Source organism: Mesorhizobium sp. LSHC420B00, from assembly GCF_000503055.1.
Taxonomy (GTDB): domain Bacteria; phylum Pseudomonadota; class Alphaproteobacteria; order Rhizobiales; family Rhizobiaceae; genus Mesorhizobium.
Genome location: NZ_AYVY01000001.1, coordinates 453,404 through 568,746, shown reverse-complemented (window position 1 = coordinate 568,746; position 115,343 = coordinate 453,404). Strand labels below are relative to the sequence as shown.

At 62.2% G+C, this 115,343-nt stretch carries 103 protein-coding genes and 3 pseudogenes (1 of these 106 cut by a window edge); 27 read left to right on the top strand and 79 right to left on the bottom strand.

Annotated features, from left to right (window positions below):
• Positions 1-229 precede the first annotated feature (229 nt).
• From X760_RS43430 to X760_RS43415, 4 genes are all read right to left on the bottom strand, one after another.
• Positions 230-877: a hypothetical protein gene (locus X760_RS43430; RefSeq protein WP_023716994.1), complete on the bottom strand. Its 648-nt coding sequence runs from the start codon at positions 875-877 to the stop codon at positions 230-232.
• 51 nt (positions 878-928) lie between these two features.
• A complete protein-coding gene (locus tag X760_RS43425; RefSeq protein ID WP_023716993.1) occupies positions 929-1,330 on the bottom strand; it encodes a cupin domain-containing protein in 402 nt (133 codons plus the stop codon).
• A 49-nt stretch (positions 1,331-1,379) separates the two neighbouring features.
• Positions 1,380-2,138, bottom strand: coding sequence for an SDR family oxidoreductase (locus tag X760_RS43420; protein WP_023716992.1), 759 nt, complete (start codon positions 2,136-2,138; stop codon positions 1,380-1,382).
• Between the two features lie 66 nt (positions 2,139-2,204).
• On the bottom strand, positions 2,205-2,996 hold the full coding sequence (locus X760_RS43415; protein WP_023716991.1) for an alpha/beta hydrolase: 792 nt from the start codon (positions 2,994-2,996) through the stop codon (positions 2,205-2,207).
• Positions 2,997-3,421: 425 nt separating this feature from the next.
• Between X760_RS43415 and X760_RS74265 the strand changes: the two genes are divergently transcribed.
• Positions 3,422-3,649: a DUF680 domain-containing protein gene (locus X760_RS74265; RefSeq protein ID WP_084642389.1), complete on the top strand. Its 228-nt coding sequence runs from the start codon at positions 3,422-3,424 to the stop codon at positions 3,647-3,649.
• Between the two features lie 431 nt (positions 3,650-4,080).
• Here the strand turns inward: X760_RS74265 and X760_RS43405 are convergent, their stop codons facing one another.
• From X760_RS43405 to X760_RS43315, 18 genes and pseudogenes are all read right to left on the bottom strand, one after another.
• Positions 4,081-4,830, bottom strand: a complete 750-nt coding sequence (locus X760_RS43405; protein ID WP_023716989.1) for a glucose 1-dehydrogenase — start codon at positions 4,828-4,830, stop codon at positions 4,081-4,083.
• 113 nt (positions 4,831-4,943) lie between these two features.
• Positions 4,944-5,306: a hypothetical protein gene (locus X760_RS43400; protein WP_023716988.1), complete on the bottom strand. Its 363-nt coding sequence runs from the start codon at positions 5,304-5,306 to the stop codon at positions 4,944-4,946.
• 49 nt (positions 5,307-5,355) lie between these two features.
• Positions 5,356-6,348, bottom strand: a complete 993-nt coding sequence (locus tag X760_RS43395; protein WP_245278495.1) for an alpha/beta hydrolase — start codon at positions 6,346-6,348, stop codon at positions 5,356-5,358.
• A gap of 323 nt (positions 6,349-6,671) precedes the next feature.
• The gene (locus X760_RS76130) at positions 6,672-6,827 is read right to left on the bottom strand and encodes a hypothetical protein (protein WP_023716985.1); all 156 of its coding nucleotides are present in this window, start codon (positions 6,825-6,827) and stop codon (positions 6,672-6,674) included.
• Positions 6,828-6,901: 74 nt separating this feature from the next.
• On the bottom strand, positions 6,902-7,585 hold the full coding sequence (locus X760_RS43385) for a response regulator transcription factor (RefSeq protein ID WP_023716984.1): 684 nt from the start codon (positions 7,583-7,585) through the stop codon (positions 6,902-6,904).
• Positions 7,575-7,964, bottom strand: coding sequence for a response regulator (locus tag X760_RS43380; protein ID WP_023716983.1), 390 nt, complete (start codon positions 7,962-7,964; stop codon positions 7,575-7,577). The genes X760_RS43385 and X760_RS43380 overlap by 11 nt, the downstream gene beginning before the upstream one ends.
• 2 nt (positions 7,965-7,966) lie before the next feature.
• On the bottom strand, positions 7,967-8,608 hold the full coding sequence (locus X760_RS43375) for a response regulator (RefSeq protein WP_023716982.1): 642 nt from the start codon (positions 8,606-8,608) through the stop codon (positions 7,967-7,969).
• Complete coding sequence (locus tag X760_RS43370) at positions 8,605-11,067, bottom strand: MASE1 domain-containing protein (RefSeq protein ID WP_051409594.1); 2,463 nt, start codon at positions 11,065-11,067, stop codon at positions 8,605-8,607. The genes X760_RS43375 and X760_RS43370 overlap by 4 nt, the downstream gene beginning before the upstream one ends.
• Before the next feature lie 404 nt (positions 11,068-11,471).
• A pseudogene (locus X760_RS43365) lies at positions 11,472-14,598 on the bottom strand (PAS domain-containing protein).
• A gap of 422 nt (positions 14,599-15,020) precedes the next feature.
• Positions 15,021-16,601 (bottom strand): MFS transporter, encoded by a 1,581-nt coding sequence (locus X760_RS43360; protein ID WP_051409563.1) that lies wholly within the window; start codon positions 16,599-16,601, stop codon positions 15,021-15,023.
• Complete coding sequence (locus X760_RS43355; RefSeq protein WP_023716979.1) at positions 16,598-17,692, bottom strand: HlyD family secretion protein; 1,095 nt, start codon at positions 17,690-17,692, stop codon at positions 16,598-16,600. The genes X760_RS43360 and X760_RS43355 overlap by 4 nt, the downstream gene beginning before the upstream one ends.
• Positions 17,693-18,199: 507 nt before the next feature.
• Positions 18,200-19,288: a sn-glycerol-3-phosphate ABC transporter ATP-binding protein UgpC gene (gene ugpC, locus X760_RS43345; protein ID WP_023716977.1), complete on the bottom strand. Its 1,089-nt coding sequence runs from the start codon at positions 19,286-19,288 to the stop codon at positions 18,200-18,202.
• 7 nt (positions 19,289-19,295) lie between these two features.
• A complete protein-coding gene (locus tag X760_RS43340) occupies positions 19,296-20,348 on the bottom strand; it encodes a carbohydrate ABC transporter permease (protein ID WP_023716976.1) in 1,053 nt (350 codons plus the stop codon).
• Positions 20,345-21,349 (bottom strand): sugar ABC transporter permease, encoded by a 1,005-nt coding sequence (locus X760_RS43335; RefSeq protein ID WP_031193374.1) that lies wholly within the window; start codon positions 21,347-21,349, stop codon positions 20,345-20,347. The genes X760_RS43340 and X760_RS43335 overlap by 4 nt, the downstream gene beginning before the upstream one ends.
• Positions 21,350-21,363: 14 nt before the next feature.
• Positions 21,364-22,632, bottom strand: a complete 1,269-nt coding sequence (locus tag X760_RS43330; protein ID WP_023716974.1) for an ABC transporter substrate-binding protein — start codon at positions 22,630-22,632, stop codon at positions 21,364-21,366.
• 87 nt (positions 22,633-22,719) lie between these two features.
• The gene (locus tag X760_RS43325) at positions 22,720-25,239 is read right to left on the bottom strand and encodes a hypothetical protein (RefSeq protein WP_023716973.1); all 2,520 of its coding nucleotides are present in this window, start codon (positions 25,237-25,239) and stop codon (positions 22,720-22,722) included.
• A complete protein-coding gene (gene kduI, locus X760_RS43320) occupies positions 25,236-26,069 on the bottom strand; it encodes a 5-dehydro-4-deoxy-D-glucuronate isomerase (RefSeq protein WP_051409560.1) in 834 nt (277 codons plus the stop codon). The genes X760_RS43325 and kduI overlap by 4 nt, the downstream gene beginning before the upstream one ends.
• On the bottom strand, positions 26,066-27,166 hold the full coding sequence (locus tag X760_RS43315) for a glycoside hydrolase family 88 protein (protein ID WP_023716971.1): 1,101 nt from the start codon (positions 27,164-27,166) through the stop codon (positions 26,066-26,068). Before X760_RS43315 ends, kduI begins: the two co-directional genes overlap by 4 nt.
• Before the next feature lie 109 nt (positions 27,167-27,275).
• Between X760_RS43315 and X760_RS43310 the strand changes: the two genes are divergently transcribed.
• Positions 27,276-28,343 (top strand): LacI family DNA-binding transcriptional regulator, encoded by a 1,068-nt coding sequence (locus X760_RS43310; protein WP_023716970.1) that lies wholly within the window; start codon positions 27,276-27,278, stop codon positions 28,341-28,343.
• Here the strand turns inward: X760_RS43310 and X760_RS43305 are convergent.
• Together X760_RS43305 and X760_RS43300 are read right to left on the bottom strand one after the other, a co-directional pair.
• A complete protein-coding gene (locus X760_RS43305; RefSeq protein ID WP_023716969.1) occupies positions 28,328-28,810 on the bottom strand; it encodes a flavin reductase family protein in 483 nt (160 codons plus the stop codon). The two genes, X760_RS43310 and X760_RS43305, sit on opposite strands and share 16 nt — an antisense overlap.
• Complete coding sequence (locus tag X760_RS43300; RefSeq protein ID WP_023716968.1) at positions 28,810-29,967, bottom strand: LLM class flavin-dependent oxidoreductase; 1,158 nt, start codon at positions 29,965-29,967, stop codon at positions 28,810-28,812. The genes X760_RS43305 and X760_RS43300 overlap by 1 nt, the downstream gene beginning before the upstream one ends.
• Positions 29,968-30,191: 224 nt before the next feature.
• Between X760_RS43300 and X760_RS43295 the strand changes: the two genes are divergently transcribed.
• Positions 30,192-30,848: a GntR family transcriptional regulator gene (locus X760_RS43295; RefSeq protein ID WP_245278494.1), complete on the top strand. Its 657-nt coding sequence runs from the start codon at positions 30,192-30,194 to the stop codon at positions 30,846-30,848.
• Positions 30,849-30,963: 115 nt separating this feature from the next.
• The gene (locus tag X760_RS43290) at positions 30,964-32,079 is read left to right on the top strand and encodes a Gfo/Idh/MocA family oxidoreductase (protein WP_023716966.1); all 1,116 of its coding nucleotides are present in this window, start codon (positions 30,964-30,966) and stop codon (positions 32,077-32,079) included.
• Positions 32,080-32,109: 30 nt separating this feature from the next.
• On the opposite strand, the gene ugpC (X760_RS43285) is transcribed toward X760_RS43290, so the two are convergent.
• The 13 genes from ugpC (X760_RS43285) to X760_RS43225 all read right to left on the bottom strand — a co-directional run bounded on the left by ugpC (X760_RS43285) (position 32,110) and on the right by X760_RS43225 (position 46,085).
• Positions 32,110-33,168, bottom strand: a complete 1,059-nt coding sequence (gene ugpC, locus X760_RS43285; protein WP_023716965.1) for a sn-glycerol-3-phosphate ABC transporter ATP-binding protein UgpC — start codon at positions 33,166-33,168, stop codon at positions 32,110-32,112.
• A gap of 39 nt (positions 33,169-33,207) precedes the next feature.
• Entirely contained in the window at positions 33,208-34,029 is an 822-nt protein-coding gene (locus X760_RS43280; protein WP_023674179.1) for a carbohydrate ABC transporter permease, read from the bottom strand.
• The gene (locus tag X760_RS43275) at positions 34,030-34,932 is read right to left on the bottom strand and encodes a sugar ABC transporter permease (RefSeq protein WP_245274609.1); all 903 of its coding nucleotides are present in this window, start codon (positions 34,930-34,932) and stop codon (positions 34,030-34,032) included.
• Between the two features lie 35 nt (positions 34,933-34,967).
• Positions 34,968-36,305, bottom strand: coding sequence for an extracellular solute-binding protein (locus X760_RS43270; RefSeq protein ID WP_023716964.1), 1,338 nt, complete (start codon positions 36,303-36,305; stop codon positions 34,968-34,970).
• A 61-nt stretch (positions 36,306-36,366) separates the two neighbouring features.
• Entirely contained in the window at positions 36,367-37,026 is a 660-nt protein-coding gene (locus X760_RS43265; RefSeq protein ID WP_023716963.1) for a GntR family transcriptional regulator, read from the bottom strand.
• A 39-nt stretch (positions 37,027-37,065) separates the two neighbouring features.
• Positions 37,066-37,950, bottom strand: coding sequence for a dihydrodipicolinate synthase family protein (locus tag X760_RS43260; protein WP_023716962.1), 885 nt, complete (start codon positions 37,948-37,950; stop codon positions 37,066-37,068).
• 202 nt (positions 37,951-38,152) lie between these two features.
• A complete protein-coding gene (locus X760_RS43255; protein ID WP_023716960.1) occupies positions 38,153-39,949 on the bottom strand; it encodes an ABC transporter ATP-binding protein in 1,797 nt (598 codons plus the stop codon).
• Positions 39,946-40,890: an acetamidase/formamidase family protein gene (locus X760_RS43250; RefSeq protein ID WP_023716959.1), complete on the bottom strand. Its 945-nt coding sequence runs from the start codon at positions 40,888-40,890 to the stop codon at positions 39,946-39,948. The genes X760_RS43255 and X760_RS43250 overlap by 4 nt, the downstream gene beginning before the upstream one ends.
• Positions 40,880-42,523 carry an ABC transporter substrate-binding protein gene (locus X760_RS43245; protein WP_023716958.1) on the bottom strand — a complete coding sequence of 548 codons (1,644 nt, stop codon included), beginning with the start codon at positions 42,521-42,523 and terminating at the stop codon, positions 40,880-40,882. The genes X760_RS43250 and X760_RS43245 overlap by 11 nt, the downstream gene beginning before the upstream one ends.
• A 32-nt stretch (positions 42,524-42,555) precedes the next feature.
• A complete protein-coding gene (locus X760_RS43240) occupies positions 42,556-43,476 on the bottom strand; it encodes an ABC transporter permease (protein ID WP_023716957.1) in 921 nt (306 codons plus the stop codon).
• Entirely contained in the window at positions 43,473-44,339 is an 867-nt protein-coding gene (locus X760_RS43235) for an ABC transporter permease (protein WP_198030455.1), read from the bottom strand. Before X760_RS43235 ends, X760_RS43240 begins: the two co-directional genes overlap by 4 nt.
• 19 nt (positions 44,340-44,358) lie before the next feature.
• A complete protein-coding gene (locus X760_RS43230; protein ID WP_023716955.1) occupies positions 44,359-44,961 on the bottom strand; it encodes an ANTAR domain-containing protein in 603 nt (200 codons plus the stop codon).
• On the bottom strand, positions 44,958-46,085 hold the full coding sequence (locus X760_RS43225; protein WP_023716954.1) for a transporter substrate-binding protein: 1,128 nt from the start codon (positions 46,083-46,085) through the stop codon (positions 44,958-44,960). The genes X760_RS43230 and X760_RS43225 overlap by 4 nt, the downstream gene beginning before the upstream one ends.
• A 591-nt stretch (positions 46,086-46,676) precedes the next feature.
• Between X760_RS43225 and X760_RS43220 the strand changes: the two genes are divergently transcribed.
• On the top strand, positions 46,677-47,792 hold the full coding sequence (locus X760_RS43220) for a hypothetical protein (protein ID WP_023716952.1): 1,116 nt from the start codon (positions 46,677-46,679) through the stop codon (positions 47,790-47,792).
• A 54-nt stretch (positions 47,793-47,846) separates the two neighbouring features.
• Here X760_RS43220 and nadE read toward each other — a convergent pair whose 3' ends face one another.
• From nadE to X760_RS43180, 8 genes are all read right to left on the bottom strand, one after another.
• Positions 47,847-48,854: an NAD(+) synthase gene (gene nadE / locus X760_RS43215; RefSeq protein ID WP_023716951.1), complete on the bottom strand. Its 1,008-nt coding sequence runs from the start codon at positions 48,852-48,854 to the stop codon at positions 47,847-47,849.
• Between the two features lie 71 nt (positions 48,855-48,925).
• A complete protein-coding gene (locus tag X760_RS43210) occupies positions 48,926-50,473 on the bottom strand; it encodes an AMP-binding protein (RefSeq protein WP_023716950.1) in 1,548 nt (515 codons plus the stop codon).
• A gap of 22 nt (positions 50,474-50,495) precedes the next feature.
• Positions 50,496-50,759 (bottom strand): acyl carrier protein, encoded by a 264-nt coding sequence (locus X760_RS43205; RefSeq protein ID WP_156948004.1) that lies wholly within the window; start codon positions 50,757-50,759, stop codon positions 50,496-50,498.
• A gap of 19 nt (positions 50,760-50,778) precedes the next feature.
• Complete coding sequence (asnB, locus tag X760_RS43200; protein ID WP_023716948.1) at positions 50,779-52,716, bottom strand: asparagine synthase (glutamine-hydrolyzing); 1,938 nt, start codon at positions 52,714-52,716, stop codon at positions 50,779-50,781.
• Positions 52,717-53,010: 294 nt separating this feature from the next.
• Positions 53,011-53,979 carry an NAD-dependent epimerase/dehydratase family protein gene (locus tag X760_RS43195; protein ID WP_023716947.1) on the bottom strand — a complete coding sequence of 323 codons (969 nt, stop codon included), beginning with the start codon at positions 53,977-53,979 and terminating at the stop codon, positions 53,011-53,013.
• 109 nt (positions 53,980-54,088) lie between these two features.
• Complete coding sequence (smc, locus tag X760_RS43190; protein WP_023716946.1) at positions 54,089-57,547, bottom strand: chromosome segregation protein SMC; 3,459 nt, start codon at positions 57,545-57,547, stop codon at positions 54,089-54,091.
• 117 nt (positions 57,548-57,664) lie between these two features.
• The gene (locus X760_RS43185) at positions 57,665-58,393 is read right to left on the bottom strand and encodes a DsbA family protein (RefSeq protein WP_023716945.1); all 729 of its coding nucleotides are present in this window, start codon (positions 58,391-58,393) and stop codon (positions 57,665-57,667) included.
• A gap of 129 nt (positions 58,394-58,522) precedes the next feature.
• Positions 58,523-59,023, bottom strand: a complete 501-nt coding sequence (locus X760_RS43180) for a DUF721 domain-containing protein (protein WP_023716944.1) — start codon at positions 59,021-59,023, stop codon at positions 58,523-58,525.
• Between the two features lie 56 nt (positions 59,024-59,079).
• On the opposite strand from X760_RS43180, the gene mutY reads away from it, so the two are divergent.
• Positions 59,080-60,192 carry an A/G-specific adenine glycosylase gene (gene mutY, locus X760_RS43175; RefSeq protein ID WP_023716943.1) on the top strand — a complete coding sequence of 371 codons (1,113 nt, stop codon included), beginning with the start codon at positions 59,080-59,082 and terminating at the stop codon, positions 60,190-60,192.
• A gap of 11 nt (positions 60,193-60,203) precedes the next feature.
• Positions 60,204-60,815 carry an HAD family phosphatase gene (locus X760_RS43170; protein WP_023716942.1) on the top strand — a complete coding sequence of 204 codons (612 nt, stop codon included), beginning with the start codon at positions 60,204-60,206 and terminating at the stop codon, positions 60,813-60,815.
• Positions 60,816-60,880: 65 nt separating this feature from the next.
• On the opposite strand, the gene X760_RS43165 is transcribed toward X760_RS43170, so the two are convergent.
• Positions 60,881-62,014 carry a site-specific DNA-methyltransferase gene (locus tag X760_RS43165; protein ID WP_023716941.1) on the bottom strand — a complete coding sequence of 378 codons (1,134 nt, stop codon included), beginning with the start codon at positions 62,012-62,014 and terminating at the stop codon, positions 60,881-60,883.
• 180 nt (positions 62,015-62,194) lie between these two features.
• Here X760_RS43165 and X760_RS43160 point away from each other — a divergent pair, with 180 nt between their 5' ends.
• Entirely contained in the window at positions 62,195-62,884 is a 690-nt protein-coding gene (locus X760_RS43160; RefSeq protein WP_023716940.1) for an HAD family phosphatase, read from the top strand.
• A 38-nt stretch (positions 62,885-62,922) separates the two neighbouring features.
• Here X760_RS43160 and X760_RS43155 read toward each other — a convergent pair whose 3' ends face one another.
• Positions 62,923-63,627 (bottom strand): hypothetical protein, encoded by a 705-nt coding sequence (locus X760_RS43155; RefSeq protein ID WP_023716939.1) that lies wholly within the window; start codon positions 63,625-63,627, stop codon positions 62,923-62,925.
• A 127-nt stretch (positions 63,628-63,754) separates the two neighbouring features.
• Between X760_RS43155 and thrC the strand changes: the two genes are divergently transcribed.
• The 4 genes from thrC to X760_RS43135 are packed head-to-tail and all read left to right on the top strand — an operon-like array spanning position 63,755 to position 69,962.
• Entirely contained in the window at positions 63,755-65,152 is a 1,398-nt protein-coding gene (gene thrC / locus X760_RS43150; protein ID WP_023716938.1) for a threonine synthase, read from the top strand.
• Between the two features lie 14 nt (positions 65,153-65,166).
• Positions 65,167-66,459: a pitrilysin family protein gene (locus X760_RS43145; RefSeq protein ID WP_023716937.1), complete on the top strand. Its 1,293-nt coding sequence runs from the start codon at positions 65,167-65,169 to the stop codon at positions 66,457-66,459.
• A gap of 15 nt (positions 66,460-66,474) precedes the next feature.
• The gene (locus tag X760_RS43140; RefSeq protein ID WP_023716936.1) at positions 66,475-67,071 is read left to right on the top strand and encodes a GNAT family protein; all 597 of its coding nucleotides are present in this window, start codon (positions 66,475-66,477) and stop codon (positions 67,069-67,071) included.
• Between the two features lie 2 nt (positions 67,072-67,073).
• Positions 67,074-69,962 carry an EAL domain-containing protein gene (locus X760_RS43135; RefSeq protein WP_023716935.1) on the top strand — a complete coding sequence of 963 codons (2,889 nt, stop codon included), beginning with the start codon at positions 67,074-67,076 and terminating at the stop codon, positions 69,960-69,962.
• Positions 69,963-69,985: 23 nt separating this feature from the next.
• Here X760_RS43135 and X760_RS43130 read toward each other — a convergent pair whose 3' ends face one another.
• On the bottom strand, positions 69,986-70,594 hold the full coding sequence (locus X760_RS43130; RefSeq protein ID WP_023716934.1) for a YqgE/AlgH family protein: 609 nt from the start codon (positions 70,592-70,594) through the stop codon (positions 69,986-69,988).
• Positions 70,595-70,741: 147 nt separating this feature from the next.
• Here X760_RS43130 and X760_RS43125 point away from each other — a divergent pair, with 147 nt between their 5' ends.
• The 3 genes from X760_RS43125 (at position 70,742) to X760_RS43115 (ending at position 72,758) form a co-directional block, all read left to right on the top strand.
• The gene (locus tag X760_RS43125; protein ID WP_023716933.1) at positions 70,742-71,548 is read left to right on the top strand and encodes a protein-disulfide reductase DsbD domain-containing protein; all 807 of its coding nucleotides are present in this window, start codon (positions 70,742-70,744) and stop codon (positions 71,546-71,548) included.
• 83 nt (positions 71,549-71,631) lie between these two features.
• Positions 71,632-72,132 carry a peroxiredoxin gene (locus X760_RS43120; RefSeq protein ID WP_023716932.1) on the top strand — a complete coding sequence of 167 codons (501 nt, stop codon included), beginning with the start codon at positions 71,632-71,634 and terminating at the stop codon, positions 72,130-72,132.
• A 146-nt stretch (positions 72,133-72,278) separates the two neighbouring features.
• Entirely contained in the window at positions 72,279-72,758 is a 480-nt protein-coding gene (locus X760_RS43115; RefSeq protein ID WP_023716931.1) for a DUF2938 domain-containing protein, read from the top strand.
• Positions 72,759-72,763: 5 nt separating this feature from the next.
• Here the strand turns inward: X760_RS43115 and X760_RS43110 are convergent, their stop codons facing one another.
• From X760_RS43110 to coxB, 12 genes are all read right to left on the bottom strand, one after another.
• Positions 72,764-73,357: a histidine phosphatase family protein gene (locus X760_RS43110; RefSeq protein ID WP_023716930.1), complete on the bottom strand. Its 594-nt coding sequence runs from the start codon at positions 73,355-73,357 to the stop codon at positions 72,764-72,766.
• Between the two features lie 42 nt (positions 73,358-73,399).
• Positions 73,400-73,927: a ribonuclease HI gene (gene rnhA, locus X760_RS43105; protein ID WP_023716929.1), complete on the bottom strand. Its 528-nt coding sequence runs from the start codon at positions 73,925-73,927 to the stop codon at positions 73,400-73,402.
• On the bottom strand, positions 73,924-74,886 hold the full coding sequence (locus X760_RS43100) for a homoserine kinase (protein ID WP_023716928.1): 963 nt from the start codon (positions 74,884-74,886) through the stop codon (positions 73,924-73,926). The genes rnhA and X760_RS43100 overlap by 4 nt, the downstream gene beginning before the upstream one ends.
• Before the next feature lie 5 nt (positions 74,887-74,891).
• Entirely contained in the window at positions 74,892-75,896 is a 1,005-nt protein-coding gene (gene ispH / locus X760_RS43095) for a 4-hydroxy-3-methylbut-2-enyl diphosphate reductase (protein WP_023716927.1), read from the bottom strand.
• A gap of 107 nt (positions 75,897-76,003) precedes the next feature.
• Complete coding sequence (locus X760_RS43090; RefSeq protein WP_023716926.1) at positions 76,004-76,759, bottom strand: SURF1 family protein; 756 nt, start codon at positions 76,757-76,759, stop codon at positions 76,004-76,006.
• Positions 76,756-77,142 (bottom strand): DUF983 domain-containing protein, encoded by a 387-nt coding sequence (locus tag X760_RS43085; protein ID WP_023716925.1) that lies wholly within the window; start codon positions 77,140-77,142, stop codon positions 76,756-76,758. Before X760_RS43085 ends, X760_RS43090 begins: the two co-directional genes overlap by 4 nt.
• A 111-nt stretch (positions 77,143-77,253) precedes the next feature.
• Positions 77,254-78,135, bottom strand: coding sequence for a cytochrome c oxidase subunit 3 (locus X760_RS43080; protein WP_023716924.1), 882 nt, complete (start codon positions 78,133-78,135; stop codon positions 77,254-77,256).
• A 1-nt stretch (position 78,136) separates the two neighbouring features.
• Entirely contained in the window at positions 78,137-78,769 is a 633-nt protein-coding gene (locus tag X760_RS43075; RefSeq protein ID WP_023716923.1) for a cytochrome c oxidase assembly protein, read from the bottom strand.
• A 7-nt stretch (positions 78,770-78,776) separates the two neighbouring features.
• The gene (locus X760_RS77100; RefSeq protein WP_198030457.1) at positions 78,777-78,938 is read right to left on the bottom strand and encodes a hypothetical protein; all 162 of its coding nucleotides are present in this window, start codon (positions 78,936-78,938) and stop codon (positions 78,777-78,779) included.
• A gap of 2 nt (positions 78,939-78,940) precedes the next feature.
• Positions 78,941-79,885 (bottom strand): heme o synthase, encoded by a 945-nt coding sequence (locus X760_RS43065; RefSeq protein ID WP_023716921.1) that lies wholly within the window; start codon positions 79,883-79,885, stop codon positions 78,941-78,943.
• A gap of 76 nt (positions 79,886-79,961) precedes the next feature.
• On the bottom strand, positions 79,962-81,614 hold the full coding sequence (gene ctaD / locus X760_RS43060; protein WP_023716920.1) for a cytochrome c oxidase subunit I: 1,653 nt from the start codon (positions 81,612-81,614) through the stop codon (positions 79,962-79,964).
• 38 nt (positions 81,615-81,652) lie between these two features.
• On the bottom strand, positions 81,653-82,531 hold the full coding sequence (gene coxB, locus X760_RS43055) for a cytochrome c oxidase subunit II (RefSeq protein WP_023716919.1): 879 nt from the start codon (positions 82,529-82,531) through the stop codon (positions 81,653-81,655).
• A gap of 371 nt (positions 82,532-82,902) precedes the next feature.
• Between coxB and X760_RS43050 the strand changes: the two genes are divergently transcribed.
• From X760_RS43050 to X760_RS43040, 3 genes are all read left to right on the top strand, one after another.
• The gene (locus X760_RS43050) at positions 82,903-83,427 is read left to right on the top strand and encodes an invasion associated locus B family protein (protein ID WP_023716918.1); all 525 of its coding nucleotides are present in this window, start codon (positions 82,903-82,905) and stop codon (positions 83,425-83,427) included.
• Between the two features lie 128 nt (positions 83,428-83,555).
• Positions 83,556-84,968: a metalloprotease TldD gene (gene tldD, locus X760_RS43045; protein ID WP_023716917.1), complete on the top strand. Its 1,413-nt coding sequence runs from the start codon at positions 83,556-83,558 to the stop codon at positions 84,966-84,968.
• 66 nt (positions 84,969-85,034) lie between these two features.
• Complete coding sequence (locus tag X760_RS43040) at positions 85,035-85,742, top strand: NAD-dependent deacylase (RefSeq protein WP_023716916.1); 708 nt, start codon at positions 85,035-85,037, stop codon at positions 85,740-85,742.
• 249 nt (positions 85,743-85,991) lie between these two features.
• Here the strand turns inward: X760_RS43040 and X760_RS43035 are convergent, their stop codons facing one another.
• The 4 genes from X760_RS43035 to X760_RS43020 all read right to left on the bottom strand — a co-directional run bounded on the left by X760_RS43035 (position 85,992) and on the right by X760_RS43020 (position 88,985).
• Positions 85,992-86,498 carry an RES domain-containing protein gene (locus X760_RS43035; RefSeq protein ID WP_023716915.1) on the bottom strand — a complete coding sequence of 169 codons (507 nt, stop codon included), beginning with the start codon at positions 86,496-86,498 and terminating at the stop codon, positions 85,992-85,994.
• Complete coding sequence (locus X760_RS43030; protein ID WP_023716914.1) at positions 86,491-86,862, bottom strand: antitoxin Xre/MbcA/ParS toxin-binding domain-containing protein; 372 nt, start codon at positions 86,860-86,862, stop codon at positions 86,491-86,493. The genes X760_RS43035 and X760_RS43030 overlap by 8 nt, the downstream gene beginning before the upstream one ends.
• Positions 86,863-86,937: 75 nt before the next feature.
• Positions 86,938-88,179: a class I SAM-dependent RNA methyltransferase gene (locus X760_RS43025; protein WP_023716913.1), complete on the bottom strand. Its 1,242-nt coding sequence runs from the start codon at positions 88,177-88,179 to the stop codon at positions 86,938-86,940.
• Positions 88,176-88,985 (bottom strand): TlyA family RNA methyltransferase, encoded by an 810-nt coding sequence (locus X760_RS43020; RefSeq protein ID WP_023716912.1) that lies wholly within the window; start codon positions 88,983-88,985, stop codon positions 88,176-88,178. The genes X760_RS43025 and X760_RS43020 overlap by 4 nt, the downstream gene beginning before the upstream one ends.
• A 174-nt stretch (positions 88,986-89,159) precedes the next feature.
• Here X760_RS43020 and X760_RS43015 point away from each other — a divergent pair.
• Positions 89,160-89,560: pseudogene (locus X760_RS43015) on the top strand (GFA family protein).
• Between the two features lie 3 nt (positions 89,561-89,563).
• On the opposite strand, the gene X760_RS43010 reads toward X760_RS43015, so the two are convergent.
• From X760_RS43010 to X760_RS42980, 7 genes are all read right to left on the bottom strand, one after another.
• Entirely contained in the window at positions 89,564-89,857 is a 294-nt protein-coding gene (locus tag X760_RS43010) for a hypothetical protein (protein ID WP_023716911.1), read from the bottom strand.
• Positions 89,858-90,063: 206 nt separating this feature from the next.
• Entirely contained in the window at positions 90,064-91,977 is a 1,914-nt protein-coding gene (gene dxs / locus X760_RS43005) for a 1-deoxy-D-xylulose-5-phosphate synthase (protein ID WP_023716910.1), read from the bottom strand.
• 81 nt (positions 91,978-92,058) lie between these two features.
• A complete protein-coding gene (locus X760_RS43000) occupies positions 92,059-92,979 on the bottom strand; it encodes a pirin family protein (protein ID WP_023716909.1) in 921 nt (306 codons plus the stop codon).
• A gap of 9 nt (positions 92,980-92,988) precedes the next feature.
• A complete protein-coding gene (locus X760_RS42995; RefSeq protein ID WP_023716908.1) occupies positions 92,989-93,255 on the bottom strand; it encodes a DUF2277 domain-containing protein in 267 nt (88 codons plus the stop codon).
• Positions 93,256-93,362: 107 nt separating this feature from the next.
• A complete protein-coding gene (locus tag X760_RS42990) occupies positions 93,363-93,614 on the bottom strand; it encodes an exodeoxyribonuclease VII small subunit (RefSeq protein WP_023716907.1) in 252 nt (83 codons plus the stop codon).
• A 3-nt stretch (positions 93,615-93,617) separates the two neighbouring features.
• Positions 93,618-94,544, bottom strand: coding sequence for a histone deacetylase family protein (locus tag X760_RS42985; RefSeq protein WP_023716906.1), 927 nt, complete (start codon positions 94,542-94,544; stop codon positions 93,618-93,620).
• Positions 94,545-94,675: 131 nt separating this feature from the next.
• Entirely contained in the window at positions 94,676-95,329 is a 654-nt protein-coding gene (locus X760_RS42980; RefSeq protein WP_023716905.1) for a TetR/AcrR family transcriptional regulator, read from the bottom strand.
• A gap of 118 nt (positions 95,330-95,447) precedes the next feature.
• On the opposite strand from X760_RS42980, the pseudogene X760_RS42975 reads away from it, so the two are divergent.
• Positions 95,448-96,682: pseudogene (locus tag X760_RS42975) on the top strand (MFS transporter).
• Positions 96,683-96,741: 59 nt separating this feature from the next.
• On the opposite strand, the gene ribB reads toward X760_RS42975, so the two are convergent.
• Together ribB and aroC are read right to left on the bottom strand one after the other, a co-directional pair.
• Positions 96,742-97,842: a 3,4-dihydroxy-2-butanone-4-phosphate synthase gene (gene ribB / locus X760_RS42970; protein ID WP_023716904.1), complete on the bottom strand. Its 1,101-nt coding sequence runs from the start codon at positions 97,840-97,842 to the stop codon at positions 96,742-96,744.
• A 98-nt stretch (positions 97,843-97,940) separates the two neighbouring features.
• The gene (gene aroC, locus X760_RS42965) at positions 97,941-99,023 is read right to left on the bottom strand and encodes a chorismate synthase (protein ID WP_023716903.1); all 1,083 of its coding nucleotides are present in this window, start codon (positions 99,021-99,023) and stop codon (positions 97,941-97,943) included.
• Positions 99,024-99,299: 276 nt separating this feature from the next.
• Between aroC and X760_RS42960 the strand changes: the two genes are divergently transcribed.
• Positions 99,300-99,563: a DUF1344 domain-containing protein gene (locus X760_RS42960; RefSeq protein ID WP_023716902.1), complete on the top strand. Its 264-nt coding sequence runs from the start codon at positions 99,300-99,302 to the stop codon at positions 99,561-99,563.
• Between the two features lie 86 nt (positions 99,564-99,649).
• On the opposite strand, the gene X760_RS42955 is transcribed toward X760_RS42960, so the two are convergent.
• Positions 99,650-101,317, bottom strand: coding sequence for a hypothetical protein (locus X760_RS42955; protein ID WP_156948000.1), 1,668 nt, complete (start codon positions 101,315-101,317; stop codon positions 99,650-99,652).
• Between the two features lie 214 nt (positions 101,318-101,531).
• Between X760_RS42955 and X760_RS42950 the strand changes: the two genes are divergently transcribed.
• On the top strand, positions 101,532-101,999 hold the full coding sequence (locus X760_RS42950) for a hypothetical protein (protein WP_031193363.1): 468 nt from the start codon (positions 101,532-101,534) through the stop codon (positions 101,997-101,999).
• 22 nt (positions 102,000-102,021) lie between these two features.
• On the opposite strand, the gene X760_RS42945 is transcribed toward X760_RS42950, so the two are convergent.
• The 3 genes from X760_RS42945 to X760_RS42930 form a co-directional block, all read right to left on the bottom strand.
• The gene (locus X760_RS42945) at positions 102,022-104,064 is read right to left on the bottom strand and encodes a BTAD domain-containing putative transcriptional regulator (protein ID WP_084642385.1); all 2,043 of its coding nucleotides are present in this window, start codon (positions 104,062-104,064) and stop codon (positions 102,022-102,024) included.
• Positions 104,065-104,088: 24 nt separating this feature from the next.
• On the bottom strand, positions 104,089-105,300 hold the full coding sequence (locus X760_RS74250) for a YcaO-like family protein (protein WP_198030448.1): 1,212 nt from the start codon (positions 105,298-105,300) through the stop codon (positions 104,089-104,091).
• Between the two features lie 169 nt (positions 105,301-105,469).
• Complete coding sequence (locus tag X760_RS42930) at positions 105,470-106,180, bottom strand: N-acetylmuramoyl-L-alanine amidase (RefSeq protein ID WP_023716896.1); 711 nt, start codon at positions 106,178-106,180, stop codon at positions 105,470-105,472.
• A 371-nt stretch (positions 106,181-106,551) separates the two neighbouring features.
• On the opposite strand from X760_RS42930, the gene X760_RS42925 reads away from it, so the two are divergent.
• Positions 106,552-107,454 (top strand): BTAD domain-containing putative transcriptional regulator, encoded by a 903-nt coding sequence (locus X760_RS42925; RefSeq protein WP_023716895.1) that lies wholly within the window; start codon positions 106,552-106,554, stop codon positions 107,452-107,454.
• A 76-nt stretch (positions 107,455-107,530) separates the two neighbouring features.
• On the opposite strand, the gene X760_RS42920 is transcribed toward X760_RS42925, so the two are convergent.
• Both X760_RS42920 and fabI read right to left on the bottom strand, forming a co-directional pair.
• On the bottom strand, positions 107,531-108,118 hold the full coding sequence (locus X760_RS42920) for a histidine phosphatase family protein (RefSeq protein ID WP_023716894.1): 588 nt from the start codon (positions 108,116-108,118) through the stop codon (positions 107,531-107,533).
• A 31-nt stretch (positions 108,119-108,149) separates the two neighbouring features.
• Complete coding sequence (gene fabI, locus X760_RS42915; protein ID WP_023716893.1) at positions 108,150-108,968, bottom strand: enoyl-ACP reductase FabI; 819 nt, start codon at positions 108,966-108,968, stop codon at positions 108,150-108,152.
• A gap of 650 nt (positions 108,969-109,618) precedes the next feature.
• On the opposite strand from fabI, the gene X760_RS42910 reads away from it, so the two are divergent.
• The 4 genes in view from X760_RS42910 to X760_RS42895 are tightly spaced (at most 53 nt apart) and all read left to right on the top strand, a layout consistent with a single transcriptional unit that may run on beyond the window.
• On the top strand, positions 109,619-112,645 hold the full coding sequence (locus X760_RS42910) for an adenylate/guanylate cyclase domain-containing protein (RefSeq protein ID WP_031193359.1): 3,027 nt from the start codon (positions 109,619-109,621) through the stop codon (positions 112,643-112,645).
• Positions 112,642-113,874, top strand: coding sequence for a YcaO-like family protein (locus tag X760_RS42905; RefSeq protein WP_023716891.1), 1,233 nt, complete (start codon positions 112,642-112,644; stop codon positions 113,872-113,874). Before X760_RS42910 ends, X760_RS42905 begins: the two co-directional genes overlap by 4 nt.
• Positions 113,875-113,876: 2 nt before the next feature.
• Entirely contained in the window at positions 113,877-114,665 is a 789-nt protein-coding gene (locus X760_RS42900) for a TfuA-like protein (RefSeq protein WP_023716890.1), read from the top strand.
• 53 nt (positions 114,666-114,718) lie between these two features.
• Positions 114,719-115,343, top strand: partial view of a hypothetical protein gene (locus tag X760_RS42895; RefSeq protein ID WP_023716889.1) — the 5' portion only. Its footprint extends 572 nt past the window's final position; only the first 625 of its 1,197 coding nucleotides appear in the window; the start codon lies at positions 114,719-114,721; its stop codon lies beyond the right edge, outside the window.

Genomic DNA, 115,343 nt, shown 5'->3' with positions numbered 1-115,343 from the left:
GGATGACCGGTGAGCCAAACTGTTGCTATCGTGCCGATGATATGTATTGCCATTCGATCGGTTTGGGGCGCCTAAACCGAAGTATAGGAAGCGGTGGAAATTGGCACCCTGAACGCTGCCCTCGGCAATTCGCTTTGCCGCAGGCATGCGACAGGTGCGCGGCGTTTGGGTCACTTGAAGGGCGAGGCTGAACCGACCGGTGTCGATAGAACCTGGATCGAAACTGCGCTCACTCTTCGAAGGGAGCGTTCATCACAAGATCAACTGCCGAAGTCGCCTTGTAGCCGGAAACAAAGCGCTCGCCGAAGTCCCGGGCAAAGTTGTCGTAGGTGGTTTCCGGCCTGACCTCGGCGATATGGCAAAAGCATCGGGCCATCCGTCGCTTCATTTGGAGGCGTGGAAACTCACCGATGATCTTTGCAATCTCGGCTGACGAAACGAGGCTGTATTGCAAGCCGACGACATCGAGGCAGATGCCAGCTGTGCAAAGCGCCACCTCAGCCTCCTTGTAGAGGCCGATCGACGGCGTCGAGTTGAGGGCGATGCTGTCCCAGATCAATTGGGCGCGCCGCTCGTCGAAGCCGCCTTCCCGAACGAAGGTGCGGGCAAGATCGGCGCCTTCCACTTCGAAACGGCGCGGCCCGGCGAAGTCCTCATTGAGCGTGACGTCATGCAACAGGGTTGCAACGGCAACAACCTCCGCGTCGTGCTGGATATTCTGAATCTGTCCGATCCGGGCCGCGAAAAGCCAGGATCGGACTACGTGGTTGAACAAGTAAGGTTCACATCGCTGGCGGGCATGTTCGATCGCCCGGCCAACAAGCGGTGTATCGGGGACCGAAATCCCCGCAAGTGTGCGGCTGGCGATCGAATTCATGTCACTGACCGTCCCTTCGCATACGCCCCGATGGTCCGGGGGGCCACGATTTCATTTCGCGTTCGTCGTCAGTTCCTTTTCGCTGGTGTCGACGACGAAAATAGCAAGCAGACGAGCGCCTTCCGTGTTGCTGGCGTTTTCGCTGACGGCATGACGGTCGCCCGGGAATTCCGAGAAACTCTCGCCGGCGCGATAAGTCTTCACCGGCCCATCGTTGACCTGGCTTCGGATCGTCCCCTCCAGGACCGTGGCATAGATGAACGCGGATTTGGGATGGGTATGGGCCGGCGACGTACCCCCCGGCGCGTACTCGACGAGCACGGCTTTCATGCTCTTGCCAGGCACGTTTGGAAGGGCCTGGTCGTAGACAAGCTTCACGCTGGCGGCGTCTTTGGCCATTGCTGCGGTGACGGAAGCGGCGGTGAGCGCGGCGCAGAGAAGTGTTTTGATCATGTCTGGTCTCCTTGTTGTAATGCGAATGGTGGGCCTATCCGATGATTGCTTACTTCGGTGGTGTGTATCGGCTGAGCCAATCATCGAAACGCACGGCGCCGATGCGCGCATTCTCGCCGGGCACCAGCGTTCGATCGTCGATTGCCACCTGGCCGTAGTAGAGCGCGCCGGGATCCGGGACGACTTTGCGCGGGTCGTTGGTGGCCTTCAGGAAGCGCTCGACAAGTTCGCTCATGCGAACGCGCTCCGGGCCGGCAATTTCGATCATGCCGTTCAACGGCGCGGCAAGCGCGACGTCCGCCATCGCATCGGCAACATTATCAGCCGCCATGGGTTGGAAGTAGGCCGGTGACATATGAATGGTATCTCCGACAGCGCCCGTGTTTGCGATGGCGGCGGTGAATTCGAAGAACTGCGTGGCGTGAACGATCGTGTAGGGAATTCCGGACTCCCTGATCAGCTTTTCCTGAAGCAACTTGCCGCGGAAATAGCCCATGCCCTGCAGCCGGTCGGTACCGACGACCGACAGCGCCACGTGATGACGGACACCGGCAGCCGTTTCGGCGGCAAAGAGATTACGCCCGGATGCCTCGAAGAACTCCAGGGCAACCTTTTCCTCGAACGACGGCGAGTTCGCGAGGTCGACGACGACCTGCGCACCGGAAAGCGCGGCGGCCAGACCCTCTCCCGTAACGGTGTTGACGCCCGAATTCGGCGACGCCGCAAGCACGTCGTGTCCTTTGTTTCGCAGTCTCTCCACGGTCTTTGAACCGATCAGCCCGGTTCCGCCTATGACGACGATCTTCATGTCTAGTCTCCTGGTGTTGCGTGTCTATTTTCGTTGCTCGATCGGATGCTGGGCGTTTCCGGCCTGCTACTGACTGACCGATGCAGCAGCATCCTCGATGAGTGACGTGACCTCGTCGGGATGCGAGACCATGAGCGCGTGGGACGCGCCCTCGATGACGACGGTCTTTACCGCGTGCGCACGCTTGGCCATGAAACTCATGACGGCTGCCGGGATGTTCCGGTCATCTGAGCCGTAGATCATGTAGGACGGCAGCGTCTTCCATGAGGCGACGCCCGAGGCTTCAGCCAGAGCTGCCTGCGCAACAGGGCGTTGAGTGGCAGCCATCAGCAAGGTCTGCTCTTCCGGAACGTCGGCGGCGAACTGGGCGCGGAACTTGGCCGGCTGGATGAAGAGGTCTTGTCCGCCGTCCGGCAACGCGACTGGAGCAAGCGCGCTACCCAAGGTGCTGCCGGGAAACATGCTGGACAATGTAAGGCTCGATTCGCCGGTATCCGGCGCGAATCCCGCCACGTAGACCAAGGCCTTCACATTGGGATTGCCATTGGCGGCCTCGGTGATGACAGGCCCGCCGTAGGAATGCCCCACCAGCACGACCGGCCCGGAAACCGACCGGACGATGGCTGAGACTGCTTTCGCATCGCTGGCAACGCTGCGGAGCGGATTGGCTGCGGCTATCGCTACATAACCGTCTTTGCTGAGTTTCGTGATGACTGCGTCCCAACTCGACGATTCCGCGAAGGCGCCGTGCACCAGTACGATCGTCGGCTTGGGCTGAGAATTCGCGGCCTGCGCCATCCCGCCGCCCGACGCGGCAAGCGCCGCAGTGAGCGCCAGGACTCGAGTTATGTTTCGCATTTGCTTTCTCCCGTGTGGCCTGTGGTGACCAATGCTCAGGAGAATGCGCCGACGTGGCCCGCCAGCCTATTGTGCGGAAGGGTCTGTCATACAATGCCAAGGTGCAGGGTAGGTCACCAGGGAGATCAGGTGCCCCGGAGCACGATTGAGGTATCTATGCCGGGTGTGCATTGTCGGCAGGCGCCGGAATAGACACTGAGGCGCGCGGCCAGAGAGCTGTCGATCCGTTGAGCATTGGTGAGCCGGCCGGATCGACACGGCGGCAAAGCCTTCTCTCGTCAACGACATAGTCCCTGGCCTTCGGCCTGCATCGCCCAATGCCTTCGTATGGGTCAAACAGCTGGACCGTCTGATCGTGTCGCTGCGTCACGGCATTTATATTTGCGTGGGTGAATACCATCCAAGCTACCAATGGAGTTACCAAAATGAAAATGACAGCCCTTGCTGCCGCCGCGCTTGTTATTACAGCAGGAAGCGCCATTGCCGGAAGCGACCACTATGGATCAAACGGAGCCCAGCAGCCTGCGACTGCGTCTGACAACGTGTATACATCCTCGATCAAAAAAATGAGCAACGATATCGGGGTGCCGAAAACCGTACGCAAGCCGATTGTTCCCAACGATGAATATGGCCAGGGCATCTGGGGTCACTGATCCCGACCTGCAGAAAATTGAACGGACCAGGGCGTGACCCTGGTCCTTCCGCCGTATCGGCAATACGGCTCCGTGGAGGTCCGTCTGTCGGCAAATCCACTGCCCGGCCGCCTCGTGCCCGGCCTGTCCGCGCCTGTCGAGATTGACCGAGGGAGCGCCCTCAGCGAGGACAAAGTCCGTTGAATGGCGCCTGACCGGGGCCTTCGCCGACAGCATTGCTCAGTGTGCCGATTTCTGTCTTGCGCGTTGATCCCTGCAATGCGACTGCAGCCGTTTACGTACCTCAATTTGCGTCCTGTCGACGAACGTTCTCGCCTCCGACCTATTTGGAGGGATTCGTGCGGCAGCTTCCCGGAAAATCGTCGTGAGGAAGACCGATTGCTCAGGCATTATTCGGCCGTCTATTGGCGCGACGACTTCGCAGTCGTGGCTCAGAGCACTGCCATCCCGCCGTCGACCCGCAGATTAATGCCCGTGACGAAACTGCTCGCGTCCGAGGCAAGGAACAGGGCGGCTTTTGCCAGCTCTTCCGGCTGCCCCATCCGGCCCAAGGGTATTGCCTCAGCCATCGCCTTTTCAAACAGCCCGCGCTGCTCAAACGGTATGCCTAGCTTATCGAGAATAGCCGTATCCACCGGACCTGGGCTAAGCACGTTGACCCGGATACCGCGAGACTTCAGTTCGATCGCCCAAGCGCGCGCAAAGGCATTTATGGCCGCCTTGGAGCCCGCGTAAACAGCATGACCGTCCAGAACCTTCTCGCTGGCCAGCGAGCCTGTGAGGATGATTGCGCCGCCGTTCCGCATGATCGGAATCAGCTTCTGGACGCCGAAGAAGACGCCTCGCGTGTTGACGGCAAATTGCGCATCATATTCTGCCTCGGAGACGTCGGCCGAGTGGGTGATGGTGTTTATGCCGGCGTTCGCCATATAGATGTCGAGCGCCCCGAACCTCTGGAGGATCTGCTGCGCCACCTCATCATGGTGCGCCACGTCGGCCACATTTCCCTGAATGCCCAGCGCGCCTGCCCCGATCTGCGCGATCGCTTCCTCGACCGCCTGCCGCCGGCGGCCGGTAATGACGACTTGCGCGCCCTCGGCGGCAAAGATTTTTGCAGCCGATAGTCCGATCCCGCTGTTTCCGCCGGTGACCACCGCGATCTTGCCTGAGAGTGCGCCCATGTCGTTCCTGCCTTCGAAAAATTGTGCCGGTGCTGCTGCGATAGTCGCAACCGCTGGCCAAGAAAATTTCACGCCGAATTGAGACCGCCAAAATGAGCGGCAATCGCAAACGGCTACCGATTGATAAACTCGCGGCGCTTAGCCAGTTTGACGTCTTGGAGAGCGCATTGGCCTTCAAGGCAGAACAAGCGCGCGGCGGCGACCCCCGACAGCGCGACGTAGTGTCGAACACCGGCGATCACCTCCGCGCTGCACAGGCGCGGTTGCCCGAATGGCAGCCGTGTCGCAGCACATGTTTCGCGCCTTTGCCAGCGCTCCAGCTCGATGGCGCAGTGGTTCGGTTCCACAATCCGGGACATGAGCCGGCAGAACCAGCATTCAGGCCACCGCTCGGCTATGCGAGCGCACAAGGTTTGACCTGGCGCGCCACCCGAAATGCGGTTCAGGGCGCGCGAAATATTGCCAAAGGTGGCCATCGGCGGCTCCAAGGAATTTCGGAAAACATGCGGTCGTGACTGAGGCTTGCTATCCTTTGATGAAGGCGAGCAGGTCAGCATTGACCTGATCCTGGTGCGTGGCCGTAATCCCGTGGGGCGCGCCGGGGTAATAGATATCCTTTGCGCCTTTGATCAGTCGGGCCGACTTGACTGCCGAGTCCTTGACGGGGACGATCTGATCGTCCTCGCCATGCAGGACCAAGGTTGGTACGTCGAACTTCTTGAGGTCCTCGGTAAAATCGGTCTCGGAAAACGCCTTGACGCTTTCGTACGCGTTCACGAGACCCGCCTGCATGCTCCAGAGCCAGAACTGATCCAGAATCCCCTGGGAAACCTTGGCGCCTGGCCTGTTCGCCCCATAAAACAACGGTGCGAGGTCCCGGTAGTACTGCGAACGATCCTTGACGAGGCCAGCCCTTATGCCGTCGAATACCTCGATCGGCAGGCCTTCCGGATTGGCCGGCGTCTTCACCATGATCGGCGGAACAGCGGCGATAAGAACAGCCTTGGCCACCCGCTTCGTCCCGTGCCGTCCGATATAGCGAGCGACCTCGCCTCCTCCGGTTGAATGTCCGACCAGCGTGGCGTCCCGGAGATCCAGCGCCTCGATCACGGCTGCAAGATCGTCCGCATAGCCATTCATGTCGTTGCCGGACGTGGCCTGGCTCGAGCGGCCATGGCCGCGCCGGTCATGCGCAACCACGCGAAAGCCGTTATGGGCAAGAAAGAGCATCTGGCCGTCCCAGGCGTCGGAATTCAGCGGCCAGCCGTGCGAGAAGGTTATAGCCGGGCCCTTGCCCCAGTCCTTGTAGTAGATTTCGGTGCCGTCCTTGGTCGTGATGGTGCTCATCGTCTTGGTTCCTTTGGTTGAGGGGAAGAGGGAAGGTTTTGTTTTCGGCTCACGGCCGAAGCAGCGCGGGGCAGTCCGGCGGCAACGGTGGCGATCAGGCCGGCCAACAAGACATCGCGACGAGATCCGCCGACGGAGAAAAGTCCGTCTTTGTTCATCATGTCCATCCATGTGCTTTGAACATCCTGCTCACCGTCACGACCGTCGAGTCGGCCCGTGCGGTCGCGTTCGGGGAGGAGCGAGCGAGGAGCGGTAGAAACGCGACGGTCGTGATGGCTTGCGAGGAACAGGATGCACCGATCCGGGCCGCGAACCTATTCTACGGAAGCATCTGTCATACGATGCCAAGGTGCAGGGCAGGCACGCCGAGTATTGGGGACGGGCCGAGGCAAGCTCTTATAGACATAAGTCAATTTAGGCTTGGGTAGCGCGCGGGACCGACGCGGCATGGCCGGCGTCAGTTGCTGTTGCATGAAATGTTGCGAGTTTGTCGGTCAGGCTGGCGCCGCAAAAGAGCGCCGCTCAGTGGTGGCGATGTTGGCGCGAGCCTTGCCGCAAAACACCCAATAGGAACCACCGATGTACATCAGGACCACCCGCAGCAGCAGCGTGCCGACGGGCAGGAAGGCCTGCGCGCGCTGAAGAAGCAATTTCCCACAGCCTGAAATGGCCGGGCGCGCTGGGCGATCCTATTGGATGGAGCATGGATCGGCTTGTGCCAATTCTAGACCTCGCGCATCGGCTCGGGCAGCGTTTCCCACGCCCGGATCAGCTCACCGATGGAAGCGGCTTCCATCTTGCGCATGACATTGCCACGGTGAAGCTTGACGGTCACTTCACTGATGCCGAGGTCGAAGGCGACCTGCTTGTTGAGGCGCCCGCGCGCCACTTCACGCAGAACCTCGCGCTCGCGCGGCGTCAGCGTCTCGACGCGCTCGATGTTGCGCTTGACGATCACCGCATCCGCCCGCCGCTTGGCGTCCACCGCAATGCCCGCGATCACGGCGTCAAGCAGCGTCTGATCCCGCACCGGCTTGGTGAGAAAGTCCACGGCGCCGGCCTTCATCGCCTGGACAGTCATCGGGATGTCGCCATGCCCGGTCAGGAAGATGATGGGTTTGGGGTTGCCGTTTTTCGCAAGATGGTGCTGCAGATCGAGACCGCTCGTCCCCGGCATGCGCACGTCGAGGATCAAGCAGCCGGGGCTCTCCAACACGTCGGCGTCAAGCAATTCACGGGTTGAGGTAAAGCACACCGGCAGGAAACCCGCCGACAGGATCAATTCAGAGAGCGCCTCCCGAACAGAGGCATCATCGTCGACGATAATGACCCGCGGCTGCTCGGCTTCAGCCCTTCGCTGCTGTGATGACGGTATCGATCTCGATAAGGGCAATTGGTCAACTCTCATGTTTAGCCTCCGTTTCTGGGTTGCGTAAAGCGTCGCCGATCGCCGCAAGCAGTGCCTGGCCATCGAATGGCTTGCGAAAAAGCCCGCCAATGCCCTTGGCGCGGTGCTGATCCACTATCTCGTGGCGGCCGGTGATCAGGAACACAGGCAGGTCCGGACGCGCCTTCTTGACCAGGTCACGAAGTTCAAAGCCGTCCATGCCGGGCATCCCGATGTCGGTGATAAGCATGTCCAATCCAGACAGGCCGCTGACCAGCAATGCCCCCGCCGACGAGAAGCTGCGTGCCACATAGCCGGCGGACTCCAAGAGGTCCTCCAGCGACTCGAGTAGTCTTGGGTCATCGTCGACAATCGCCACGACAGGCCTCCGCTTGCTCACCCTCAGCTCCCCCCTGCCCGGCGCGAGTGCGTGATCGGTATTCCCAATCGCTCGGCGATGCGCACGAGGTCGGCGAGCGACGCCGCGACCATCTTCTGCATGACGTTCCTTCTATGAATTTCCAGCGTAACTTCGCTGATCCCCAGTTCAGCGGCGGCCTGCTTGTTGAGCAAGCCGCTGACCACCAGCGGCAGCACCTCACGTTCGCGCGGCGTCAGCTCGAGATAACGTTGCTTCAACACGCCCAGCTCAGCGCGCTCCGATCGCTGTGCCCGATCCTGGGCAATCGCTGCATGGATTGCGGCCATGAGGTCTGCATCGCTGAAGGGCTTAGTCAGGAAATCTACGGCGCCGTGCTTGATCGCACGCACGGAGGACGGGATATCGCCATGTCCTGTCAGGAAAACGATCGGCGGATGATCGCCCTCGGCAATCTGCCGCTGCAGATCGAGGCCGTTAATATCCGGCAACTCGATATCGAGGATGAGGCAGGCAGGGACGTCCGGCTTGTCAGCGCGGATATAATCGCCCGCCGATCCGAACGCTACGGCACGCATGCCGTGCGCAGCCAGCAGCTCACTGAGCGCCTCCCGGATGCGTTCATCGTCATCTACGATGAAGACAATTTGGCCGTCCGTCGTCATGACGCCGCTTTCGCTTCAATCGGCAACGTGAAGATAAACGTCGCTCCACGTGGTTCGTTCTTCTCGACCCATAAACGCCCGCTGTGCGACTCGATGATCGAACGGCAGATCGCCAGTCCCATGCCCATCCCTTGCTCTTTCGTGGTAAAGAACGGTTCGAATATCCGGTCGGGAAACTCGACACCCCGGCCGTGATCGCTGACTTCGGTCTGGACAACATCCCCGATATGGCGCACGCGGATTTTGATAACTCCGTCGTCCGCACCAGAGTCCATCGCCTCCATGCCGTTGCGGATGAGATTGACCAGAACCTGCTGGATTTGGACGCGATCGAACGCGACTAGCGGAATGTCGCTTCCGATATCAACGCTGATGCGAACGCCCCGCCGCATCGCTTCCTCGGTCACGAGGTCGCGTGCCTCTGCGATGACACTGCTGAGCGTCGCATTGGTTCTCGTCTCCGTGGATTGCTTGAACAGCGCGCGAATGCGGCCGACGACGTCCGCCGCCGAGTTGGCGTCCCGGATAATGCGCTCGGCCGTAATCTTCGCGCGTTCGACGTTCGGCGGTGCTGCGGACAGCCAACGGTGGCATGCATGGGAGTTGGCGACGATCGCAGCCAGCGGCTGATTCACCTCGTGGGCGATCGAAGCCGAAAGCTCGGCGAGACTTGCAGCCTGAGTGGCTTGCGCGAGTTTGTCGGAGGCTTGTCGCAGCGCTTCCTGGGCGCGCACCTCTTCGTCGATGTCGAGGGAAACCCCGTACCATTGCACAACCGCTCCGTCTTCATCACGCCGCGGCTCGACCCTGCACTCCGCCCAGCGATAGCCATCTGTTTCGCGCCAGCGAAACCGCATTGCGGAACCGCCGCCTGTTTCGAAACAATTCAGCAACGTGCGCAGCACCTCGGGAGCATCTTCGGGATGAACCAGTTCTTGCAGCAATTCCTCGATGCGCGGCTCTCCGAGTGCTTCGAAGTCAGCGATCACGGAGCGGAAATGGTCCTGGTACCGCTTGTTGAAGTAGACCGGCCCGCCGGTCGGCACCGCGCTCCAGATGCGGACCGGCACAGCGTCGATCATCTGCTGAAGCTGCAATTCGCTCCGCCGCAGGGCCTCTTCAGCCTGCATTTGATCGTCTATGTCGTGACAGAGGCCGTACCACTGGACGATGCGGCCAGTGTGATCGCGCATCGGCTCCGCCCGGCTCGACATCCAGTGATAGACGCCATCGGCGCGGCGCAAGCGATACCTCATGGAGAAGCGCTCGCCGGTGGCGAGGCAGTGACTGAGCGTATCGCCGAATGCTGCTGCGTCGTCCGGATGGACGCCGGCCTTTATCATCGCCGCCAGCCGGCTGATGCCCGGTTTGTCCAAATCCGTTACGTCCAGGCCGAGAAAGTCGACCATGCGCTTGTTGAAAAAGGTCGGATCGCCATCGGGCCTCAGGCGCCAAACGTGGCTCGGAACCATGTCGACAAGCTGCGAGAGCTCCCGCTCCCGGTCGCCCAATGCCTCAAGGCTTTCACGCAAAGTGAGCACCGCCGCCTGATGCTGCCGGGATATGGCGGCCACGACGAGCGCCGAAAATGCCGAGATGGCCAGAAAAAGCTGCAGCATGATCTGGTTGTGCTTCTGGAACTCGGGATCGCCGGCAAATTGGCTGGCGCCGGATATCGTGAATACCGCCGTGATCAGAGCGAGGACGGTCAATGCTACGGCGGCGCCTCTGAACTCAAAGCGCACTGCGGCCCAAAGAAGAGGCGGCATGATGATGTAGGCGAAGGGCAGATAGCCGCTCAAGGAAAGGGCGGCGATACCAAGAAAGATCAGCCCCAGGACGCAAGCTTCCATCCACCGCGCTGCTGAGAGCTGCGCCTTGCCGCGCCAGTTCTGGAACACGACCAGCGCCAGCGGCGCTACGATCAGGACTCCCGTCGCGTCTCCGATCCACCACAGCGGCCAAGCCGTCGCAAAGGTTTGCGATTGTATGCCAAACCACGCAAGCGCCGCACTTCCCACCGTCGCGCTTGCAACTGGCGCAATTCCAGCGGCCAGTACGACGAATGCGAGAACGTCCCGCAACGTTTCCAGCCGAACTGGGCGCTTGCAGGTCTGGTTCACGAGCCATGCGCCGGCCACCGCTTCAAGAGCGTTGCCGGCAAAGATCAGGAAGGCCGCGGGCAGCGGAGTGTGGAACCACAAGAAGTTGCTGAACAGTTCGGCCAGACAGGCCCCCAGCACCCACCACGGCCAGCTATACCTGGAGGCGAAGACAAGCGTAGCGATGAACAGCCCGCTCGGAGGCCAGATGGAAATCCCTGTTCCAGGGATGATTGCGAGCGACTGGGCGAAGCCGCAGCCCAGGACATAGGCCGTAATAAAAAGCCCCAGATGCAAGAATTGGGGACGGTGCGACCAGACGCGCGATAACCTGCCTCTTTCAAGATCGCTGATCATGTTGCCGCGAATCAGGCCTGGTTCACTCGTCGCCAAAGATCGGCCACTTCCCTGCAATCCCGGTCCGGATCGGTCGAAGTCATGCTTTAACGCGCCCGTTGCGTTGGAATCGGTCTCGCCAAGTGAGTTGGGCGCTGTCATCATCGGGTGCCCCTGACGGACAAACAAACTCTGGAGATTGTCGGCGCTTCGTATAGCACTTGCTCTTGGTAGCTGGATCTGGGCTGACGGACTCACACCGTCACCCTAATCCCGCCACGCCCCAACCGCACCTCATGGAAATCCATGCATTGCGCGGGGGCAGCGACGCCCTTCACCGAAAGGAGAACAAACCAAGCGTTTGCTGAGCGCCGCCGGATACGTTCAGCATCGTCCAAGATGAGGACGATTGTCGTCGTCCGGCATCATTGCACAGCTTTCGCTTCAACCGGGAGAGTGAAGATGAATGTCGCTCCATGCGGCACACTGTTCTCCGCCCATAGGCGTCCGCCGTGAGACTCGACGATCGAACGGGAGATCGCCAGCCCCATGCCCATTCCCATTCCCTTTCGTCGTAAAGAACGGCTCGAATATCTTGTTGGGACGTTCGATACCCGGGCCGCGGTCGCTGACTTCGGTCTGGATCGTGTCCTCTATCCGGCGCACACGCAGCCCGAGAACCCTGTCCGTGGTGGAGTCCATCGCCTCCATGCCATTGCGAATGAGGTTGACCAGGACCTGCTGGATCTGGACGCGATCGAAGGCGACGAGCGGAAGATTGCTTTCGACATCGATGTCCATGCGAACGCGACGCCGTATGGCTTCCTCGGCCATGAGGTCACGCGCTTCGGCAATAACGCTGGGGATCGGTGTGCTGGTTCTCATTTCAAGCGAAGGTCTGAACAAGGCACGGATGCGGCTGATGACATCCGCCGCCGAGTTGGCATCGCGGATGATGCGCTCGGCCGTGATTTTCGCGCGCTCGACGTTCGGGGGCACGACGGACAGCCAACGGTGGCATGCGTTGGAGTTGGCGACGATGGCGGCCAACGGCTGGTTCACCTCATGAGCGATGGATGCGGAGAGTTCGGCAAGGCTCGCGGCCTGGCTCGCACGCGCAAGTCTCTCTTGTGCCAGTCGAAGCTCCTCTTGTGTCCGCACCTCATTTTCGATGTCGAGGCAGATAACGTTCCACTGCACGATGGCACCTTCAGCGTTGCGCATCGGCGCGGCGCGCGTCTCGACCCAGCGATATTCACCATCGAAGCGCCGCAGACGGTGCCGTCGCGCATACGGCTCGCCGGTGGACAAACAATGGGCATATCTCTCTTTAACACCTGTCAGGTCGTCGGGATGAACACCGGCGTCGAGTGTGCCGGCCAGCCGGGACTTTCCCGCTTCGTCCAATTCCTCAAGATTGTATCCGAGGAATTCGCGGAGCTGCTGGCTGCGATATATCGGTTCGCCATCCGGAGCGGCGCAATCGATCATTGCCGGCAGCGTTTCAACGAGCTGCCAGAGCGCACGTTCTCTCTCGCGCAGCGCCTCTTCGACGCGCAGCTGGTCGTCGATGTCGTGCGTAAGGCCGTACCATTGGACGATGCGTCCACCTTGGTCCCGCAGCGGCTCCGCGCGGCCCTCCATCCAGCGATAAACGCCGTCGGCACGCCGCAGGCGATACTTCATGAAGAAGCGCTCGCCGGTGGCGAAGCAGCTGTTGAGTGCTTCCCTCAGGCTGGCGGCATCGTCGGGATGGACGACGTTGGGAATGAAGGCCGCTAGCCGGCTCGTGTCCGGCTTTTCCGCGTCCGCTATGTCCAGGCCGAGAAAATCTATCAGGCGCCTGTTGAAAAAGGTCGGCTCGCCGTTCGAAGACAGCCGCCAGAGGTAGCTCGGAACCATGTTGACGAGCTGCGAGAGCTCTCGTTCGCGGTCGTGCAATGCGGCCTGCGTGGTCACCAGATCATGGATGTCGACGCTCACGCCGTACCACTGGAGGATGCTGCCATCTTCGTCGCGCAGCGGCTCGGCGCGAGTCTCGGTCCAGCGATAGCCGCCGTCGGCCCTCCGTTGGCGATATCTCTGAACGTAAGGCACGCCCGTTGCGAATGAATGGCGGATCGCCTGCCGTGCGGTGTCGATATCGTCTGGATGGATCACGCTCAGGGACGGCGAGCCGTCCGGGGCGGTGATGTCACCGAGCGTGGCCCCGGTTACGTCGGTGAACCGCTTGTTGACGTAGGATGGCCTTCCTTCCCGTGTCGTACTCCAGATCAAAGCGGGCACGGTGTCGATGAGCTGCTGAAGGCGCCGCTCACTTTTGCGCAACGCCGCCTGCGCGCGCACCTCATCGTCGATGTCGAGAGAAACCCCGTACCATTGCACGACCGTTCCGTCGTCATCGCGCCGCGGCTCCACCCTGCACTCAGCCCAGCGATAGGTGCCGTCTTTTTCGCGCCAGCGAAACCGCATCGCGGAGCCGCCGCCAGTTTCGAAACAATTCGATAACGTGCGCTGCACCTCGGGAGCATCTTCGGAATGAATAACCTCGTGCAGGAGCGTTTCGATGCCCGGCTCGCCGAGAGCATCAAAGTTCGCGATAACGGAGCGGAAATGGTCCTGGTATCGCTTGTTGAAGTAGACCGGCCCGCCGGTCGGCATCACGCTCCAGATGCGGACCGGCACGGCGTCGATCATGTGCTGCAATTGTCGCTCGCTTCGCCGCAACGCCTCTTCGGCGTGCATCTGATCGTCTATGTCGTGACAGAGGCCGTACCACTGGACGATGCGGCCGGCGTCATCGCGCATCGGCTCCGCCCGGCTCGACATCCAGCGATAGACGCCATCGGCACGGCGCAGGCGATAGCGCATGGCGAAGCTCGCACCGGTAGCGAAGCAACCACGGAGTGCATCGCCGAATGCTGCTGCATCGTCCGGATGGACGCCGGCCTGTATCATCGCCGCCAGCCGGCTCATGCCCGGTCTGTCCATATCCGTTACGTCCAGGCCGAGAAAATCGACCATGCGCTTATTGAAGAAAATCGGCTCGCCGTCCGGATCGAGCCGCCAGATGTGACTCGGTACCATGTCCACGAGCTGCGAGAGCTCCCGCTCGCGGTCGCGCAATGCTGACTCCGCCCGCTTCTGGTCCTCAATGTCTATTGTCGTGCCGTACCATTGAATGATGCGGCCCTGACTATCGCGAAAAGGTCGTCCTGAGCTTCGAAACCAGCGATAGACGCCATCGGCGCGCCGCAGACGATGCTCGGTGTCATAGTGATCGCCGGTTTCGAGGCAATGCCGCCATCTGGCGGCGACACGATCATAATCGTCGGGATGGACGGCTCGACGCCAGCCGAACTCATCGTCGTCTTCGGAGGTGTTGAGATCCTCATGCGTGTTGCCGAGGAACGCCACGGTGTTTGGGCTCACAAAGGTGAATCGTCCGGCGGCATCGGCTGCCCACGCGTGGCCGGGCATACTCTCGATGATTTGCAGCGCGAGCGTTGCTTCGGGGTCGATTTCGCCAAGTGAGTCGGACGCTGCTGTCATTGGCTTCTCCTGTCGGACAAAGAAAGCCTGGGGACGGTCAGCGCTTTATATAGCACTTGTTTTCAATATCTGGACAGGCGAACTCACCGCCTAAATCTAGTCCCGCGATGCCCCGGCTGCATCTCATGGAAATCCATGCATTGCGCGGAGATATCGCCGCTGCGGCGGCCCGGCCGCTACGGCGCGCCTAACGATCGCCTCGGGCAAGAAGCGACGCGGATCGACGCGTCAACACCACCACTGGGAAATACGAGCCGGACAGGTAAGACGCTCGGCTGCCTCTTCGTCGGCTGCAGAGTGAAACCGGAAAAACCTCTGCATTCGTCATCCCTGTCTCGTCCGGTTAACACGGCTCATGAGATAATCTGGAAGCCTCGCCCGACCAAAACATCTGTTCCAAAGTATAGGGCCTGGACGCGGTTTTAGTTCTGCGGAGCGGCTTGGCGGGCGAGCAATTGTTTGGCGACAATGAGACAGGGCGCAGCGACCGCGAACAGCAGGACGAGCGCGAAGAAAGCTTCGTCGAACGAGATCGTGGCGACCTGCTTCTCAAGCGCGCGCTGCAGCAGCGGCAGCGCGGCCTTGGTCGCCGCGGCGCTGTCGATACTATTCGCCAGAACGTTCGCAGTGGCTCTCAAGCGCTGGTCCACGGCTGGATCGCCATTGACGAGGTGGGACGTCAGTATCGTCCGGTTGTGGACATTCTGGTGATCAATATACGTTTGCAAGAGGGCTGTGCCGGTCAGACCGCCCGCCTGCTTGCCGAAGTTGAACAGCCCGATGCCGAACGGCAGCGTATCAGGGGCAAGGCCCTGCAGTGTAATCAGCGTCAGTGCCACGAACAGAAGGCCGAGGCCGAATCCCCGCAGCAGCAGAGCAAGGGTCAGGTCCGGTGATCCGCTACCGCTCGTCGAAGCGGACAGCAGCCACATGGCGCCTGCGAAGAGCAGAATGCCAAACGGAGCAAGCGTGATCGGGCGCATCCCGGTCTTTTGGATGACGAAGCCGGACAACAAAAGTCCAAGCGCGAGCATGGCTCCGCTTGGCAGCAGAAGCACTCCCGCGCCCGTGGCGGTAAAATCGAGCACGTTGAGGGCAAAAGCCGGAATGAGATAGGCGCTGCCTGAAAGGGCAGAGCCGGCGACGAAGCTGACGAGAAGACCAAAGCGAAAGTCCGGATTGCCAAGGGGCGAGATGGCCAGCAGTGAGCCTTCTGAACGAAGGCGGGTCTCCCAGACGGCCAGAAGGCCGGCGGCCGTCATACCAGTTGCGGCAAGGAAGGTGATGTCGGTGTCGTCGAACCAGTTGAACCTGCTGCCTTGCAGCAAGACGTAGGTCAAAAGCGCGGCGCTGATGCCGAGCAACAATATCTCGACGGCAGGAAACCTAGTTTTCCGCCAAAAGGTCCGATCGCCGTCCGCCGCCAACAGGACAAGGGAGACGATGCCGAGCGGAATGATGCTCAGGAATATCCACTCCCAGGTAAGATGGTCGACAAGCCAGCCCTGCAGGGCCGGCGTGACGGTCGTCGGAGCCATGACGGCGCCTACGGCAAAAACTGCCTGAACGACCGGCTGATGCCGATGCGGGAAGCGAAAGAACAGCAGCGTCTGGCCGGCGACGAGAATTGTGCCGCCGGCCAGCCCCTGGACAATGCGGCAGATGCAAATCCAGGTGAGGTCCACCGACAACGTCAAGGCCGCGGATGCCAGCAGAAGGGCGACAACCCCCGCGCGGAGGCAGGCGGTCGGCCTGGCTGCCGTTACAAGAAGCGGAGCGACAAGGAACGCCGTCAGCTTCGCCGCGATGAAAACCACGTCGACCATCGCCAGCTCGTCCGACGTTGCGTAGGTGTCGCCAAGCATGTCGATCCGGCCGATGGACAGTGCGGTGGATGCGACCGCGTCCATGAAGGCGGCCAGCACGACGCCGATTGCTATCAAGGAAGCGCGCAGGGTGCCGGGATGGCGCTGCACAGCCGCCGTTTCGGCGAGGTGCATCATTGCGCTGAGCGCCCGTTCGCGGTCCCGCCTGTCTGCATTTCCTGCGCTACGGCCGGAGCATCCCCGGCGCCGACGGTGATGGCAACGCGAGCCGAGAGTCCCGGAACCAGGCGGCCGGGCAACGGATTGCGCGTCATCCTGATCTTGACCGGCACGCGTTGGACGACGCGGATGAAGTTGCCGGTGGCATTGTCCGGCGGCAGCAGGCTGAAGGCTGCGCCGCTGCCAGGAGCGAAGCTGTCGACAAGGCCGTCGATTTCAAGATCTGGATATTCATCAACCATGACGCGGACCCGTTGGCCGATCTCAACCTGCTTCAGCTGCGTTTCCTTGAAGTTTGCGACGATCCAGACATCGTTAACCGGAACGATGTCCAGGGCTGCCGTCCCTGGGGTGACATAGCGGCCGACCCGGATCTGGCGATTGCCGACGATGCCGTCGACCGGGGCCCTCACGACGGTGTTGGCCAGGTCTAGCATTGCCAGGTCGAGCGCTGCCTGTGCCTGCGACAGGGCTGCCTGCGCGCCGGACAATTGTGCATCCAGGACGCCGAGCTTCAACTTCTGAGCCAACAGATTGGCCTCTGCGCCGTCCAGCGATGCCCTTGCCTTGTCATGGCCGGCCTGCGCATCCTGCAGCTTCTGATCGCTTGCGGTTCCGTTCTTCTGCAGCGTGACGTAGCGGCTTAAGTTGGCGCGGGCGAATTGCAGGTCGGCTGCGGCAGATTGCTTCTGCGCCTCGGCCTGCGCGATCAATGCGTCCTGCAGTTCACGGGTCGCCTTGATGTTGGCGATTTCCGCCTGCCGGGCGGCGACGTTGGCTTTCGCCTGCTCCGCCTTGGCCTTGTAGTCGCTGTCGTCGATGCGAAACAGGACAGCACCCTTTGACACACTGGCATTGTCGTCTATGTCGACTTCGACGACGTAACCGGCGAGCTTCGGAGCGATGCTGGTAATGTCTCCGCGGAGATAGGCGTTATCGGTCGTTTCCTCGAACCGGCCCCTTGTAAACCACTGCCAGCTCCAAATAGCTGCCATTGGCAGCACCATAAGGGCAACGAGGGCGATCGCGATCTTGCGGGGTTGGCTCATGATTGCCTCGACCCCAAGTCGACGCGCTCACTATCGAAGGAGATCTCCGCCTGCCGAAGAGCGAGCCGTTCGGCAAGGCTGCAAACCCACGGTGCGCAATAGAGTCTCACGAGAACGTCTCCGTCGAGCTGCGGCTCTGCAACAAGGCAGAACTGAAGAACGATCGCGGATTTCACGGCCTCGCCGCTATCATGCGGACGAACATCCCATTTGCCCTGATCGGTAGTTCGTACTGAACCTCAGCACAGGTCGTATTGTCAGTCGGCCGGATTCAGGCGCGCGAACGTGGCGGCGCGGATCTCCGTATTGCCGAAGACCGTCCACGAGAAAATCCACTTTGAAGTAAATTCCGGACATCCCGTGGCAGCAATGATCGCAGAGAGCGCCCTCTTGAAGAGTTTGGTTGTCTTAACGTTCACCTATTTTGTATTTTGACAAGCGCGCAACACGCGTTCGCTGTGCGGCAGTTGCGACAGTTCATGAAACAACCCGCTATCTTGCCTCCGGCTAACGCGGTGCGACACGCAGCCCGGCGGCATCGAAGAGATGCATGCGCTCCGGCGGCAGAGCGAGGTTGATCGGCGGCCCTTGCGATTCAACGCCCTGCTGCTTGAGAACGGCGATAAGTTTGCTGTCGCCGGCAATGGTGGCGTGGACAACGGTTTCCGGTCCCAGCGCCTCGGCCAGCGTTATCCGCGCTTCCACCGATCCCTTGCTGCCATCCGAAAGTTGGATGTCGTGTGGTCGGATGCCAAGCGTCGCGTCGTCTCCCGGTTTCAGCGCGACCCCGTCGGCGGCGACCGAGGCCGACAGCCCGCCCGGACCTTCGACACGCACCTCGGCGCCGCTTGCCGAACGCACCTTCACCGGCAGCAGGTTCATCCGCGGCGCGCCGATGAAGCCGGCGACGAACAGGTTGGCCGGCGCGTTGTAGAGATCGAGCGGCCGGCCGACCTGTTCGATCCGCCCCGAGCGCATGACCACGATGCGGTCCGCCAGCGTCATCGCCTCGATCTGGTCATGGGTGACGTAGATCATCGTGGTTGCCAGCCGCCGGTGCAGGCCCGCCAGTTCAGCGCGCATGGTGATGCGCAGTTCGGCATCGAGGTTGGACAGCGGTTCGTCGAGTAGAAAGGCGGTCGGATTGCGCACCACCGCACGGCCGATCGCCACGCGCTGCTTCTGGCCGCCCGACAATTGACCGGGCCGGCGGTCTAGATAGGAAGCAATTTCCAGCATGCGCGTCGCTTCCGTGATCCGCGCGTCGATCTCGGCTTTCGGCATACGGATGTTTTCGAGCCCGAAGGCGAGGTTCTGGCGCACGCTCATGTGCGGGTAGAGCGCGTAAGACTGGAACACCATCGCCAGACCGCGCTGCGCGGCCGAAACGTTGGTGACGTCGACCCCGTCGATCTCAATCTTGCCGTCGGTCGGCCGATCGAGCCCGGCAATCAGCCGCAGCAGCGTGGACTTGCCGCAACCCGACGGGCCGACGAGGACTAGCATCTCGCCGTCCCCGACGTCGAGGTTGATGCCGTGCAAGATCTTCATCTTGCCGTAAGCGCGATCGATGTTGGTCAGCGTTATCCGTCCCATGACATCCTCACTTCAGTCCGGTGCCGGCAATGCCGGAAGTGATGTAACGCTGCAGGAAGACGAAGACGAGGACGACGGGGATCATCGTCACCACGGTCATCGCCAGGATGTAGTGCCACTGCACGTTTAGCTGGCCGGCATAGGTGTTGAGGCCGACCTGGAGTGTGTAGAGTTCCTTGCGCGACAGCACCACCAGCGGCCACAGAAAGTCGTTCCAGCGCCAGACGACCGAGAAGATCGCCAGCACGGCGAGCGCCGGTGCTGCAAGCGGCAATACGATGCGCCAGTAGATCTGCCATTCGGAAGCGTTGTCCATGCGCGCCGCATCGAGCAGCTCGTCCGGGATGGTCAGCATATATTGGCGCAGCAGGAAGACGCCGGTCGGCGTCGCCACGGTCGGCAAGATCACGCCCCACAGCGAATCGAGCAGTCCGACGGCGCCCACCACCGAATAGAGCGGCACCAGGATGACCGACAGCGGCACCATCAGCGTACCGACGATCACAAGCATCGTCAGATCGCGGCCGCGGAACTTGTATTTCGACAAGGCGAAGGCGGCCATCGAATTGGTGAGCAGCGTGATCAGCGTCGCCATTGCCGTCACAAAGACCGAATTGCGCAGATAGCGCAGGAAGTCGAAATGGACGAAGGGCTCGGTGTAGTTCTCCGTTGCGAAGCCGATTTCGCGCACCGGCTGCCGGTCGGCGATGTTGACCTTGACGATATCGTTCGGCGCCTGCGGGTCCACCATTTGCGCCATGATGCCGATGCGCCGCACCTCGGCCAGCACCTTGGTCGAACCATCCGGAAGCTTCACCCTGTAGAGGGCCAGCGGCTTATCGTAGCCTTCGACCCTCGCCTGTTGGCTGACATAAGGCATTATGGTCGGCGGGAACTCGGCGAGCTGTGCCGGTGTCTTGAATGACGAACCCACCAGCCAAACGGCCGGACCGAACATGATGACAACGCCGCCGAGCAGCCACAGCCAGCTCACGATATCCGTCCAGTGCCAGCCGCGACCGCCGCGCCGGCGGGTCAGGAATGTCATGACGCTGCTCATTCGCGGGCTCCTTTCCGCTCACCCCGGCGTCCGACCTGCAGCTGAACTAAGGTGAGCACGACCAGCACCAACCCCATCAAGATCGAAGCCGCCGAAGCCAGCCCCGGATTGCGCAGCAGGGAGGCGAAGCCGATCTCATAGATGTACTGCGTGATATAGAGGGTCGAGGTTCCCGGCCCTCCACCCGTCAGCACATAGACTTCGTCGAAGATCTGCACGGCGCGGATCAGCGTCAGCACGATGACGACAAGCAGGTTAGGCATCAGCAGCGGCAGCGTGATGCGCCAGAACACCCGCGCCGGCTTCGTGCCGTCCATCTCGGCCGCTTCGTAAAGGTCGCGCGGGATCGCCTGCAATCCGGCAAGCAGGATAAGCGTATAAAAGCCCATATGGGCCCAGACCGAAACGCTGACGGCGGCGGTGAAAGCCCAGAAGCGGTCGGTCAGCCAGTTGTGCGGCTCGCCGCCCAGATCATGGACGATCAGGTTCAGCAAGCCCTGGCGTTGCAGGATCCAGCGCCAGATCAGACCGGTGACGACGGGCGACAGCAGCACCGGAAAGAAGAACACCGCGCGCCAGAAGCTGCGCCCGACGATCTCACGGTTGAGGATCAGCGCTGTCGCCATCGACACGACCGTCATCAGCGCCACCTGCACGACGACGAACAGGCCGGTATTGTGCACGGCCTTCCAGAAGAGATCCTCGTGGCAAGTGGCAGTGTCCAGGTAGTTGCCGCAATCGAGCAGGCGCTGGTATTGCTCGAGCCCGACATAGGTTCGGTCCTGCAGGAAGTAGGCCGTTCCTGACGTGGCCGAATAGAAGAAGTTGATGATCATCGGCACCAGGACGAAAATGCCGAAGATCGCCATGTTTGGGGCCAGGAAGAACGCGGCCATGCCGCCGGTGCCCGTCGCGCGCTGCCAGAACTTCAGCGGCACGTTGACGATCGATGCCAGCCACACGACCGGCGCCGCGAGGGCGGCGCCAATCCATGCCTTCAGTGTCGCGGCGGCGGTCACTTCGCCTCGGCAACCTTGTCGGCGATATCCTGGTCGATCCTGCCCCAGGCATCGTCGAGGCTGAGCTCGCCGGCCATCACCTGGCTGACGCGCGTCACCAGCGCGGCGAAGTAAGCATTGGCCCACTTCCACGGCGGCAGCGCATCGGCCGCCGGCAGGGTTTCACCCGCCGCCTTGACGAATTTGTCGAGCGCCGGACCGACATTCTTGTCGGCCGAGACCCATTTCAGCCCGCCCTTGTCTACGACGCCCTTGTGCGCGGGCAGAAACAGCGTGCGCTCGCTGAACTCTTCCACCAAGTCTTCACGGGCCAGATAATCCATGACCTTGGCGACATCCTTGGGATTCTTCGTGTATTTGATGGCGACCAGCGCCGCGCCGCCTTTCACGCCCGAACAGCCTGTAGTACCGCAGGGCGAGCCGGTTGCCACCCAGTCGAAACTGTCGCCGATCTTGGTCGACAGATTGGCGACCTGCCAGCTGCCCGAATAGTAGAACGGGATCTGGGCGTTGATGAAGTCGTCGGCGGCCGCGCGGTAGGTCGAGCCTGCCGCCGACACCCAGGTATCCTTCAGCATCAGGCCCTTGGCGGTCCAGTCGACGAGCTTGCCGACGAACGCCTTGGTGCCGTCGTCCACTTTGGCCGGCATGCCATTGGGGCCGATATAGTTCGCTCCGAAGGAGACATTCGGACCCGAAATGCGGTGGCCGGAACGGTCGATGGCGAAGGCAGCCGGAAGCTGTTGGCTCTTCGCCACCTCGGCGGCGGCGTTGATCCAGTCGTCCCAGGTCGCCTTGTCGCCGGGCAGCGGCACGCCGGCCTGTTCGAACAACGTCTTGTTGGCGAAGCCGCCGGTGAGCGTGAGCTGGGTCATGAAACCCGGGATGGCGTTGGAGCCGTCGGGGCGCATCCAGTCCAGCGTGTCAGCGAAATTGTCCTCCCAATATTTCGGATCGGCCACCAGTGGCCTGAGATCGAGCCAGTGCTGGGCAAGCTCCTTGATGTTCGTGACGCGGGCGATGTCCGGGCCCTGGCCGGCTTCGAGCTGGATGGGCAGCTGCTCCTGGATCACCTTGTAGGCGACGTTGTCGAGCGTGACGTGGATGTCGGGATTGTCCTTCATGAAGCGGTTCAGAATGTCCTGAATGACATCGCCTTCGACACCGTCCGAATACCACATGATGCGCACGTCGCCGGCAAACGCGCTGGTCGATGCGAGCAGACTGACCGATAGCGCGGCCAGCAAAGTGCGGGACTTATTCATGCTTTCGTCTCCTCCTTTAGCGGGGCGGCGCCCCGATAGTTCAAGCCGCTACGCCCTCTCCTCTTGAGCGTCGCAGCCGATTCCTCCCTACTCTCTGTGCTTCATGCGCACCGCCTCACCGCGCACGGTCCAGTTGGCCGGATCGAGTGTACGTCCCTCGGCCACGATCCTTGCGTCGGCGAGGAAATGCACCGTGCCGTACTCCGGATCCTCGACGATCAACTCGCCGTCGGGACCCGACCGCACCGACAGGCCGGCAAAGGCGCCCGCCCAGGCGTCGAGCGCCGGCAGATTGGCATCCCTGTCACCGAGGCGAACGATCCATGTCGTCCTGCGTCCCGCCGCCCGCAACTCGTTGCCGGCCGTCGGGCCGGCCTCTACCTGCGTGAGCGGAACATCCGTCTTCAGCATGACGAAGGCGTGGCCGGATTGCGCGAACGCCCGATCGCCACCCACTCGCACGGCATCGAAGGCACGTGCGGGGAACCAGGCGTGCGTGAAGTCGGGCTGTTCATCCGAGCAGGAGAAGCTGACGATGGCGAGGTCGCGGTATTGGTGAAGCCGGGGCAACGTGCCTGAGCCACCCCAATATGATGGTCTGCCATATCCCGACTGCAGCACTTCGCCGGGGTGGTTGATCCAGATCTGCGCATCCGGATTCTTGCCCAGCCGGGCGTGAATGACGGTCTCCTGATAACCCCATTGATTCCAGCGATAGCCAGCGGCGCTGCCCATCGCATGGCCGCGCGTCTTGTAGTGGTAGAGCCGCGCGAAGCGGTCTTGTCCCTGCGCGAAAGTCCATTCCCACGCCGTATCGTCGGTGAGGGAAGCAATTGCTGCCAACCCGTCCGGAACGCTCAAATCGTGATCCCGCAGGCACAATGCCAGCTGCGGCAGCGCGTGAAAGCGCATGCCGTAATTGCCCTTGCCCCAAAGCATGCGGCAGATGCCGGACAATTCCAGGGAACGCGCGGCGCGCAGCGTGTGCTCGTAGGAGCGGCCCTGCGCCCCGGTGAGGATGCCGCGATGCGCCGAGCGGGCGACGATTTCAAGCAGGCGTATGACTGCGTTGCCGGCACGTTCGGCGATGTCCTTGTCCGGGGCCAGCGCGTAGAGCGCGCACAGGCCCTTGAGGTCGATCGGAAAATAGGGCGCCGAGTTGAACTCGGCCATCTCCCATGCCTCGAAATGATCGAGCCAGGCGCGTACCCGCGCGGCTCCCACCGCGGACTGTTCGCGGCCAAGGCGGCCCGACCGCACGAACCGCACATCAGGCAACAGGCTCCCAGCAATATAGGCGGCGGTGTGGAAGAGCAGCGCGTGGTTCTCGGAGAAGTACCACTGCACATCATTGCCGGGCTCGTCCATCCAGTAGCGATAGCCGAGGATGGCGTTGTCGATGCGCGCGCGCAGGCTCACTTCCAGCCGATCGCCATAGGCCTTGCGGCACCACAGCAGCGGCACCAGGATGAAGTCGGCGCAATCGTGACAATCCTCGATCGCCGGCAGCGTGCCGGAGATCATGGCGTCGGTCTCGGCGCCCTGCTGCCCGATCGCCAGGCGCGCCAGCGCGCGCACCGTATCGGCCTCGGCGTGATCGGCGACCTCGCGCAAAGCCTCATCTATACGCGCGGTAAGCGTTTCCGGCGCATCGCCCTGACGGTGCGCGTGGCATATCTCGACGCCGAAGACACGCGATACGGCATGGTCTGCGACCCTCAGCGACACCTTGAAATGGCGAAAGTCGGCCGGCAGCTGCTCGGTATCGGCGATCGGCAGCCGCGTCTGGCCCGTTGGCAGATCGAAGGCGAAGCGCACCGGCGTCTCGATCGACATGAAATCGCCTTCGATCTCGATCTCGACTTGCGCGTCGCGCGGCAGGGCCACGCCGGTGACGAGCGCCACCTCGCCGCCGTCATAGGCGGGACGGTCGAAATGCATGTCGTCGAGGGCTGCTTCCATCGCATCGGCAACGCCGCTCTCGACTTCGATCGGCAGTGCGACCGAAGCAGCCGGACCGGATAGATAATCGAGCTGGAAATAGTAGCGGGCGTCGCGCTCGGCGAGATCGTCGAACCATATGCGAATGTCGTTGCGGCCGACCCTCAGCACGATCTTGAAGTGCTCGGCACTTTCCAGATTGCGGCCGTAGGGCGCCATCCAGCCGGCTTCCTCGCCATTGGCAAAGAGTATGGCGCCGCCGCATGTACGCAGCCGTACCATCACCTCGCCACTCGAGGCCGCCTCGATGGTGGTCTCGGCCCAGGTCCCAAGCACCGTCGGCCGGAACCAGAAGCCCGACAGGTCGATGCGTGGCGAGGCGAAGGGCAACCAGATGCGCTCAGCGCCGAATTCGGCGTTGACCTGTGGTCGCTTGCCGCGTCGTTCCGCTGCGAACTGCGTGCGGCACGGATATTCATGGGGAATGAAATTCTTGTGCTTGGTAAGGAAGAAGAAGGGATCCATCTCGCCTTGCATGGGCTGGTCGGCCACGTCGTAGCGTTGCTCGGCGATAGACCCGAGCCGCCAATAGACGATTGGCTGCCCCGCCACGAGCGGCCGGCGCAGCGTAAAGTCCGTCCGAACGCTTTGCGCGGCCTCGCTCATCGCAAATCCTTCACGGGTACTGGATCGACATCGGTGTAGGCCTGGTTCTCGCCGGTCATGCCCCAGACGAAAGCATAGGGGCCGGTGCCGGCACCCATATGGATAGACCAGGCGGGCGACAGGACAACGTCACCGTCCGCAACCATCAGGTGGCGCGTCTTGTCAGGCCGGCCCATCAGATGGACCACACGGTCGGCCTCGGCGAGGTCGAAGTAGCAATAAGCTTCCATGCGCCGCTCATGCAGATGCGGCGGCATGGTATTCCACACACTGCCCGGCGCGAGGTCGGTGATCCCCATCAGCAAGAGGCAGGACGGGGCCACTTCGGGATGGATGTACATGCGCAGCGTGCGCCTGTTCGCGCGAGCCTCCTCGCCGAGCACAAGCGGCTTGGCTTCGCTGTTGACGATGAGACGGTGCGCAATAGCGGCGCCGGCCGGCACCGAGTTCATATAGAAGCGTGCCGGCCTCTCCGGATCGTCGCTCTCCAGCGTCACCTCGCGCGCTCCGCGTCCGATATAGACGATGTCGCGGTTAGCCACGGGAAAGCGCCTGCCGTCCACCGCGACGGCGCCATTGCCGCCGAGATTGGCGATGCCCATCTCGCGCGCGTCAAAGAAGAGCGGCGTGCCGACTTCGGCCCCGTTGCCGAATGTCAGCGGGTTGGCCAGCGGCACCGCGCCACCGACGATCATGCGGTCGACATGGGTGTAGACGAATTCGATCGCGCCGGGCCGGAACAAGCCGTCGACCAGGAACTCGGCCCTCAGCCGGTCCGTGTCCATGCCGGCAATATCGCCCGGCGACACGCCATAGAGCGTCCGCATCATGCCGCGTCCACCTTCGACTGCAGATGCCGGGTCCCTTCGGTCAAGCACAGAATGGCCAGCGCCTGTCCGTAGCCCGTCGGATGGATGGGTATATCGCGATAGAACTGCAGGTCGGCGCCCATGCGTGTGCCATAAGACACGTTCGCCACCACACCTTTGTCATCGATGTTGGCCACCACGGCTTCCAAGGCGCGGAGGCCGGCGGCACGGCACTCTGTCGAGCCGATTCCGAGCCGCGCGGCCTTCATCAACCCGTAGCCGAAGCCGGCCGTGGCGGAAATCTCCTCGTAAGACGTCGGGTCGTCGAGCAGAGTGTGCCATGCGCCCGAACCTGCCTGCACCTCGAGCAGGGCGTTGATCTGCGTCTCCAGCACGCCGAGCAGATAGGCCCGGACCGAGGGTGCAATTTCGGCGAACTCCACCAGGTCGAGGATACCGACCGTGATCCAGGCATTGCCTCTCGCCCAAAGCGCGCGGGCGAAATTGTGCCGTCCCGCGAACGTCCAGCCGTGGAACCACAGCCCTGATGCCGGGTCGGCGAGATAACGGGCGTGGACCAGGAATTGCCGTTCTGCTTCCTCGACGAAGCGACGCTGGCCGGCAGCCTGGCCATACGATGCGAGGAACAGTGCTACCATGAACAGCGTGTCGTCCCACAATTCGTCGTCGTTGACCCGGTCCGAAACATCATGCTGGAAACCGCCTTCGGGCGTCCGTGGCAAGACGGTGGCTACCTGCTCGGCCCATTCGCGCAGGACCGGCTCGAAACGCGGCTGGCGGCGGCGCCGCCACAATTCACTTAGCGCCAGCAGAGGCGCGGTGGTGTTGACGTTCATCGCCGGGAGACCGGCAGCGATGCGTCGGTCGTACCAGGTCTCGATCGTCTGCAGCAGCCGATCGTCACCGGTCTGCGCCCACAGCCGAACCAGCCCGTAGAGCCCGACGCCCTGCGGCCATTCCCAGCTGTCGAAGCTGACATAGTCGCCCGGCGTGCCGTCGAGATTCGGCTCATGGAACCGCCCGTCATGACGCAAGCCGGTCATGCCGGCCACGAGGCTGGCAAGCACGTAATTCAAGCGTTCGGCCGATAGCGGCATCACTCCTCCGTTTCTCCCGCTTCATCAGAACTGTTTCACAGGCATTTTTCTTGCGCAATCTGAAAATTTTTTGCATTAGTCGGATGAATTTGCCGGAGGTGACGGAGCGATGAATATCCAAGGCAAGCGCGGCCGCCCCAGCCGCCGCATTCGACTTGAAGAGATCGCGGCGCGTTGCGGCGTGTCGGTCAGCACCGCCTCCCGTGCGCTAAGCGGTGTCGGCGGGGTGAGGGACGAGCTTCGCACCAGGATCATCGAAACGGCGAAGTCGATGAACTATGCCATTCCCGCCTCGGTTGCCGGCCGCAAGGTCATCCTGGCCGCAAGCAGCGTGGCAATGGTGGACAGTGCCCGCAATCAGTTCACCTACCATGTCCTTGACGGGCTCAACGAGCGCGCCCGGTTGCTGGGCGTCGAACTGGTGACCCGGCCGGTTTCGGCGCCCGAGGACGAAATCGCGCTGCTGCGTGAATCCGAGCACGACGACAGCGTCGCCGGCTGCCTGTTTCTGACGCTGGACGACGATGACGTGCTGACGCTGACAGCCGGCTTCGCCAAGCCGATCGTGCTCGTCAACGGCGACGATCCCTCGATGCGCCATTCGAGCGTGACGCCCTGCAATCGCTCTGCCGCCATGCTTGCCGCGCAGCATCTGATCGGCCTCGGCCACCGCCGCATCCTGTTCCTGATGCGGCGTGGGCGGCGCACGATCGAGCGGCGCTACGAAGGTTGGCGCGACGCGCTGATCACGGCCGGCATTGTCGGCTTCGACGACTTCGTGGTCGAGGTGCAGGACTGGCTGCCGGAACTTGCGAGCAGGGCCGTGACCGAGCGCATCGCGGCCCGCGGCCTCGATTTCACCGCCGTGCTGACGGCCGGCGACAGCCTGGCGTTTGGTGCCATCGCCGGCGTCCAGGAGGCCGGATATTCGGTGCCTGGCGATGTGTCCGTGGTCGGCATGGACGACTTGCCGCTCGCTGCCTTCTGCAACCCGCCGCTGACGGCGATGCACATTCCCATGCGCGAGATCGGATCGGCGGCGCTTAGCCTGCTGCTCGACGACATGGCCCATTCGGGGTCGCCGCCGCGTCGCGTCGAACTTGCCTGCAATCTCGTGGTGCGCCAGTCGACGGCACCAGCCCGGAGCGGCGCCGGCGATCATCAGCTGGCCTCTTGAGCGCGCGACTTGCCGCCAGCAAAGAGCAACGGCAACCCCTCTTGCGTCTCCAGTTCAAGGACACGTCCAAGCAGGATCATATGGTCGCCAGCCGGAAAGCGGTCGGCGACGCTGCATTCGAACCGCGCCAGCGCGCGCGGCAGCAATGGCACGCCGTGCTCGCTCCATGACAGGTCAAGATCGGCAAAGTCCGTCCCCGACTTCGAAAAACGCCAGCACAGATCGATTTGATCTTCCGCCAGCACGTGAATGGCGTAGTGCGCGGAATTGGCGAAGGCTTCGAACCGGCGCGAGTGGCGGCCGATAGACCAGAGCACCAGCGGCGGGTCGAGCGACACGGATGAGAAGCTGTTGGCGGTGATTGCGACCGGGCCGTCGGCCGTGCCGGTGGTGACGACCGTGACGCCGGTGGCGAAACGCCCGAAGGCATTGCGCAAAAGGCCTGGATCGCACACGACATGCTCCATCAGCGGCGCTCCCCCGTTCCCAGTGGTGTCGCCGGGATCCGTTCGGGCACCCGGCCATAGGCGTGCGGGAGCGAGCATGTCTTGAGCTGGGGCAGGACCTTGGTGCCGAAATGACGCGCCTCGTCGAGATGGGGGTAGCCGGAAAAAATGAAGGCGCGGATCCCCATCTTCATATACGCCTCGATTTCCGACAGAACCTGATCGGTCGAGCCCACCAGCGCCGCGCCGCAGCCAGAGCGCGCCCGCCCGACCCCCGTCCACAGATGCGGCTCGACATAGCCTTCGGCATCGGCGATCTGGCGGTTCCTGGCCTGGTGCGATACGCCGAGCGATCGGGCGTCGAGCGCGCGCTCGCGGATCGCCCTGCCCTGCTCGTCGTCCAGCCTCGAAACCAGCTCCCGGGCATATTCCTTTGCCTCTGCCTCGGTATCGCGCACGATCATGTGGACGCGCAGGCCGTAGTCGAGCGTCCGCCCATGACGCTCGGCGCGCTCGTGGACTGCTCTCATGCGGCCGGCAAGCTCCTCCTTGGTTTCCGGCCACATCAGGTAGACGTCGCACTGTTCGGCGCAAAGCTCGAGCGCGTCGGGCGAATAACCGCCGAAATAGAGCAGCGGGCCGCCATTCTGCTGATAGGGCTTCGCCGGCGCCGTCGAGAGCCCTTTGTAGCGATAGACCTCGCCCTCGAAATCGATGCTGTCCCTGGTCCAGGCCTGGCGCAGGATCTGCACCACCTCGCGGGAACGCTGATAGCGGTAGGCGCTGTCGGCTGTCTCGCCCGGAAAGTCCGACGAAATGACGTTCACCGTCAGCCGGCCTTCCAGCATGTGGTCCAGCGTCGCAATCGTGCGCGCCAGCATGATCGGCTGCATCTCGCCGCAGCGCACAGCGGCAAGCAGATTGATCTTCGACGTGATCGGCGCGCAGCCGGCAACGAAGCTCAGCGTGTCCTGGCCGACCTGATAGGACGACGGACACAAGATGTTGCGGAAACCGAGTGCCTCGGACGTCTTCACGATCTCGGAGCAATGCGCCCAGCCCGAGCGCAGTGCGCCGTCCGGCACGCCGAGATATCGATAGTCGTCCGAGCAGAGTGCGGCGAACCACGAGACTTCGGCAGCATCGAGATCCGGCGAGGTGATTGGGACGATGCTCATTGCCACTCTTCAGAAAAGACGTCCGGGCCACTCAATGACGTCCGGAGCTGCGAATAGGGCTTGCGTAGCATTCGTTTCTGTGTAGATCAATACTGTATCAATTTTGGAGCCAAACCCGAAACCGAGATGCGATTGGAACACCGATGCATTTGACAAGGGCGGACCCAGGCCACCGATCCAGCCAGATGCGCGGGCCCTTGCCTGTGCACTTGCAGACCAGCGAAATGCTGATCCGCGAAATCGCGGCCGGACGGCTGCCCGACGGGGCGCGGCTGCCGCCCGAGCGCGAGATGGCCGCGAGCCTCGGGATTGCCGTCGGCACGCTCAGGCGCGCGCTGGCAGATTTGACCGAAAAGGGCCTTCTCGATCGCATCCAGGGCTCGGGTAACTATGTGCGAGCGCGCGGCGACTTGCTCGGGATCTATGCCTTCTTTCGCCTGGAGCGCATCGGCGGTGGCGGCCTGCCGAGCGCCGACGTGCTGTCCGTCGAGCGGCTGCCCAAGCCCGCCGACCTGCCGCAATTCGGCAGCGCCGGCGAAGCCCACCGTATACGCCGGCTGCGGCGGCTCGACGGCGAGCCGGCCGCGGTCGAGGAGATCTGGCTCGACGTCAGCCGCGCCGAGCGGCTCAAGCGCGAGGACCTGTCGGAATCCCTCTATCTCCACTACCGGCTCGCGCTCGGCTTTACGATCGTTCGGGCCGAAGACCATGTTGCCGTCGCACCCGCGCCGGACTGGGTCCCGCTCGAGTTCAGGCCACCGCCGGGGACGGTCGTGGGTTTCATTGAACGTATCGCCTGGGCTGGCGACGGCGCCAGCGCGGAATATTCCCGCAGCTGGTTCGATCCGGGCGCGGCGCGCTACGTCACGCGTTTCAGATAGGCCGGAGGAAGTCGCAGCGTGACCAGATCATCGATCAGATCGGAAGAGCACACGTCTNGATCCGGGCGCGGCGCGCTACGTCACGCGTTTCAGATAGGCCGGAGGAAGTCGCAGCGTGACCAGATCATCGATCGGCTACGGCATCATCGGCTGCGGCATGATGGGCCGCGAGCACATCCGCAACATCGCTCTGTTGCCCGACGCGCATGTGGCCGCGATCTTCGAGCCGGACCCCGGCATGTTGGCGGCGTCGCTGGCGACGGCGTCGGGCGCGCGATCGGCGGCATCGATCGCCGAACTGCTGGCCATGGACGAGGTAGACTGCGTCTTGATTGCCAGCCCCAACCACCAGCACCTCGGTCAGATGGAGCAGATCGCCGCACTTCGACCACTGCCGGTGCTGGTGGAAAAGCCGCTCTTCACCGACGCCGGTGGCGAGGGGCGGATCGCGGCGCTGAAAGCTCGGCTTCCGCTCGTCTGGGTGGCCATGGAATACCGCTATATGCCGCCCGTCGCCGCATTCGTCGAGCAGGCCCGCCACGCCACCGGCGGCATCCGCATGCTGACGGTCCGCGAGCACCGCTTCCCGTTTCTGGCCAAGGTCGGCGACTGGAACCGCTTCAACCGCAACACCGGCGGCACATTCGTCGAGAAGTGCTGCCACTTCTTCGACCTGATGCGGCTGATCCTCGGATCCGACCCCGTCCGCGTGATGGCGAGCGCTGGACAGGCCGTAAACCATCTCGACGAACGCTACGGCGGTGAGAGGCCGGATATCCTTGACCATGGCTATGTGCTGGTTGATTTCGCGAGCGGTGCGCGCGCCATGCTGGAAGTCTGCATGTTCGCCGAGGGCAGCCGCTACCAGGAGGAACTCTGCGCTGTCGGCGGCGACGGAAAGATCGAATGTCTGGTGCCGGGTCCCGGTCGCTTCTGGCCGACCCACCTTGGCCCTGCGCCAGTGCCCCAGTTGATCGTCAGCCCGCGCAATCCGCCTGGACCACGCCTGCTGGAGATTCCCGTCGACCCCCGGCTGCTCGAGGCAGGCGACCATAACGGTTCGACCTATTTCGAGCATGTCCGCTTCACCGCTGCGGTGCGCGGACAAGGCAAAGTGGAAGTGACCTTGCAAGACGGCTGGTGGGCCGTCGTCATGGGTCTCGCCGCCCAGAGATCGGCCCGCGAAGGCCGCGCCATCGAACTTGCCGTTGAATTCGCGTTGCCGACCTGAGGCCGACCACGCATTCACCAGACCATAGGGTCAGATGCGCCGACCGGTTGCTGCGTCGAACAGATGCGCACATGCGCGGTCGATCTCGATCCGCACCCCTTCGCCTTGCTTGAGCGCAAGCCGCTCTCGGAAGAGGCAGGAGATTTCTTCACCGGAGCAGTCGACCCTGGCGAAGATTTCGGAGCCAGTCGCCTCGAGAAGAGTGACCGTGCCCGGCATGCCCTGCCCGGTTGCCCGGATATGTTCCGGGCGAATGCCGTAGACGAGTTCACGTCCTGCGGCATCCGCCGGCTGGGTGCCTTCCGGCAACGGCAGGATCAACCCGCCGGCGCTGCGGAACACGCCCTCCTCGATGCGGCCGGCGATGAAGTTCATCGCGGGCGAGCCGATGAAACCGGCAACGAAGAGATTGGCGGGATGGTCGTAGAGGTCAAGCGGCGCGCCGATCTGCTCGACCAGGCCGTCATGCAGCACGACGATCTTGTCGGCCATGGTCATGGCCTCGATCTGGTCGTGCGTGACATAGATCGTCGTGGTACCCAGCCGCTGGTGCAGGGCCTTGATCTCGCCGCGCATCTGGACGCGCAACTTGGCGTCGAGGTTGGAGAGCGGCTCGTCGAACAGAAAAACCTGCGGGTCGCGTACGATCGCGCGGCCCATGGCGACGCGCTGGCGTTGGCCGCCGGAAAGCTGGCGCGGATAGCGGTCAAGCAGCTTTTCCAGGCCAAGAATGCCGGCTGCCTTCCGGACCCGGCCAGCGGTGTCGGCCGGGTCGGCTTTCTTGATCTTCAGGGCAAAGCCCATATTGTCGGCCACAGTCATATGCGGATAGAGCGCATAGTTCTGGAACACCATCGCGATGTTCCGGTCTCGCGCCCGCAGATTGTTGACCATGCGCTCGCCGATTGCGATCCTCCCGCCCGAGATCGTTTCAAGTCCGGCAATCATGCGCAGCAGCGTCGACTTTCCGCATCCCGACGGGCCGACCAGGATGACGAACTCGCCGTCGGCGATATCGACACTGACGTCGTGAATAATCTTGGTGGCCCCGAAGGCCTTCTGCACGTTGTTGATCGTTACCGATGCCATTGGATCTTTCCTGGAAAAAAAGTGATGTCCGGACGCGCCTCAGCCGCCCTTGACGGCGCCGGCGGTCAACCCCGCGACGATCTGCCTTTGCGCGAACATGGTCAGGATCAGCACCGGCAGCGTCACCACCAGCGCCGCCGCGGCGAGCGGCCCCCAGCTGACCTGCTCGTAGGACAGCATGTTGTAGACGGCGACCGGCAATGTGCGCGTCTCCCGGCTGGCGAGCACCACGCCGAAGACGAAATTGTTCCACGAGAAGATCACGGACAGGATGAAGGCGACGACGATGCCCGGCTTGGCGATGGGCAGGGCAACCAGCCGGAAAACCTGCCAGGAGCTGGCGCCGTCGATATTGGCTGCCTCTTCCAGTTCCATCGGCGTGGTCTCGAAATAGCCGATCATCACCCAGACCACGATCGGCACCGTCACCACCAGGTGGATGATGATCTGCGGCCAGAGCGTGCCGAGAATCCCGATCCATTGGAACAGCAGAAACAGCGGGATGAGATAGGATAGCCCAGGCGTCATGCGGGCGATCATGATGACGACGGCGGATCGCTCGGCCTTGAGCCGCGCGATGCCATAGCCGGCCGGTACGCCGATCAGCAGCGCCAGCAAGGTCGCCGTGCCGGTCACCAGAACCGAATTCCAGAGATAGAGCAGGAAATTGTTCTCCTCGAACACCTTTACATAGTTCGACCAGGCGAAACGTTCGGGGATCAGGATCGGCGGATAGGCACCGTTGTCGATTTCGAACTTCAGCGACAGCGAGATCATCCAGAGGAAGAACAGGATCGCCGGCGAGACGAAAACCAGGGCAGCGAAAAACAGACCGATCTGGTTGAGCAGCCGTGAACTCATCTATTTGCCCTCCGTATCGATCCACTGCGAGCGTTGGCGCAGCATCAGCAGGACAAAAGACAGGGCCACGATGACAATGAAGAACACCACGGCCATGGCCGAACCGTAACCGATATCGTAGTAGGAGAAGGCGGTGTTGTAGAGATAGATGTTGATGGTTTCCGAGGCCGTGCCCGGCCCGCCCTGGGTCATCGCGTAGATGATGTCGAAGCTCTTCAGCGCATCGATGGTGCGGATGATGACCGCGATCATCAGGAACGGTGCGATCATCGGCAAAGTGAGATAGCGGAATTGCTGCCAGGCATTGGCGCCGTCGATCTCGGCGCTTTCGAAGGGCTCGCGCGGCACCGAAGCCAGCCCACCCAGCACAATCAGCATGACCAGCGGCGTCCACTGCCAGGTCTCGACCGCAACCAGCGACGGGATGACCGTGTTGGCATTGAATATCCATTCCTGAGCCGGGATGCCGACCAGCGACAGCAAGTAGTTGAGTACGCCGAGCTGAGGATGGAACATCATGGTCCAAACCAGTGCCACAGCAACGGGCGTCGCCATCATCGGCATGACGAAGACGCCGCGCAGCAGACCGCGCAGCGGAAACCTGGCGTCGAAGATCAGGGCGGCCAGGGTGCCCAGGAGCATCGGCGCTGCAACCGAGAGGAAGGTGTAGGTCAACGTATGAACAAGGGATTCCCAGAAACGTGGGTCGCTTGCCAGGCGGAGGTAGTTTTCCATCCCGGCAAAGCTCCGCGACTGGCCGAGCGTCCAGCGGTTGACGCTCATCCACAGCGTGAAAGCCCAAGGAAAAACGATGACGGCGCCAACGACGACGAGTGCGGGGACAACGAAAGGCCAGTAGTTGGGAGCCAGCCGGATCGTCTGGCTCCCGTCGATAACCGGCATCGTCACCCCGGTCTGTTCTGGGGTGGTGGCCGACATCAGCCCTGCTCGCTCCTGTCGAGAACCGGCTGGAACTGCTCGGTGGCCTTCTTCAGCTCGGCGGCGGGATCGGCGCCGGCAATCATGTTGGTCAGCGCCACGCCATAGATGTCGCGGAATTCGGTGACGGGAATGATGACCGGCAGCGCCAGCCGGCTGATATTGCCTGAGCCGATCACGGCATCAAGCCAGCTTGCCGGCATAGTGACGCCTTCGCGCACCTTGGGATCCTCCAGCACGGATTTGCGGAACGGAACGCCGGCGCCGGCCTGCAACAGCCTCGCGCCCATGGCTGGCGATACCGCCCACTGGCAGAACAGATAGGCGGCCTCCTTCTTCTCGCTGGCGGCGGTAACGCCAATCCCGTCGCCAAAGGTGCCCGAGGCATGCGCCTTGGGACCCTTGGGCATGACGCCGTAGCCGACCTTGCCGACCACCCTCGATTTTTCCGGGTTTTCCATCGGCGGGGCAAAACCCACGCCGTCGAGCCACATGCCGATCTTGCCTTGCAGGAAGGCAGACTGTGCTTCGGCCCAATTGAACCCGGTGACGCCCGGAGGGGCGGACTTGGTCATCAATCTTTGATAGAGCGCGGCAGCCTCGATCGCCTCGGGAGCCTCGGTGCGCAGCTTGCCCTTGTCGTCGAGCGGCGTCATGTCGTAGCCGAGCATCAGCGATGTCCACACCGGCGTATTTGCGTTCTTGAGCCCGCGGGCGACGAAGCCGTATGTATTGGTCGACGGGTCGGTCAGCGCTTCGGCGGCGGCCACCAGTTGCTCGAAGGTCTCGGGGTATTTGAGGCCCTTGGCCTCGAACAGCTCCTTGTTCCAATAGAGTATCCAGTAGTCCACCGAGAAGGGTAGCGAGCGCAGCACGCCCTGGCCGTCCTTGGCAAACAGCATGCCGGCCTCGGCGAAGTCGCTTTCGACCAACCCCGGGTCGGTGAGCGACGGGTCGGCGAGGTAGCCGGCGATGTCAGCCAGCCAGCCACCTTTCTCGAACTGGCGCTTTTGCACGTGGTAGCTCAGATGCACGACGTCGAAGCTGGGCTTGCCCGAGCTCAATTCGATCACCGTCTTCTGGCGCTGCTGCTGCTCGGGCGTGGCCTCGGCATTGACCTTGATGCCGGTCAGTTCCTCGAACTCGGCGAGATATTTCAGGATGGTGTCGCTGCGCGGGCTTTTCACCAGATTGACGTCAAGCGTCGTCCCCGCAAAGCGTTTCCAGTCGACGCCTGCGGCAAAGCTAGGGCGGAGCCCCACAAGGCCGGCGGCGGTGAGCGCCGCGGTTCCGGCAAGGAGTTGCCTCCTGGTTGGGTTGAACAGATTGGACGACATTTCTTCCTCCCGGTTGCTGTCGTTGTGGATGCGCCGCGAACCGCGGCGCGGCTATATTTCCTCAGATCTGGAGCGCCAGCCGGCGCGCATTGTCGATATGCAGACTGATCGCTTCAACCGCCTTTTGCGAATTGCGGCTCTCCATGGCTTCGATGACCGCCAAATGTTCGCGCATCACCGGCACCACGCGACCGTCGATGCGGAAACGCTCCTGGTGGATCAGCCGGATTTTCACCGAGTTGACCAGATAGGCCTTGGCGATGATCTCGTTGCCCAGCGCATTGATAAAGGTATCGTGCATGGCCCAGTCGATGGTCTGGGCCTTGGCTTCCATTTCCGGCGTCGGCGCCTGCCCCAGAGCTTGAGCCAGCATCTCCTCGTGTTCGCGCCGCATGCGGGCAAGTTCGGCATCTGAAGCGCTGGCCGTGAATAGCGCCACCGCCTCGCGTTCCATGAATAGCCGAAACTGAAAGGCCTCGCGGATCAGATTGATGTCGATGTGCGCGATTTGCATGCCGCGCTGCGGGATGGTGGTCAGCAATCCCTCGGCCTCGAGACGCGGGACGATCTCGCGAATAGCGCCCAGCGGCAGCCCGGTGAAAGCGACCAGTTCGCGCTGTGACACGAACTGCCCCGGCCGCAGATCACGGGCCAGCAAATGCCGCGTGAAGCTGGCATAGGCTTTCTCCCGGAGAGTGATCGGTTCGCTGCCGTCTTCCACTTCAGCTCGCTTCCTTGTCGGCCAGCCCGGCCTTGTCGGTCAGGCCGCCTCTGTCGCAAACAGCCTGTCGTAGGCCGCGGCAAGCTGCCGCCGTCCTTGTGGGCCGATCGCCTCCAGGGGCGGGCGGACCGCCAGCCAGCGCTCGTCGCCGGTCGTGCGCGCGACCATGACCTTCACCGCCGGTGTGACCGGGTATTTGAGCAATTCGAGCACGAAGTCCTCGACGCGTGGGTCGTCGCGGCCGTCTTCGACCATTGCGAGGATTTCGCCGGTAACAAAATTAGCCATGCCGGAAATCGCACCCTGTCCGCCGCGGCGCACGCTTCTCGCCAGATGCCGTTCGTCGCCGATCAGGATCACCAGATCGCCATGCGCTTCAAGCAGCGCCTCACTGTAGCTCCAGTCCCCGCCGGAATCCTTCACCCCGGCCACCACAGCGGGAAAGGCGGCGCGCAACCGGCCGATCAGCCCAAGCGGGAGCGGCACCATGGTGACAGAGGGGATGTTATAGAGGAGCACATCACGCGCCAGCGGGCCGAGTGCGGCGAAGACGGCGGAAAACCATCCGAACAGCCCGTTCTCGCCGACATTCTTGAAGTAGCTCGGCGGAGCGAGCAGAATGTTGCGAACGCCGCGCTGCAAAGCGTGCCGAGCCTGATCGGCGGCATCTTCGATTGCATCGACCAGCACGCCGGCGACGAGCTGATGTGCCGGTATACCGGCCGCCAACATGGCTTCGGTGACGATCCGCCGCTCGTCGGTGCCCACCGAGGCTCCTTCCCCGGTGGTGCCGAACAGCGTCGCGCTGCTGCAGCCGGCGCCAAGGCAGGCTCGGGCGTGCGCGATCATCGGCGCGAGCGCTATCTGCCCCGACGGGTCGAAGGGTGTGGCTAAGGCAACCGAAAGACCAAAGCGGGAAGCCAATGCGATCTCCGTTGAAATCAATGTGCACGTAGCGTTAGCACGCTAACATGTCAGATGTAAACTGGCGATCTTGCCAACTCGGCATCGCCGATTGGCGCTGCCGCGGCAGCGCCATCACCGATCACATCCTGCCGCCCGAGCATCACATATGCTGCTGTCCCCGAGCGTCTGCGGATTGGCTGGACGAGGCGGCCTAAGCTGATCAAGTGGCGACGAGGTGGCCGTCGCCAACATCTTCAAGCTTGAGTTTCCGGGGCTCGTCACCGATGCGCCGCACAGCGCTTGGAATTTCGCTGTCCAAACGGGCGAACCGGGCGCGGCGCCGGCCTGGATCGGGAACCGGAACGGCTTCGATCAGCCGCTTTGTGTAAGGATGGCGCGGGTTGGAGAAGATCTGGTCGCGGGTGCCCATCTCGACGATCTGCCCCAGATACATTACCGCCACGCGATCGGAGATGTTCTCTACCACCGCCATGTCGTGCGAGATGAAGAGATATGCGACGCCGAATTCGCGCTGCAGTTCCTTCAGCAATCTTAACACGCGCGCCTGCACCGACACATCGAGAGCAGAGACGCTCTCGTCGGCAATGATCAGCTTTGGTCGCAGCGCCAGCGCCCGTGCAACGCAGATTCGCTGGCGCTGCCCGCCGGAGAATTCGTGGGGATAGCGCTCCATCTGGTCAGCGGAGAGGCCGACGCGTTCGAACAGTGCGGCGATCTGGGCGTGCCGTTGCTCTTTGTCGCCGAGGCCGTGGATCAGCAGAGGCTCGGCGACGAGATCGCCTACTCGCATGCGCGGGTCGAGGGATGCGAAGGGATCCTGAAAGATCATCTGCACATTGCGGCGTACAGCCTTGCGCTCCTTGCGGCTGAGCGCCGACAAGTCGTGGCTGCCGATTGAAATGCTGCCGGTGTAGGGCACCAGCCCGGCGATCGCCTTGGCCGTCGTCGACTTGCCGCAGCCCGATTCGCCGACCAGCGACAGCGTTTCGTGCGGCGCGATCGAGAAACTGACGCCCTCGACTGCGTGCACCCTGCGGTCAACGCGACCGAAGAAGCCGCCGCGCAGGTCGAAGCGGACGTGAAGATCGCTGACGGATACAAGCTCGGCCGGCATGTGGGCGGCGTCTTGTCGGTCTTCGGCCGGCCGTCCACCGCCGATGCGTGGCACGGCGGCCAGAAGCTCGCGCGTATAATCTGCCTGCGGGCGGGTGAAGATGTCGGTCGCGCTGCCCTGCTCGACCATCCGGCCATCGCGCATGATGATAACGCGGTCCGCCATCTCGGCGACGACACCCATGTCGTGCGTGATCAGGATAACGCTGGTGCCGTGCTCGCGCTGCAGGTCACGCAGCAACTCCAGCACCTCGCCCTGAACGGTGACGTCGAGGGCGGTCGTCGGTTCATCGGCGATCAGCACATCCGGGTTCAGGGCCAGAGCCATGGCAATCATCACACGCTGGCGCATGCCGCCTGAGAGTTCGTGCGGATAGTGCTCGAGCCGCCGTTCGGCATCCGGAATTCGGACTGCCTTCAGCGCCTCGAGCGCCCTCAGCCGCGAGTTGGAGCGCGACAGCGAGGCGTGTGCCTCGATCGCCTCCGTGAGCTGCCGGCCGATGGAAAGAACCGGATTGAGCGATGTCATCGGTTCCTGAAAGATCATGGCAATGCGGTCGCCGCGGATGCGGCGCATACCACTCTCGCTAAGAGCCGCGAGATCCTGATCGCCGAGCCGGATGGAGCCTGATCTGATGCGTGCCGCCGGCTGCGGCAGCAAGCCCATGATGGCCAGCGCCGTCATCGACTTGCCGGAACCGGACTCGCCGGCGATGCAAAGCGTTTCGCCGCGCATCAGGTCGAATGTCAGGTCGGAAACGACGTCGCGGTCGCCCTCTTCGCCGCGCACGGCGACGCTCAGACCTGAGACGCTGAGTACCGGCCTGACAGAGCCACTCTCCGCGGCGGCCTGCCCGGATCGTTTGATGTCCTCCACCTTCATTCAAAGACGCAGCGGGGGAAGTAGAAAGAAACCACCCAGTTGGGCATGTCGACGATCTCGCTGATGCGCAGGTCGCCGCAAACCGACACGAGCATATAGGCGTCTACCGGATCCATGCGGTAGCGGCCGGAGAGCAGGTCGATCATCTGCGAGACGGCGCTCCTGGCGCCGTCCATCAGATCCGGCCCGATACCGGTTGTCACCTCATAGCCCTTGGCGTCGAGATGTCGCGACACCGGACCGGGCGTCGTGAAACGCGGCGTCCGCAGCCGGGCATCCTTGACCAGATCGAGCGTCAGCACGGCGTCCATGGGGCTCTCGATCGCCGTGCCGCAGACCTCGCCGTCGCCTTGCGCGGCGTGCGTGTCACCGACCGAGAACAACGCTCCCGCGACCTCTACGGGCAGGTAGAGCACCGTGCCGGCAGCGAGATCACGGATGTCCATATTGCCGCCCACGCGCCGCGGCGGGACCACCGAATGCAGACCCGGCTCAGCCGGGGCATTGCCGATGGTGCCGGCGAAGGGCTTGAGCGGCACCCGGCCGCTCTTGCCGAACAGCGCGGGTTCGAGCGAGGCGGCGTCGTACTTCCAGATATTCAGTGCCGGTTGAGTGAAGTCATCCGCCAACAGACCGAATCCCGGGATATTCGCTGTCCAACCGAAGCCGGACGGCTTGAACGCCTCGATGGTGATTTTCAGGGCATCGCCCGGCTCTGCCCCGTCGACATAGATTGGCCCAGTGACCGGGTTCACCTTGGCAAAATCGAGCAAAGCAACGTCGTCAACGGTGCTCTCCATCGTCAGCTGCCCGCCGGACGAGTCCAGGCACTGGAACTCGATCGTCGACCCTGGCGCCACCCGTTCGGCCGGGACAAAGGAATTGTCCCAGCCGAAATGATGGTGGCGCCCGTGGATGGTGTAGTCGCAGTTATTGCACATCGGTCACATACACATTGTCGTAGTTGATCGGGATGTGGACCGGGTCGACATAGAGGTTGTCCGCGCCACCCATGCGGGTTGATTTCATGGTGAAACGCTGCTCGTTGAACACCGGTGCCCAGGGCGCGTCTTCCATGATCTTGCCGTAGATCTCGCTCCACATCTTGGCGCGTTCGCCAGCCTTGGCCGGGTCGACGATGGAGTCGGCTTCGGCCGCCTTGGCGTCGAGCTCCTTGTTGCAATACCACGACCAGTTCCAGCCGCCCGGGACGGCACCAGCGCAGCCAAGGATCGGGCCGTAGAAGTTCGACGGATCGGGGAAGTCGGCGATCCAGGCCATGCCGCCGGACCAGATCATCGGCGCACCGGCCTTGTCGCCGCCGGCGGCGATGACGTTGGCCTGGGCGAGCGACTGGATGCTGGCCTTAATGCCGACCGCCGCCAGATCCTGCTGGATGGCCTGCGCGATACGCGGGTTGGGATCGGTATTCATGGCAAACAGCTGCGTGTCAAAACCACCGGGATGCCCCGCCTCGGCAAGCAAGGCCTTGGCCTTGGCTACGTCATAGGAATAGCCCTTGAATTCTTTGTCGTAGCCAGGCATCGACGGCGGCAATGGCTGATTGGCCGGCACCGCACGGTTGTTGATCAGTTGGACGATGCGGTCCTTGTTGATCGCCATGTTGACCGCCTGCCGCACCTTCACATTGTCGAACGGCGCCATGGTGGTATTCATGGTGATATAGCCGGTGTGCAACTGGCCGCCCTCGACGACACGGGCCTTCTGCTCGGGATCGGCCATCACCTCCTGGAATTTCGCTGGCGGAATGCCGTCGCCGGGAACGTCGATCTCGCCTTTCTGCAGCCGCAGCAGCGCCACTATCGGCTCCTGGCCGATCTCAAAGGTGATCTTGTCGAGATGCGGCAGGTCCTTGTGCCAGTAGTCCGGGTTGCGCTCGAAGACCACGCGCTGGCCGAGCGTCCATTCGGCGAGCTTGAAGGCGCCGGTTCCGACCGGGTGCTTGCCGAAGTCCGCGCCGTATTTTTCGACCTCTTCCTTCGGCACGACGTGCGAGAAGTTGATCGCCATGACATGCAGGAAGGTGGCGTCGGGCCGGGTCAGCTCGAACTTGATCGTGTAGGGATCGCCGACGGTTATGCCGGCCAGGCTTTCCGCCTTGCCGGCAGCGACATCGTCATAGCCTTTGATCGACCCGAAGAAGCCGGCACCAGGGCTCTGTGTCTTTGGATTGGTGACCCGGTCGAGAGAATATTTCACGTCGTCGGCGGTCATCTCGCGGCCATTGTGGAACTTCACTCCTTGGCGCAGCTTGAAGGTGAAGGTCTTGCCGTCGGGCGCAATCTCGTAGCTCTCGGCAAGGTCGGGCCGCAGGTTGGTGGTGCCCGGCTCGTAGTCCATCAGCCCGTCGAACAGGCTCTTGATCATCGACCAGTTCTGCCAGTCATAGCCGATGGCCGGATCGAGCGTAGCGACGTCGTCCTTGTAGGTGATGGTGATCGCGCCGCCCTGCTTGGCATTCGGATCGACGGCGTCTTCGGCGCGTACGCTCGTCATGCCAAGCACCAGCGCAAGCGCCGATGCCGCCACGGTCGATATCAGATATTTTCTCATGTCATGTTCCCTTTCTCTGGTGTTCTTGGTTTTCATCTGAGCTTGATGCGTGGATCGATGAACGGTGCGACAGTGTCGGCCAGGAGATTGCCGAGCACGATGGCAAAGGCCGAAACCAGGGTGACCCCCATGATGATCGGAATGTCGATGCGCTGAATGGCCTGCCAGGCTAGCTGGCCGATGCCTGGCCAGCCGAACACGCTTTCGACAACCACGATGCCGCCCATGAAGATGCCGATGTCGATGCCGATCATGGCAATGACCGGCAGGATGGCGTTGGGCAGCGCGTGCCGGAAGATAATGGCGCTGCGTGCAAGACCCTTGGCACGCGCGGTACGCACGTAATCCTGGCGCAGCACGTCGATCATCGACGAGCGCATCATGCGGGCGTACCAGCCGGCGCCGAGAATTCCCATGGTCAGCGATGGCAGCACCAGATGGCGCCAGGCGCCGTAACCGCCGATCGGGAACCAGCCGAGCCGCACCGCGAATACATAAAGCAGCAGCAGGCCCACGACGAATTGCGGCGCCGAAACACCGACGAAGGAGGCGACCATCAGCGACTGGTCGGTGGCGGTGCCACGCTTGACGGCGGCGATGAGGCCCATCGTCAGCCCGATCACGACTTCGCAAGCAATGGCGCCGACCATCAGCAGCAGGCTTGCCGGCAGACGCGAGACGATAAGCTCCGTGACCTCCGAGCGCTGAATGTAGGAGCGCCCCAGATCGCCGCTGAGCAGGCTGATCAGATAGTGCCAATACTGGACGACAAAGGGCTGGTCGAGGCCGAGCTGCCGGCGGATGTTCTCGACCGTCTCGGGCGTGGCGCTGCGGCCGGCGATCTGGCGGACGGGATCGGCGGGCAGCAGATAGAGCAGCGCAAAGGTGATCAGAGAGACGCCGAGCAAGATGAGCACGGCCTGGACAACGCGGCGGCCGAGATAGGCGATCATGCCCGCCCCCTTTGCGTCGGATCGAGGATGTCGCGCAGCGCATCGCCGACCAGGTTAAAGGCCAACGCCAGCGCCAGGATCGCCGCACCCGGAAAGAAAACCAGCCAGGGCGCTGCCTGGAAATAGGTCTGGTTTTCGAAGATGATGTTGCCCCAGGAAGCAGTCGGCGGTTGCACGCCGATACCGAGATAGCTGAGCGTCGCTTCCAGAAGCACAGTGGTCGAGATGCCGAGCGTGCCCCAGACGATGATCGTCGGCAAAAGGTGCGGCAGGATATGACGAAACAGGATGCGTGGGGCGCTTGCGCCGATGGTGCGCTCGGCATCGATGAACTCGCGCTCGGCGAGCGAACTTGTCTCGGTGTAGATGACGCGGGCGGTCTGCACCCAGTTCACCAATGCGATCACCATAGCGACGATCCACAGGCTCGGCTGGAGCACCGCCGCCAGGCAGATGGCGAGCAGCAGCGCCGGGAAAGCCATCATCAAATCGGTGAAGCGCATAAGCGCGCTGCCGATCCAGCCGCGGAAATAGCCGGCCGTGATGCCGACCAGCGTGCCGATCAGAAGCGCCACGCCATTGGCGACGATGCCGATGATCAGCGACGTGCGCGCGCCGAAGAGAAGACGGGTCAGCAGGTCGCGGCCAAGCAGGTCGGTGCCTAGCCAGAATTGGGCTCCCGGCGGCAGTGGCGCGCCTTCAAGCGTGAGCCCGTCAAACATCTGCTCGTTCGGATCGTAGCCTGTCAGCCACGGTGCAAGAATGGCGCCGGCCAAGACAAGGGCAATAATCCAGAGGCCGAGCAATGCGAGAGGCCGTTTTAGCAGACGTCGCCAGACGCCGGCGCGAGGCTTGGCTGGCATACGCCCGGCGGCTGAAAGCTCAGGCGCGATCGGATTGGTCATCGTCGCCTTCTTCTTGTGTCATCGCCACGATCCTGCGCGCGGCGTCCTCGACGCTGATTTGCCAGCTCATCGCCAGCGAGCGGAGCTGCGCATAGGCACGGCCGTCCTCGGCGCCCTTCGACAAGACCTCCACCGCGCGTACGATGGTCTGGCGCTCCGCGACCCGCTGACGAAGCGAGGCGATCTCGCTGGCCAGAAGCTTGCGCGCCTCGAAACTCTGCCTTGCGATCAAAAGCGCGCTATAGACGCCGGCGTTGCCGACCGGTTTCAGCAATTGGGCATCGGCCTTGTGCGACAGTGCCCATTCGACACGCCCCGGCGCCTCGGAGCCGATCAGCGCTATCAGCGGCATCGGTGCCTCGCCCGGCTTCCACGGAAATTGCTCGTCAAAGCCGAGGTCTACGTCGAAGAAAACGAAGTCCGCCGCCAAGGCTTCGGCCGGCAGTTCCGGCCAGAAGCCAATCGCCTCAAGGCCGATGGCCGACAATTGCCTTGTGATCGCCTGCACGGTCGGATGTGGACGATGCAGGACAAAAGCCCTGGCGCCTCCAAGGTTCGGGATACGCGCCATCTTGCTCACGACACCACCCGCAGGCGTGGCCGCCCGAACGTCTCCGTCCGGTCATAGCGGGAAAGGTAGGGATCGGGTGCCACGCCCTTCGTCAGCGTGACCGTTTTGAACGATGTCCCATCGATACGTCCGATCTGCACCGGCAAGGTAGCGTGCTGGGTTTGCGGATCGATGGCGATGTCGCCCAGCGGTGTTCGAAATGATGTTCCGGCAAAGACCTTGGGCAGGTCCGTCCATTGTGCACCGGGGTTGCGGGTGAGGATCTCGGCGAGCGTGCGCACCGAGGCATAAGCCGCCGCCTCGAAGGATGAGGCAGGCATGACGGAAGACACTGAAGCCGCTCCGCGATCCGCCCCCGAGGTGTCGTGAAAATAGGGCCCAACGGAAAGATGACCATCCCCTGCCCCGTTGAGCGCCGGCAATTCGCATTCCGTGAGATTGCAGGACAGGATCGGGCAACGCTCCGGCCTGAAATGCGGGTCGCGCCGGCCAAGCTCGGCATAGGCGGCGATAAACGCATAGGAAGAAGGGCCGATGAGATTGTTCAGAATGAAATCAGGTCTCGTCGCCTGTACCTCCGCGATCAGCCTCGCAACATCGACCTCGCCAAGCGGCAGATAGCGTTCGCCCAGCACCTTGCCGCCGGCGTCCGCAATCAGGTCGCGCGCCACACGGTTGGTCTCCCAACCCCAGATGTAGTTGGAACCGAGCAGGAAGCCGTCGGCGCCGAAACGAGGCACGACATAGGCAAGTAGCGGTACGAGATGCTGATTGGGGCAGGCGTGGGTGTAGACGACATGCTCATTGGCTTCGAAGCCCTCGTACGGGCAGGCATACCACAGCGTGCCGCCTGCCCTTTCCAGGATTGGAATGACCTCCTTGCGGCTCCACGAGGTGACGCAGCCAATGATGTGACGCGCGCCGCTGTTGGCGAGAATGTCCGCGCAGCCGCTTGCATACCGATCGATGTTGCCCTGCGGGTCGCGCTCGACCGGGATGAATTCGAAGGGGACAACGGGATCGGCGTTGACGTCGGCGATGGCGTTCATCGCGCCCGCACGGCAGGATTCGGACACCAGCCGGTAGTTGCCGGACCGCGAATAGAGAATGCCGATCTCGATATGCCGTTTCAAGCAAAGCCTCAAAATGACAATGCCCCGCAGCCACCGCCGCAAGGCNGAATGCCGATCTCGATATGCCGTTTCAAGCAAAGCCTCAAAATGACAATGCCCCGCAGCCACCGCCGCAAGGCGAGGCATACGAGGCATTCTTGCCGCCCGGCGGCCAGAGCCGGTATTTGTCTCACCGTATTACGCCCGCGCCCCCAGTCAAGAGCCGCCACACGAAACTTTGGCCAGCCGAAACGGTTCGACGCGGAGCACGCAACTCATGCCGCTGGTCGTGTAGAGTCCGCCGGGAACCAAAATTACTGATGTCCAGGTATGAGGCCGGACAACCTGGTTCGCTACCATTCAAAGCAACGACTTTAATATCGGTTTACCTGAATCTGCTAGCAGCAATGACGCCGGTTTTCGTCGGTCAAGCAAAGGGTCCACCTTGCCGCAGCAATTCAGCACTCCGTTCAGTCACCGGGGCGACCGCAACTGGTCGAGGTTGCACGGCTTCATGGGCGTCGAGTTGGAACTCGCGTCCGATGTTCTCGTGCCTCGTGTCGCCTTGGCCCGGAAGCTCGGCGGACGGGACTTCGGTGCCGGGAGCCGGGCTTGAGCATCATTCGCGCCTTGCAAGGCGCCGACCTCCCGGCAGTCGCGGACATGTTTCAGCGCGTGCTGCTGAAGGAAGGGACGAAAGCGCCGGCCTCTCTCGTCGAATACATGAGACGGTTTTATCTGGATGCGCCCGGTTGCGGCGGCGACCTCCGGTCGCTTGTCCATGTCAACGACGCCGGTCGCGTCTCCGGATTTGTCGGTGTCCACGTGCTGCCGATGACGTTCAACGGCCGACAACTACGCGCCGCCATCTGTAGCTCGCTCATGGTCAAGGACCATGAGCACGATCCGCTGGCCGGCGCTCGCTTGCTGAAAGCATACCTTGATGGTCCGCAGGACATCTCCTTCAGCGAGACGGCCAACGATATCTCCGTGAAATTGTGGACCCGGCTGCGCGGCGCGGTCCTGCCGCAATACAGCCTTGACTGGGTCCGCGTGATGCGCCCCGCGGCCTTCATGCTCAGCCTTTCCGCCAATCGCCTGACGCTTGCCCGAATGCTCAATCCGTTGGCGCGTGCCGTCGACCGATTTTATTGCAGGAGGATGACGCCCAGCGAACGACGCTGGTCAGGTGTGGCGGTGGAAGGGGCAGGCCACGGAGCATTTCGGATATCCGAAATCGACAGCCACACATTTGCCAAGCTCATCGAGCCGTTTACCGCTCAATTCGCCCTGCGCCCGGATTGGACGGAAGGCCAACTCGACCACATCCTGACCGATGCGGCACAGAAGCCGGATTTAGGCGAGCTTGTCTTCGGTTGCGTGACATCGCCAGTCGGCAACAATGTCGGCGCTTTCGCCTATTACGCACGGAAGTATCAAATTGGTCGCGTGCTGCAGATCCTCGCCCTCCCCGGCCAGGCGGGCTCGGTGATAGACTGCCTTATCGATCATGCCGCCGCGCGCGGCGTCAGCGGCCTGCGCGGACGTGTTCAACCTGCACTTCTGGAGGCGATGCTTGGACGACGCATCGCTTTCCTGACCGTTGCCTCAACGGTGGTGCATTCACGTGATCCAGAGCTGTTGGACGCCATGAAGAACTCGCAAGTCTTCCTGAACGGTCTTGCGGGCGAGCAGTGGAGCCGGCTGATCGGGAGCCGTTTCAGCTAGAGTCGGGACACGTTCAAATCGAACCGCCCATCCGTGGCCCGGTTTCGAGGCGGTTCAGGTGCCGATTTCCTCGACTTCATCAACGAGTTGCGGACGCTGGTGCAGATAACGCGTCGCCTTGCGTTTGGCGATGATATCGGCCCAGACGCGTTCCACTTGTGAGGCGGCCAACCCCGCCGCCTGCCCCACCAGCTCAGCCGCCACGCCGTTGTTGAGGCCGTAAAGGCAAATATCCATACGGTCATAAGGAAGCGAGAAGTAGAACTCCTCCTGGGTCTGCGCCAGCGAGTAGGTATCGGTGGTCGGCGGCCGGTTCCGGATTTCCTCCGGAACACCGAGATGGGCCGCCAGCGCATAGACCTGCGTTTTATAGAGGTGCGCGATCGGCTTGACGTCCGCTGCGCCGTCACCGTTCTTCACGAAGAAACCCTGATCGTATTCCAGCCGGTTCGGCGTTCCAAGGACGGCGAAGTTCAAGCGGTCGGCGTGATAGTATTCGATCTGCTTGCGGGTGCGCTGTTTCATGTTGGTGGCGGCGACGATACCAAGATAGACAGGCAACGGCATTCTCAGTTTCGTCTGCTTGCCTTCCGGATCCTGCACCACCAGGGATGAGATATTGTAGCCCTTGCCCTCGAGGGCGTTCGCGATCACGATCTTCGAGGCCCAGCCTTCGGCGTATTCCGGGACCAATTCGCGGATAAAGGCGTCGCGACGCTGGTAGCAGCCCATCGCGCTCAGGGTCGGCCCGATATCCTCTACGATAGCCTCGACGCCAAACGTTTCGGCGACGAGGCGGCCGAGCCGCAGACTTTCGGGATCGGAATCGCTTTCCGGCATGAACAGGCAAAGCACATTCCGCGGTCCGACGGCTCGCGCGGCCAACGCGACCGACACGCTCGAATCGATCCCGCCCGAAAGACCGAGCACAAGGCCCCGCTTGCGAAACCCGCGCAACTGCTGGCGCAAAGCCATTACGACACGGTCCGTTTCGGCGGCCAGGTCGATCGCCAGAGCCTGCGCCAGAAAGGTCCGCGCGTCCTTGGCGGGGCGAACATTCATTGAGCGGCCTCCATTGTTTCTGCCGCAAGCCGACGACTGACCTTGCCGGTATCGGTCTTCGGCAGTNACATTCATTGAGCGGCCTCCATTGTTTCTGCCGCAAGCCGACGACTGACCTTGCCGGTATCGGTCTTCGGCAGTTCCCGGCGGAACTCGATGACCCTGGGGACCATAAAGTCCTCAAGGTGGCGTGCACAATGACGAATGATATCCTTTTCGCTAAGCGCCGGGTCAGACCGTACGATGAGTGCACCGATCGCATGCCCGAGCACGGGATCCGGCACACCGACAACCACTGCTTCCGCGATGCCCGGATGCGCGTGAAGCACGGCTTCCACTTCCTTGGGCGCGACTTTCTCGCCCCGCGACTTTATGATGTCGTCCTTGCGGCCGACGAAATAAAGAAAACCTTCCTCATCGGCCCGGAACAGATCGCCGGTGTAGAGAACCATCTCCCAAGGATTCGGACCTGGGCGAAGGGCTTGTGCCGTCGCAGCTTCGTTTCGCCAATAACCCTGCATGACGTGCGGCCCGCGAATGACCAACTCACCTGCTACGCCCGGCGGCACTCGTTGGCCGTAGTCGTCGACGACAAAGGCCTCGGTGTTCGGAATGGCTATCCCGACCGACCCCGGCCGGTGGTCGAGTTCCTCGGGTGGCAGATAGGTGCAGCGCTTGCATTCCGTCAGGCCATACATCGAATAGAGCCTGACATCGGGGAAAAGAAACCGCAGGCGTTCTATGTGAGCCGGCGGCAAGGCAGCCGCCGTGTTGGAAATATAGCGAAGGCTGGGCAGGAAGCCCGGCGCCAGGTCACGCATCTGCAGGATCATCGCTGCCATCGTGGGCACGAGCGGAAGACCGGTGACGCCTTCCTGGCGGATACGTTCAAAGACCGCCTGGGGAAAAGCGAAGGACTTCTCGAGCACGAGCGTGGCGCCGAGCCTGACAACCATCAGCAACTGATAGAGCCCGTAGTCGAAAGCCAGGGGCAGAACATTCAAGATGATGTCGTCCGGCGAATTGCGCAGATAGGTGGTGATTGAGTCGGCCGCCGCGTCGCAATTGCGGTGCGTCATCATCACGCCCTTGGGCCGGCCGGTCGAGCCCGAGGTGTAGATCAACATCGCAAGATCGACGTCAATGCCCCGGTGGTCAATCTCCCTGGCTTGGAACGTCAAGCAATCCGCCAGGGATGTGGCGCCTGCCGGGCATTGGTTATCCGCACCAAGGGTGGAAGCCACGAAGATGCCGGTCTTGCCGGAGGATCCGGACGCCTCGGCGACCAAGGGCATCAGTTTTGCTTGCGTAAGGATCGCAGCTGCGTCGCAATCGGCGATGATGTAGGCAAGCTTTTCGGCCTTGGTAGATGCGTTGATCGGACTGAAAGTCGCGCCTGCCTTAAGAACTGCGAAAATCGAAACCGCAGCCTCCCAGCAATTGTCCATGAAGATCAGGACGCGGTCGTCGCGCCTGACGCCATTCGTGAAAAGGGCGGCGGCCAGGCGGCTTGAGAGATCGTCCAGCTCTTCGTAACACAGCCTTTTGTGCTCGGTGATCAATGCCGTTTTGGCTGGATGGGCAGCGGCCTTGGCAGCCAGAAAATGTTCGATCCGCACGGACGCTCCTCGCCAATTGCGCCTACGCTGCCAGCGCTTCTGCTTTCGCCTTGATGAAGGCGGAGATACGGTCAATCGAATCCAGATTGGCCGGTACGATGTCGGTATCGACCATCGCGATGCCGAAATCATCCTCAATGAAAGCTACGAGTTCCAGCACGGCCGTCGAGTCGATGATGTCGTTCTCGATCAGTGATGCCGTGTCTGCAAGCTCGTAGGACGAGTCGCCGAACAGGAAGTTGTCGACGATAAAGGTTTTGACCTTGTCCTTGATTGTTACCATGATGTTTTCTTCCCTCGATTTCTCAGGCCGCTCGTGCTGTACCGACCTTTTGGCCGGTGAAAATCTTCTGCCACAGTTGGGTCGACAAAATGCCGACGAAGGCAGCATTGTCGCGGAACCCGGACGCTGGCTGCAAGCGGCATTTCTCGTGCAGGTTCGCCACCGCCTTGGCGTTGAATAGTCCTCCGGCGGCGATGCTCGCCTCGCTGAGCGAGTCGCGCACGTAGTCCAGTTCTCCGGCTCCAACGAAGGAGCGGGCTTCCGGCGCCCGGTAAGGCTGTTTGGTGCGCTCCCCGATGGCCGTCGGGAGCAAGTGCTTGGCAACTTTGCGCAGTATGTGTTTTTCCACCAGTCCCTTCAGCTTCATTTCCGGCGGAAGTCTTGCTGCAAACTCCACCAAACGATGATCGAGGAAGGGGAAACGCCCTTCAATACCGTGCGCCATGGCCATCCGGTCGCCCTGGCTCGAGAGGATGTAGCCCGGCAGGAGAAAGCGGGTTTCGAGATATTGCCCCTGATGCAGCGGATGCCACCGGGAAAACGCCTCAGGCAACCGGCTGGCCAGTTCCTCGGCTGCGTCATAGCCCTTCAATGTCGCGCGCAGGTCACCGGAAAAGAACATCTTCGCCGCTGATGTGGTCTTGAAACGCGGCCGATGCGAGAACAGCGGATCGTCCAGGGCAGCGCTGCCGGTGCCGAAGAACGCAGCCAGGTACTCCACGGACTGCTGTTGCAGCCCCGGCAGATAGGGATAAAGCTTGCGGAACAGCTGTGGCCTGCTGCGCGATGCCGGCTGTCGTCCGCAGAAACGGCGAACCCGCGCTTCCTTGAAGACATCATAGCCGGCAAAGACCTCGTCGGCGCCTTCGCCTGTCAGCACCACTTTCAAACCGGCCTGGCGAACGAGGCCGGACAGTTGATAGAGGGGGGCGGGGGCGGTGCGGATGATCGGCCGTTCGGCAAAGCGGATGACTTCGGGAAACACACCGGCGATATCGCCGGCACGGCAGGCGATGGTTCGATGATAGGTGCCAAGCGCCAACGCCATTTCGGTCTGAAAGGCGCTTTCGTCATGCTCGGCGCTGTCGAACGTCACGGAAAATGTCTGCAGCTTAAGAGGAGTCATGCCGGCCGCGATTGCCGAAACGAGGGATGAATCGAGCCCGCCCGAAAGGTAAGAACCGACCGGAACGTCGGCGCGCATGCGAAGCCTCACCGCGTCGGTCAAAAGGGCCTGCAGTTCTTCGGCCGCATCGTCCTCATTGCTAATTTTTGATGGCGCGTCGAGATACGGGTAGTCTAGGTGCCAATATGGTTTGACCGTGACTTGCCCCAGTGTCGCGATCATCACGCTTCCCGGCTCCAGCTCGTGGATGTTGCGGAAAGCCGTGCGTGGAGCGATCGGCGCCCACAGCGTAAAGATCTGGTCGAGTGCGATCTGATCGATTTCGGCCGAGACGCCGGGCACCTTCAGCAGGGCTTTTATCTCCGACGCAAAGTAGAGCACCCCGTCCCTGCTGGTGTAGAACAGCGGCCGAACACCCATGCGGTCTCTTGCAAGCACCATCCGCCGACGCCGATTATCCCATATCGCGAAGGCGAAATCACCGTTCAGGAGCGACAGGCAGTCCTCGCCCATCTCGTCATACAGCTGCAGGAGAACTTCTGTGTCGCTCGACGTGCGGAAGCGTCGGCCCTTGGCCAGCAGTCCTTCGCGCAATTCCACGTAATTGAAAATCTCGCCGTTGAACGCAATCGTCAAATTGCCGGTCTCGTCGGACATCGGTTGCTGGCCATCACCAATCCCGATCACCGACAGCCGCGCATGCCCAAGTCCAGCTTCGGGCGCTACGAATTTCCCTTGTTCATCCGGCCCGCGATGGGCGATCGCAGACGTCATGCGCGCAAGCAAAGCTTCCGCATCCCGGACTGAACCGAAATAGCCCCCGAATCCGCACATCTACACAGCTCATACTGAACAGCAAGCCACAGAACATAGCGTTCATAAGCGCCTCAAAGGTTAATCAGATACTTTTCAGCGAGCATGTGGTTAACAGGATGTTAGGACAGTATGATGCTTTTTGCAGTCCGACTTGTACCCACTCCAGGTCACGCTTGATGGTGAGCTACTGTCGCACGAGCACCATCGGCCAGGTTCTTCAAAGCTTCGCGCCGGATCAGTTGCGGTTTTGGGCCGAATGCCAGTGATACCGGTTCGCATCGAGATAGAAGACGTCACGGCGAGCAGTGCAAATTACTGCTTCGAGTACGGCCGGTACCAATCGACAAACTTCTTCAGCCCGTCCTCTATCGAAACGCTAGGCCTGAAGCCGAAATCCCGCTCCAGCGCGGTCATGTCGGCATAAGTCTTCTCGACGTCGCTCGCCTGCATCGGCTCGTTGTGGCGGATTGCCTTGACCTCGAGCAATCTTTCCAGAATGTCGATGAAGTCGCCCAGCCGCACCGGCCGGTTGTTGCCGACATTGTAAAGCCTGTTCGGCGGAACGTCCGTGGGGGGCTTGTCGAGCACAGCGACAACCGCCTTCACAACATCGTCTATGTAGGTGAAATCGCGCCACATTTCGCCATTGTTGAAGACCCGGATCGGCTTGCCCTCGAGCATCGCCTTGCTGAACATCCAATAGGCCATGTCAGGACGGCCCCACGGACCGTAGACCGTGAAAAACCGCAGGCCGGTCTGCGGTATGCCGAACAGATGGGCGTAGGTATGGCTCATCAACTCATCGGTTTTCTTGGTGGCGGCGTAAAGCGAAACGGGCTTGTCGACCTGATCGGCCTCGCTGAACGGCACGCTGCGGTTGCCACCATAGACCGAGCTCGACGAGGCATAGACCAGATGCTCGAATGCCGGTTCGGCGCGACAGAATTCGAGCACTTCGAGGTGGCCCATGACATTGGAACGGATATAGAGCCGTGGATTGTCGAGTGAGTGACGCACGCCGGCCTGCGCTGCGAGATGCACGATCCTGACGATGCCTTTCCCGGCCAAAGCGGCCGCAAGCGCGCCCTGTTCGGCAATATCGATCTGGTGGAACGAAAAATCCTTACGGGGCAGAAGGCGGGCAAGCCGCCCCTTTTTGAGCGCCAGGTCGTAATAGTCGTTCATGTTGTCGACGCCGACGACCGCTTCTCCCCGGTTGAGCAGATGGTGGCAAACATGACTGCCAATGAACCCCGCGGCTCCGGTGACAAGTATAGGCAACAAGCTTCTCCACGCGCACAGCCGGGCGGGTATCTGGAGAGGCAGATCCAGCCCATTTCGTCGTGCTATAGTCGAAAGCCGAGGTGGAGACCACCACTAAGCTGATGCTTCAGCTTGCCTCGCGCATGGCTTCGGCAGCCTGCAGGTCGACCGACACCAGTTGGCTAACGCCTTGCTCGGCCATGGTTACCCCGAACAGCCGGTCCATGCGCGCCATGGTGATCGGGTTGTGTGTGATGATGACGAAGCGCGTTTCGGTGGTTGCGGCCATTTCGTCCATCAGATTGCAGAAGCGTTCGACATTGTGGTCGTCGAGCGGGGCGTCGACTTCATCGAGCACGCAGATCGGCGCCGGGTTGGTCAGGAACACGGCGAAGATCAGCGACATCGCCGTCAATGCCTGCTCACCGCCGGACAGCAGCGTCATCGTCTGCGGTTTCTTGCCGGGCGGGCGCGCCAGGATCTCGAGCCCGGCTTCGAGCGGATCGTCGGACTCGATCAGTTGCAGCTCGGCGGTGCCGCCGCCGAACAAATGCGAAAACAGCCGCTGAAAATGGCCGTTGACCACCTCGAAGGCGGCGAGCAGCCGCTCGCGGCCTTCGCGGTTCAGGCTGTGGATCGCCTGCCGCAGCTTGCGGATCGCCTCGATGATGTCGTCGCGCTCGGAGACGATGGTCTCCAGCCGGTCCGATAGTTCCTTCTGCTCTTCCTCGGCGCGCAAATTGACGGCGCCCAACCGTTCGCGCTCAACCTTCAGCCGGTCGAGCTGACGCTCGATCTCGGCCATTTCGGGCATCGGGCTGTCGGGTTCGAGGCCAGTGTGGCGGATCACCAGATGCGGCGGCGTGTTCAGCGTTTCCTGGATGCGCGCCTCGACTTCCAGCCGACGCTCGTCGGCGGCGGTCAGCCGCTCTTCGGCGCGAACACGCGTTTCGCGCGCTTCGGCGAGCGACTGAATGGCAGCGGTCGCAGCCTTGTCCAGCTCGGACTGCCGGTTCTCCGCTTCCTGCAAGCGGTCACCTGCAGCTTTTCGCAGGCTTTCGGCCTCGGCGAGTTGCGACAGCAGGGCGCGCCGTTTGGCGTCGATCTCGTCGGGTGCGTCGGCCAGTTGCTCGCGCTCGGCCTCAGCCTCTGCCTTGCGTTCGCCGAGTGCCGCGATCTGCGTCGAGGCGTTTTCGGCGCGCTCCACCCAATTGCGCCGTTCCGCGCCGATCGCGTCGAGCCGGCGCGTACGTGCCTCGGCTTCTCGCCTCAGGCCCTCGTGAACGGCACGCGCATCGGCAAGGGCGGCGCGGTCGCGGGCGACGTTGGCCGCCGACTGCTCGAGCTGCAGTTGCAGATCGCCGAGATCGGGAGCGTCTTGCAGCAGCATTTCCGCCTCGACGAATGCTGCCGCCGTCTCCTCATGGCTGTCGACGATACGCGCGCGCGCCTCGTCAAGTGCTGCACGCCGGCTCGACAGTTCGCCGCCGGCTTTTTCGGCCTCAGCCAGCGTATTGCGGGCAGCATCCAGCCCATGCTGGGCGTCGCGCCCGGCCTGTCGGGCATTGCGTTCGGCCTCGCTCGCCTGGGCAAGCGCCTGTTCGGCCTGCGCAAGCGCCTGTTCGGCTTCGCGCAGGATGCGCGTGGCATGAACCGCTTCGGCATCGAGTTCGGCCAGCCGGTTTTTCTGCGCCAGCCGCTGCGCGGCGGCGGTCGGCGCATCGGCGCTGGCGGTGAAGCCATCCCAACGCCAGAGCGCGCCTTCGCGGCTGACCAATCGTTGACCGGGAGCAAGCAGCGTCTGCAACTTTCTTCCGTCGGCGGCATCGACAATGCCGATCTGGGCCAGCCGGCGGGCCAGTTGCGCCGGCGCGCGCACCACGCTAGCGAGGCTCTTTATGCGTTCCGGCAAAGCGACATCGCCGGGCTGGATTTCGCTCTGGCCCCAATGCACAGGCGCGCTACGATCAAGCGGCACGTCAAGATCTTCGCCAAGCGCGGCACCCAGCGCCGTCTCGTAGCCACGCTCGACGCTGATCTGCTCCAGCACCGAGGGAAACAAATCGCCGCTCGCGGCGTTCAGGATCTTGGCGAGCGTGCGGGCCTCGGTTTCGATCCGCGCCAGTTCGGCCTTTGCGTCCTGAACCGGTGGGCGGGCGGCACTTTCGCTTGCGCGTGCCTCGGCGACCGCCTGTTCCGTGGCAATCGCGGCTCGTTCGGCCCCTTCGAGCAGCGCCTGCGCCTGTTCGACCAGCAGCCGCTTCTCGGCGGGGTCGGGCAGGCCGGCGACCCTGGAGACGATCTCCGACAGTTCGCGGTCGACATCGGCAAGCTGGCGGGCAAAGCGGTCGCGGCGCTCAGCGGTATCGCGCAGCGTCCGTTCAATCTGGTTGCGCGAGGCGGCCGCCTCCGCCCGTTCGGCGGTCAGCGAGGCCAGCTTGGCCTCGCTCGAAGCAAGCGTCGATGCCGCCTGCTCGAAAGCCGCGCGGGTGCTGGCCTCGCGCTCGGCGGCGCCGGCGTTTTCGACATTGAGCGCGGCTTCTTCGGCGGCGAGGCGTTCGAGGATATCCGCATTGTCGCGGACCATGCGCTCCTCGCGGGCAAGGTCGCCATCGAGCTGTTGCAGTCGGCGGTCGAGCTCAGCCTGGCGGGCGCGGATGCGGCCTGCCTCTTCCTCGATCTGTGCCTTGGCGATCGACAGACGCTGGAAGGCGGCGGCGGCGGCGGCTTCCGCATCGCGCAGGTCCGGCAGCCGGTGGGCGTTGATACCTTGTTCCCTTGCGGCAGCCATCTGGGCGGCAGCACGGTCGCCGACCAGCGCGGTGGCAATCGCCAGCGCCGAACGCGCTTCGCCTTCCTGCGTCTTGGCCAGCGTCCAACGCAGATGCAGCAGCGTCGCTTCGGCCTTGCGGATGTCGGCCGACAGGTTCTTGAAGCGCGAGGCCTGGCGGGCCTGGCGTTTCAGGCTTTCGATCTGGCTTTCCAGCTCGCCGACGACGTCATCCAGCCGTTCGAGGTTCTGTTCGGCCGCCTTCAGCCGCAGCTCGGCTTCGTGGCGCCGTGTGTGCAGGCCGGAAATGCCGGCCGCCTCTTCCAGCAGTGCGCGGCGCGCCTGCGGCTTTGCCTGGATCAGCTCGCCGATGCGGCCCTGGCCAACCATCGAGGGCGAGCGGGCGCCGGTCGACTGGTCGGCGAACAGCAGCTGGACATCCTTGGCACGGGCTTCCTTGCCATTGATGCGGTAGAGCGAGCCGGCCTCGCGCTCGATGCGGCGCGAGACCTGCAACTCATCGGCGTCGTTGAAGGCAGACGGCGCAGTCCGGTCGCTATTGTCGAGGAACAGCGTGACTTCGGCGGTGTTGCGGGCCGGACGCGTTCCCGAGCCGGAAAAGATGACGTCGTCCATGCCGGACGCACGCATGTTCTTGTAAGAGCTTTCGCCCATAACCCAGCGTAGCGCCTCGACCAGGTTCGACTTGCCGCAGCCGTTCGGCCCGACGATGCCGGTCAGGCCGCGTTCGATGACGAACTCGCCGGGTTCGACGAAGGATTTGAAGCCGAGGAGGCGAAGGCGCGAGAACTTCATTCGCGCCGACCCATAGCCAAGTTTCGCAAAACTGTTCCGCGGTTTTGCAAGGAGAACCAGCGGCAAGACAAAGAAGTGCGCACGCCGAAGCGCAGCCGCTTCGGCGCTGCCGAAACGTCAGAGCAGAGGGTCGATGATGGCCGACATTTCCGCAATCGACATCGCCCCTTTGTAGGTCTTTCCGTTGATGAAAAAGGTCGGTGTGGAATCGACCTTGAATTCGTCGGCGCCGCGCTTCTGGACGGATCTCACATCGTCCAGAAGCTTCTGGTCCGTCAAGCAGGCCTCGAAGGACTCCTGTGTAAAACCGGCAAGCTTGGCGATTTGCAGCAGTGCGTCCTTGGTATTGTTCACACCAACCCAGTTCGCCTGCTGCCTGAACAGCACGTCGACCATCGGGAAATAGTTGTCCTTGGAGCAGCGCGCCAGCATGAAACCGGCCTCGGCGCTGGGGTCGAACGGAAATTCGCGCAGGATGTAACGGGCCTTGCCGGTGTCGATATATTTCGTCTTCAGCTCCGGAAAAGTGGTCTCGGCGAAATGCGCGCAATGCGGGCAGGTCATCGATGCATATTCAACGATGGTGACCTTTGCGTCGTCCTTGCCGAGCTGCATGTCGGGCAGCGCGCCGGGCTTCAACAAGGCTGCCATATCCACCGTGCCCTGAGCTTCAGGCGCTTTGGCGGCGGCTGGAGCGGCCGGCTTCGCAGGTTCCGCCGGAGCCGCAGGCTTCACATCCTGCGCCTCGGCTTTCTCGCCGGAATCGCTGCAGGCGGCAAGCAGCGCCACCGCTGGTATGGCGGCGAGCGACGACAAGAGATTTCTGCGGGACAAGGAACGGATCATACGAATCACCTGGCAATAGTTGGATTTTGCAATGCAAAGGCTACAAAAAGCGAGAGTTGGCGCGAATTAAGGCATTGCCACCCCTATTCCAATCGGCAAATTCGAGCATGCCATCACGATAGCGCGAGATTACGGCTTCCTTTGGCCTAGAATGGTGGCGCCAAGCCGCTCCAGCGAGGCGCGCAGCCCGTCGTCCTCGATCAAACCGACAGTGCCCGACAGCTTCGCCTTCTCGGCCACGGTCAGCGGCCGCAAAATGGGTTTCGGCTTTTCCTTGCCAGTCATTACCGGTTTCTGCACGATCCTGATCCGGCCGATCGCATTGAAGCCGAGAAACGCATTGACCCGGTTGATGATCTCGCCGGTCTCGTGCTGCAGATGCAGTGCCGCCACACCCTCGCAGGCAATCACCAGCACCGCCGGCTCGAACGGATCGTCCTCGTGCATGCGGCGTGGCCACTGGATCTTTTCCGGGCGCGAGCGGCCGGCAAGCCGCGGCCCGGCAATCTCTTCCCACGACTGAACCAGCCCGATCGACATGCCGGCCCGCTTGCGCAGCACCGGGTCGAGGATCTCGGTTGCGAGATCGCTCACCGGAACGGGATTGCCGAAGGGCCTTTTCCCTGCCATGTGCGTTCTCCAGTCACCAGCTTCAGCACCAGTGGATTAGGGCCGACCCTCGATCAATGGCACTGCACGACCAGACCCGCAAGGCCGTATCCGGAGACAATGGCGAGATCGCGTTCCGGCTGCTTGGCTGGTACGACGCGCATCACCGCGACCTGCCCTGGCGCGTTCCGCCGCGCCCGCTGGCAGGCGGCGCGCAGCCCGATCCCTATCTGGTCTGGCTTTCCGAGGTGATGCTGCAGCAAACCACGGTCGAGGCGGTAAAATCCTATTTCCGGGCGTTCGTGCAGAAGTGGCCAACTGTCGAGGCACTGGCGGCGGCACCGATCGAAGACGTCATGAAGGCCTGGGCCGGGCTCGGCTATTATTCTCGCGCCCGCAACCTCAAGGCTTGCGCCGATCTCGTCGCGCGGCTAGGCGGCCGCTTTCCGGACAGTGAGACCGGCTTGAAGGAACTGCCCGGTATCGGCGCCTATACGGCAGCGGCGATCGCGGCGATCGCCTTCGACCGACCAGCCGCGGTCGTCGACGGCAATGTCGAACGGGTCGTCTCACGGCTGTTTTCGATCGCCACGCCGCTGGGCGAAGCCAAGAGCGAGATACGCAGCCATGTCGAGCACATGGTTCCCGGGACAAGGCCCGGCGACTTCGCGCAGGCGATGATGGACTTGGGCGCGACGATCTGCACACCGCGCCGGCCCCGCTGCGTGCTTTGCCCCGTCAGGCAGGATTGCAGCGCCACAATCTCGGGCGATCCCGAGCGCTTTCCGGTCCGCCTGCCCAAGGCCGAGAAACCCTTGCGCCGCGGCGCCGCTTTCGTCGCCGTCAGGGGCGACGGCGCCGTGCTTTTGCGCAAGCGCGTCGAAAAAGGCCTGCTGGGCGGCATGACCGAAGTGCCGACGACCGGCTGGACCGCGCGCATCGACGGCGCCACAACGGAAGCGGCAGCCCCGTTCCCCGGCGACTGGCGGCAGGCCGGACGCATCGGCCATGTCTTTACCCATTTTGCGCTCGAACTCGACGTGTTCAAGGCGGAGACCGACAGCGCCGCCCCGCCCGGGCATTTCTGGTCGCTGGCCCATGAAATTTCCGGGGAAGCGCTGCCGAGCGTCATGAAAAAGGTAATCGAAGCGGCGATACCGGGCGCGACGAAGAAGCAGCGGCCGCATTGAAAGAGAGAAGAATGTCCGAAATCCGCCACATCGTTTTCGACATCGGCAAAGTGCTGATCCACTATGATCCGAACCTGCCCTTCAGCCGCTTGATCCCCGATCCAGACGAACGGAAATGGTTCTTCGACAATGTCTGCACGCATGATTGGAACATCGAGCAGGATCGCGGCCGGACCTGGGAAGAGGCAGAGACGCTCCTGATCGCCCAGTACCCGGATCACGAACAGAATATCCGCAATTTCCGCCGCCATTGGCACGAAATGGCACCGCATGCCTATAATGACAGCGTAGCCATCATGGAGCGCCTGATCGACACTGGCCATGACGTGACGCTGCTGACCAACTGGGCTGACGATACGTTCCGCGAAGCGCGCGACCGCTTTCCGTTCCTGGAGCGCCCGCGCGGCATCACCGTGTCAGCCGAGATCGGGCTAATCAAGCCGGATCGCGCCATCTATGATCACCACGTCACCGCGTTCGGCCTCGAACCGTCAGCCACGCTATTCATCGACGACAGCCAGAAAAATGTCGACGGCGCCAAGGCGGCCGGCTGGCAGTCGGTGCTGTTCACCGATGCAAAGACGCTCAGGGCGGACCTTGCGCGTCTTGGGATCAAGGTGTGATTTGAATCGCTTCCAGGGACTGGCTGAGCCTTCGCATTAACTGATCTGTCGCAACTCAGAAACCGTCAGGCCCCTGCCCGTTCCATGCCTAGCCGCGCAATGCGGCGAAGCTCGTCAATCGGGGTCAGGCCTCCGCTGCGCTCATAATGCCAGAAGGTCCATCCGTTGCAGGCGTCCAGCCCCTGTACCTCAGCGCCGATCTTGTGGATCGACCCGGCACTGTCGCCGATCGCCAGCGTGCCGTCGGCACGCACCTTGGCCGCCCAACGCTTCTTGGCGTCGTAGAGCGTAGCGCCGGGTGCCACCAGGCCATTGTCGAGCAGCGTGACGAAGGCAACGCGCGGCTCGGCGCGCTTGCCGGTCAGCACTGTCAAATTGGCGCCGTCCAGCGGCCGGACCGCATCGATGCGTTCCATGGCGGCATCGATATAGGCTTGCTCACGCTCGATGCCGACGAAGTGGCGGCCAAGCCGTTTGGCCACCGCACCGGTGGTTCCTGAACCGAAGAAGGGATCGAGCACGATGTCGCCGGGCCTGGTCGATGCCGTCATGACGCGGGCAAGCAACGCTTCCGGCTTCTGCGTCGGATGCAATTTGTCGCCATTGTCGTTCTTCAGGCGCTCGCCGCCGGTGCAGATCGGAAACAGCCAGTCGGAGCGCATCTGAATGTCGTCGTTCGATGCCTTCAGCGCCTCGTAGTTGAAGGTGTAACCTTTGCCCTTCTGGTCGCGCGATGCCCAGATCATCGTCTCATGCGCGTTCTGGAAGCGACGGCCACGGAAATTGGGCATTGGATTGGTCTTGCGCCAGACGACGTCATTGAGGATCCAGAAGCCCAGGTCCTGCATCTTGGCGCCGACCCTGAAAATATTGTGGTAGGAGCCGATGACCCAGATCGTGCCGTTGGGCTTCAACACGCGGCGCGCCGCCAGCAGCCAGGCGCGGGTGAAGGCGTCGTAGGCCTCAAAACTGTCGAACTGGTCCCAATGGTCGTCGACGGCATCGACCTTGGATTGGTCGGGCCGGTGCAGATCGCCATCGAGCTGCAGATTGTAAGGCGGATCGGCAAAGATCACGTCGATCGATTTTTCCGGCAGCCGTTCCAGCGCGGCGACGCAGTCGCCCTTCAGGATCGTATCCAGCCACTCGGATTGCTGGGGAGCATCGGAAAGCTCGTCGAGAAGACGCACGGCAGACATTATGACACCCAAGGCACGCGTTACTGTTTACTGTCCGTTATGGTTACCGATCAGCGTAAATATTCAGTGAAGCATACTGCCGAATTTGCGAAGCCCGGCCTGTTGGTGTATGCCGCGCCGCCTGAGCCGTTTGGACCAAAGGCCTCTTGGCATTCCCTTCATCCCGCTTTCCGGATCACCATGCCCCAGCCAGACCTTGTCATCTTCGATTGCGACGGCGTGCTCGTCGATTCCGAAATCATCGCCGCACGCATCGATGCCGAGCTTTTGACCTCGGCCGGCTATGAGATATCGGCGGAGGAGATTTCCGAGGTCTATGCCGGGCTGACTTTCAAGGACATCATGATGCGGGTCGAGGAAAAGTCCCGGATCCCGTTCCAGGCCTCCCTGATCGACAAGGAGGAACAGCTGGTCGATCGCCGGCTGCGCAGCGACGTGCGTGCCATCGACGGGGCGCACGAGGCTGTCGCCGCGGTAATGGTGCCGCGCTGCGTCTGTTCGAATTCGCGTTCGGAGCGGATCGAATTCATGCTGGAGAAGGTGCAGCTTTTGCCGTTCTTTGCCGGCCGTATCTTTTCGTCGCTGGAAACGCCGACCGGGAAAACCAAGCCGGCGCCGGACGTGTTCCGGTTCGCCGCGGAAAAGCTCAAGGCCGATCCTGCGAACACCTTCGTCATCGAGGATTCCGTGCATGGCGTCACCGGCGCCAAGACGGCGGGAATGCGCGTCATCGGCTTCACCGGCGCGGCGCACAGCTATCCCGGCCACGCCGATGCGCTGACCGAAGCCGGTGCCGAAACGGTCATCCGCCGCTGGGCGGAACTGAAAAGCGTGATCGCCGCGCTGTCGGAATGGTCGGCGGACGCCTGAGAGGCCGCCTCCAACCGCCGTGGCGCGAATGCACCGGCTCAGTTGGTCGCGGCGGCTTTCTTCTTCTTCGGCTTGTCCGACGCCCCTTTCGGAGCGCCCTCGTCATACCCGGCAAATGCCTGGTAGTCCCGCGCCGTCGGCTCCGGAACGACGACGTTGGAATCGGTGAAGACGAACTGCGTGGCACTCGAGGGATCGGTAACCTGGACCTGATAGGAGTGAAGCTGCGAATAGAGAACTTCGGTGCCGTGCATCACCGCGATACGGATCGGCATGGTGATGGTACCGGGGGCGAACATCGGACCAGGCACGACCTTGCCGGCAACGGCTATCTTCATCGACAAGGAGCCGTTGGCGCGGCTGCAGTCGCGGGTCACATCGGTGATCGAAGCCTGATAGATGATCTTGGCGGAATCGTCCGGCTGATCGACGCCTGCCGCGTCCGCTGGCGGCTGGGCGGCTTGGGCATCCTCGGCGGCAACATCGGTTTTTTTCTTCGGCTTCGGACCGCTCTTGGCGTAGATATTGAAGAAGGCGGTGCCGTCACGCAACGTCACTTTCGGGCAATAGGCCTGCAGCTGGCTGGAAAGCACCTTGGGGTCGGGTGGCGGTGGTGGCGTCGTATCCTTCTTGCCGAAGCCGAGAATGCTATTGTCGCTCGATTGGCAGCCTGCGGCAGCAAGCATAAAGCCGGTGAGCGCCAGACCCGCGACAAAACGACCGTTGAATGAATGAAACGCCATGAACTGCACTTCCCTCTCGCAAAGCCGGTGACGTATATCAACCGCGCGGCAAAAATGCGACTGAGCCAGCGCAGAAATCCACCACCTTACGGCGGGCGAAGATTCCCGCAGCAATGGAAACGTGACGATGCAATATGTGAGTACCCGCGGGGAAGCGCCCGCGCTTGGATTCTCCGACGCGGTGCTGGCCGGGCTGGCCCGCGACGGCGGGCTCTATCTGCCGAGCGCCTGGCCGCATTTTTCCGCAGCAGAGGTCCGCGCCATGCGCGGCCTTGCCTATCCCGATCTTGCAATCCGCGTGCTGTCGCCGTTCCTCGGTGGCGAGATCGCGGCGCCGGTGTTCGAACGGCTGGTGCGCGAAGCCTATGCGACCTTCCGCCATGAGGCCGTCTGCCCGCTGGTGCAGAGCGGGAAGAACAGCTTCGTGCTCGAGTTGTTCCACGGCCCGACGCTCGCGTTCAAGGACGTGGCGATGCAGCTTCTTGCGCGGCTGATGGACCATGTGCTGGCCGAGCGCGACCAGCGCGCCACCATTGTCGGCGCCACTTCCGGCGACACCGGAGGGGCCGCCATCGATGCCTTTGCCGGGCGCAACCGCACCGACATCTTCGTGCTTTTCCCGCACGGCCGCGTCTCGCCGGTGCAGCAGCGGCAGATGACGACGTCGACCGCCGCAAACGTCCAAGCATTGGCGATCGAAGGCAATTTCGACGACTGCCAAGGCCTGGTGAAGGACATGTTCAACGACCACGGTTTTCGCGACCGGGTGTCGCTATCCGGCGTCAATTCGATCAATTGGGCCCGCATCATGGCCCAGATCGTCTATTATTTCTCCTCCGCGCTGTCGCTTGGCGCGCCCGACAGGCCGGTTTCCTTCACGGTGCCGACCGGCAATTTCGGCGACATTTTCGCCGGCTACGCCGCCAAGAAGATGGGATTGCCGATCGAGCGGCTGATCATCGCCACGAACGACAACGATATTCTGGCGCGCACGCTGGCGACCGGCGAATACCGCATGAAAGGGGTCTTTTCGACCACGTCGCCCTCGATGGACATCCAGGTGTCTTCGAACTTCGAACGCTTGCTGTTCGAGGCGTCCGGCCGCGATGCCTCGACCGTGCGGCGCTACATGGACGGGCTCAAGCAGTCCGGCGCCTTCACCATCGAGGCCGGCGAAATCGCCAAGATCCGCTCCGAATTCGACGCCGGCCGCGCCACCATGGGCGAGGTCGCCGCCACAATCCGCACCACACTTGCGGCGAGTGGCTATCTGCTCGACCCGCATACCGCCGCAGCCGTGCATGTGGCCACTGGCAAAGCCGCCGGTGAGGTGCCAATGGTGGTGCTGGGCACTGCGCACCCGGCAAAGTTTCCGGCGGCCGTCGAAGCCGCCAGCGGCGTGTCGCCTGCCCTCCCCGCATGGCTGGGCGGGTTGATGAGCGCCGAGGAAAAATACACGGTACTTCCATCCGACCTGAAAATGGTGGAAGATTATGTCGGCCGCCACACGCGGGCGGCGCGTTAGGGAGTAATTGCCATATGGGTGTTGAGGTAAGCCGTCTGTCGAACGGCCTGACAGTCGCCACCGAAACCCTTCCAAGCCTCGAATCTGTTGCCCTTGGTGCCTGGGTCAAGTCGGGCGCACGCAACGAGCGTGACGAAGAGCACGGAATGGCGCATTTGCTCGAGCACATGGCTTTCAAGGGCACCAGGCGGCGAAGCGCCTTCGAGATCGCCTCGGAGATCGAGGACGTCGGCGGCGAGATCAATGCCGCGACCAGCGTCGAGACGACCTCCTATTATGCAAGGGTTCTGAGCGACGATGTGCCGCTGGCGGTCGATATCCTTTCCGACATCCTGCAGGACTCCGAATTCGATCCGCAGGAGCTGGAGCGCGAACAGCATGTGATTCTGCAGGAGATCGGCGCCGCGCACGATACGCCCGACGATGTCGTTTTCGATCACTTTACCGAGACCGCCTTCCGCCACCAGACCATCGGCCGCTCGATTCTCGGCACGCCGGAAACCGTCAAATCCTTCACTTCGAAGCAACTGCACGACTTCATCGAACGGCAATACGGCGCCGAGAACATGGTGATGGTGGCAGCCGGCGACATCAAGCACGACGATTTCGTGCGCGAGGTCGAAAAGCGTCTCGGCGGCTTCCGCGGCAAGGCCGACGGCACCATCCCGCAATATGCGCAATATGTCGGCGGCGATTTTCGCGAAGACCGCGACCTGATGGACGCCCAGATCGTGCTGGGTTTCGAGGGCCGTGCCTATCACGTCCGCGATTTCTATGCCTCTCAGGTCCTGTCGATGATCCTCGGCGGCGGCATGTCGTCGCGGCTTTTCCAGGAAGTCCGCGAAAAACGCGGCCTGTGCTATTCGGTCTATGCCTTCCATTGGGGTTTTTCCGACACCGGCGTCTTCGGGGTCCATGCGGCAACCGGACAAAGCGATATCGCCGAGCTGGTGCCTGTGATCATCGACGAGCTGCAAAAGGCCGGCGAAAACATCCTGCAGGAGGAGCTCGACCGGGCGCGTGCCCAATACCGCGCCGGGCTGATCATGTCGGCCGAGAGCCCGGCCAGCCGCGCCTCGCAGATCGCCAGGCAGTTGCTTCTGTTCGGCAGGCCGATCGCCAAGGAAGAGCTGATGGAGCGGCTGTCGGCGCTGACGGTCAAGCGGCTGACGGATCTGTCGTCGCGGCTTTTTTCGACGAAGCCGACGCTTACAGCCGTCGGGCCGGTGGGTACGCTCGCGCCCTATGAAGCGATCCTCGATTCGCTTTCGGGCTCGCAGACCACTGCCCGTAAGCTTGCCGTCTAAGCTTATTCGAGCGTCGTGTTCGCGCTCCCTTTCTTTCGCCGCGACCTGCCGGCACTGAAGGGCGACCTTGTCACGCTGCGTGTGCCGCTGACCAACGACTATCGCGAGTGGTCGGTGCTGCGCGGCGAAAGCCGCGCCTTCCTTGAGCCGTGGGAGCCGCGATGGACCCCTGACGAGCTCGACCGCACCGCATGGCGGCATCGTATCGGCCGCTACCGCGAGGACTATGCGCAGGGGACGGCGATCGCCTTCTTCATCTTCGAGAAAAGCAGCGGCAAGCTTGCCGGCGGTATCACCCTCGGCAATATCCGCCACGGGGTCGCCCAAAGCGGCCATATCGGCTACTGGATCGGCGAGCGCTTCAGCGGACGCGGGCTGATGACCGATGCCGTCAAGGTGGTGACGCGTTTCGCCTTCGAAACGCTGCGGTTGCACCGGATCGAAGCTGCCTGTATCCCCGATAACGCCCGGTCGATCCGCGTGCTTGAAAAAGCCGGATTCCGGCGCGAAGGACTGCTACGATCCTATCTCAGGATCAACGGCATCTGGCAGGACCATTACCTATACGCCCGAATCGCGGACGATCCGCCGGGCGTTGGAACAAAGGGCTGATTTTGACGAATTTTCTGCGGAACGGGTCGCTGCTTGCCCTTATGCTGGCGGCAATCGTCACGCTCTGCGCGGCATCCTCGGCGTTTGCGGTCGAACCGATCAAGATTGCCCGCGACGACGTGGCGCTCGACCTTTCGGGTGCCGTTGAAATCTACCGCAACCAGGGCGAGAATTTCCAAGTCTCAACGGCACCCGGCCCGGACGGCATCGTGCGGCGAATCGAGGTCGAGGCCAATGACGCGCGCTCGACCGGCGACTGGGCGGTGTTCGCGCTCGCCAATACCACCGATCAGCAGCTCGACAGGCTGATTGTCGCACCGCATTTCCGGCTGGTGAATTCCGGCCTGTTCTGGCCGGATCTCGGCTCGACCCGTATCGCCGCGATCACGCCCAGCGAAGGCTTTGCGCTCGACCGCCAGACCAGCCCCGACGCCGACGTGTTCCGGGTGACGCTGAACCCCGGAACGGTGATTACCTTCATCGCCGAGCTCGCCTCGCCCAAGCTGCCGCAGGTCTATCTGTGGGACCCCGAATCCTACAAGGACTCGGTCAATTCCTACACGCTGTTTCGTGGCATCGTCATCGGCATCGCCGGCCTGCTGGCGCTGTTCCTGACCATTCTTTTCGTCGTCAAGGGGACCTCGATGTTCCCGGCGACGGCGGCCCTAGCCTGGGCGGTGCTTGCCTATATCTGCGTCGATTTCGGCTTTCTCAACAAGATCATAGAAATATCCCCGGGCAATGAGCAGATGTGGCGCGCCGGAACGGAGGTGGCGCTTGCGGCGACCTTCGTGGTGTTCCTGTTTGCCTATCTCAACCTCAACCGATGGCACGGCCATTTCAGCTACGGCGCACTGGTCTGGATCCTCGGGCTGGTGCTGATCGCCGGCGTTGCCATCGTCGATCCGGCGGTTGCCGCCGGCATTGCCAGGCTGTCCTTCGCAGCCACCGCGCTGACCGGGCTCGGCCTGATCATCTTCCTCGGTATACGCGGTTACGACCGCGCCATCATGCTGGTGCCCAGTTGGGTGATGGTTCTGCTGTGGCTATGCGGATCGTGGATGGCAATCACCGGCATGCTGGACAACGATATCGCCCAGCCGGCGCTGGGCGGTGGGCTGATCCTCATCATCCTGCTGATCGGCTTCACCGTGATGCAGCACGCTTTTGCCGGCGGCGCCCTGCATCAGGGCCTGTTCTCCGACCTCGAGCGGCAGGCGTTGGCGGTTGCCGGATCGGGCGATACCGTGTGGGACTGGGACGTGCTGCGCGACCGTGTCGTCACTCGTCCCGACGTCAGCATTCAGCTCGGCCTTGCGCCCAACAGCCTCGGCGGCCCTGCCCGCAACTGGCTGCCGGTGCTGCATGCCGACGACCGCGACACGTTTCGTACGACACTCGACGTGGTGCTCGAGCACCGGCGCGGCCGGGTGTCGCAAAACTTCCGCCTGCGCGGCGCCGACGGGCACTATCACTGGTTTTCGCTGCGCGCCCGGCCGGTGATCGGCTCGGACGGCGAGGTCATCCGCTGCGTCGGCACCATGGTCGACGTGACGGAGCAGAAAAAGTCCGAGGAACGGCTGCTGCATGACGCCGTACATGACAATCTGACCGGCCTGCCCAACCGCGAGCTGTTCATGAACCGGCTGGAGGCGATCATCTCGATCGCCCGCACCGAAGAGAAGGTGCGCCCGACCGTCTTCGTCATCGACATCGACCGCTTCAAGCAGGTCAATGACGGGCTCGGCATCTCGGCCGGCGACACCATCCTTTTGACCATCGCGCGGCGGCTGCACCGGCTGCTCAAGCCGAAGGATTCGCTGTCGCGATTTGCCGGCGACCAGTTCGCGCTGATGCTTTTGTCGGAGCAGGATCCGGCTCGCATCGCGGCCATTGCCGATGCCATCAAGCACGCCATCAACAACCCGATCACCTTCGCCAAGCGCGAGATCGTGCTGACCGCCTCGATCGGGCTGATCACCTGGACCTCCACGCAGACCTCGGCTGAGGACATGGTCAAGGACGCCGAGCTTGCCATGCATCAAGCCAAGCGCTTCGGCGGCGACAGGATCGAGCCGTTCCGGCCAGCCTTCCGCACCGTCGGCACCGACCGGCTGCAGTTCGAGTCCGATCTGCGCCGCGCTATCGAACGACGCGAATTCACGCTTGCCTACCAGCCAATCGTGCGGCTGGAGGACGGCAGCGTTGCCGGCTTCGAAGCGCTGCTGCGCTGGGACCATCCGCGTCGCGGCATGATTCCGCCGGCGGATTTCATCCCGGTCGCCGAAAACTGCGGCCTGATCGTGCAGCTTGGCCTGTTTGCCATGCAACAGGCTGCCGAAGACCTAGCAGGATGGCAAAAGCAGATCGGCGATGCGCCGCTGTCGGTCTCGGTCAATCTGTCCAGCCGTCAGCTCATCCGCCGCGACCTGGTCAGCGACGTCCGCTCGGTGATCGCGCGGGCCAATCTGAAACCGCGCTGCTTCCGGCTCGAACTCACCGAATCGCTGGTGATGGACAATCCCGAGCAGACCGCCCATGTGCTGACCAAGCTGAAGCAGCTTGGCATCGGCCTGTCGCTGGACGATTTCGGCACCGGCTATTCATCGCTGGCCTATCTGACGCGCTTTCCGTTCGACACCATCAAGATCGACAAGAGCTTCGTCGACGACGCGACGCCGAAACGCGCGGTGCTGCTCAAATCCATGGTCAACATGGCGCATGAACTCGGCCTGTCGGTTGTCGCCGAAGGCATTTCGGACGAGAGCGATGCGCTGGAGTTGCGGCAGATGGGCTGCGAATACGTGCAGAGTTTCATGTTCGGAGCGCCGATGCCGGGCGACCAGGTGCTGAAGACGCTGAAGGAACAGTATCCGCTCACTCAGGCGTGACAAATTTCGGGACGTAATGAGGTTCAGGCGTGACCGGCAGCCAGGCTGAGATGCGCGAGATCGATGCCGATCGAGGCAAGGATCCGGTCGTATTTGCGGTCGATGTCGGCGTCGAACAGAAGCTCGGCACTAGCCGGGCAAGTCAGCCAGCCATTCTCGACGATCTCGTTTTCAAGCTGACCCGCACCCCAGCCGGCATAGCCGAGCGCCATCAGAGCCCGCCGGGGTCCGCGGCCGGAGGAGATGGCGCGCAATATGTCGACGGTCGCAGTCAGGCAGACGTCGTCGGACACGGCGAGCGAGGATTCCACCCGGTAGTCGCCCGAATGCAGGACGAAGCCGCGGCTGCGATCCACCGGTCCGCCATTGCGCACGACGAAGTCGCGCGCCGGCGGCGGCAGGCGAATTGCCTCCAGTTCGTTCATGATCCCGAGTTGCACGAGCAGGTCCGGAAACAGCATCTGCTGCGTCTGGTTGATGATCAACCCCATCGCGCCTTCGTCGCTGTGCGCGCAAATGTAGATGACGGAGCGCGTGAAGCGGTCGTCCTTCATGCCGGGCATGGCAATCAGGAACTGGTCGTCGAGAAAGCCGGGTCCTGCGGCCGTCTTTTTATGACGCAACAAATCCATGACCACAGCGTAACGCGTTTCCAGGGCGCCGAAAAGATGGGCGGCGCCCGATTTGATCAGGCTCATAAGTCAAAGGTCACGCAAATATGATGCCGGCGGCGTCATGAAATCATTGTGCGGCCATCAACAGACGATCAAATCATTGCCATGCAAAGCTTGAAAATCCTGCTGCTTGGCGTGGCCATTGGGTCGGCGACCTGCCTCCCCGCCTCAGCCTCCTCGTCGGCCTGGTACAATAGCGAAGGCGGCCGGGTGCGGCTGGTGACGAGCGGCAAAGCCGACGAGGCCGGGCGTCTCCAAGGTGTCCTCGACATTGCGCTGAAGCCAGGCTGGAAGACCTATTGGCGCGATCCGGGCGATGCGGGCGTGCCGCCACAGATCGACATCTCGGCCAGCACCAACATTGCCGACGCGACGCTTTCGTTTCCGCCGCCGCAGCGCCACGATGACGGCTATGGCAAATGGGCCGGCTACGACCACCCGGTTTCATTGCCGGTGACGTTCACGCTTGCTGCACCCGGCCAGCCGGCCGTCATCGATGCGGACATCTTCCTCGGCATTTGCGAAACCATCTGCATCCCGGTGCAGACAAGGCTGACCATCGATCCCGGCGCCGATCCCGACAACGCCGAGGATGCGGCACTGGTCAAGGCAGGCCTTGCAACTCTGCCCGCCACGGCAACGCCCGATTTCGGAATAAACGTACTGCCGGGCGATCACGAAACCCTGATTGTCGAAGCGAGCTTTCCGGGCACTCCCGAGGCCGCCGACTTCTTCGTTGCCGGCGAACGCGACTACATGTTCGGTGCCCCGACCCGCAGCGAAAAGGATGGCAAGCTGATCTTTACGGTGCCGATCCTCGACAGGCCGTCGACAACGCCAACCGATGGCGGCCTTCACTACACACTGACAAGTGCCGCTGGCGCGGTCGAAGGCCTGCTGCCTTTTCCGTGATGCCAACGTCTGGACGGTTGCCGGGCGCGCCTTAGTTCGCTATCGCAAGGACACTCCCTTTCCATTCTCAAGCGAGGACCATCATGACGATCTCCGTTGGCGACAAACTGCCGGGTGCGACCTTCAAGACAATGACCGCCGACGGTGCAAAGCCGATCACGACGGGCGAGATATTCTCAGGAAAGACGGTCGTGCTGTTTGGCGTTCCAGGCGCTTTCACGCCGACCTGCAGCAATAATCACCTGCCGGGCTACCTGGATAATTACGACGCCATCCTGGCGCGCGGCGTCGACACTATCGCCGTCGTCTCGGTCAACGATGTTCACGTCATGGGAGCCTGGGCTCGCTTCAGCGGCGGTGAAGGCAAAATACTTTATCTTGCCGATGGCAATGGCGATTTCGCCAAATCGGTCGGCCTCGACGCCGACCTCTCCAGCGGCGGCATGGGGCTGCGCTCGAGGCGTTTTTCGATGATCGTCGATGACGGCAAGGTCACCGCACTCAATGTCGAGACAAAGCCCGGCGTCGACGAGTCCGGTGCGGCTCACATTCTCGGACAGCTTTCCGTCTTGGCGACAGCCTAGGCCAGGGATGACAAAGGGCGCCTTCGAGCGCTACGCGTTCAAAGGATGCCGCCTTTTCATCGGCGCATGATCCTTCCGAAAGCCGACCCGGTCTTCAGGGCCATGCGTCGGCGCTTCGGGACTGCTTGCTTTTTGGGACCTCGGTTATGTCTGACATCTTTTGGCGCGCTGTCGCGATCGGTATCGGCGCAACCGCGCTTATGGATATCTGGGCGATTTTCCTGAACAAGGCGTTTGCTCAGCCGCGGCCGAACTGGGGGCTGGTCGGCCGCTGGGTCTGGCATCTCAGGGAAGGCAAGGTCTTCCATGACGACATTGGCGAGGCCTCGCCCTATGCGCATGAATCTGCACTTGGCTGGGCCTTTCATTATGCTGTCGGCATCGTCTACGGCATCATACTGGTCGTGCTGGCCGGAACGGGCTGGCTCACCGCGCCGACCTTCCTGCCGGCCTTTATCCTCGGCATCGTCACCGTCGGCGCCGGTTGGTTTCTGCTGGCGCCCGGCATGGGTGCCGGCTGGGCCGCTTCGAAGCGCCCCAATCCAATGCAGGTCCGCGCCCTCAATCTGGTGTCGCACACGGTGTTCGCGCTCGGACTGTTCGGCACCGCCCTGCTCATCCGATAGCCAAGTCAGCCGTCGCGGCGCTGCGCCGGCCTGTCGATCGGCTGCCATCCATGGATAACGCGACGCGCACCGGTATCGTATGCGAAGTAGTTCCCGCCGCCCGCTGGCTGATCCGCCTCGCGGCTGATTTCCCGACCGCTCAAAGAGAGCAGCAGGAGCGTTCCGACACCTCCGTGACCTATGAATGCGACGTCGACAGCGGCGTCGGTGCCTAGCACAGTGTCTACCTCGCTTAGAATACGACGCTGGGCATCGATAGCTCGCTCCCATCCACGAATGCTGCTGTTTGGATTGGCGAAGAATTGGTCGGCGACCGCTTCGAACTCGGAAGGCGGCAGGAAACCGGTTGCCGATCGGTCATTCTCATGCATCCCTTCCCTCACCTCGATCGCAAGGCGGAGATGCCTTCCGAGTATCTCGGCGGTTTCTATCGCCTTGCGTTCACCCGATGACACGATCCGCCGAATCGACCCAACCCACGGCTGATCGAGCATTGCCGATGTTCTCGCTCGCCCGAGGTCGGATAGTCCCCATTCCGCCACTGGAACGTTGGCATCGACCTGAACCTGGGGATGCGTGATGTAGTATGCGATCGGCATGATAGAGCTCTTCCTGCCAGAGAGCGGACCCGCAGCCGGAATTCAATAGCTTTGGGTCGAGCGCCGCGCCTTTGTGGTCGTCGGCTGCTTTGACTGCGAACCTGGTACTGGTGCCACAGTCTTGACGAGCCCTTTCTTGAATGGCGCCATGCCGAGCCGCGCCAATTCGTCGGCGCGCTCGTTCTCGGGATGGCCGGCATGGCCCTTGACCCAATGCCAGGTGACCTGATGGCGGTTACGCGCTGCATCGAGCTGCTGCCACAGCTCGGCATTCTTCACCGGCTGCCTGGCGGCCGTCTTCCAGCCGTTGCGCTTCCATCCGTCGATCCAGCTGAAAATACCGTCCTTGACATAGTTGCTGTCGGTATAAAGATCGACGGCGCAGGGCTCCTTGAGCGCATTAAGCGCCGAGATGGCCGCCAACAGTTCCATACGGTTGTTGGTGGTGGCAGCCTCGCCGCCCGACAGTTCTTTCGTCACACCGTTGAAGCGCAAGATCGCGCCCCAGCCGCCAGGCCCGGGATTGCCCGAACAGGCACCATCGGTGAAGATTTCAACGCGCTTGGTCATGTTAGTCCATATTCGGAAGGAGAGTTGATCGCCCGATGGAAGCGCATCCGGCGGATATATTCGGTCGGGTCGCGTTTCATCACAAGCCCGCCGTCCGGGACCGTCAGCCAGTCGTAGAGCCGGGTCAGCATGAAGCGCAGCGCCGAACCGCGCGCCAGCATCGGCAGCGCCGCTTTCTCGTCGCTGCTCAGCGGCCGCACGCTTTGGTAGCCGGCAAGCAACGCCGTGCCCTTGGTCAGATTGAAGGAAAAATCCTTCTCGAAGCACCAGGCGTTGAGGCACGTGGCAACATCATAAGCGTAGAGGTCGTTGCAGGCGAAATAGAAGTCGATCAGCCCGGACAGTTTCTCGCCGAGGAAGAATACATTGTCCGGGAAAAGATCGGCATGGATGATGCCCTGCGGCAGACCGTTCGGCCAGTTCCGCTCGAAATCGGCGAAATCGGCATCGACCTCGGCCGCCAATCCCGGCTCGACCTCATCGGCGCGGGCGTGGGCGGCGTTCCACAGCTTGCGCCAGCCATCGATGGCAAGGGCGTTGGGGCGGGTCATCGGGAAATCCGCGCCGGCGAGATGCAGTGCCGCCAGAGCCTTGCCGACCTCGCCGCAATGCCCAGCTGTCGGCCGCCGCAGCGATAGACCCTCAAGGAAGGTGATGATGACCGCCGGCCGGCCGGCAAGCGTTCCGATCACACCGCCATCCTGCGCGGTGACCGGGAGCGGGCACGAAATGCCCTTTCTGGCGAGGTGGGCCATGAGGCCCAGAAAGAACGGCAGGTCAGCCTTGTCGACGCGCTTCTCGTAAAGCGTCAGTATGTAGGAGCCGCTGCTGGTGTGCAGCAGAAAATTCGAATTTTCGGTGCCTTCGGCGATGCCCTTGTAGGACAAGAGATCGCCGACCGGATAGTTCCTGAGGAACGCGCCGAGCTCGCCCTCATTGACGTCGGTGTAGACCGCCATCGTTGCTACGCAGCCCCGTTGACGAAGGCCATGTCGGCTGCCGTCAGTTCGACATCGCGCAACACCCGCATCACCGGAAAATCCTCCGTCTCCGTCGCCGTCACGGCCAACTCGATGGTTACGTCGAAGCGCTGCCGGAAGGCATCGACAATCTCGTCGACGATGATCTCCGGCGCCGAGGCGCCCGCCGACAGGCCGAGTGTCGAGATGCCGGCAATGTCATTCCACGGAATTTCGGAGGCGCGCTGCACGAGAAGCGACATCGAGGCGCCGGCGCGTTCGGCCACTTCGACAAGCCGCCGTGAGTTGGAGGAGTTAGGCGCACCGACGACCAGGAAGAGATCGGCGCCGGCCGCTGTTTCCTTGACCGCCTCCTGGCGATTGGTGGTGGCATAGCAGATCGATTCCGCCGCCGGCGCGTGCAACTCGGGAAAACGTTGCTGCAGGGCGCGGATGATGCCGGCGGTGTCCTCGACCGACAGCGTCGTCTGGGTGACGAAACCGAGCGCTCGCGGGTCTGCGGGCACGAAGCTTGCGGCGTCGGCTTCGGTCTCGATCAGAGTGACCGCGCCATCCGGCAACTGGCCCATTGTGCCGATCACCTCAGGATGCCCGGCATGGCCGATCAAAAGCACGTGGCGGCCAAGCCGCTGATGGCGCATTGCCTGCTTGTGGACTTTCGAGACCAGCGGGCACGTCGCGTCGAGATAGAACAGGTTGCGGGACCGGGCGTCGGCCGGCACCGATTTCGGCACGCCATGCGCCGAAAAGACGACCGGGCTCTGGCGATGCTCGGGCGGGATCTCGGAGAGCTCCTCGATGAACACCGCGCCGAGGCTTTGCAGCCCTTCGACGACGTAGCGGTTGTGCACGATCTCGTGGCGGACATAAACCGGCGCGCCATATTTCTTGAGCGCCAGCACGACGATCTGGATGGCACGGTCAACGCCCGCACAGAAACCGCGCGGCTGGCAGAGCCGGATGGTCAGCGGTGGCTTTGTCTGAAGCATGATTGCATCTTACGCTGATTGTAGGCCGGTTGATCGGACTATGACTTCTGAGCTCAAGGCGCGAAATGAGGTGTGCGGCCCTGCCCTGTCAAGGGTAGTGGCGGCGATCATTGGTCTTTCGCCGGGCGGCGGAGCCAGGAGATCAGGACACCGGCAAGGGCGACGGCAAGGCCGTACCAGGTTATCGCATATTGCAGATGGCTGTTCGGCAGGTCGATGACGGTGACGCCGCCGACCGGCAGCCCGCCGGGGTTGGCGGCGGCGTTCGCATCGATGAAGATCGGCACCAGCGCCGCACCTGCCGGCAGGCCGGCGCTCGAGGCCATCGCGTCACGATCTTTCCAGTAGAAGATGTTCTTCTGCGGATCATTGTCGGGAAGCATCATCGAGGGCTTGGCCGGCAGCGGGTTGCGGGCGAGCCCCGTCACCGTCACTTTGCCCGTCACCTGCCCCTGCGGCCGCTTGGCGGGGTCCTTGAAATCGTAGGGCACGAAGCCGCGGTTGATCAGCACGAAACGGCCATCCTCGAGCTGCAGCGGCGTGAACACATCGAAGCCGGACTGGCCTTCCCAGGTGGCGAGGAAATGCCGTTCGCCTTGATGCAGGAAAGTGCCGGTCACTATCACCGGCGTGTAGTCCACGTCGCCGGTGGCAGCAAACCGCTTTTCGACCTCGGCCAATGGCACAGGCGCCGAATGCGTGCGCTGGTCGATCGTCTGGAGAAGGCCCTCTTTCCAGTGCAGGCGCTGAACCTGCCAGGTGCCGAGTGCCAGCAGGATCAAAAACACGACGATACCCAGGCCGAGCGCCAATGCGCGTTTCGGCCTCGACCGGCCGGCCACCAAACCTGATGCCTCGCTCATTCGCCGCGGTCCAGCCGGCCCTCGGCCGCCTTGTTGCGGTATTGCAGCGTCAGCAGCACGCCCTTGATCAGCCTGAGCGCCGCCAGGCAAAGCACCAGCGTCAGCGGAATCCACAGCAACAGATGCAGCCAGAGCGGCGGATTGAGCGTCACCTCCATCCACAGCGCCAGGCCGACGACGATGAAGCCGATGATCAGAATAACGAACACCGCCGGCCCGTCGCCGGCATCGGCGAAGGAATAATCGAGGCCGCAATTGGTACAGCGATCGCCGACGGTGAGGAACCCGGAGAACAGCTTGCCCTCGCCACAGCGGGGGCAGCGGCCATGCAGGCCGGCCGAGATCGGATCGATTGGTGGCCAGATCGCCTTGTCGTCGCTCATGGGGTCATCCTAGGAGCATTTGCCGCAAAAGATAAGGCGGCCACGTCGCCGCAGCCGCCTTGTCTATTTCCTGGGCCCCATTTTCCTCGGGCCCATTTCCTCGGGCCAATGTCAGTGCGGTTCGATCATTGCGCCGTTCGATGCCCAGACATAGATCGAGGCAAACAGGAATAGCCACACCACGTCGACGAAATGCCAGTACCAGGCGGCGGCCTCGAAGCCGAAATGCTGCTTGGGCGTGAAGTCGCCCTTCATGGCGCGGATCAGGCAGACCAGCAGGAAGATAGTGCCGATGATGACGTGGAAACCATGGAAGCCGGTCGCCATGAAGAAGGTGGCGCCGTAGATCGAATCCCTGAAGCCGAACGGCGCATGCATGTACTCGTAGGCCTGCACCATGGTGAACAGCATGCCGAGGCCGACGGTCAGCACCAAGCCATTGATCAGCCCTTTGCGGTCGCCGTGGATGAGCGAGTGGTGCGCCCAGGTCACCGTGGTGCCCGACAGGAGCAAGATGACGGTGTTGTAAAGCGGCAGATGGAAAGGGTCGAGAACTTCGAGGCCCTTGGGCGGCCAGACGCCGCCGGTGAAGGCGGTACGGGCATACTGATGGACCTCGCCGGGGAACAGGCTGGCGTCGAAGAAGGCCCAGAACCAGGCGACGAAGAACATCACCTCGGAGGCGATGAACATGATCATGCCGTAGCGCAGATGCAGCGACACGACACGAGTGTGGTGTCCCTCATGCGCTTCCTTGATCGTATCAGACCACCAGGCGAACATCGTGTAGATGACGATCAGCAGGCCGATGAAGAACAACCATGGATTGGCGATGTTGAAACCGAAGATGGGGAAATCGCCGCCCTTGAGATATTGCATGTAACAGACGCCGCCGATCGCGGTCACCAGCGCCCCGACGGAGCCCAGGAAAGGCCATGGGCTCGGGTCGACGAGGTGGTAGTCATGTTGTGGTTTTGCGTGTGCGTCTGCCATATCAACCCCCGAGGCTTGCTTCGGTATCTGAACTCTTGTTGCGGCGGCCGTCGGCCGGCACCGATGATGCGACCGGCTTGGTCTTGTCGACCGGGAACATCGTATAGGACAGGGTAATCGTCCTCAAATCCTTCAGTTCCGGCGCGTTGACGATGTCGGGATCGACATAGAACACGACCGGCATGTCCAACGTCTCGCCCGGCTTCAGCGTCGTGTCGGTGAAGCAGAAACACTCGACCTTGTTGAAGTAAGGTCCGGCCAGTTCAGGCTGTACATTGAAGGTGGCGCGTCCGGTGATGGGCCGGCTGAATTTGTTGGTCGCGCTGAAATGCGCCTCGGCTGTTTCGCCGATCTTGATGGTGATCGAGCGGGCGACCGGCTGGAATTGCCAGGGAATGCCGACGGTGTTGGCATCGAAGCGGATGGTGATGTCACGGTCGAGCACCCGATCGGCATATTGCTGGGTCGCCCGTTTAACGGTGCCGCCGTAGCCTGTCGCCTGGCAGAACATCGCGTAGAGCGGCACTGCGGCATAGGCCATGCCGATCATGCCGCCGAAGAACGCGATGCAGACGCCGGCGACGACGCGGTTCGTATTCTTCTTCGTAGGATCGGTGACTGTTTGCCTGGTCATGTTCAGCTCACATCGAACCGGTGACGCTGTGACCAAATTTCACGATGGTCGCGACGTAGAATATGACGACCAGCGCCGCCAGCGCGAAGCCGATTGCGGCCGAGCGATTGCGGCGGGCCTTCTGCTGACGGTCGGTCAGCGTGACCAGTTCAAGCTTCTTTTCGGCCATGCTCATGCTCCACCGATGGTCAGCGCGCGCGCGACGACGCAATCGCCAAGGTAGGCGGCGAAGATGGCGAAGAGATAGAGCAGCGAATAGCCGAACAGGGCCTTGGCCGGCTTCATCGCCCGGTCGTCATCGGCCATTTGCAGCACCTTCGACGCATACCAGACGAAGCCGGCGCCGAGCAGCAATGCAACGACGCCATAGGCTGGCGTGGTGAAGCCGAGAACCCATGGCAGCACGCCAACCGGTGCGAGGACCAGCGCATAGGCAAAGATCTGGCGTCTGGTCGAAGCCTGGCCGGCGACATTCGGCATCATCGGAATGCCTGCCTTGGCATAGTCCTCCGACTTGAAGAGCGCGAGCGCCCAGAAATGCGGCGGCGTCCACAGGAAGATGATCAGGAACAGCACCAAGCTTTCGAGGCTGACCGATCCGGTTACCGCCGCCCAGCCGATGACCGGCGGAATGGCACCGGCAGCACCGCCGATGACAATGTTCTGTGGCGTCCAGCGCTTCAGCCACATCGTGTAGATGACGGCATAGAAAAAGATGGTGAAGGCCAGAAGCGATGCGGCCAACCAGTTGACCAGCACGCCGAGCGTCATCACCGACAGAACCGACAGCACCAGCCCGAAGCTCAATGCCTCGCCAGGCCGTATGCGGCCGGCCGGCACGGGACGGCCGGCGGTGCGCGTCATCACCGCATCGATGTCTGCGTCATACCACATGTTGAGCGCACCGGACGCGCCGGCACCAATGGCAATAGCCAGGATCGCGATCACCGCCAGCAGCGGATTGATGGTCACCGGGGCGGCGACCATGCCGACAAACGCTGTGAACACCACCAGCGACATGACGCGCGGCTTCAGCAGGGCGAAGAAATCGCCCGCCGTCGCTTCCGACATGCGGAAGCCCGGCTCGTCAATCAGTCTGTCTTCGGCAAGGGCCATGCGTACTTAGAGTCCATCATTCCGTTGGCCAAAACCGCCGGACGGCCGGCGGTTCCGTATTAAAGGAGGCAACCGCCTACTTGATCTTCGGCAGCTGTTCCCATTGGTGGAACGGCGGCGGCGAAGGCAGCTGCCATTCCAGCGTGGTCGCACCCTCACCCCAAGGATTGGCGCCGGCGACCCGCTTCTTCTGGAACGCCTCGAAGACGCCGAACAGGAAGATGACGACGCCGACAGCCGAGATGTACGAGCCGTAGGACGACACCATATTCCAGCCGGCGAAGGCATCGGGATAGTCGATATAGCGACGCGGCATTCCGGAGAGACCGAGGAAATGCTGCGGGAAAAAGACCAGGTTGACGCCGACGAAAGTGACCCAGAAGTGGGTGTTGGCGATCACCGGCGAATACATGTAGCCGGTCATCTTCGGGAACCAGTAGTACCAGCCGGCGAAGATGGCGAAGACCGCGCCCAGTGACAGCACGTAGTGGAAGTGCGCAACCACGAAATAGGTGTCGTGCAGCGGGCGGTCGAGGCCGGCATTGGCCAATTGCACGCCGGTGACGCCACCAACTGTGAACAGGAAGATGAAGCCGATCGCCCACAGCATCGGGGTCTTAAGCGAAATCGACCCGCCCCACATAGTGGCGATCCACGAGAAGATCTTCACGCCCGTCGGCACCGCGATGACCATGGTGGCGAAGACGAAATAGCGCTGGGTGTCGAGCGACAGGCCCGTCGTGTACATGTGGTGGGCCCAGACGATGAAGCCCACCGCGCCGATGGCAACCATCGCATAGGCCATGCCGAGATAGCCGAACACCGGCTTCCTTGAAAAGGTCGAGATGATATGGCTGATGATGCCGAAGCCCGGCAGGATCAGGATATAGACTTCTGGATGGCCGAAGAACCAGAACAGGTGCTGGAACAGGATCGGGTCGCCGCCGCCGTCCGGGGCGAAGAAGGTGGTGCCGAAATTGCGGTCGGTCAAAAGCATGGTGATGCCGCCGGCCAGCACCGGCAACGACAGCAGCAGCAGGAAGGCGGTGATCAACACCGACCACGCGAACAGCGGCATCTTGTGCATGGTCATGCCGGGCGCGCGCATGTTGAAGATGGTGGTGATGAAGTTGATGGCGCCAAGAATCGAGGAGGCGCCGGCGATGTGGATTGAAAGGATCGCCAGGTCCATGGCCGGTCCAGGCTGGCCCGATGTCGAGAGCGGCGGATAAAGCGTCCAGCCGCCACCGACGCCATAGGCGCCCGGCGCACTCGGGACGAAGGCCGAGATAATCAGCAGGATGAAAGCCGGCGGCAGCAGCCAGAACGAGACGTTGTTCATGCGCGGGAACGCCATGTCCGGCGCGCCGATCATGATCGGCACCATCCAGTTGGCAAAGCCGCCGATCAGCGCCGGCATCACCATGAAGAAGATCATGATCAGCGCATGCGCGGTGGTGAAGGCATTGTACATGCTCTTGCCGCCGTCGATGGCGGCGTCACCGTTCATGCCGTAGACCATCTGTGCCAGGCCAGTGAATATCTGGATGCCCGGCTCCTGCAATTCCATGCGCATGACGACCGATAAGGCGCCACCGATGCAGCCCGCCATGATCGCGAAGATCAGATAAAGCGTACCGATGTCCTTGTGGTTGGTCGAATACACCCACCGGACCCAGCCATGATACGGCTTGTGGTCGTGGTCGTCGTGAGCTGCAGCGTCTGCCATGGTCGGCTCCGTTCCCTGAATCTTTTCTGGTCGCGGCATCAGTTGCCGGCGGCCGCTACCTTGTTCGTGCCATCGACCTCGGCCATCAGCGCCTTGTTGGCGCCGGGAAGATCGGTCTTGGCTGCCGCCAGCCAGGTCTTGTATTGCGCATCGGAGACGACGCGAATGGCGATCGGCATGAAGGCGTGGTCCTTGCCGCAGAGTTCCGAGCACTGGCCGTAATAGAGGCCTTCCTTGTCGGCCTTGAACCACACCTCGTTGATGCGGCCCGGCACCGCGTCGGTCTTGATGCCGAAGGACGGCATGGCAAAGGCGTGAATCACGTCGGTCGCCGTCACCAGCACGCGGGTCATGGTGTTGACAGGCACCACCATCTCATTGTCGACGGCGAGCAGGCGCGGATAGGCGGCGCGATCTTCCTTGCCGGCAGCAGCCCTGTCGGCATCCTGAAGGATCGCGGAATTGAAGGAAAGCGTGTTGTCGACCTGGTATTCGTAATCCCAGTTCCACTGATTGCCCGTCGCCTTGACGGTCAGCTTGGCTTCTTCCGGCGGCGTGTATTGCGCGGTCAGCAGCTGGAACGAAGGAATGGCGAGACAGAGCAGGATGACGACGGGACCGACAGTCCAGATGACCTCGATCAGCGTGTTGTGGCTGGTGCGCGACGGGGTCGGGTTGACGCTCGCCCGGAATTTCAAAATGCAGTAGGCGATCAGAAAAAGCACCAAGGCGGTGATCACAATGATGAACGCGAACGAATAGTTTCCGAACCACTCGATCTGCCTCATAATATCGGTCGCCGGAGGCTGAAAACTGGTTTCCCAGGGTTGAGGCTGGGCTGCATGAGCGGATGCAGCGGCAAACAACGTGGCGGCGGCACTAGCTACGATTTTGGCGGTTGCCAGGAATTTTCTCATCGCCCTCGTCATCTCCCAGTTCCTCGCGATCGGACCGCAAGAATGCCGAATAATGCCGGGACGGGAATCCCGGACAATTCAAGGCTGGTTCAAACCATACTCTATTTGCCTCCGCAAGAAAGGAGCGGCGGAACCCGTGCGGCATTTTTGCGCGCAAGCGCGGCTGTAGCTTCGTGCGGTGACCGCTCGTCGCGAATCACCGGAGCGGCATCCCGGCAGAATGAGCCGCGCGGCGCGCGAAACCGTCGCAATTAGGGCGAAATTGGCACGGAAAAGCGCATTGTCGCCTATGTCGGGGCAGACCGCGGGGGTCTCGTCCTTTACTTGGGTTTAGTGCGGCTTAAAGTGCCGTGATTCGCAATGGAGCCGTCATGAACGCGTGGCTTTCGAGAACCTTGGCGGAGGTCATCCTTGTTGCCGCCGCAATAGCCTTGTCAGGCGGCGGCCTGGCCAATGCCGCGCAGCCAAGCGGCACGGTGAAGTCGACGCATGGGGCGTGGTCGATCATCTGCGATACGCCGGCCGGTGCTACGTCCGAACAATGCGTGATGATGCAGAACGTCGTCGCCGAGGACCGCCCGGAAATGGGTCTTTCCGTTGTCGTGCTGCGTACAGCCGACAACAAGGCCGAAATCCTTCGTGTGCTGGCGCCGCTCGGCGTGCTGTTGCCCAACGGCCTCGGCCTCAATGTCGACGGCAAGGATATCGGCCGCGCCTATTTCGTGCGCTGTTTCCAGGACGGCTGCTATGCCGAGGTCATCCTGGAAAAGCCGCTGCTCGACACGCTGAAGACCGGTACGTCGGCGACCTTTATCGTCTTCCAGACGCCCGAAGAAGGCATCGGCATTCCCGTCGACCTCAAGGGTTTTGCCGACGGCTTCGCCGCCCTGCCTTGAACGCGGTCTTGTAGCACGATCCAGTGATTGTTGACCGGCCGCGGTCACGGCAAATCTCATTTCAGATTGTCTGTGCAGGCCTTCGCGCCTACATCGTGGGAAACAATCCTCCTGCGAATGGACCTGCCATGAACAGCCTGATCGGCCAATTCGACATTTCCGACGATCGCATCAAGCAGATCGTCGCCGAGACCATCAACGGCGCCGACGACGGCGAACTGTTTCTCGAATACAGCGAAAGCGAAGCGCTGATGTTCGACAATGGCAAGCTGAAGACCGCGAATTTCAACACCGACCAGGGTTTCGGCCTGCGCGCCGTCGCTGGCGAGGCCAGCGGCTACGCCCATTCCAGTGATCTCTCCGAAGCCTCGCTGCGGCGCGCCGCCGATGCCGTTTCGACGGTGAAGAGCGGCTATTCCGGCACGCTTGCCGCAGCGCCCGTCCGCACCAACCGCCATCTCTACGGCGACGGAAACCCGATCCCCTCGCCTTCCTTCGAGACCAAGGCCAAGTTGCTTCAGGAAATCGATGCATGGCTGCGGGCCGAAGATCCGCGCGTCAGGCAGGTGACGGCGTCGCTCGCCGCCTCCTGGCAGCATGTCGAGATCGTGCGCGCCGATGGCCAGATGGTCCGCGACATCCGCCCGCTGGTCAGGATCAACGTATCGGTGGTGGTCGGCGACGGCGACCGCCAGGAGAGCGGCTCCTACGGCATGGGAGGCCGCAAGGATTTTGGCGAATTCCTGGTCGAGGACAGCTGGCGGCACGCGGCCAAGGAGGCACTGCGGCAGGCGCTCGTCAATCTCGAAGCGGTTCCAGCACCTGCCGGCACTTTCGACATCGTGCTGTCGAGCGGCTGGCCCGGCGTCATGTTGCACGAGGCCGTCGGCCACGGGCTGGAAGGCGATTTCAACCGCAAAAAGACGTCGGCCTTTGCCGGCCTGCTTGGCCAGCAGGTGGCGGCGAAAGGCGTCACCGTCGTTGACGACGGCACCATGCCCGAGCGGCGAGGTTCGCTGACCGTCGACGACGAAGGCACGCCTTCGGCCCATAACGTGCTGATCGATGATGGCAAGCTGGTCGGCTACATGCAGGACCGCCAGAATGCACGGCTGATGGGCATGAAGGCCACCGGCAACGGGCGGCGCCAAGGTTACGCGCATGAGCCGATGCCGCGCATGACCAACACCTACATGACGGCAGGCGACATGGAGCCGGAGGAAATCATAGCCTCGGTCAAGAACGGCATCTATGCCGTGTCGTTCGGTGGCGGCCAGGTCGACATCACTTCGGGCAAGTTCGTGTTCGGCTGCACCGAGGCCTACATGATCGAGAACGGCAAGGTGACGCAACCGATCAAGGGCGCCATGCTGATCGGCAATGGGCCGGATGCCATGCATCGGGTTTCGATGGTCGGCAACGACATGAAGCTCGACACCGGCATCGGCATGTGCGGCAAGGCCGGACAGGGCGTGCCGGTCGGCGTCGGCCAGCCGCATCTCAGGATGAACCAGATGACGGTCGGCGGCACCAGGGTTTGATGCGGCTGCCGCCTTCCGGTAACATCGCCGTCCAAATGATGTTTCCGGATGCCGGTGTCTTCGACCATGTCCAAAGCCAAAATCGTCATCCTGACAGGCGCCGGCATTTCGGCGGAATCGGGCGTCGCCACGTTCCGGGATCCCGACGGGGTCTGGGCGAAATACGACCTGCAGGACGTGGCCACGCCGCAAGGTTTTGCGCGCGACCCCGTAAAGGTGCAGGATTTCTACAATATGCGCCGGCGGCAGATGGGCAGCGTCGAGCCGAATGCGGCGCACGCCGCGCTGGCCAAGCTCGAGCAGAAATTCCCAGGCGACGTCCTCGTCGTCACGCAGAATATCGACGACCTGCATGAGCGCGCCGGTTCGCGCAAACTGATCCATATGCATGGAGAACTGGGCCATGCCCTTTGCCTGAGCTGCGGGCAAAGCAGCACCTGGGCCGACGACATCGCTGCCCATTCGGCCTGTCCAGCGTGTGGCGCAAAAGGTCAATTGAGGCCTGACGTGGTCTGGTTCGGCGAAATGCCTTACCGCATGGAGGAGGTCGGCGAGGCGCTGACGCGCTGCGACCTATTCGTGGCCATCGGCACCAGCGGGAGTGTCTACCCGGCAGCAGGTTTCGTGGAGGAGGCACGCGCGGCCGGAGCCGTAACAGCCGAACTCAATCTGAAATGCGCCGGCTGGGCCTCCCGTTTCGACGAGCAGATGGAAGGGCCGGCGACACAAGTGGTGCCCGCCTTCGTCGAGCGCGTCCTTTCAGGCGCAGGCTAGCACCGTCTGGCTATGCAGCCTTGAATTCAGCGCGCGATCAGCATCTTTGTTATGTCGGGAGAGGAAACTGTGATCGCTGCCGGAGAAAAGCTAGAAGTCACCAGTTCGACCGACGATCAAGTCGCACTGCCTGTTCCAGTCTTGCCTTTAACACGGCCATAGGACGTATTTGGATCCCTGCCCCACATAGGCAAGCCGAAGACGTTGGAAGAGATGGAGGCGGGTGTGCCCGCCGCAGCTCGAACTGCCCTAAAGCCATGATGCCGCTGTTTTCGGCAGGCGATGGTCGGGATCGATGATTTCAAGATCCGGAGCATCGTTTTCGTTCCAGCGCCACAGCGCGACGCATGTGCCGCCAGGCGACATGAAGGACGGGTAGATCACGCCGTGCAGCCCGTCGCCAAGCAAGCGGTCTCTCAGTTGGTGCGTCTCGGGCACAAAGCCTCCATCCACGATGTCACGCCATTCGCACCGGTGAATGTCGGCCGTTACACCGAGCTTCGACAGCGTATCAGCCTCTGTCAGGTCGGCCAGCCGGGCGCCTGACAGTTTCAATTGTGCAATCAGCGCCGGGTGCTGGACAAAACCCTGATTGTACTCGGCCCAAGCCGTGGACAGTTCCCGGGCGGCGTAGATCGCCGGCGTGCCAATCGGATTCCAGCGGCCGCCGAAGCGGGCCGCGCCCTCACCGGAAAGCGGCAGATGGGCCCAGCGCGGCACAAAAGCGCGCCATAGAGTCAGCCTGGGTTCAGGCATAGATGCCGGAGCGGACTGCCTCCAGATAGGCAAGCACCTTGTCAGTCTTGCCTTCGCGAACGAGATCGTAGGCGGTCTTTCCCGCCCAGCCGGGGATCGGCTGATGTTTGAACCAGATCGCGGCACGCTGTTCATCACCGGCCATCTCGCCGGCCATCGCCAGGATGCGGACGATGGGACTCAATGCGGCGTCGACCTTGCGCGCACCGGACTTGGCGGCAAGCGTGTTGCGCGCGAGACCGGTCAGGCCGGCCAGTTCAGTCATATTGACCCCTAGCAGTGCGGCTACCCGCCTCGGCGAGAGAAACGGCGCCCGCTCCTCGCCGAAGCGCGATGCCGAATTTTCAAAGGCTGCGGTGCTCATGGCAATTTCCTAGCCCAGTTTGAACGACGTACACTCAAAATGTGCTTTTTTGGTGCGCATTTCAAGCCCTAGCTGCTAGCGCCTTCGTCTCGGCTTCTCCAACAGCGCGACGGCCTCGACATGCGGCGACCACAGGAACTGGTCGATCGGGATTACGCTCTTCAAGGCGTAACCGCCATCGAGGAGGATGCGAAGATCCCGCGCCAGCGTCACCGGATTGCAGGACACCGCGGCGACGAGCGGCACGTCGGAGCGCGCGATCTGCTTCGACTGGTCCTCGGCGCCGGCGCGGGGCGGGTCGAAGACTACGCCGTCAAAGGCATTCAACTCCTTGAATGTGAGCGGCCGCCGGAACAGGTCGCGACGTTCGCCGGTCACCCGCTTCAGGCCGCTGGCGAAACGGAAGGCCCGGTCAAGCGCCGAGAGTGCTGCCGCATCGCCTTCCACCGCATGAACCTCCGATCTTGAGGCCAGACGCAGTGCGAAGCTTCCGCAGCCGGCGAAGAGATCGGCGACCTTTTTGGCGCGCGCGAGATGCTGGCCGACAATGTCGGCCATCGCTTCTTCGGCGGCCTCGGTCGCCTGCAGGAAAGCGCCCGGCGGCACTGCGACAGCGACGCCACCAAACAGGACGACCGGTTTCTTTGGTTCGATAATGATCTCGCCGTCGACCGACAGCCTGGCTAGCCTCTCGGCAATGACAAAGTTCGAGGCGACGCGGCGCTGGTTCTCGCCGAGCTTACCGGAATCGTGAACCGCGACATCGAGGCCGGAACCGGTCACCGTCACCGCCATGTGGAACGATTTGGTCGTGGTGCAGATCAGTCCGGCAAGCATCCTCAAACGGTCGAGCGCAGCGACGATCTGCGGCAGCGAGATCGGGCATTCCTCGATGGAGATGATTTCGGACGACAGCGCGCGAACGAAGCCGAACTGCATTCCCGCCTCGCTCCGCCGGGCAGTGAAGACGACGCGGCGGCGCGTGTGCGGCGCGCACGGCACCAGCGGGCCGACATCGCAGGCGATGCCCTTGCTCTTCAGCGCATGCACGACCCTTTCGCGCTTCCATTGGTGATAGGCTTCAGTCTCGAGATGCTGGACGGCGCAGCCGCCGCATTCGCCGAAATGGCGGCACGGCGGATCGACTCGCAGCGGCGAGGCCTCAAGCACCGACATCAAGGTAGCGCGATCTTTCTCCCGCCCGGCGGTGACGACCTCTCCCGGCAGCGTAAACGGAATGAAAACCTCGCCGGTCTCGGTCTCGGCGATGCCGTCGCCCTGCGAGCCCAATTTTGCGATTGTGAAACGCGTGGTCATCGCTTCTCAATCCCGGCCCGCCCGATCTTGGCAGGCTTGGTCGCGACGGCCTTGATGCCGCCGAGCAGGAACTCGCGGTTGCCGTCGCCGCCCTCTATCGGCGACAGATGAAGTCCCAACGAGCGCCAGCCGGGAATGGCATCGAGCCAGTCCTGCATCAGGCCGGCAATGCGCGCCGCATCATAGGGGTCCTTCAGCAGGCCGCCCTTGCCGATCGCCTCGCGGCCGGCCTCGAATTGCGGCTTGACCAGAAACACGGCTTTTGCGCCGTTCCTGGCCAAGGCAAGCGCCGGCGGCAGCGCCAGTTTCAGCGATATGAAGCTGACATCCGAGACGATGAAATCCGGCACACGGCCGCCGAGATCGGCGGCCGACAGTTCGCGCGCATTCAGGCCTTCAATCACCGTCACGCGCGGATCGCCGGCAATGTCGGAGTGGATCTGGCCGTGCCCGACATCGATCGCCGTGACATGCGCCGCGCCGCGTTCGAGAAGTACCTGCGTGAAGCCGCCGGTCGAGGCGCCGACATCGAGCGCTTCGCTACCGGTGGGGTTGAGGCCGAAATGGTCGAGACCAGCCTTCAGCTTCAGTGCGGCGCGCGAGACGTAACCTTGCGCCGGATCGTCAACGACGATGTTGCACTCAGGCAGAACGGCCTGGCCCGGCTTGTGGGCGACGATGCCGTCGACCGTCACGGTGCCGCGCGCCACCGCATCGCGAGCACGCGAGCGGCTGGCAAACAGGCCGCGCTGGACGAGTAATTCGTCGAGCCGCTGGCGAATGCTGGCTGGCGGAAGGGAAGTCATCGGCCTTCATGGCGAATGCCAACGATGATGGCAAGGATATTGGCGATGAGACAAGGCATAGTTGGAAAAGCGGGTGAACTCATCAGCCGCTCCGCTGTTTGTCGAACCTCGCACGACACCCGACGCAATGCTAAGAAGAGATGCCGTTTAGCCGTCGAAACGTGGAGGAGGAACATGCTGACGGGAACCTGCCACTGCGGCGCAGCCCACTGGACCCTGGAGGGCGATCCCGGTTCGATCACTGCCTGCAACTGTACGCTTTGCCGTCGCTACGGCACGCTCTGGGCGTATGACTATGTCGACGAACGCATCCGCCTTGCGGGGCCCGTGAGTGCCTATACGCGCGTTGGAAGGGCTCACCCTTCGCTTGAGATTCTCTTCTGTCCAACGTGCGCTTGCGTCCTGGCCTGGCGCGGATTGCGTGCCGATACCGCCGGTCGCCACCGCATCGCCGTCAATATGAGGCTTGCGCCGCCGGAGGCTGTCGCCGACCTCCCGATCGATCATTTCGACGGTCTCGACACATTCGAGGATTGCCGAGGGATGGTCGCTGTGTGCGGGATATGTGGTTCTAGTTTCTAGAATATGGTCCGCGAAACCCGCCGTTCAACGGCCGGCGTCAGACCGTCGCTGCTGTCGCCGGACACCTGCGGGCGCGGCCGGTCAACGGAAATGGACGCCTTCGGCAAGGTATCTGGCACGACGACGAATTGCGGCGCCTCCTTGTAGGAGAAGCCGCCACGGATTTGGCCGATCTTGCCGGCGACGATGCCCATCACCGCCTCTTCGAGTTTGCGGTCGTAGCGCGTTTCGGCCACGGCCGACGCGGCGAAGATGGCCGTTAGCGCGATGCCGCCCAAAAGCGATCTCATTGGTCTTCTTTCCCCTGCCGGTCGCTTTCTAGCAGGGCGGCGTTGAAAAACGGCCAAAGGACACGGTAAGCAAATCGCCAAATGGCAGCGTAAACAGTATCTTACGACTGTTCGCCGGTAATTTGATTCAAGCAGTTGAGATTTTGATTCAGACTGGCATTTGCAGCCAAGCAGAATCTTTTGGCGTTGCAGAAACGCGGAAACAACTAGGCGCGCTGGGCCTGCGCGGTATGCCCCAACGCCACGAACACTGTGCGCACGATGCCGGCGCTGTCCAGCCCGGCATCGGCATACATCTTTTCCGGCTTGGCATGGTCGACGAAAGTGTCGGGCAGCACCAGCGGGCGCACCTTCAGGCCGCTCTCCAGCAGCCCTTCGTGGGCCAGGAACTGCAGCACATGGCTGGCGAAGCCGCCGACCGCGCCCTCTTCCACCGTCACCAGTATCTCGTGCGAACGGGCCAGCCGCCGGATCAGATCCTCGTCGAGCGGCTTGGCAAAACGGGCATCGGCGACCGTGGTCGAAAGCCCCGCCGCGCCAAGCTCCTCGGCCGCGGCCAGGCAATCCTGCAGCCTGGTGCCGAAGGAAAGCAGCGCAACCTTGGTGCCTTCCCTGACGATCCGGCCCTTGCCGATCTCCAATACCGAGCCGCGCTGCGGCATCTCGACGCCAACGCCGTTGCCGCGCGGATAGCGGAAGGCGATCGGGCCGTCATCGTAGCTTGCAGCGGTGCGTACCATGTGGCGCAGCTCGGCCTCATCGGCCGCCGCCATGACGACGAAACCGGGCAGCGTCGCCAGGAAGGTGGTGTCGAAAGCGCCGCAATGGGTGGCACCATCGGCGCCGACGAAGCCGGCGCGGTCGATCGGAAAGCGCACCGGCAATTTCTGGATCGCCACGTCGTGGACGACCTGGTCGTAGGCGCGCTGCAGGAAGGTCGAGTAGATCGCCGCAAAAGGCTTGAAGCCTTCCGTGGCAAGGCCGGCGGCGAAGGTCACCGCATGCTGCTCGGCAATGCCGACGTCGAAGGTCCTCGCCGGAAACGCTTCGCCGAAGAGGTCAAGCCCGGTGCCGTTCGGCATGGCGGCGGTGATGGCGACGATGCGGTCGTCCTCTCGGGCCTCCTGGATCAGACTGTCGGCAAACACCTTGGTGTAGCTCGGCGCGTTGGCGGGCGCCTTGGCCTGGGCGCCGGTAATGACGTCGAATTTGTTGACGCCGTGATATTTGTCGGCGGCCGCCTCGGCCGGGGCGTAGCCCTTGCCCTTCTGGGTCACGACGTGGATCAGCACCGGGCCGTCGGCATTGTCGCGGACGTTCTTCAGCACCGGGATCAGGTGCTCGAGGTTGTGGCCGTCGATTGGGCCGATGTGGTAGAAACCCATTTCCTCGAACAGCGTGCCGCCGGTGACGTAGCCGCGCGCGTGCTCGACCGCCCGCTTGATGGCGCGATCGGCGCGCTCGCCGAGATAGGACGTCAGCTTCTTGCCGAAATCGCGCAACCCCAGATAGGTCTTGCCAGACGCCAGACGGGCCAGATAGGCGCTCATTGCGCCGGTCGGTGGAGCGATCGACATATCGTTGTCGTTCAAGATGACGATTAGCCGGGCATCGAGTGCGCCGGCATTGTTCATCGCCTCATAAGCCATGCCGGCCGACATGGCGCCGTCGCCGATGACGGCAATGACATTGTTGCGGCCATCGGACAGATCGCGCGCCATCGCCATGCCGAGGCCGGCTGAAATCGAGGTCGAGGAGTGGGCTGCGCCGAACGGATCGTATTCGCTCTCGACGCGACGGGTGAAACCGGACAGCCCCCCCTCCTGCCGCAGCGTGCGGATGCGGTCGCGGCGGCCGGTCAGGATCTTGTGCGGATAGGCCTGGTGGCCGACGTCCCAGATCAGCCGATCGTCCGGCGTGTTGAAGACGTAGTGCAGCGCGACGGTCAACTCGACCACGCCAAGGCCGGCGCCGAGATGCCCGCCGGTGTGGGAGACGACGTCGATCAGTTCGGCGCGAAGCTCGGAAGCCAGCTGCGGCAGGTCGCCTTCGGCAAGCGTGCGCAAATCGGCTGGGACGCGGACCTTGTCGAGAAGCGGCGTATCGGGCTTTGCGTTCACTGTTTGCGAGCCTGGTCAGATTTTCTGTTCATCGTGAAATATGCCGCTGGCCGGCGAATGTAAATGTGGCGGTAACGCGCATCAGCTTTCGGGCAGCGGGATGAACTCTTGCTCGTCTCCGGGAATGATATCGAAGCGGCCCGTCTTCCATTCTTCTTTCGCCTGTTCGATGCGTTCCTTTGAGGACGATACGAAATTCCACCAGATATAACGTTTCGAACCGAGCGAAGCGCCGCCAAACAGCATGAAATGGGCGCCGCTCTCCGATAAAACAACGATCTCATCGCCGGGCCGGAAAACCAGCAGCCGCTCGGCCGGGAAGCGGTCACCGGATATCGAAACCTCGCCTTCCAGCGTATAGATGGCGCGCTCCTCGGCATCGGCCGGGATCTTCACGCTGGCACCCGGCGCCAGCCTGAGATCGGCGTACAGTGTGTCCGAAGCGGTCGCGACCGGGGAGCGCATTCCGGAAAACGCACCGATGACGATATGGCCGCTGACCCCCTCGGCATCGATTTCGGGCAGGCGCAGCGCCGCGGTGTTTTCGAAGATCGGCGCGACCTCCTCCTTGCCGTCCGGCAGCGCCAACCATGTCTGCAGGCCGGAAACCGACATCGGCGCGCCGCGCAGTTCTTCTGGCGTGCGCTCCGAATGGACGATGCCGCGGCCGGCGGTCATCAGATTCACGTCGCCGGGCTGGATCACCATCTCGGTGCCGAGCGAATCACGGTGCCTGATCTTGCCGTCGAACAGGTAAGTCACCGTCGACAGTCCGATATGCGGATGCGGACGGACGTCGAGCGCCTGGCCGGCCCGAAGAACTGCCGGACCCATACGATCGAAGAAGATGAAAGGTCCGACCAGCCGGCGCCTGGCCGTCGGCAAGGCGCGGCGAACCTGAAATCCGCCAATATCCTTGGCGTTCGGAATGACCATCAGCTCGATCTGATCGCTGGCGAAGGCATCGCCCATCTGCGGATCGTTTCCGGGAAAGAAGCTCACGCGGTCCCCTCAGGCGAAGCGAAGTGCAGATTTGGCCTTCGCCTTGGCCGCCACCTCTTCGCGATTGCGCGGATGCTGCGTCGTCTCGAGGCTGTCGAGCAATTCGCGCGCCGAGGCGGCAATGGCCTCGACGGCATGGTCGAACGCATGCTGGTTCTGTTTTGACGGTCGCGTCGTTCCGCTCAGCTTGCGGACAAACTGAAGTGCGGCATCGCGGACCTCGTCATTGGTTGCCGGCGGATCGAAATTGAACAGGGTTTTGATGTTTCTGCACATCGTTCGCAATCTCCTCTCGTCCTGGAGCCGTTTCAAACGGGATGAGTTTTATCCTCAATCATGGTGATGTCCAAAGCCGGCAAGCACAATCGTCGTTCGAGGCCGCCTCAATCCGCGTCCAACGGCTCTGTCCCCACCGGCTTGCCGTCACGCGACAGCCTGATTTTCTCGACCTTGTCCTCGGCCGCCTTCAACAGCCGGTCGCAATGCGCCTTCAGCGCCTCGCCGCGCTCGTAGATGCGGATCGACTGGTCGAGCGGCACGTCGCCGCGCTCCAGATCGTCGACGATCCTCTCTAGCGCGTCGAGCGCCTGCTCGAAGCTCATCGCCTTGACGTCCTCGTTGATCTCACCAGCCATCGTCTATCCCTTCATCAGTCGCCCGACATGGGCGGCGACTGAAAATGCCAATCCCTGCAGATCGTAGCCGCCCTCGAGCAGGCTGACGACCCGATTGCCGCTAAGGCGCCCGGCGCGTTCGAGCAACTGACCGGTCGCCCAGTCGAAATCATCCTCGGTCAGGTTGATCTCGGCCAGCGGATCGCGGTGGTGGGCGTCGAAACCGGCGGAGATGATGATAAGATCGGGCGCAAAATTGTCGAGCGCCGGCAGGATGCGCGACAGAAAGGCGTCGCGGAAAACATCGCTGCCGCTCTGCGGCGCCAGCGGCGCGTTGACGATGTTGCCGGCGCCGGTTTCGCTCACGGCCCCGGTGCCGGGGTAAAGCGGCATCTGGTGCGTCGAGCAATAGAGCACCGACGGATCGTCCCAGAAGATGTCCTGCGTGCCGTTGCCATGATGCACATCCCAGTCGACGACGGCAACGCGGTCGGCGCCATGGTTCTTCTGCGCGTAGCGTGCGGCGATCGCCGCGGTGTTGAACAGGCAAAAACCCATGGAGGTGGTCTTTTCGGCATGATGGCCAGGCGGCCGTGCGGCGACGAAGACATTGTCGGCACGGCCGGTGAAGACGTCGTCAACAGCAGCGTTGGCAGCCCCGATCGCAGTCACGGCCGCCTGCCAGCTCTTTGGGCTGGCGGTGGTATCGGCGTCGATACGGGCGATGCCGGTGTCCGGTATCGCTGTGCGGACACGTTCGACGAATTCGGGCGGATGCGCGTAAAGGATGGTTGCCTCGTCGCCTTCCGGCGCCTGGACGCGATCGAGCGCCGCGAAGGCCTCGTCGTCAAGCACACGCTCTATGGCGCGCAAACGGTCCGGCCGCTCCGGGTGACCGGGCGGGGTTATGTGTTCGAGGAAAATCGGATGGGTGTAAAGTCTCGTGACCATGCCCCGATATAGGCGCGCCTCGACGCTTTGGCCATGTTTTAGCGTCTCGCTGGTGTGATGTTCAACAGGGTTTAAGCGGGCGGGGCCGGCTGGTTCCAGCGCGAGCCGCCAGATTGCTGGAAAGAACAACCTCAGGCCGGTGACTGGTCAATCTCGGGGTGCATCGACGATAGTCGATCAGGCTGGTGCAGCCTGCCGGTGAGATTGAGCAGCCCTTCCAGAAGAACCTTGAACGCCTTCACTGCCTTCTTCGACGTCGCTTCGGGATCGTTCGAATTTGCGATCCACTGCGCCGCATGCAACGAGGCGCCGCTGACCAGCCTTGCCGCGGCTTCGGGATCGACGGCAAGAATGGTCCCCTCGTCGCTCAGTCTTTGCAGGCTCTCCGTCATCGAGCGGATGCATGTGCTCTGGCTTGGCCATTGCGATGGATCGCCGAGCACCGCCGGGCCGTCGCGAAGCACAATACGCTGGATCTCCGGCTCCAGCGCCATCTCAATATAGGCGGTGCATTCGTCGACAAAGCCCTGCCAGAGATTGTCCGGCTTGGCCGAAACGACCTTCAGCCGGGCCGACATTTCGGCGTCGATCTCGGCGATGACCGCCTGGAGAAGGCCCTTCTTGTCGCCGAAGTGATGATAGAGCGCACCGCGCGTCAGCCCGGCCGATGCCGTGAAATCATCCATCGAGGCTTCGGCATAGCCGAGCGTCCCGAAGGCCTGGCGTGCCGCGGCAATCAGCTTGGCGCGGGTCTCGGCAATCATCTCCTTGCGTGGTCTGTGCATGCTCTGGCCCTATTAACATACGCTTCGTACGCCAATTGACATACGCGGCGTATGATCTATTTAAACTCATACGTTACGTATGTAATCGTCGAACCGTTCGTTGTCGAGGAGCCAGACCATGCAAAATCCCTATACCCAGATCTTTCGCGCGCCTGGCGCCATAGGCTTCGCCGCAGCCGGGTTCGTTGCCCGGCTGCCGATGGCCATGGCTCCGATCGGGATCGTTGCGATGCTGTCACAGACTGATGGCGAATACTGGCTGGCCGGCGCTGTCTCCGCGACATATGCGCTTGCCAACGCTTTCGTCGCGCCACAGGTATCGCGACTGGTGGATCGCCTCGGCCNCGCCTCGGCCAGACGCGGATTGTGGTGCCGACCACCGTGATTTCCACGCTCGCTTTCGCGATCCTGATTGCGGCGGCCAATCAGCATTGGCCGATATGGACGCTGTTCGTGTCGTCGCTGCTGGCTGCTGTCATGCCCAGCATCCCGGCAATGGTGCGCGCGCGCTGGACTGAGATCTTCCGCAACCGTCCCGAGCTGAACACCGCGTTCGCCTTTGAATCGGCGGCGGACGAACTGGTCTACATCGCCGGGGCATCGCTGTCGGTGGGGCTGAGCGTCGCGCTTTTCCCGGAAGCGGGAGTGCTCGCGAGCACATTGTTCCTCGCCCTCGGTTCGACGGCTTTCATCCTGCAGCGTTCGACCGAACCGCGAGCCAGACCGGTGGAACATGGTTCGGGCGGTTCGGCAATCCGCCTGCGGCCTGTCCAGATCCTCACCTTGGCCCTGATCTTCATTGGCGCGACCTTTGCAACCACTGAGGTGAGCACGGTGGCGATCACCAAGGAGCTTGGCCAGCCGGGCGCCGCCAGCTTCGTTATCGGCGTCTACGCGCTCGGATCGTTCGTCGTCGGCATCATTATCGGCGCCCTGAACCTGAAAGTGCCGCTGCAAATTCAACTTGCCATCGCAATCGCCATCATTGCGCTTACCACGCTGCCGCTGCTCGTCGCCGACACCGTGCCGCTGCTGGCACTGGCCGTCTTCGTCAGCGGCGTGGCGATCTCGCCGACCTTCATCACGGCATTCGGTCTGATCGAGCGGCGCGTGCCCGAGGCGGTGCTGACCGAAGGCGTGACCTGGGTGATGACCGGCATTGGCATCGGCATGGCGCTCGGCTCATTCGCCGCCGGCTGGGTGGTGGACGCTTTCGGCGCGCAGAACGGATTCTGGGTATCGGTGGCGTCGGGCACAATCGCATTGGTCATCGTGCTTGCCGGCCAGCGCAGCCTTGCCGCGCCAGATTGCGACATTGCAGCCTGCGACGCTGCTGCGGTCGCTGCGGAATAGCTTCCGGTGCGTCCGGCCCGAGGCGGGGGCCGGACGCATACCAGCATCGTGAGAACGGTCTAAAGAATCTCGGTCTTGGCGATGTGGATGCCAAAACCTTCGAGGCCGACATAATGGCGCTCGCGCGAGGCGATCAGATTGATCGAGGAAATGCCGAGATCCTTGAGGATTTGCGCGCCGAGGCCGATCTCGCGCCATTCGTTCTCGCGCCGGCGCGCCTCTTCATGGTCCTCGCGGTCGCCGGCAGCCGGCCGCTTGCGCTCCTGATGGGCGACGCCGACCGACCCTTCGCGCAGATAGACGATGACGCCGCGCTTGCGCTCACCCATCGCCTTCATGATGGCGTCCAGCCTGTGGCTGGTGCCGAAGACGTCACTCACCACGTCCTCGGAATGAAGGCGCACCGGCACCTCGACGCCGTCGCGGATATCGCCGAAGACGACCGCCACGTGATGCATGGAATCCCAGGGCAGCGTATAGGTAAAGACCTGCGCCTTGCCGCCGGGCGTCTCGATGTCGGAACAGGCGACGCGTTCGACCAGCGTTTCCTTGCGTTGCCGGTAGGCGATGAGGTCGGCAACCGAGATCTGCTTCAACCCGTGCTTTTCGGCGAAGGCCTGCACCTGCGGGCCGCGCATCACGGTGCCGTCATCGTTGACCAGCTCGGAAATGACGCCGACCGGCGGCAGGCCGGCGAGCTTGCAAAGGTCGACAGCGGCTTCGGTATGGCCCGAACGCATCAGTACGCCGCCCTCGCGCGCGATCAGCGGAAAGATGTGGCCGGGGCGCACGAAATCGGACGCGCCGACATTGCCATTGGCGAGATTGCGCACCGTCAGCGTGCGGTCGTCCGCCGAAATGCCAGTCGTGGTGCCGTGCTTGAAGTCGACGCTGACGGTAAAGGCAGTGGTGTGGGCAGAATCATTGTCGGCCACCATCGGCGACAGGTTGAGCCGCTTGGCTTCCTCGCGCGGCATCGGCGTGCAGACGATGCCTGACGTGTTGCGGACGATGAACGCCATCTTTTCCGGCGTGCAATGGACGGCGGCGACGATCAGGTCGCCCTCGTTCTCGCGCCCGTCATCGTCCATGACGACGACGATCTCGCCGCGCTCGAAGGCGCGCAGGGCTTCAACGATCTTCTTCTGGTCGTAAGGCATAAGCGCTCGTTTCACTCGCAGGGGAGTAGGGGAATAGGGCAGTACGGCAGTAGGGAAAAGGAAAAAATTGGCTGCTTGGCGTGCACCAACATACTCCCCTACTCCCCTACTCCCCTCCCTGTCTGTCCCCGATGCCGCAGATAATGATCGGCAATGGCGCAGGCAACCATCGCCTCGCCGATCGGCACGGCGCGGATGCCGACGCATGGATCGTGCCGGCCCTTGGTCATGATCTCGACGTCGTTGCCGTCCTTGTCGATCGACTTTCGCGGCGTCAGGATCGACGAGGTCGGCTTGACGGCGAAACGCGCGACGATCGCCTGGCCGGTCGAGATGCCACCGAGGATGCCACCGGCATTGTTGGACAGGAAGACCGGTTTGCCGTCATTGCCCATGCGCATCTCGTCGGCATTCTCCTCGCCGGTGATGCGGGCGGCCTCGAAACCGTTGCCNGACATCAGGCCGGAGGCGATGTCCTGGTCGAGCTTGGCATAGATCGGCGCGCCAAGCCCCGCCGGCACGCCGTCGGCGACGATCTCGATGACCGCACCGACCGAGGAGCCCGCCTTGCGGATACCGTCCAGATATTTGGTGAAGACGGCGACCGACGCCGGATCGGGAGTGAAGAACGGGTTTTCGGCGTCACCGACGAAATTCCAGTTCCAGTTGGCGCGATCGATCGATCTTTCGCCCATCGACACTAGCGCGCCGCGCACCACCATGCCTGGCACGATTTTGCGGGCAAGCGCCCCGGCCGCCACTCGCGCCGCAGTCTCACGCGCCGAGGAGCGACCGCCGCCGCGGTAATCGCGCAGGCCGTATTTGACCTCGTAAGTGTAGTCGGCATGGCCCGGCCGGAACTGGCGGGCGATGTCGCCATAGTCCTTGGAGCGCTGGTCGACATTCTCGATCAGCATCGACACCGGCGTGCCGGTGGTGATCATCGTCTCCCCGTCCTCATCGACAATAAAGCCGGACAGGACCTTGACCTCGTCAGGTTCGCGACGCTGGGTCACAAAACGTGACTGGCCGGGGCGACGCTTGTCAAGTTCGGCCTGGATCTCGTCGCGAGTGAAGCGGATGCCGGGCGGACAGCCATCGACGACACAGCCCAGCGCCGGCCCGTGGCTTTCGCCCCAGGTGGTGACGCGGAAGAGATGGCCGAACGTGTTGTGCGACATGGAACCAGCCCTGCCGGCGTCGGAGCCGGCCTAGCGCATGACCTCGAAAATCGGCGCGATTTTCGGAAAGGATCATGCGCAAAAAAATCAAAAGTGCTACAGCGTTCGTTGCGCGCCCAGGAGGACGCGGCGCTGCAGCTTGCCTTTTATTGGCGTTTTCCACAGTGGTCAAACTGTGATCCGGCGGATTTAGTTTTGACACATTCGATTGGTTTCTGCTCAGTTCCGTTCCGTTGGACCGAGCCGCTGTACCGGCAATGATTAAAGAGGACGATGATGCGTATCCTGATTGGCGCTGTTGCCGCCACGCTGTTGATTTCCACCGCCGCCTTCGCCGGCCAGACCGAAGGCCTGATCAAGAAGGTCGACAAGGACGCGCTGACGCTGACGCTGGACGACGGCAAGTCCTACAAGCTGAACGCCGAAACCGATCTCGATGCGCTGAAACCGGGCATGGACATCGTCCTCGCGTATGACGTGACGAATGGCGAGAACGTCGTCACCGACATGGAACTGCCGGACACCGGATCGACCGAGTAGAGTCTTTTGCGAAGCTTCTTACGCGATGCGTGGGGAGCCGCACAGATATCCAACGGGATTCATTCCGCGTGATAGCAGATGGTTTTCTAGCAGTGGGGCAGACCAATCGAGGCTGCTTGCGCATCGTTGCTCATGTCTTCCTTCTTCGGATCGTTTCCCGGCCAGTACACTCCTTTTATATATTTTCCCGCCAGGTACTTCCGCATTACAAATTCCCGATGCGGTAGAAAGACGAACTTCAAAGCATCCGATATTTCGTACTCACCATCCGTTGATTCGGTGGTGACGTGTTTGTTCTCGAAGGAAATTTGCCAACAGACCTCGCGTTTGAAGTCGTCGGTGAAGCCGCCGTTGCCCGTTCTGGAAAACTGATGGCAACCCGCGCAGGAGAGGGACTGAATCCGCTTTCGGATTTGTTCCGCTGTCAGAGTTCTCGTAGCACCACCTTCGATCTCACCAATGAGGTCGGGATGTCCTTCAGCGTCGAGTATTTTCGCGTAGTCGCCGAGTGAACGATCTTCAGCGTTCATTTCCGCCGCGAGCAGGTGCTCGGGCAGGCTTGGCAACAAATGGAAGCTGTTAATGTTGGAATCAAGCAGAGGACCAGGCGCAGAACCATCGGTGCGAATAGACTTTGCCACTAGCTCAACGAGCTTGTTCGTTGCTTCGGGGTCCGGGGAATTTTTGGAAAAAAGAGTGGGCTCAGGGGAACCTGTTGTACGCGTGGGAAGCAGGCGCATCGAAGGCTTGTCGAAACGGTACTCACGGAGCCCCCATTGTCCCCCATGTAGCTTCGAGTTCGTCCGGATCTGACCGGTGCTTGATTCCGACGCGCCGAGATGGTCGACATGCATGGCCGGAGGCAGCTGAAACGTCGTCGGACCGACCGCATCGCCGTCAACAACGCTGCCGTCCTCCGCGAGCGTTATTCCCTCCAGGAAAAACCTGCGCAGCCAAATCGCGACTTCCTCGTCCGAGAACCGCTTTTCCGAAAGGGATAGCCAGAACTTCTGGATTGCCATGCAGCGCTCCGGCTTCCCCCCATTGGGCATGACTGCCTCGAAGGCGATCAGCATCTCGCCGTGGATTCGATCGGGAGCAGCCGGATTTTCCCAATCCGGATGCTTTCCCGCTATGATGCGAAACTCGCCGCAATCGCCGCCAAGCGAATCACGCAGCAGATCGACCCGATTCACGGCGGCAATGATGATGAATGGAGTTTTGCCAACGCCGAACTCCTTGTAGGGATCCTTGTCCTTGAGCATCCCTTCGGCTCGCGAACAGTCGTAGGAAAACGGCGGGCCACCATTCGGCTGCTTCGGCCGCAGTTCTTCGCATTCGTCGCCAGCAGCCGTTTTCCACCAGTTCCGGAACAGCTCGTTTCGGTCGGCGATCTTGCCCCCGCTCGACGCCACGAGTTGGTCCATCACGGCGGTGAAGGAAATTTTGTTCAGAAGGGCCGCCTTTCGCACGAAAAGCGACCGTCCCCACTCGATGGTGGGAGCGGCGCCAGCGTCGCGCCCAGGTGTCGCTTCAGTATTCGTCGAGCTTTTTCCCGCCAACTTGACACCCAAGCCACGCCGCTCCGGATGGTCTTGAAGCGGCGCCTTACCTTCGCCGGCATCGGGCGCACCTGCGGAAGACAACAACACCGCAAGCCCGACCAGCACTCCACGAACCGGCGCGAGCCGGACTGACCACAGTTGGCGAGAAAGTCGTCTCCAAGCAAAACCCAGACGACCAATATCGTTCATGCCGACCATCCCCTCAAAAAGCTTAATACCGTCTTGAGCCCCGATTAGCGGAAAGGAGATATGTTAAAACGTGAAGCCGATTTTGTCTTCTGGCGGTGTCACGTGAAATTTTCACGAAGCTTTCACGCTGACGATGTGAGTTAATCGCCCTTGCGGGTATTTGACGTTAGCGGTCTACTGCCCGTGCGTGAAGACGCTACCAAAGGAGGGAAGCATGCCGGGACCAGATATCGGTTCACCAGATCGAAAATACCCGCCGATTCAGTTCGGTAGACATGGCGACGAGACAGGTGCCATCTTCAAGGATTACGAGGCTGTCGGGAAGAAGTTGGTCGAATGGGCGCAGCAAGACAGAGACTCTTGGCCCACAACCATCGATGAGTTGCGGGAGGCGTTTAAGGACCTCCTGACGATACCGGACGTCTTCAAGACGCTCACGGTGGTACGGGGCGACGACCATATCGAAGGTAACTACGAGTTTCTCCTGCGGTTGCCACCGAAGGGCCAGGTAACGGAGTCGGAGCAGATCGTCAAAGCTAATGTTGAAGACGACGTCTATCCGCTTCCGGCGCTTTACAAGGATTTCGAGCCGGGCGGACGCGACGAGGACAAGCGCGTGATCACTCAGTTGCGCTTTTTCTATGCGCGGGTTGCCGACTATACGATGCGTGGCTGCCGGTGAGCGAAAAACGGTGGGTGGAACGCTAACCAGCCAGGTCGAGCAACCCGGTCGCCAGAATTCCTGAATGTAGCCTCTCCCGGTCCGCCATCAGGCGGATCGGGAGGCATTGCCAGAACCATTCGAGCGTGGCTTTCGGCGAAGCAGGACCGTCGCCATGCCAGTTGTCCGCGGTACGGCGGAAGAACGCTGCCGCCTCTTCAAGAGCCGCCTCTTTCAAGCCAAGCTCGGCCAGCGCCGCCGCTTTCAAGCCGCCGACAAAGAAGGTCGCATCCTCGGCAAGATCGGCTGCTTCCACCGCGCCCTCGCTGTTGCCGAAGAGAAAGCGAATACAGGCGTGGTAGGCCCAATGAACGGGTTCGGCGCCATATCCTACCCGCAGCGCCCTTTGTGCGATCTCGTCTGCGAGCGCCTTCTCGCCGCAATAGGCAAGGCCCTGCGCACATGAGATCAGCGTCCAAGGATCGTTGTCGTTCATTTTGAGCGTCAGCCCATAGCAATAGATCGCTTGCTCGTACTTTTCGTTCATAAGATAGGACCAGGCCAGAGTGAGCTTGGTCCGGCTATCCATCGGCGCGAGCTTGGAAGCCATGTTTGCAAGTTTGAGGGCCTCCTGTTCCCGCTTTCTATCCCGCATGAGGCCGGGGAAGATGAGATGTCTGCTGTTGAGGATCTGCGCCAGACTGGCATGAGCGGGCGCGAAATCGGGAGCATTCCGTATGATCGACCGGAATATCCCCTCGGACCGGCTCTCGTCGGCCGGACGCCACCGCGAAAGAAGCTCATTACCACGTAGCCAGCGGTCGTAGATGTCGAGATCCATATCGGCGAGGCCCGCCGTCGTGCTCAAACGCTCTGCCGAGATCTGAACATCGAGCGCTGCGGCCAGGTGCCGGACGATCTGCAGTCTGGCGCGATGCCAGTTGCCGATCTCGATCTCCGAGTTCTCGCTCCACATGTAGTGGCCGTCAGACCTGCGACGCAGCAGCACGGCGATGTGCAATTCACCGTCCTCGCCGGTTGCAGTGGCAAGCAAGTCATAGACCTTGCGGCCGCTTGGCGGGAGAGCATCGTCGGAGGCCGAATGCTCCCTCACCGACCAGTCCCGGAACCGTGTCATGGCTGCGATCAATTCGTGGCGGAAGCCATTGATACGGATGGCATGAACCGCCTCGTGCAAGAATGGATGAACCAGGATCAGTGGGGGTTCAGCGCGCGCCTGAGCGGCGATTCCTACACCGTCGAACAGCTGCGCTGCTGCCGGAACAGCGGGGGCGAGTTGCGGGACGTGGCTGGGAGGCGCGGGAAGAGGTTCCGCCGTCTTTATCTCCGCAACCAGCGCCTGGGTTTGCGGTGACGGCTCCATGTCATAGTCGGTGCCGAGCAATTCCCACAGGTCGTTGTAGATGCGAAGCGCTCCCGCCGTGTCGCCACGTGAGGCACGGCACTGCATGAGGATACGGCAGGCTTCCTCATGCGTCGGGTCCAGATTGTGGATGGCGGTGGCGAACCTCTCCCGCTTGGCATCGTTCTGCTCGCGCCGGGCCTGGTCCTGGAGGAGCTTAACGGCCCTGTCGTGGAGATATTCGCGCTGGACCGAGAGCCACATATCGAAGCTGGGATCAATGTCCCTCAAATTGACGAGAAAGCCCCCGAACAGCCGCTTCTGCGTGATCATCACTTCGGGCACGATATTCTGTTCGAGATCGGCGATGTGGGTCGCCGCGTCGCTTGATACATGGATCGGCTGCAACCAAACATTGTTCCGATCGCAGTCGAATATCTGTATTGGAAACTGCTTCGTGTCCTTCTTTATCCCACTGATTAGCTGACGCAGGGAGGTGCGCGCGGCTTCCTCACTGTTTTCGCCCCACAAAAGGCCGGCGAGGCGCTCCCGGCTTTCAATCATGTTCTTGCAAAATGCGAGGTAGGCAAAGAGCGCCTGTGCCTTACGGCTCTTGAAGGTGCAATTCACGGCGCCATGAGACATACGGAAGATGCCAAGCGTCTCAATACGGAAGCTTGGCGTTTCACTGCTCCGCGATGCTGCCCGGCTATATTGGTCCATGGGACTCTGATTACAGCAAACGCCTTACAGTACCGGAATGTTGAAGTTGATGCACCTACCCACGGAGTCGAATTGCAACACGTCGCCTGGGGGAATCTGCTGCAGGCCTGTGGCAAGAGCGCGGGCGACCGGAATGCCAATGCGATCGCGCGTCAGGTCCACGATAAAGGCCGTACAGTCAGCACGGAGGAGTGCCTGGCGCGTATAGTCGAGGAGGAGTAATTCGTCGCTGCCTTCTAAGGACGAACTCTTCGAGCCGACGGGAGCAGCTTTAAGCTTTGGATGATCGGGGGTGACCCGCTGGCTTCGCGCAATATAGGCGAGGTCATCCTGATTGAGCTTCTCGAAACCGTGCACCTGTTGCTTGGCTCGTACCAGATGATGTCCGATTTCCATCTGCACCATCTCTTTCGTTGCGGCGTGGACAGCATCGGCCATGTTTGGCCGTGCTGCGAAACCGCAAGCGAAATCGCTCCCGTCACGAGAAAACGAAAAGGCAGCGATGACCGGAATGTCAACAGCTGCGCGGATATCGACCCAGCCACACGTCCGGGTCGTCTTTCCCGACCGGTATCGGGAGAGCAGGTCCGGGAGTCCGCTATCCCGCAATACATCTTCGCCAATCGCATGCGCCACCTGGTCGCCGTGCCACCATCTCGCGACGGCATCGCGCTCGACTAGTTCCCATATTGCACGGTTTGCCGCCTCTATAAGGGTTCTTCCCGCCGCGACGCCGTTACCGAGCCTGTACGGCAAAACACCATTGCCGCTTGCGCGGCGGACGCAAAGTTCGCCCGGCAAAGCCACCGGTTCCGATGAGCCGACCTGATGCCCGGCTAGCCACAGGCGCTCGCCTCCGGTTTCGGTGACGCCGGCAAGATAGTGATCGAAGGCATCAATGCGCCGACCGGCCGTTTCGGCCCCAGGATTTCGGTCCTCCGGGTACTCGAGCTGGGAAAGATATTCGGCTGCTTCGCCGATGCAGGCTTCGAATGCCCGCTCGGAACGCCAATCGCAGCCCGCGACTCCGACAGGCTGAAAGTCGCGGAACTCCTCGCCGTGTTCATGGGGATGCGCTTGCGCCACATATATCGCGGCACCAGGTGCGTCCGGATGAGGCAGTCGAGTAATAAGACGAAGCTTCGTCGCCAACCGCGCGATCGCTATCCGATTTTCTCGTGATATCGGATCGAGCTCGTGTGGAGTTTCAAGCGAACCCGAAGCAACCGTGGCCACGTGCCCTCCATCGCTGAGCGCCCCAGCAGAATGCCCGTTGCAGGCTTGCCAACCATATCGGCCAACCGGGCGCCGGATAACCGGCTGCTTGCCTCGACAGACGATGTGGCATCTTCGCGCGTGCAGGTCTAATGCGCAACACGGGCGATCGGTGGGCGGTGCGGCCCGATTAGTCGTCCACAGGCAGCAAATCCCAGCCCGCGCAGCAGGTGGCGACATCGTGCAGGGCGGGCAGCAATTCCATCGGCACCCCAGCGGGGGTACGCAGAGCTGGGTAGGTGTCGCCGGCACCGTCGAGCACGAGATCGCGGAACCGTTTCCACGGAAAGTGGGCACCTGGATCGCTGCATCGATCAGGGTCCAGCAAGGCATGCGATGCGATGTGTTTCAAATTTGGGTACTTCGCCCAACAGTAGCGCACGATTTCAGCGGCAATCTCCACCTGCCAGTCCGAGAATGGCTCCACGACATCGCGGCTCCGCGAATTGACTATCTGGATTGCGAGGCTCCAGTCATCGACTTTGGCCTGGCCAGCGTTCACCGCAGGATACGACCGATGGTCTCGCACGTGGAGGGCGGCGCTTGCCTCCGGCACACAGGCCCATGCGAACTTGCCATGCGGCTCTTCGTCCGTGCCAGGAATCAGCCAATGCCAACTGGCCCTGTGCGCTTTCATGACGGACATGGCGCCCGCCGAACTTAGCCCTGCCGCCGCGTGGATGACCAGCGCCCTGATTCCTTCGATCGGATCGACCGCTCGACGGGACGTCGCATTATACCAGTGATCCCGTACGCCGGGATAATATTCCTCCGGAATTCTGAATGGTGCAGGTCGTCCCGACCTTGGCAAATCAAAGAGAAAAAATCTCGGATCGTTCATCGTCCGTTATCCCAGGGTCGAGACCACCTTTGTCTGCGCCACGCGTGAAGGCAGCGTGATTCCCCCGCTCGCAGCCGTCTGCCGCGCGTCGACTGCCAATCACGTGCTGCTCACGAGCAACTTACGACGACCCGGTTCAAATCGGTGCATATCCCGATCTGGAGGCGAACCCGATGTTCTCCCGATCCCTTGGTGAGGAGCGATGCCGTGGATGAACTCGTAAACATCATCGTGTTGTGGCCAACCGTCACTTTTGGCTACCGGAACCGCCGCAACACCCGAGGATCCGGCATGTCTCGCCGACCCAGACGATCGTGCTGCGTCCGGATTGGAACGCTCGCGAATCCGGCACGCCAGTGGGGAGATAGCAGATGAATGCTCAGTTCGAGTTTTGCCGGTCCATGACCCGCAACCACCAGCTGGCTGCGTCCCTGCGGCGTCCGGCAAGCTTGTCTTGGCCGATCAAGGTGTATGTTCTCGGCGGGTTCCGGCTTGAACGTGACGGTTCGGCACTGGACCTTGGCGCCAAGCCACCGACGCGGGCCCTCGACATTCTTCGTGCCTTGGCCATCTCCCAGGGCCAAGTCTGCCCGCTCGAAGGCCTGCAGGACTGGCTCTGGCCCGACCTTGACGGCGACCAGGCGAAGGCTGCCTGCGATCAGGCGCTCCACCGTCTGCGCAAATTGCTCGGCCAGACGGACCTGGTGATTCAGAGGGAGGGCAAGCTGCGCCTCGCCGCAGACAGGGTTTGGGTGGATTTGGCCGATTGGGAGGCGCGCCTCAAACGGGCTCTGGCCTCGAATGCCGTGACTGAACCGGAGCTGGAGCGGCTCTTCCTCCTGTTCCCGGGGCCTCTCTTTCTGCACGAGCGTATTGCCGCCTGGTGCTTGCCGGCCGCTGAACGCGTGCGCCGCGACGTGATCGAACTCGCGATCCGCATCGGCAAGCACTGCGAGGCTCGCAACGATCCTGGGAAAGCCCGGACTATCTATTTGCGGGCGCTCGATTTTTACCCCGACTCTGTGAGAATCTACAAGGCGCTCATTCAGGGCGACATCGCCCAAGACGATGTTGCTGGCGCGATCGAGGATTACTCCTGCTACGAGCGGACACTTCGCGCATCATGCGGTAGCACACCTTCGCCTGAGCTGCGTGCCCTCATCCAGTTGCTCTTCGCGCGCCTTGCGCGTGAGACCGGACCTGTTGGGCAATATGTCAGGGCCGGTCGAGAACGGTTTGTCCCGGTTCTCAGGCCAGCGACGATCCCGGCGTGATCAACTTCGCCTACGCGCCTCTGTCGCCGATTCAGCGCGAGATCGCATTCTGCTTCAATCTCTCGAAAGCTCACGACTAAAGCCACTCCAGGCGCCAGCCGTCCAGCCTGAGCAGGCGGTCCTGCGGCACTTCCATGCTGACCGCATCTTGTTCGGACATCCCCAGCACGAAGCGGAACAGCGCGCGCATGACGCCACCATGGGTCACGCAGACCGTCTGGCGATCGAGCGCGTCGAACCACGGCTTCACCCGTTCGAGCAGCATCTGATAGCTTTCGGCGCCCTCGCCGGGCGGCTGGAAATTCCATTTATCGAGGCGGCGGTGCCTGGTCGAACCGGGATCGTTCGCCTCGAGTTCGGCAAAGGTGAAACCCTGCCAGTCGCCAAAGCTCAATTCTACGAGTAGCGGCTCGGTACGATAGGCGTGCGGATCGAGCTTCATCGCCGCGCGCAGGCGCTCCATCGTCTCGCGCGTGCGCCGCATCGGGCTGGCGACAAAGTCGAAATCTTCGGGCTTGTCGATGAGTTCGGCCAGCCTACGCCCGTTGCGGCTAGCCTGCTCGCGGCCAAGCTCGTTGAGGTCGGTATCGGCCTGCCCCTGCAGCCGGGCCTCGGCGTTCCACGCCGTCTGGCCGTGGCGCACGATATAGACGAGCGGGTACATCAGGTCTTCCGGAAGAGGTCAGGCGGCGGCGTCAGTCCTTGACGGTAGAAATATCCGGCGCGTCGACCGCCTTCATGCCGACGACATGATAGCCGGAATCGACATGATGGATCTCGCCGGTGACACCGCGCGAAAGGTCGGACAGGAAATAGACGCCGGAATCGCCAACCTCCTCCTGCGTCACCGTCTGCTTCAACGGGGAATTGTATTCGTTCCACTTCAGGATGTAGCGGAAATCGCCGATGCCGGATGCGGCAAGCGTCTTGATCGGGCCGGCGGAGATCGCGTTGACACGGATCTTCTTGGCGCCGAGATCGACGGCCAGATAGCGCACGCTGGCTTCGAGTGCCGCCTTGGCGACACCCATGACGTTGTAGTGCGGCATCACCTTTTCCGCGCCGTAATAGGTCAGCGTCAGCAGCGAGCCGCCGTCGGTCATCAGCGCCTCGGCACGTTTGGCGATGGTGGTGAAGGAATAGACCGAAATATCCATGGTGCGCAGGAAATTGTCGCGCGTCGTCTCGACATAGCGGCCGGTCAGCTCGTCCTTGTCGGAAAAGGCGATGGCGTGGACGAGGAAATCGAGCTTGCCCCAATGGCTGTCGATATCGGCGAACACCGCATCAAGGCTGGCCGGGTCGGTCACGTCGCAATGGCCGGCGACATGCGCGCCCAGTTCCGCGGCAAGCGGCTCGACGCGTTTCTTGAACGCCTCGCCCTGATAGGTCAGCGCGATCTCGGCGCCATGGTCGACACAGGCCTTGGCGATGCCGTAAGCGATCGAGCGATTGTTGGCGATGCCAAGGATAAGGCCGCGCTTGCCGGCCATAAGGCCCCGTCCACCCGCCATGTCAGCGCTCTCCGCAAGGTTCTCTACTTTGTGGAGTGCCTATCGCACAGCCACAGTGCCCCTTCAAGCGTTCAAAGCGGACAGTTCGGGGGACAAAGCGGTTGCTCAGCAGTGCCGCGCGTCCTTTGGACGTGCAAAGGACGCTGTAGCGCTTTGACCTTGCGGTCGTGGGCCAGTGAAAAAATACGACACTTGGTGTCCGTGTGGCACGGCGGAAGATGACCCTTTGGCGGAAGTTTCGTTGGCCAGCGGCCGAAGTCACGCTCATGACCCCAAGCCGACTTCATGATTTGAGCTGTGGACGACCGGTTTGCTCCTAATCTAAGACATTCCGGAGACGCGGCCCTATCCCGGAAGCGGACGTTGCCAGTGAGCGCGCTGGAGACGTGATTGCGCCAAACGTGGACCGCACGCGCGCTCCTCCAGCCGACACTCCTGTTAGGCTAGAGGCACCCCATTCCTGTCGTTGCAGCGAACTGAAAGCCCGCGTTGATGATCACGACTGGATTGCGAACGGATAGCAGACGGGTGGGCTAGGAACCCATTATGCCGTTGCCAATGGGACTATTCTAAGCCTTAGTGCTCACGATGGAGCTTCGATAACATCCGAGAAAGCCGCGTGGCTCTCTCAGCGTGTTGCAGGACGTCCGATGACCACCAGGGAACGAGTTCAGACCGGGTCGCTTGCAGGGGAGCGCAGGCATGTGACCGCGCTGTACTATGACATTGTTGGTTCGACCACTCTGCTAAATCAGCTGGACCCCGAAGAATTCGGCGCTATGCAACGTTCGCTCCACAATGGAGCGGCTGCATTGATCAGCGACTACAATGGCTACCTCGAGCGGGTTCATGGCGACGGCGGCTGCGCCTATTTCGGCTTTCCCGAGTCCAGGGAAGATGCCGCCGAATGTGCGGTCGCGTCGGCAATCGAAATTGTCGAGTGGTGCGAGAAACTGGCGAGACAGTCCGAATCCAGCCTCAAGGTAAGGGTCGGCATCACCACAGGTGTGGTCGTCATCGCTGACGCTTCGAAAACGAACCTTCCGGGCGCCACCGAGATTATTGGCGTCGCGCCGGCACTGGCTGCGCGCATCCAGTCCGAAGCAGCGCCGAACAGTGTTGCTGTCGCAGAAGCCACCTATCGGCTTACCATGGGCGCGTTCGAATTCGAGGAGATCGGTCCAAGGCACCTGAAAGGATTTGGCGAACCGGTACTTTTGTGGCGGCCATTAACTCGCCGGCAGCAGTTCGACCGCTTCACAGCGTATCGGCGCGTTTCCGCGCCGCTAATCGGTCGCGAAGACGAGCTTGAATTGTGTGGCCGGCGTTGGGTTAGAGCCGCAAACGGCAATGGCCAGTTCATTCTTCTCCATGGCGACCCCGGGATCGGAAAATCCCGGCTGATCGCCGAGTTCCGCCGTGATCTTGCCGCTAAGGGTGTGCGGACCCTGGTGTTTCAATGTCAGCCGCGCGGCAATTCGGAACCGCTGCACCCGTTTCTAGAACCTCTCAGAAAGGCAATCGCAGACGCGACCGGCAACGCCGACCCGGATCGGGATGCGGTCACGCGCTACCTGCGGTCACATGGCTCGGAACTTGGCGCGTTGAATGCCGAGATCATCACATTCCTTGTCGCGGGCGAGACGGAGGGGGGCGCTGGCCAAGCCTGGCAGGTCGATCTCTCGAACGAGGAGATCAGGGCGCGTGTTGTCGAGGCCATGCTGTCACTTCTGACGTCGCCGTCCGTTCTTGGACCGCTCCTCCTGATAATCGAGGACGTTCACTGGGCAGACACGCTCACCAAAGCACTTGTCGCCAAGCTGAGCCGGTGGATCGAAACACGGCCGATTCTTGCCGCAGTAACGTCGCGCGAGGCTATCGCGCCGGACGGTTTCGGCGATCCAAACGTGCTTGCCGTCGCCTTGTCTGGCCTGACTGCTCAAGCTACCGCGGAGCTGCTCAGCACGATCTGGGAGGATTATTCGCCACCAGATGAACTGGTCGCCTTTATCTACGAGAAGAGCGATGGCGTGCCCCTGTTTGCCGAACAGCTGGCGCTTTGGATCCGTGAACGAGCGAAGGCTGGCTTGCCAGATCGGGCCGGATTGGAGGCGTTGCTTCGTGCGGATAGCATTCTGGATCTCCGGGATCTTCTCGCAGCCCGCCTCGCCAGCTTGGGGCCATTGAGACGTGTCGCCCAAATCGCAAGCGTCCTAGGGCGACAGTTCCGACGGAAACTGCTGGCTTGTGTGCTTGAACTTGGGCCTCTTGCCATACCTCTGGACGAAGCAATCGAAGGTCTTGTCCAAGCCGGGATTGTCCGTCGGAAGTCTGGCGGTATGGAAATTCGCTTCCGCCACGTGCTGATCCAGGAAGCGGCCTACGAAAGCCTCCTGAAATCCGAGCGGCAGGAAATCCACACAAGCGTTGTAAATCTCATTCAATCAGGTGTTGTTCCGCCGCTCTCCGACGAGACGATGGCATGGCATTTCGGGCAGGCCGGACAGCCTGTGCAGGCGGCGCGCCACGCTATTCAGGCGGCAGAGGCTTGCGATGTTCGGTCAGCAATGCAGGAGGCAGAAAACCTGCTGGATTTCGCTGAGAAACAACTCGCTCAGGCCGGCAGGAATGCCGAGTCGAATGAGCAGCTGCTTCGCCTCCTCACAGTTCGCGGGCCGGTCGTTGCAGCGCTTTTCGGTAGAGGCAGCAAGCAAGCGCGTGCGATCTATGAGCGCGGCGTATCGCTGTGCGCCACGGTTAAGGATCGGGATCGTGCAGAATGGTTCCCGCTTTACTGGGGTTGGTGGTTCACTGCGCCCGACTACCAGACACAGCGCGCAAGATCCGACATCCTCGTGCAGGACCTTGAAGGCTCTGCAGATCCTGAGGTCCGGCTTCAGTCGCTGCATTGCGCATGGGCGACCAACATTGATGCCGGGCTGCATTCGCACTGCCTAAAATGCGTCGAGCAGGGTCTCGTTCTTTACGACGAGGATCGCGCATGTTTCAACCGCGGCCGTTACGGAGGTCATGACGCCAAGGTCTGCGGCCTGGGCGAACGTGCGTTCTCCCTGTGGTTCGTAGGCGACGACAATGGGGCTTCCGAAAGTATAATCGCTGCCAAACGATGGGCCGAGCACATCAATCATCCGAACAGCATGTTGCATGCACTGGAGTTCGAGATCGAGCTGAAACGATATCGAAACGACCATCCCGGTGTGATTGCGGTCTCCGAAAGGATCGGAGAACTCGGGCGGGCAACGCCGGGTGTACTCGCCAAGGCGGCGCTGTTCCGTGCCTGGGCGCAGGGTATGAGCGGGGACGCAGCAGCTGGCGTAGTGGCATTCGAAACCGAGCTGACACGCTGGCGCGAGATCGCGACCTACGAGGGTGCCCCCGTTTTTGAGGGCATGCGTTCGGAGTTGTTAGAACGCGCTGGACGCAACGACGAGGCCTTGTCGATACTGGATAGCATCATCGCGGCTTCGACCAGCAGTGGGCAAGTGTTCTGGCTTGCTGAGTTGCTACGGCAGCGCGGTGTGCTCCGTCATACCCTTGGCGAATCGCAGGAGGCGGTGATGGCCGACCTTCGTCGAGCGCTCGAAGTCAGCACCGAACAGCGGGCCGCACCCCTGGCGTCACGCGTGCGGCTGGACCTCGATCGGCTCCGGCTGTGAAGTCCGACACCGGCTTTGCGCAGGCGCTTGCCATTCCTGCGAATGAGATCGGTCTTAGGCTCGACCGCGAACTCTCCGCCCTTGGCGATGCCCAGTGCACAGACTCCGCAGCCACCGAGAAGCTCGCCCGCGGGCTTTTCTCCGTCCGGAGACGTTTTGGCATAACGCGGATCGGATCGTTGACCCGCCTTGATCGCGCCGGCGTGGCGGTTGCTCAAGCCGTGCGGCCATTGTCGCTCTCCAACGCTGTCTCCCAGGGCAAGGGTGAAACCCTCATAGAGGCAGCGGCCGGGGCACTGATGGAAGCGCTCGAAGGATGGGCAGCGGAGCAGGTCTCGCATGAGCGCATCAGGATCGCAAGCGCGCGCGTTCTGGGAGAAGAGATTCGGGCCCTCTATGCCGGCTGCCGAGTCCATGACTTCGACGCCGGCTGGGATCAACTGCAACTCCAGTGGACCGACGGTTATGATATTTTCACCGGCCGGGTGCTGCCAGTTCCTCTCCCCCTGGTCGATACCATCTACACGCTTCCGTCCCCGCATCCCGTGGCGTTTCCCCGATCCACGCGCGGACTCGCCGCCGGGCAAACGCTAGTTTCCGCGATCACCCATGCAGCGCTAGAAATCATCGAGCGCGCGAGCATCGCAGGAGCCAAGCGGTATCCACGTTCCTTTCCGGAAATTCGTATCGACCCCGCCCGTATTGGCGGTCCGCGTTCGTCGCGAATTCTGGCAAGCCTCGCAGCCGCGGATCTCGTTGCCGGAATATGGCTCGTCCCAGGCGATCATGATTTGCCGGTCTTTCGCTGCGCCGTAATGGAATCGGAAGCGCATCAGGAGATTGCGCCGCTGCCGGGCGAGGGGTTTGCGTGCGACTTTACCCATGATGGCGCCTTGGCCAAGGCACTGATGGAGGCGGCACAGGCCCGGGTAACCGCGCTCGCCGGTGCCCGTGAAGATATTACACGTGCCGCTTATCCCGAGTGGTACGACCGAGTGGACCTGGACACGCGTCGACGCTCGTTCCGGGTGCCAGGGAACGCCACCACGCTTCCCGCCGATAGCGTCGGACCGACCTCAGGCGCCAGCAAGCTCGACGCCGTTCTCAAATCGCTAAGGCGCGCCGGAGCGCAGGCGGCCCTTGTCGTGCCGCTCCATAGCAGCACGGATCCCGATATCGAGATTGTCCGTCTCGTCGCCCCTCCGCTCAAAGACCTCATCAGAGGATAGGGATGGCGGACAAGCCGGTCATTTTCCTCGGACCGACACTGCCGCGTGCCCAAGCGGCAGCCATCCTCGACGCCGTTTATCTACCGCCCGCCGAACAGGGTTCGATCGTCCGCGCAATGAGAGCCTATCAACCGAAAGCGATAATCCTCATCGACGGTTCGTTCGGGAAGGTACCGGCAGTTCGTCACAAGGAAATCCTGTGGGCGTTGGGAAACGGAATTCCGGTGTTCGGGGCGGCAAGCATGGGCGCGCTCCGCGCCGCTGAACTGGCGGCGTTCGGCATGCAGGGCCATGGCTTCATCTACCGATGGTACGCGTTGACGCCGCTCGCCGACGACGATGAAGTCGCGGTAGCGATGTGTCCTACTGAACTCGGCGCGGCGGCCCTGAGCGAAGCGCTTATCAACATACGCCTTACGCTAAAGCGGGCATTGCGAGCAGGCATCATCAACGCCGTGGAAAGGCGATCTCTGGAAGTGCTGGCGCGGGACACGCACTTCGTCGATCGCAGCTATCCGAGGCTGCTCGCGGAGGCGCGATCTTCTCTGCCCAGCAAATCCGCAACGGCCCTGGATCGGCTTGCTGACTGGCTCCCCCGATCGGCGATCGACCGCAAACGCGAAGACGCAACCGGCTTGCTGGCGAAACTTGCATGCTGCCCTGAACTTCTGGCGCATGCGCCGATGACCCCGCCTTTCACCCTGACCGAAGCTTGGGCCTATGACCTCGGCGCGGCCGGGCTGTGGGACGACGACATTGGGTCTGTTCTTGCGGAACGGGATGGATTTTGATCTAACAGGAATACTTCAGACTGTCCTTTCAGGAGAGGGGTGGGACTGCCTGCATGGGCGCCAGTGCAAGATGGCAGTCGGGTATTGGATCCGCGGCTTCGCGCCTTGGAACACGCTTTCTTGTTTTTCCCCAACCTCCTTTCATTCAGGGTTACGAACGGCCCGAGATGATTTGGGTCTCCACGCCGCCTGACGCGATCGGCCCCGGGCCAGCCGACCGACGGATGTATGTGATCGACCCGTTGCTTGAAAAGCAGCCATACCAGTTTCCTTACCTGCCTCCTTACGCCGGTGCCCTCAGGCCGCCTGCGGTAGCCGGCCCAGACGGGCACTTCGACAACATTCCGCTGGGCACACCGGAGTTCGAGGCGGCGCATGCCTACGCTTGCGTGCGGCGGGTGCTCGACATCTGCGAGAGCTATGTGGGGCGCGAGATTCCCTGGTTCTTCGAACCGACCTATCCGCGTCTCGAGATTGTGCCGCGGCTGAACTGGGACAACGCCCAGTCGGGTTACGGCTTTCTGGAGATGGGGATCGATGAGGCCCGCGGAACCACGCAGCCCTTCGCGCTCAACTTCGATGCTGTTGCACACGAGATCGGGCATCTGGTGATTTTCGGCGTCATGGGAGTTCCCCGTTTCGATCCGCCGCATGAATACTTCGCCTACCACGAGGCAG

What these genes read in the sequence shown, in the direction of transcription:
- X760_RS42920 (WP_023716894.1), bottom strand. Translation starts at nt 108,118, where the DNA reads ATGTACCCGCTCGTCTATATCGTGCGCCACGGCCAGACGGCGTGGAAC.
- ispH (WP_023716927.1), bottom strand. Translation starts at nt 75,896, where the DNA reads ATGCTTCAGACAAAGCCACCGCTGACCATCCGGCTCTGCCAGCCGCGC.
- X760_RS43395 (WP_245278495.1), bottom strand. Translation starts at nt 6,348, where the DNA reads ATGGATGGACATGATGAACAAAGACGGACTTTTCTCCGTCGGCGGATC.
- X760_RS42955 (WP_156948000.1), bottom strand. Translation starts at nt 101,317, where the DNA reads ATGAACGATATTGGTCGTCTGGGTTTTGCTTGGAGACGACTTTCTCGC.
- X760_RS43130 (WP_023716934.1), bottom strand. Translation starts at nt 70,594, where the DNA reads ATGGATTTGTTGCGTCATAAAAAGACGGCCGCAGGACCCGGCTTTCTC.
- X760_RS43030 (WP_023716914.1), bottom strand. Translation starts at nt 86,862, where the DNA reads ATGAGCACCGCAGCCTTTGAAAATTCGGCATCGCGCTTCGGCGAGGAG.
- ribB (WP_023716904.1), bottom strand. Translation starts at nt 97,842, where the DNA reads ATGCCTTACGACCAGAAGAAGATCGTTGAAGCCCTGCGCGCCTTCGAG.
- X760_RS42910 (WP_031193359.1), top strand. Translation starts at nt 109,619, where the DNA reads ATGACCACCAGGGAACGAGTTCAGACCGGGTCGCTTGCAGGGGAGCGC.
- X760_RS43295 (WP_245278494.1), top strand. Translation starts at nt 30,192, where the DNA reads ATGCTGATCCGCGAAATCGCGGCCGGACGGCTGCCCGACGGGGCGCGG.
- X760_RS43340 (WP_023716976.1), bottom strand. Translation starts at nt 20,348, where the DNA reads ATGAGCAGCGTCATGACATTCCTGACCCGCCGGCGCGGCGGTCGCGGC.
- X760_RS43050 (WP_023716918.1), top strand. Translation starts at nt 82,903, where the DNA reads ATGAACGCGTGGCTTTCGAGAACCTTGGCGGAGGTCATCCTTGTTGCC.
- X760_RS43065 (WP_023716921.1), bottom strand. Translation starts at nt 79,885, where the DNA reads ATGGCCCTTGCCGAAGACAGACTGATTGACGAGCCGGGCTTCCGCATG.
- X760_RS43100 (WP_023716928.1), bottom strand. Translation starts at nt 74,886, where the DNA reads ATGGCGGTCTACACCGACGTCAATGAGGGCGAGCTCGGCGCGTTCCTC.
- X760_RS43180 (WP_023716944.1), bottom strand. Translation starts at nt 59,023, where the DNA reads ATGGCAGGGAAAAGGCCCTTCGGCAATCCCGTTCCGGTGAGCGATCTC.
- X760_RS43115 (WP_023716931.1), top strand. Translation starts at nt 72,279, where the DNA reads ATGTCTGACATCTTTTGGCGCGCTGTCGCGATCGGTATCGGCGCAACC.
- X760_RS43240 (WP_023716957.1), bottom strand. Translation starts at nt 43,476, where the DNA reads ATGATCGCCTATCTCGGCCGCCGCGTTGTCCAGGCCGTGCTCATCTTG.
- X760_RS43085 (WP_023716925.1), bottom strand. Translation starts at nt 77,142, where the DNA reads ATGAGCGACGACAAGGCGATCTGGCCACCAATCGATCCGATCTCGGCC.
- X760_RS43170 (WP_023716942.1), top strand. Translation starts at nt 60,204, where the DNA reads ATGTCCGAAATCCGCCACATCGTTTTCGACATCGGCAAAGTGCTGATC.
- X760_RS42995 (WP_023716908.1), bottom strand. Translation starts at nt 93,255, where the DNA reads ATGTGCAGAAACATCAAAACCCTGTTCAATTTCGATCCGCCGGCAACC.
- mutY (WP_023716943.1), top strand. Translation starts at nt 59,080, where the DNA reads ATGGCACTGCACGACCAGACCCGCAAGGCCGTATCCGGAGACAATGGC.
- coxB (WP_023716919.1), bottom strand. Translation starts at nt 82,531, where the DNA reads ATGAGAAAATTCCTGGCAACCGCCAAAATCGTAGCTAGTGCCGCCGCC.
- X760_RS43385 (WP_023716984.1), bottom strand. Translation starts at nt 7,585, where the DNA reads ATGAGAGTTGACCAATTGCCCTTATCGAGATCGATACCGTCATCACAG.
- X760_RS42900 (WP_023716890.1), top strand. Translation starts at nt 113,877, where the DNA reads ATGGCGGACAAGCCGGTCATTTTCCTCGGACCGACACTGCCGCGTGCC.
- X760_RS43400 (WP_023716988.1), bottom strand. Translation starts at nt 5,306, where the DNA reads ATGGCCACCTTTGGCAATATTTCGCGCGCCCTGAACCGCATTTCGGGT.
- X760_RS43125 (WP_023716933.1), top strand. Translation starts at nt 70,742, where the DNA reads ATGCAAAGCTTGAAAATCCTGCTGCTTGGCGTGGCCATTGGGTCGGCG.
- X760_RS43165 (WP_023716941.1), bottom strand. Translation starts at nt 62,014, where the DNA reads ATGTCTGCCGTGCGTCTTCTCGACGAGCTTTCCGATGCTCCCCAGCAA.
- X760_RS43275 (WP_245274609.1), bottom strand. Translation starts at nt 34,932, where the DNA reads ATGCCGGTTATCGACGGGAGCCAGACGATCCGGCTGGCTCCCAACTAC.
- X760_RS43120 (WP_023716932.1), top strand. Translation starts at nt 71,632, where the DNA reads ATGACGATCTCCGTTGGCGACAAACTGCCGGGTGCGACCTTCAAGACA.
- X760_RS43280 (WP_023674179.1), bottom strand. Translation starts at nt 34,029, where the DNA reads ATGAGTTCACGGCTGCTCAACCAGATCGGTCTGTTTTTCGCTGCCCTG.
- X760_RS43040 (WP_023716916.1), top strand. Translation starts at nt 85,035, where the DNA reads ATGTCCAAAGCCAAAATCGTCATCCTGACAGGCGCCGGCATTTCGGCG.
- X760_RS43355 (WP_023716979.1), bottom strand. Translation starts at nt 17,692, where the DNA reads ATGAGCCAACCCCGCAAGATCGCGATCGCCCTCGTTGCCCTTATGGTG.
- asnB (WP_023716948.1), bottom strand. Translation starts at nt 52,716, where the DNA reads ATGTGCGGATTCGGGGGCTATTTCGGTTCAGTCCGGGATGCGGAAGCT.
- thrC (WP_023716938.1), top strand. Translation starts at nt 63,755, where the DNA reads ATGCAATATGTGAGTACCCGCGGGGAAGCGCCCGCGCTTGGATTCTCC.
- X760_RS43080 (WP_023716924.1), bottom strand. Translation starts at nt 78,135, where the DNA reads ATGGCAGACGCACACGCAAAACCACAACATGACTACCACCTCGTCGAC.
- X760_RS43270 (WP_023716964.1), bottom strand. Translation starts at nt 36,305, where the DNA reads ATGTCGTCCAATCTGTTCAACCCAACCAGGAGGCAACTCCTTGCCGGA.
- X760_RS43160 (WP_023716940.1), top strand. Translation starts at nt 62,195, where the DNA reads ATGCCCCAGCCAGACCTTGTCATCTTCGATTGCGACGGCGTGCTCGTC.
- rnhA (WP_023716929.1), bottom strand. Translation starts at nt 73,927, where the DNA reads ATGACCAAGCGCGTTGAAATCTTCACCGATGGTGCCTGTTCGGGCAAT.
- X760_RS43370 (WP_051409594.1), bottom strand. Translation starts at nt 11,067, where the DNA reads ATGATCAGCGATCTTGAAAGAGGCAGGTTATCGCGCGTCTGGTCGCAC.
- X760_RS43430 (WP_023716994.1), bottom strand. Translation starts at nt 877, where the DNA reads ATGAATTCGATCGCCAGCCGCACACTTGCGGGGATTTCGGTCCCCGAT.
- X760_RS43310 (WP_023716970.1), top strand. Translation starts at nt 27,276, where the DNA reads ATGAATATCCAAGGCAAGCGCGGCCGCCCCAGCCGCCGCATTCGACTT.
- X760_RS43415 (WP_023716991.1), bottom strand. Translation starts at nt 2,996, where the DNA reads ATGCGAAACATAACTCGAGTCCTGGCGCTCACTGCGGCGCTTGCCGCG.
- X760_RS42950 (WP_031193363.1), top strand. Translation starts at nt 101,532, where the DNA reads ATGCCGGGACCAGATATCGGTTCACCAGATCGAAAATACCCGCCGATT.
- X760_RS43375 (WP_023716982.1), bottom strand. Translation starts at nt 8,608, where the DNA reads ATGACGACGGACGGCCAAATTGTCTTCATCGTAGATGACGATGAACGC.
- kduI (WP_051409560.1), bottom strand. Translation starts at nt 26,069, where the DNA reads ATGATGCGGACGCTCTATGGCGTGTCGCCGGGCGATATTGCCGGCATG.
- X760_RS43145 (WP_023716937.1), top strand. Translation starts at nt 65,167, where the DNA reads ATGGGTGTTGAGGTAAGCCGTCTGTCGAACGGCCTGACAGTCGCCACC.
- X760_RS42925 (WP_023716895.1), top strand. Translation starts at nt 106,552, where the DNA reads ATGAATGCTCAGTTCGAGTTTTGCCGGTCCATGACCCGCAACCACCAG.
- ugpC (WP_023716977.1), bottom strand. Translation starts at nt 19,288, where the DNA reads ATGGGACGGATAACGCTGACCAACATCGATCGCGCTTACGGCAAGATG.
- ugpC (WP_023716965.1), bottom strand. Translation starts at nt 33,168, where the DNA reads ATGGCATCGGTAACGATCAACAACGTGCAGAAGGCCTTCGGGGCCACC.
- X760_RS43235 (WP_198030455.1), bottom strand. Translation starts at nt 44,339, where the DNA reads ATGCCAGCCAAGCCTCGCGCCGGCGTCTGGCGACGTCTGCTAAAACGG.
- X760_RS42960 (WP_023716902.1), top strand. Translation starts at nt 99,300, where the DNA reads ATGCGTATCCTGATTGGCGCTGTTGCCGCCACGCTGTTGATTTCCACC.
- X760_RS43090 (WP_023716926.1), bottom strand. Translation starts at nt 76,759, where the DNA reads ATGAGCGAGGCATCAGGTTTGGTGGCCGGCCGGTCGAGGCCGAAACGC.
- X760_RS43425 (WP_023716993.1), bottom strand. Translation starts at nt 1,330, where the DNA reads ATGATCAAAACACTTCTCTGCGCCGCGCTCACCGCCGCTTCCGTCACC.
- X760_RS43075 (WP_023716923.1), bottom strand. Translation starts at nt 78,769, where the DNA reads ATGACCAGGCAAACAGTCACCGATCCTACGAAGAAGAATACGAACCGC.
- X760_RS42985 (WP_023716906.1), bottom strand. Translation starts at nt 94,544, where the DNA reads ATGGTCACGAGACTTTACACCCATCCGATTTTCCTCGAACACATAACC.
- X760_RS43035 (WP_023716915.1), bottom strand. Translation starts at nt 86,498, where the DNA reads ATGCCTGAACCCAGGCTGACTCTATGGCGCGCTTTTGTGCCGCGCTGG.
- ctaD (WP_023716920.1), bottom strand. Translation starts at nt 81,614, where the DNA reads ATGGCAGACGCTGCAGCTCACGACGACCACGACCACAAGCCGTATCAT.
- X760_RS43255 (WP_023716960.1), bottom strand. Translation starts at nt 39,949, where the DNA reads ATGAAGGTGGAGGACATCAAACGATCCGGGCAGGCCGCCGCGGAGAGT.
- X760_RS43360 (WP_051409563.1), bottom strand. Translation starts at nt 16,601, where the DNA reads ATGATGCACCTCGCCGAAACGGCGGCTGTGCAGCGCCATCCCGGCACC.
- X760_RS42990 (WP_023716907.1), bottom strand. Translation starts at nt 93,614, where the DNA reads ATGGCTGGTGAGATCAACGAGGACGTCAAGGCGATGAGCTTCGAGCAG.
- X760_RS43300 (WP_023716968.1), bottom strand. Translation starts at nt 29,967, where the DNA reads ATGAGCATCGTCCCAATCACCTCGCCGGATCTCGATGCTGCCGAAGTC.
- fabI (WP_023716893.1), bottom strand. Translation starts at nt 108,968, where the DNA reads ATGGCGGGTGGACGGGGCCTTATGGCCGGCAAGCGCGGCCTTATCCTT.
- X760_RS43245 (WP_023716958.1), bottom strand. Translation starts at nt 42,523, where the DNA reads ATGAGAAAATATCTGATATCGACCGTGGCGGCATCGGCGCTTGCGCTG.
- X760_RS43325 (WP_023716973.1), bottom strand. Translation starts at nt 25,239, where the DNA reads ATGAGCGAGGCCGCGCAAAGCGTTCGGACGGACTTTACGCTGCGCCGG.
- X760_RS43185 (WP_023716945.1), bottom strand. Translation starts at nt 58,393, where the DNA reads ATGATCCGTTCCTTGTCCCGCAGAAATCTCTTGTCGTCGCTCGCCGCC.
- X760_RS43020 (WP_023716912.1), bottom strand. Translation starts at nt 88,985, where the DNA reads ATGACTTCCCTTCCGCCAGCCAGCATTCGCCAGCGGCTCGACGAATTA.
- X760_RS42945 (WP_084642385.1), bottom strand. Translation starts at nt 104,064, where the DNA reads ATGGACCAATATAGCCGGGCAGCATCGCGGAGCAGTGAAACGCCAAGC.
- X760_RS43110 (WP_023716930.1), bottom strand. Translation starts at nt 73,357, where the DNA reads ATGCCGATCGCATACTACATCACGCATCCCCAGGTTCAGGTCGATGCC.
- X760_RS43155 (WP_023716939.1), bottom strand. Translation starts at nt 63,627, where the DNA reads ATGGCGTTTCATTCATTCAACGGTCGTTTTGTCGCGGGTCTGGCGCTC.
- X760_RS42930 (WP_023716896.1), bottom strand. Translation starts at nt 106,180, where the DNA reads ATGAACGATCCGAGATTTTTTCTCTTTGATTTGCCAAGGTCGGGACGA.
- tldD (WP_023716917.1), top strand. Translation starts at nt 83,556, where the DNA reads ATGAACAGCCTGATCGGCCAATTCGACATTTCCGACGATCGCATCAAG.
- X760_RS43330 (WP_023716974.1), bottom strand. Translation starts at nt 22,632, where the DNA reads ATGAATAAGTCCCGCACTTTGCTGGCCGCGCTATCGGTCAGTCTGCTC.
- X760_RS43250 (WP_023716959.1), bottom strand. Translation starts at nt 40,890, where the DNA reads ATGTGCAATAACTGCGACTACACCATCCACGGGCGCCACCATCATTTC.
- X760_RS43420 (WP_023716992.1), bottom strand. Translation starts at nt 2,138, where the DNA reads ATGAAGATCGTCGTCATAGGCGGAACCGGGCTGATCGGTTCAAAGACC.
- X760_RS42980 (WP_023716905.1), bottom strand. Translation starts at nt 95,329, where the DNA reads ATGCACAGACCACGCAAGGAGATGATTGCCGAGACCCGCGCCAAGCTG.
- X760_RS77100 (WP_198030457.1), bottom strand. Translation starts at nt 78,938, where the DNA reads ATGGCCGAAAAGAAGCTTGAACTGGTCACGCTGACCGACCGTCAGCAG.
- nadE (WP_023716951.1), bottom strand. Translation starts at nt 48,854, where the DNA reads ATGAATGTTCGCCCCGCCAAGGACGCGCGGACCTTTCTGGCGCAGGCT.
- X760_RS43315 (WP_023716971.1), bottom strand. Translation starts at nt 27,166, where the DNA reads ATGCCGCTATCGGCCGAACGCTTGAATTACGTGCTTGCCAGCCTCGTG.
- X760_RS74265 (WP_084642389.1), top strand. Translation starts at nt 3,422, where the DNA reads ATGAAAATGACAGCCCTTGCTGCCGCCGCGCTTGTTATTACAGCAGGA.
- X760_RS43405 (WP_023716989.1), bottom strand. Translation starts at nt 4,830, where the DNA reads ATGGGCGCACTCTCAGGCAAGATCGCGGTGGTCACCGGCGGAAACAGC.
- X760_RS43305 (WP_023716969.1), bottom strand. Translation starts at nt 28,810, where the DNA reads ATGGAGCATGTCGTGTGCGATCCAGGCCTTTTGCGCAATGCCTTCGGG.
- X760_RS43025 (WP_023716913.1), bottom strand. Translation starts at nt 88,179, where the DNA reads ATGACCACGCGTTTCACAATCGCAAAATTGGGCTCGCAGGGCGACGGC.
- X760_RS43010 (WP_023716911.1), bottom strand. Translation starts at nt 89,857, where the DNA reads ATGAGATCGCTTTTGGGCGGCATCGCGCTAACGGCCATCTTCGCCGCG.
- smc (WP_023716946.1), bottom strand. Translation starts at nt 57,547, where the DNA reads ATGAAGTTCTCGCGCCTTCGCCTCCTCGGCTTCAAATCCTTCGTCGAA.